At 72.9% G+C, this 115,343-nt stretch carries 75 protein-coding genes and 5 pseudogenes (2 of these 80 cut by a window edge); 30 read left to right on the top strand and 50 right to left on the bottom strand.

Going from position 1 to position 115,343, the window contains the following annotated elements; translation table 11 throughout:
• The 9 genes from ACZ516_RS07915 to ACZ516_RS07875 all read left to right on the top strand — a co-directional run.
• A protein-coding gene (locus ACZ516_RS07915) for an FAD-dependent monooxygenase (protein WP_469009098.1) crosses the window boundary here: on the top strand, positions 1 to 831 show its 3' portion. The gene continues 327 nt to the left of window position 1, outside the view; only the last 831 of its 1,158 coding nucleotides appear in the window; its start codon lies off the left edge, out of view; its stop codon occupies positions 829 to 831.
• Between the two features lie 1,093 nt (positions 832 to 1,924).
• Positions 1,925 to 3,133: a cytochrome P450 gene (locus tag ACZ516_RS07910; RefSeq protein WP_358580986.1), complete on the top strand. Its 1,209-nt coding sequence runs from the start codon at positions 1,925 to 1,927 to the stop codon at positions 3,131 to 3,133.
• 101 nt (positions 3,134 to 3,234) lie between these two features.
• A complete protein-coding gene (locus ACZ516_RS07905; RefSeq protein WP_469009097.1) occupies positions 3,235 to 4,587 on the top strand; it encodes a serine hydrolase domain-containing protein in 1,353 nt (450 codons plus the stop codon).
• Between the two features lie 528 nt (positions 4,588 to 5,115).
• Positions 5,116 to 24,195 carry a non-ribosomal peptide synthetase gene (locus ACZ516_RS07900; protein ID WP_469009096.1) on the top strand — a complete coding sequence of 6,360 codons (19,080 nt, stop codon included), beginning with the start codon at positions 5,116 to 5,118 and terminating at the stop codon, positions 24,193 to 24,195.
• 13 nt (positions 24,196 to 24,208) lie between these two features.
• A complete protein-coding gene (locus tag ACZ516_RS07895) occupies positions 24,209 to 44,293 on the top strand; it encodes a non-ribosomal peptide synthase/polyketide synthase (RefSeq protein ID WP_469009094.1) in 20,085 nt (6,694 codons plus the stop codon).
• Positions 44,294 to 44,427: 134 nt separating this feature from the next.
• Entirely contained in the window at positions 44,428 to 44,631 is a 204-nt protein-coding gene (locus tag ACZ516_RS07890) for an MbtH family protein (protein ID WP_275590039.1), read from the top strand.
• Between the two features lie 130 nt (positions 44,632 to 44,761).
• Entirely contained in the window at positions 44,762 to 45,313 is a 552-nt protein-coding gene (locus ACZ516_RS07885) for a GNAT family N-acetyltransferase (RefSeq protein WP_358590401.1), read from the top strand.
• The gene (locus tag ACZ516_RS07880) at positions 45,310 to 46,566 is read left to right on the top strand and encodes an MFS transporter (RefSeq protein WP_469009091.1); all 1,257 of its coding nucleotides are present in this window, start codon (positions 45,310 to 45,312) and stop codon (positions 46,564 to 46,566) included. The genes ACZ516_RS07885 and ACZ516_RS07880 overlap by 4 nt, the downstream gene beginning before the upstream one ends.
• A 122-nt stretch (positions 46,567 to 46,688) precedes the next feature.
• Entirely contained in the window at positions 46,689 to 47,222 is a 534-nt protein-coding gene (locus tag ACZ516_RS07875; protein ID WP_469009089.1) for an EF-hand domain-containing protein, read from the top strand.
• 9 nt (positions 47,223 to 47,231) lie between these two features.
• Here ACZ516_RS07875 and ACZ516_RS07870 read toward each other — a convergent pair whose 3' ends face one another.
• The 3 genes from ACZ516_RS07870 to ACZ516_RS07860 all read right to left on the bottom strand — a co-directional run bounded on the left by ACZ516_RS07870 (position 47,232) and on the right by ACZ516_RS07860 (position 50,267).
• Positions 47,232 to 48,143, bottom strand: coding sequence for a class I SAM-dependent methyltransferase (locus tag ACZ516_RS07870; RefSeq protein ID WP_361080400.1), 912 nt, complete (start codon positions 48,141 to 48,143; stop codon positions 47,232 to 47,234).
• Positions 48,144 to 48,223: 80 nt separating this feature from the next.
• A complete protein-coding gene (locus tag ACZ516_RS07865; protein ID WP_469009087.1) occupies positions 48,224 to 49,327 on the bottom strand; it encodes an alcohol dehydrogenase catalytic domain-containing protein in 1,104 nt (367 codons plus the stop codon).
• Positions 49,328 to 49,511: 184 nt separating this feature from the next.
• Positions 49,512 to 50,267 carry a (5-formylfuran-3-yl)methyl phosphate synthase gene (locus tag ACZ516_RS07860; protein WP_358587522.1) on the bottom strand — a complete coding sequence of 252 codons (756 nt, stop codon included), beginning with the start codon at positions 50,265 to 50,267 and terminating at the stop codon, positions 49,512 to 49,514.
• 334 nt (positions 50,268 to 50,601) lie between these two features.
• On the opposite strand from ACZ516_RS07860, the gene ACZ516_RS07855 reads away from it, so the two are divergent.
• Entirely contained in the window at positions 50,602 to 51,936 is a 1,335-nt protein-coding gene (locus ACZ516_RS07855; RefSeq protein ID WP_469009086.1) for a polysaccharide deacetylase family protein, read from the top strand.
• 21 nt (positions 51,937 to 51,957) lie between these two features.
• Here the strand turns inward: ACZ516_RS07855 and ACZ516_RS07850 are convergent, their stop codons facing one another.
• Positions 51,958 to 54,072, bottom strand: a complete 2,115-nt coding sequence (locus ACZ516_RS07850; protein ID WP_469009085.1) for a transglycosylase domain-containing protein — start codon at positions 54,070 to 54,072, stop codon at positions 51,958 to 51,960.
• A gap of 241 nt (positions 54,073 to 54,313) precedes the next feature.
• Between ACZ516_RS07850 and ACZ516_RS07845 the strand changes: the two genes are divergently transcribed.
• From ACZ516_RS07845 to thpD, 5 genes are all read left to right on the top strand, one after another.
• Positions 54,314 to 55,411 (top strand): amidase domain-containing protein, encoded by a 1,098-nt coding sequence (locus tag ACZ516_RS07845; protein WP_469009083.1) that lies wholly within the window; start codon positions 54,314 to 54,316, stop codon positions 55,409 to 55,411.
• 431 nt (positions 55,412 to 55,842) lie between these two features.
• Positions 55,843 to 56,544 (top strand): glutamate ABC transporter substrate-binding protein, encoded by a 702-nt coding sequence (locus ACZ516_RS07840; protein ID WP_361080394.1) that lies wholly within the window; start codon positions 55,843 to 55,845, stop codon positions 56,542 to 56,544.
• Between the two features lie 77 nt (positions 56,545 to 56,621).
• Positions 56,622 to 57,269, top strand: a complete 648-nt coding sequence (locus ACZ516_RS07835; RefSeq protein WP_361080392.1) for an amino acid ABC transporter permease — start codon at positions 56,622 to 56,624, stop codon at positions 57,267 to 57,269.
• Entirely contained in the window at positions 57,266 to 58,138 is an 873-nt protein-coding gene (locus tag ACZ516_RS07830; protein ID WP_469009082.1) for an amino acid ABC transporter permease, read from the top strand. Before ACZ516_RS07835 ends, ACZ516_RS07830 begins: the two co-directional genes overlap by 4 nt.
• 250 nt (positions 58,139 to 58,388) lie before the next feature.
• Positions 58,389 to 59,270 carry an ectoine hydroxylase gene (thpD, locus tag ACZ516_RS07825; RefSeq protein ID WP_469009080.1) on the top strand — a complete coding sequence of 294 codons (882 nt, stop codon included), beginning with the start codon at positions 58,389 to 58,391 and terminating at the stop codon, positions 59,268 to 59,270.
• On the opposite strand, the gene ACZ516_RS07820 is transcribed toward thpD, so the two are convergent.
• The 7 genes and pseudogenes from ACZ516_RS07820 to ACZ516_RS07790 all read right to left on the bottom strand — a co-directional run.
• Positions 59,230 to 60,336 (bottom strand): hypothetical protein, encoded by a 1,107-nt coding sequence (locus ACZ516_RS07820; RefSeq protein WP_469009079.1) that lies wholly within the window; start codon positions 60,334 to 60,336, stop codon positions 59,230 to 59,232. The two genes, thpD and ACZ516_RS07820, sit on opposite strands and share 41 nt — an antisense overlap.
• 53 nt (positions 60,337 to 60,389) lie before the next feature.
• Complete coding sequence (locus ACZ516_RS07815) at positions 60,390 to 61,355, bottom strand: methyltransferase domain-containing protein (protein WP_469009078.1); 966 nt, start codon at positions 61,353 to 61,355, stop codon at positions 60,390 to 60,392.
• Positions 61,356 to 61,410: 55 nt separating this feature from the next.
• Positions 61,411 to 62,379 carry an ornithine carbamoyltransferase gene (locus ACZ516_RS07810; RefSeq protein WP_469009076.1) on the bottom strand — a complete coding sequence of 323 codons (969 nt, stop codon included), beginning with the start codon at positions 62,377 to 62,379 and terminating at the stop codon, positions 61,411 to 61,413.
• 83 nt (positions 62,380 to 62,462) lie between these two features.
• The gene (locus tag ACZ516_RS07805) at positions 62,463 to 63,497 is read right to left on the bottom strand and encodes an ornithine cyclodeaminase family protein (RefSeq protein WP_469009075.1); all 1,035 of its coding nucleotides are present in this window, start codon (positions 63,495 to 63,497) and stop codon (positions 62,463 to 62,465) included.
• Positions 63,498 to 63,537: 40 nt separating this feature from the next.
• A complete protein-coding gene (locus tag ACZ516_RS07800; protein WP_469009073.1) occupies positions 63,538 to 64,458 on the bottom strand; it encodes a diiron oxygenase in 921 nt (306 codons plus the stop codon).
• The gene (locus tag ACZ516_RS07795; RefSeq protein ID WP_469009072.1) at positions 64,455 to 65,648 is read right to left on the bottom strand and encodes a pyridoxal-phosphate dependent enzyme; all 1,194 of its coding nucleotides are present in this window, start codon (positions 65,646 to 65,648) and stop codon (positions 64,455 to 64,457) included. The genes ACZ516_RS07800 and ACZ516_RS07795 overlap by 4 nt, the downstream gene beginning before the upstream one ends.
• 437 nt (positions 65,649 to 66,085) lie before the next feature.
• Positions 66,086 to 67,342, bottom strand: a pseudogene (locus ACZ516_RS07790) (MFS transporter); the annotation flags it as partial.
• Between the two features lie 434 nt (positions 67,343 to 67,776).
• Here ACZ516_RS07790 and ACZ516_RS07785 point away from each other — a divergent pair.
• On the top strand, positions 67,777 to 68,838 hold the full coding sequence (locus ACZ516_RS07785; protein ID WP_469009071.1) for an NHL domain-containing protein: 1,062 nt from the start codon (positions 67,777 to 67,779) through the stop codon (positions 68,836 to 68,838).
• A 212-nt stretch (positions 68,839 to 69,050) separates the two neighbouring features.
• Here the strand turns inward: ACZ516_RS07785 and ACZ516_RS07780 are convergent, their stop codons facing one another.
• Together ACZ516_RS07780 and ACZ516_RS07775 are read right to left on the bottom strand one after the other, a co-directional pair.
• On the bottom strand, positions 69,051 to 69,578 hold the full coding sequence (locus ACZ516_RS07780) for a GNAT family N-acetyltransferase (RefSeq protein WP_469009069.1): 528 nt from the start codon (positions 69,576 to 69,578) through the stop codon (positions 69,051 to 69,053).
• On the bottom strand, positions 69,575 to 70,780 hold the full coding sequence (locus ACZ516_RS07775) for a M20 metallopeptidase family protein (protein WP_469009068.1): 1,206 nt from the start codon (positions 70,778 to 70,780) through the stop codon (positions 69,575 to 69,577). Before ACZ516_RS07775 ends, ACZ516_RS07780 begins: the two co-directional genes overlap by 4 nt.
• A gap of 232 nt (positions 70,781 to 71,012) precedes the next feature.
• Between ACZ516_RS07775 and ACZ516_RS07770 the strand changes: the two genes are divergently transcribed.
• Positions 71,013 to 71,972, top strand: coding sequence for a polysaccharide deacetylase family protein (locus tag ACZ516_RS07770; protein ID WP_361080369.1), 960 nt, complete (start codon positions 71,013 to 71,015; stop codon positions 71,970 to 71,972).
• Between the two features lie 21 nt (positions 71,973 to 71,993).
• Here the strand turns inward: ACZ516_RS07770 and ACZ516_RS07765 are convergent, their stop codons facing one another.
• From ACZ516_RS07765 to ACZ516_RS07745, 5 genes are all read right to left on the bottom strand, one after another.
• Positions 71,994 to 73,019, bottom strand: a complete 1,026-nt coding sequence (locus ACZ516_RS07765) for an HAD-IIA family hydrolase (protein WP_361080367.1) — start codon at positions 73,017 to 73,019, stop codon at positions 71,994 to 71,996.
• 98 nt (positions 73,020 to 73,117) lie between these two features.
• Positions 73,118 to 75,691 (bottom strand): ABC transporter substrate-binding protein, encoded by a 2,574-nt coding sequence (locus tag ACZ516_RS07760; protein ID WP_469009066.1) that lies wholly within the window; start codon positions 75,689 to 75,691, stop codon positions 73,118 to 73,120.
• Between the two features lie 292 nt (positions 75,692 to 75,983).
• Positions 75,984 to 76,241 (bottom strand): DUF5133 domain-containing protein, encoded by a 258-nt coding sequence (locus ACZ516_RS07755; protein ID WP_469009064.1) that lies wholly within the window; start codon positions 76,239 to 76,241, stop codon positions 75,984 to 75,986.
• Positions 76,242 to 76,331: 90 nt separating this feature from the next.
• Positions 76,332 to 76,901: a DUF6328 family protein gene (locus tag ACZ516_RS07750; protein WP_361080361.1), complete on the bottom strand. Its 570-nt coding sequence runs from the start codon at positions 76,899 to 76,901 to the stop codon at positions 76,332 to 76,334.
• Positions 76,902 to 77,021: 120 nt separating this feature from the next.
• Positions 77,022 to 77,726, bottom strand: coding sequence for a hypothetical protein (locus tag ACZ516_RS07745; protein ID WP_361080360.1), 705 nt, complete (start codon positions 77,724 to 77,726; stop codon positions 77,022 to 77,024).
• A gap of 223 nt (positions 77,727 to 77,949) precedes the next feature.
• Between ACZ516_RS07745 and ACZ516_RS07740 the strand changes: the two genes are divergently transcribed.
• A complete protein-coding gene (locus ACZ516_RS07740; protein WP_469009063.1) occupies positions 77,950 to 79,104 on the top strand; it encodes a hypothetical protein in 1,155 nt (384 codons plus the stop codon).
• A 40-nt stretch (positions 79,105 to 79,144) separates the two neighbouring features.
• On the opposite strand, the gene ACZ516_RS07735 is transcribed toward ACZ516_RS07740, so the two are convergent.
• The 3 genes from ACZ516_RS07735 to ACZ516_RS07725 form a co-directional block, all read right to left on the bottom strand.
• The gene (locus tag ACZ516_RS07735; RefSeq protein ID WP_361080356.1) at positions 79,145 to 79,954 is read right to left on the bottom strand and encodes a restriction endonuclease; all 810 of its coding nucleotides are present in this window, start codon (positions 79,952 to 79,954) and stop codon (positions 79,145 to 79,147) included.
• Positions 79,955 to 80,024: 70 nt separating this feature from the next.
• A complete protein-coding gene (locus ACZ516_RS07730; RefSeq protein WP_469009061.1) occupies positions 80,025 to 80,843 on the bottom strand; it encodes a class I SAM-dependent methyltransferase in 819 nt (272 codons plus the stop codon).
• A 73-nt stretch (positions 80,844 to 80,916) separates the two neighbouring features.
• Complete coding sequence (locus ACZ516_RS07725) at positions 80,917 to 82,236, bottom strand: DEAD/DEAH box helicase (protein ID WP_469009616.1); 1,320 nt, start codon at positions 82,234 to 82,236, stop codon at positions 80,917 to 80,919.
• A gap of 507 nt (positions 82,237 to 82,743) precedes the next feature.
• Here ACZ516_RS07725 and ACZ516_RS07720 point away from each other — a divergent pair.
• Entirely contained in the window at positions 82,744 to 83,328 is a 585-nt protein-coding gene (locus ACZ516_RS07720; protein WP_469009060.1) for a GNAT family N-acetyltransferase, read from the top strand.
• Positions 83,329 to 83,373: 45 nt separating this feature from the next.
• Positions 83,374 to 83,874 carry a metallophosphoesterase family protein gene (locus ACZ516_RS07715; RefSeq protein WP_468748883.1) on the top strand — a complete coding sequence of 167 codons (501 nt, stop codon included), beginning with the start codon at positions 83,374 to 83,376 and terminating at the stop codon, positions 83,872 to 83,874.
• A 7-nt stretch (positions 83,875 to 83,881) separates the two neighbouring features.
• Here ACZ516_RS07715 and ACZ516_RS07710 read toward each other — a convergent pair whose 3' ends face one another.
• The 4 genes from ACZ516_RS07710 to ACZ516_RS07695 form a co-directional block, all read right to left on the bottom strand.
• A complete protein-coding gene (locus tag ACZ516_RS07710; RefSeq protein ID WP_468748882.1) occupies positions 83,882 to 84,652 on the bottom strand; it encodes a hypothetical protein in 771 nt (256 codons plus the stop codon).
• A 75-nt stretch (positions 84,653 to 84,727) separates the two neighbouring features.
• Positions 84,728 to 85,108, bottom strand: a complete 381-nt coding sequence (locus ACZ516_RS07705; RefSeq protein WP_361080348.1) for a peptidoglycan-binding domain-containing protein — start codon at positions 85,106 to 85,108, stop codon at positions 84,728 to 84,730.
• Positions 85,109 to 85,178: 70 nt separating this feature from the next.
• Positions 85,179 to 85,637 (bottom strand): hypothetical protein, encoded by a 459-nt coding sequence (locus ACZ516_RS07700; RefSeq protein ID WP_469009059.1) that lies wholly within the window; start codon positions 85,635 to 85,637, stop codon positions 85,179 to 85,181.
• A gap of 109 nt (positions 85,638 to 85,746) precedes the next feature.
• Positions 85,747 to 86,196 carry a hypothetical protein gene (locus ACZ516_RS07695; protein ID WP_361080344.1) on the bottom strand — a complete coding sequence of 150 codons (450 nt, stop codon included), beginning with the start codon at positions 86,194 to 86,196 and terminating at the stop codon, positions 85,747 to 85,749.
• Positions 86,197 to 86,623: 427 nt separating this feature from the next.
• On the opposite strand from ACZ516_RS07695, the gene ACZ516_RS07690 reads away from it, so the two are divergent.
• Positions 86,624 to 87,886 (top strand): serine hydrolase domain-containing protein, encoded by a 1,263-nt coding sequence (locus tag ACZ516_RS07690; RefSeq protein ID WP_469009058.1) that lies wholly within the window; start codon positions 86,624 to 86,626, stop codon positions 87,884 to 87,886.
• Between the two features lie 16 nt (positions 87,887 to 87,902).
• Here the strand turns inward: ACZ516_RS07690 and ACZ516_RS07685 are convergent, their stop codons facing one another.
• From ACZ516_RS07685 to ACZ516_RS07665, 5 genes are all read right to left on the bottom strand, one after another.
• Positions 87,903 to 89,015, bottom strand: a complete 1,113-nt coding sequence (locus ACZ516_RS07685; RefSeq protein WP_469009057.1) for a hypothetical protein — start codon at positions 89,013 to 89,015, stop codon at positions 87,903 to 87,905.
• Between the two features lie 89 nt (positions 89,016 to 89,104).
• A complete protein-coding gene (locus ACZ516_RS07680; RefSeq protein ID WP_361080340.1) occupies positions 89,105 to 89,506 on the bottom strand; it encodes a hypothetical protein in 402 nt (133 codons plus the stop codon).
• 116 nt (positions 89,507 to 89,622) lie between these two features.
• The gene (locus ACZ516_RS07675) at positions 89,623 to 90,624 is read right to left on the bottom strand and encodes an ArsR/SmtB family transcription factor (RefSeq protein ID WP_361080338.1); all 1,002 of its coding nucleotides are present in this window, start codon (positions 90,622 to 90,624) and stop codon (positions 89,623 to 89,625) included.
• 131 nt (positions 90,625 to 90,755) lie between these two features.
• Positions 90,756 to 92,417 (bottom strand): amidase family protein, encoded by a 1,662-nt coding sequence (locus ACZ516_RS07670; RefSeq protein ID WP_469009055.1) that lies wholly within the window; start codon positions 92,415 to 92,417, stop codon positions 90,756 to 90,758.
• 48 nt (positions 92,418 to 92,465) lie between these two features.
• The gene (locus tag ACZ516_RS07665) at positions 92,466 to 92,912 is read right to left on the bottom strand and encodes an ATP-binding protein (protein WP_468748874.1); all 447 of its coding nucleotides are present in this window, start codon (positions 92,910 to 92,912) and stop codon (positions 92,466 to 92,468) included.
• Here ACZ516_RS07665 and ACZ516_RS07660 point away from each other — a divergent pair.
• A pseudogene (locus ACZ516_RS07660) lies at positions 92,890 to 93,282 on the top strand (hypothetical protein); the annotation flags it as partial. The gene ACZ516_RS07665 and the pseudogene ACZ516_RS07660 sit on opposite strands and share 23 nt — an antisense overlap.
• 34 nt (positions 93,283 to 93,316) lie before the next feature.
• Positions 93,317 to 93,571: a beta-ketoacyl synthase N-terminal-like domain-containing protein gene (locus ACZ516_RS07655; RefSeq protein WP_469009054.1), complete on the top strand. Its 255-nt coding sequence runs from the start codon at positions 93,317 to 93,319 to the stop codon at positions 93,569 to 93,571.
• A gap of 126 nt (positions 93,572 to 93,697) precedes the next feature.
• Here the strand turns inward: ACZ516_RS07655 and ACZ516_RS07650 are convergent, their stop codons facing one another.
• The 8 genes and pseudogenes from ACZ516_RS07650 to ACZ516_RS07615 form a co-directional block, all read right to left on the bottom strand.
• Complete coding sequence (locus tag ACZ516_RS07650) at positions 93,698 to 94,009, bottom strand: hypothetical protein (protein ID WP_469009053.1); 312 nt, start codon at positions 94,007 to 94,009, stop codon at positions 93,698 to 93,700.
• Entirely contained in the window at positions 94,006 to 94,281 is a 276-nt protein-coding gene (locus ACZ516_RS07645) for a hypothetical protein (RefSeq protein ID WP_469009051.1), read from the bottom strand. The genes ACZ516_RS07650 and ACZ516_RS07645 overlap by 4 nt, the downstream gene beginning before the upstream one ends.
• A 111-nt stretch (positions 94,282 to 94,392) precedes the next feature.
• On the bottom strand, positions 94,393 to 94,581 hold the full coding sequence (locus ACZ516_RS07640; protein WP_469009049.1) for a hypothetical protein: 189 nt from the start codon (positions 94,579 to 94,581) through the stop codon (positions 94,393 to 94,395).
• Between the two features lie 42 nt (positions 94,582 to 94,623).
• Positions 94,624 to 95,367: an SDR family oxidoreductase gene (locus tag ACZ516_RS07635; protein ID WP_469009047.1), complete on the bottom strand. Its 744-nt coding sequence runs from the start codon at positions 95,365 to 95,367 to the stop codon at positions 94,624 to 94,626.
• 74 nt (positions 95,368 to 95,441) lie between these two features.
• A pseudogene (locus ACZ516_RS07630) lies at positions 95,442 to 95,942 on the bottom strand (oxidoreductase); the annotation flags it as partial.
• Between the two features lie 145 nt (positions 95,943 to 96,087).
• Positions 96,088 to 96,339: a hypothetical protein gene (locus ACZ516_RS07625; protein WP_469009046.1), complete on the bottom strand. Its 252-nt coding sequence runs from the start codon at positions 96,337 to 96,339 to the stop codon at positions 96,088 to 96,090.
• A 476-nt stretch (positions 96,340 to 96,815) separates the two neighbouring features.
• Positions 96,816 to 97,169, bottom strand: a complete 354-nt coding sequence (locus ACZ516_RS07620; RefSeq protein ID WP_469009044.1) for a DUF6114 domain-containing protein — start codon at positions 97,167 to 97,169, stop codon at positions 96,816 to 96,818.
• Positions 97,160 to 97,702: a DUF6230 family protein gene (locus ACZ516_RS07615; protein ID WP_469009043.1), complete on the bottom strand. Its 543-nt coding sequence runs from the start codon at positions 97,700 to 97,702 to the stop codon at positions 97,160 to 97,162. The genes ACZ516_RS07620 and ACZ516_RS07615 overlap by 10 nt, the downstream gene beginning before the upstream one ends.
• A 254-nt stretch (positions 97,703 to 97,956) precedes the next feature.
• Between ACZ516_RS07615 and ACZ516_RS07610 the strand changes: the two genes are divergently transcribed.
• Entirely contained in the window at positions 97,957 to 98,151 is a 195-nt protein-coding gene (locus ACZ516_RS07610; protein WP_469009041.1) for a hypothetical protein, read from the top strand.
• 430 nt (positions 98,152 to 98,581) lie between these two features.
• Here ACZ516_RS07610 and ACZ516_RS07605 read toward each other — a convergent pair whose 3' ends face one another.
• The 10 genes and pseudogenes from ACZ516_RS07605 to ACZ516_RS07560 all read right to left on the bottom strand — a co-directional run bounded on the left by ACZ516_RS07605 (position 98,582) and on the right by ACZ516_RS07560 (position 109,470).
• The gene (locus ACZ516_RS07605) at positions 98,582 to 99,850 is read right to left on the bottom strand and encodes a beta-ketoacyl-[acyl-carrier-protein] synthase family protein (protein ID WP_469009040.1); all 1,269 of its coding nucleotides are present in this window, start codon (positions 99,848 to 99,850) and stop codon (positions 98,582 to 98,584) included.
• Complete coding sequence (locus ACZ516_RS07600; RefSeq protein WP_469009039.1) at positions 99,847 to 100,107, bottom strand: phosphopantetheine-binding protein; 261 nt, start codon at positions 100,105 to 100,107, stop codon at positions 99,847 to 99,849. The genes ACZ516_RS07605 and ACZ516_RS07600 overlap by 4 nt, the downstream gene beginning before the upstream one ends.
• The gene (locus tag ACZ516_RS07595) at positions 100,077 to 101,228 is read right to left on the bottom strand and encodes an SDR family oxidoreductase (RefSeq protein WP_469009037.1); all 1,152 of its coding nucleotides are present in this window, start codon (positions 101,226 to 101,228) and stop codon (positions 100,077 to 100,079) included. Before ACZ516_RS07595 ends, ACZ516_RS07600 begins: the two co-directional genes overlap by 31 nt.
• A 44-nt stretch (positions 101,229 to 101,272) precedes the next feature.
• Positions 101,273 to 102,460, bottom strand: a complete 1,188-nt coding sequence (locus ACZ516_RS07590; protein WP_469009614.1) for an acyl-CoA dehydrogenase family protein — start codon at positions 102,458 to 102,460, stop codon at positions 101,273 to 101,275.
• Positions 102,460 to 103,791 carry a wax ester/triacylglycerol synthase domain-containing protein gene (locus ACZ516_RS07585; RefSeq protein WP_469009035.1) on the bottom strand — a complete coding sequence of 444 codons (1,332 nt, stop codon included), beginning with the start codon at positions 103,789 to 103,791 and terminating at the stop codon, positions 102,460 to 102,462. The genes ACZ516_RS07590 and ACZ516_RS07585 overlap by 1 nt, the downstream gene beginning before the upstream one ends.
• A 246-nt stretch (positions 103,792 to 104,037) precedes the next feature.
• Positions 104,038 to 104,157: pseudogene (locus ACZ516_RS07580) on the bottom strand (IS5/IS1182 family transposase); the annotation flags it as partial.
• Positions 104,158 to 104,350: 193 nt separating this feature from the next.
• Positions 104,351 to 105,394, bottom strand: coding sequence for a zinc-binding dehydrogenase (locus ACZ516_RS07575; protein WP_469009033.1), 1,044 nt, complete (start codon positions 105,392 to 105,394; stop codon positions 104,351 to 104,353).
• 287 nt (positions 105,395 to 105,681) lie between these two features.
• The gene (locus tag ACZ516_RS07570) at positions 105,682 to 106,863 is read right to left on the bottom strand and encodes a histidine decarboxylase (RefSeq protein WP_469009031.1); all 1,182 of its coding nucleotides are present in this window, start codon (positions 106,861 to 106,863) and stop codon (positions 105,682 to 105,684) included.
• Positions 106,864 to 106,898: 35 nt separating this feature from the next.
• On the bottom strand, positions 106,899 to 108,293 hold the full coding sequence (locus tag ACZ516_RS07565; protein ID WP_469009029.1) for a metal-dependent hydrolase family protein: 1,395 nt from the start codon (positions 108,291 to 108,293) through the stop codon (positions 106,899 to 106,901).
• A gap of 889 nt (positions 108,294 to 109,182) precedes the next feature.
• On the bottom strand, positions 109,183 to 109,470 hold the full coding sequence (locus ACZ516_RS07560) for a hypothetical protein (protein WP_469009027.1): 288 nt from the start codon (positions 109,468 to 109,470) through the stop codon (positions 109,183 to 109,185).
• A gap of 218 nt (positions 109,471 to 109,688) precedes the next feature.
• Here ACZ516_RS07560 and ACZ516_RS07555 point away from each other — a divergent pair, with 218 nt between their 5' ends.
• Positions 109,689 to 110,372, top strand: a complete 684-nt coding sequence (locus tag ACZ516_RS07555; protein WP_469009026.1) for a hypothetical protein — start codon at positions 109,689 to 109,691, stop codon at positions 110,370 to 110,372.
• A 584-nt stretch (positions 110,373 to 110,956) separates the two neighbouring features.
• Here the strand turns inward: ACZ516_RS07555 and ACZ516_RS07550 are convergent.
• Together ACZ516_RS07550 and ACZ516_RS07545 are read right to left on the bottom strand one after the other, a co-directional pair.
• A complete protein-coding gene (locus tag ACZ516_RS07550; protein ID WP_469009024.1) occupies positions 110,957 to 111,181 on the bottom strand; it encodes a hypothetical protein in 225 nt (74 codons plus the stop codon).
• Between the two features lie 477 nt (positions 111,182 to 111,658).
• A pseudogene (locus ACZ516_RS07545) lies at positions 111,659 to 112,159 on the bottom strand (carboxyl transferase domain-containing protein); the annotation flags it as partial.
• Positions 112,160 to 112,953: 794 nt separating this feature from the next.
• Here ACZ516_RS07545 and ACZ516_RS07540 point away from each other — a divergent pair.
• From ACZ516_RS07540 to uppS, 5 genes are all read left to right on the top strand, one after another.
• Complete coding sequence (locus tag ACZ516_RS07540) at positions 112,954 to 113,445, top strand: NUDIX hydrolase (protein WP_468748866.1); 492 nt, start codon at positions 112,954 to 112,956, stop codon at positions 113,443 to 113,445.
• Positions 113,445 to 113,663 carry a hypothetical protein gene (locus ACZ516_RS07535; protein WP_468748865.1) on the top strand — a complete coding sequence of 73 codons (219 nt, stop codon included), beginning with the start codon at positions 113,445 to 113,447 and terminating at the stop codon, positions 113,661 to 113,663. Before ACZ516_RS07540 ends, ACZ516_RS07535 begins: the two co-directional genes overlap by 1 nt.
• Positions 113,663 to 114,772: an NAD(P)-dependent alcohol dehydrogenase gene (locus tag ACZ516_RS07530; RefSeq protein ID WP_468748864.1), complete on the top strand. Its 1,110-nt coding sequence runs from the start codon at positions 113,663 to 113,665 to the stop codon at positions 114,770 to 114,772. Before ACZ516_RS07535 ends, ACZ516_RS07530 begins: the two co-directional genes overlap by 1 nt.
• A 4-nt stretch (positions 114,773 to 114,776) precedes the next feature.
• A complete protein-coding gene (locus tag ACZ516_RS07525; RefSeq protein WP_468748863.1) occupies positions 114,777 to 114,926 on the top strand; it encodes a hypothetical protein in 150 nt (49 codons plus the stop codon).
• A 119-nt stretch (positions 114,927 to 115,045) separates the two neighbouring features.
• Positions 115,046 to 115,343, top strand: partial view of a polyprenyl diphosphate synthase gene (gene uppS, locus ACZ516_RS07520; RefSeq protein WP_468748862.1) — the 5' portion only. 443 nt of this gene lie beyond the right edge of the window; only the first 298 of its 741 coding nucleotides appear in the window; its start codon is at positions 115,046 to 115,048; its stop codon lies off the right edge, out of view.

The raw sequence follows: 115,343 nt of genomic DNA, 5'->3' as shown, positions 1-115,343 counted from the left end.
CTGCTGCGCGGGGCACTGCCCGCCGGGGCGTTGGCGATCGGCGCCGAGGCGGCGACGGTCGAGCAAGTCGGCCCGGAGACGGTTCACGTCGGCTGCGGCACCACGGTCCTGGAGGCCGATCTCGTGGTGGCGGCCGACGGCATCGGCAGCACGGTCCGCGGCCGACTCTTCCCGGAGCACCCCGGCCCGGTCCACAGCGGCTCGACGGTGCTGCGGGCGATCACCGAGCACGCGGTCGACCTGCACACCGACTTCGAACTGACCTGGGGCCGGGGCGCGGAGTTCGGACACATCGCCCTCCTGGACGGGAGGGCCGAGTGGCACGCCGTCCTCAGCCTCCCCGCCGGTACGCGGTTCGCCGACCCGCTGAGCGAACTGCGCCGACGATTCCACGCCTGGCACGCCCCGATCCCCGCGCTGCTCGACGCGACACGCCCCGAGGCGGTGTTGCACCACGACGTGAACGAACTCCGCACGCCCCTGCCTTCCTACGTGGTCGGCCGGATCGCGCTGCTCGGCGACGCGGCCCATGCGATGACCCCCAACCTGGGACAGGGCGCCTGCCAGGCCCTGGAGGACGCGGTCACCCTCGGCGCCGCCCTCGACGCCGAGACCACCGTCGAGGCCGCGCTCGCCCGCTACGACGCCGAGCGCCGGCCGCGGAGCCAGGCCGTCGCGGTGGCCGCCCGGCAGGCCGGGAGAATGGGGCAGCAACTGTCCCACCCGCTGGCCGTCACCCTGCGGAACACGGCGATGCGACTGACGCCGTCCCGGGTCGCCCTCCAGATGATCCTGCGTCACCACGCCTGGACCCCGCCGCCGCTGAGCTGATCCGGCTCGCCGCCGCCACCTCGCACCGGATGGTCGAAAGAAGAACGTGTGCGACTCTCAAATGTGCGTTCGATGTATCGGCGGACGGTTGTTCGGACACATGCCAATTGGCCGAATCTTTGCGGTGGGAGTGCGGTAGGGGTCCGTCCGCTTGTGAAGTGGGGGGGCCGGGCGGCGGTGGCGAGTGGTCGAGCGGGGCGTGTCGGTGACGGATCGCGTAAATCCACCGCGTGTCGCGCCGTCGTCCCGACGGTGGGGCCCGATGTGTCCGCTGACTCAATCATCACCCCAGATCAGGGGGGTTCTCGGCCGATTTGCCGACGGCGGGACGGGGCATCCATCCGGCCACGCCCAGTGGCGTTCGACGTGCCCGTCCGCACCCTGGCCGCGTTCTTTTCCGCACGGTCCGGTTTGCCGTTGAGCTGCCTGGGCACCCGCAGCGGTGCGACTTTCGACGGTCGGGCCTCGAAGTGTGGTCGACCGGCCGAAGTGGCCGAGTGGTGACGCAAAAGCACCGGCAGGGCACTCTCCGTTCAACCTCGGGGGGTTGCTTGCAGGTGACTCGCCGTGAAGACTGTGGCCGAGTTCCATCGAAACGAAGGTGTTCCGAGGGGCGCATCATGCCAATCGTGGCACGACACGCGCTGCGATTGCGTACTCTCACATCCGTTTCGCACGGCCGGGCCTGGGGGGCCACTGGCCGTCCAGGAGCAGGGAGGGTCCCGCGCATCCGGTGCGCGGGAGGTATCGCCGAGGGGGATGGGGTTATGTCGGGTTGGCGCGCCGCACGACTGGGCCGACTGCGAGGCCGTGACCGGCGCTGCCGTCACGACATCCCGTACCGCATGTGTTGAGGTCCGGCAGCCCACCCCGGTGTCGACCTCGGCGTCGCGACTGACGCCGATCGACTGTCCCGCCGCACGAGAGCCCCGCGGGGCACGTGCCGTCCTCGCCCGGGTTCAGGTCCCGGGCCGGGCGGCATGGACACAGTCGTGCCCGGGCCCGCCCCATCCTGGCCGGCCCGGCCCACCCCAGCCCTGTGCGCGTGACTCCACCGTGCCCGCACGCGCCAGCCGCCAGCAAGGGAGACAAGGTGATCAGCAAGCAACCGACCGGCGAGCGACCCCTCTTGGAGGAGTTACCCGACCGCTGGCGGGGCTTACGCGCGACCGGGCCGGTGCGGTACGACGAGACCCAGCGCGTCTGGCAGGTGCTCGACCACGAGAGTGTCTCCGCCGTCCTCGCCGACCCGGCGACGTACTCCTCGGAGCTCTCCACCCTCGCGCCCACCCAGTCCGACTTCGAGACCTTCACCCAGGGCAACTTCGTCGGCATGGACCCGCCGGAACACCGCAAACTCCGCACCCTGGTGAGCCAGGCGTTCACCCCGCGTGTCGTCCAAGGGCTCGAACCCCGCATCGAGGCCGTCTGCGCCCGTCTCCTCGACGCCGTAGCCGACCGCGACCGGTTCGACCTGGTCGACGCGCTGGCCTACCCGTTGCCGATCATCGTGATCGCCGAACTCCTCGGCATCCCCGCGGAAGAGCACCGGCTGTTCCAGGAGTGGGCGAGTGTCCTGTTCGGCGGCGACCAGCTCGGCGAGGCGCCCGACATGGCCGACCTGGAGCGGGCGCTGGAGGCCATCGCCCCCACCGTGCGCGAGATGAACGGCTACATGCTGGAGCACATCCGCGCCCGCCGCGCCGCCCCCGGCGACGACCTCACCAGCAGACTCATAGCCGCCGAAGTGGACGGAGTCCGCCTCGGCGACCAGGAGATGGTCGGCTTCGTGGCCCTGCTGCTCGTGGCCGGGCACATCACCACGACCGCGCTGCTGGGCAACGCCATCGTCACCTTCGACGGCGACCCCGACACGGATGCCGCGCTGCGCGCCGACCCCACGCGCATCCCCACCGCCGTCGAAGAGGTCCTGCGCTGGCTGCCGCCCTTCCCCGAACTGGGCCGCAGGGTCACCCGGCCCGTGGTCCTCGGCGGCCACGAGATCCCGGCCGACACCATGCTGATGGCCCATCTCGGCGTCGCCAACCGGGACCCCGCCCGCTTCCCCCTCCCCGACGTCTTCGACGCGACCCGAAGCCCCAACCCCCACTTGACCTTCGGGCACGGCATCCACTTCTGTTTCGGCGCCCCCCTGGCCCGGCTGGAAGCGCGGATCGCTCTTCACATGTTGCATGAACGATTCCGCAAACTGGTGATCCCCTCCTACGAGGACATCGTCTACCAGAACCCGGCCGTCATCATCGGCGTACGACATCTGCCCGTAGAGGTCGGCAGACCGTAGTCGCCGGCGCCCGCAGCGCCCCGGTCGGCCCGCACCGCTCGTTTCCCGGGCCGGATCGGCACACCCGCACATGAGACCCACCCAACGGGAGTCCTCTTCTCATGCCGTACACCATCCCCACCGCTCCGGTCGCCCTCGGGGCACCGTCCTCCTTAAGCCGTGAACTGCAGGAACGTCTTGACGACCTGGCCCGCGCCCACCGGGTGCCCGGCGCCCAACTGGTCCTGGACACCGGCAGCGACGTGGTCGCCGTGCACACCGGCACCGCCGACGTCACCACCGGCAGTCCCTTCACCGCGGACACCGCCGTTCCGCTGGGCTCGCTGACCAAGCCGTTCACCGCCGCGCTCGTCATGCTCCTGGCCGACGACGGCGACCTCGACCTCGACGAGCCGGCCGCCGACCACCTGCCCGAACTGGCCGGCATACCCGAGGTGACGCCTCGTCAACTCCTCAGCCACACCGGGGGTCTGCCCACCGGCCCCGACTCGGACACCGCCGCCGCGACCACTCCCGCGCGCTACCTGGCGGCCGTCTGCACCGCCGACGACCTGCTGTTCACACCCGGGAGCGACTTCTCCTACTCCAACGCCGGCTACGTCGCCGCCGGACGGCTCGTGGAGAGAGTCACCGGCATGCCGTGGCCCGAGGCCGTACGGGTGCTGCTGCTCGAACCCCTCGGTGTCCTGCCCGCGTTCGTCTCCGACACCGCGCCCCAGCGTCCGGTCGCCGCGGGACACGCCGTCAACACCGCCACCGGGCAGGCCGTCGCCGCCCGGCAGAACCTGGCCCCGCTGGAGGCGCCGGCCGGCGCGCTGCTCGCGAGCGCCCTGGACCTGGCCGTGTTCGGCAACGCGCTGACCGGCCGCTCCGATCTGCTGCCGCCCGCCGTCGCCAAGGAGATGCGCCGGGCCGAGACCGCCGCCGACCCGGGCACGCTCGCCGACGGCTGGAGCGCCGGACTCGCCCTGTACCAGCGGGACGGCCGCATGTGGTGCGGCCACGACGGCAACGCCCAGGGCACCTCCTGCCATCTGCGGGCCGAGCCGGAGAGCGGCGTCGTGGTGGCCTTCACGGGCAATGCCGGGGGCGCCACCGCGCTGTGGCACGAGCTCGTCGACGACCTGGCCGCTCTCACCGGCATCCGGGTGCCCGCCAAGACGCTCACCGCGGACCGGGGCCTCCCCGTCGGCCTGCCCGACTGCGCGGGGACCTACCGCAACGGCGCCACGACCTACCGCGTCGCGCCCGGGCCGGACGGTGCGCCGGCCCTGTCCATCGACGGGGACCTGCGCCTTCCGCTGGTCTGCTACGCCGACCTGTCCTGCGATCTGCGCGATCCGGCCACCGGCCGCATCGAACCCGGTGGCCGGTTCCACCGGGATCCGGCCACCGGAACGATCGACCGGGTACAGATATCCGGGCGCACCGCGCGCCGCGTCATCGACGGCTGAGACCGGTTCCGGTCCCCTAGGGGCCGGTCGGCGGGCCGGTGTCCGCCGTCCGGAGGCCGGTGCGCGGGGCCGCCGTGGCGTACGGCACCGGTTCCGGTGGCGGCGGTTCGGCGTGGCCGGTCCGGATGGGCAGGGCGCCGTCGCTGGACCACGGACACCACCACGGGGACCGATGAGTCGTCCGTCGGGGCCACGCCTCACCGGGCTCGGCGGTTCGGCCACCGGGCCGGGGCACTGACAGACCCCGTGCGCTCAGGGTGCAGTCGCCGGACGCCCCGGCCCCCCACCGGGGCCGGTGAGTCGTCCGTCGGGGCCACGCCAGGGCTCCGTCACCGGCCCATGCCCGTCGGCTGCCGCACCACCCCGCCGCATTCCGTCCGCACCCGCACCAGGTCACCACCCCGTTCCGTCGCACCGCCGCACACACCCGGTGTGTCACGTCCGGTCCAGTGCTCCGCCCACCAGGCGGGGCCGGTCCGTCCGCTCGGCCCGCGCCGCATCGCTCCGCTCCCCAAAAGGACTTCACCCATGACGGACCTGCACGACAAGCCCGCACCGGCGTCCTCCCTGCCGCAGGGCGGCCTCACCGCCGCACCGGGGAACGAGGTGGCTCCGGCGTCTCCGACGCTCGGCGAGCTGTTCACCGCCTGGGTGGCCCGGACGCCGGACGCGCCGGCCCTCACCGACGGGCGGCGGACCTGGAGCTACCGGGAACTGGCGGAGCGCACCGACCGGTTGGCCGCGCACCTGGTGGGCCGGGGAGCGGGCCCCGACCGAGTGGTGGCCCTGGTCCTGCCGCGCTCCATGGAGCTGATCGCGGCGGAACTGTCCGTCGCCCGGGCGGGCGCCGCCTTCCTGCCCGTGGACCCCGCCTATCCGGCCGAGCGCCGAGCCCTGATGCTCGCCGACGCCGCGCCCGCGATCACCCTGGACGACCCGCGCGCGGTGGGTGAACTCCTCGAAGTCGAAAGTGCCGCCGGGCACGTGGCCGAGGCCGGCGCCGACGTGGACGCCGAGCACGCGGCCTACGTCATCTACACCTCCGGTTCCACCGGCACCCCCAAGGGAGTGACGGTGACGCACCGCGGCATCGGCGGCTTCACCGCGGCCGCCGCCGAGCGGTACGCGGTGGGCCCCGGCGACAGAGTGCTCCAGTTCTCCTCGCCGAGCTTCGACGCCTCCGTCCTGGAGCTGTTCATCTCCGTCCTGTCCGGTGCCACGCTCGTCGTACCGCCGCACGGGCCCTGGCTCGGCGACGAACTCGCCGCGGTCCTGGACGAGCACCGCATCACCCACGCCCTCATCCCGCCCGCCGCGCTGGCCTCTCTGCCCGACCCCGCGCGCGGCACCGCCCGCCACCTGCGCACGCTGATCGTGGGCGCGGAGGCCTGCCCGGCCGGGCTCGTGGACCGCTGGGCACCCGGCCGCCGGATGATCAACTCCTACGGTCCGACCGAGACCACCATCGTCGCCACCTGGACCGGGCCGCTCACCGCGGGCAGCGGTACGCCGACGATCGGCGGCGCTCTGCCGCACACCCGGGTGCACGTCCTGGACCCCGCGATGCGGCCCGTACCGCCCGGCGTCGACGGCGAGTTGTTCGTGGGCGGTGACGCGGTGGCCCGCGGCTATCTGGGCCGCCCCGGGCTGACGGCGGCGCGGTTCGTCGCCGACCCCTTCGGCGCGCCGGGAGCGCGTCTGTACCGCACCGGTGACCGGGTGCGGTGGACCGCGGAGGGCGAGCTGGAGTTCCTGGGTCGCCTGGACCGGCAGGTGAAGATCCGCGGCTTCCGGATCGAACCGGGCGAGATCGAGGCGGCGTTGCGCCGGGCGGGCGGCGGCGCGATCGGCGAGGCCGTGGTCGTGGTACGCGAGGACGTACCGGGCCATCGACGCCTCGTCGCCTACGTCACCGCAGCCGACCAGCCTTCGGCCGGCGTCCCCGGGGCGCCCGGCGTCCCCGGTGCCTCTAGCGGCTCCGCTGACCAGCCTTCACCTGGCGCTCCCGGCGCCCCCGGCGGCTTCAGCGGCTCCGCCGATCAGCCTTCGCCTGGCGCCCCCGGCGCCTTCAGCGGCTCCGCCGATCAGCCTGCGCCCGGCGGCCTCAGCGGCTCCGCTGACCAGCCGTCACCCAGCGCCCCCAGCGCCCCCAGCGCCCCCGGCGCCCCCGCTGACCCCAGCGTGACCCCGGCCGCCCCGGTCGTTTCCGGTGCCCTCCCCGCTGTCGTCCCCCAGCCGGCCACGCTGCGTGCCGCCCTCGGGGCCGTGCTGCCGGGGCACATGGTGCCGTCCGCCATCGTGGTGCTGGACCGGATGCCGCTCACCCCGCAGCACAAGATCGACCGGCGGGCCCTGCCCGCGCCCGAGCGCTCGGTGGCGGCCGGGCATGTGCCGCCGCGGTCCGACGAGGAGCGGGCCCTGGCCGGGATCTGGGCGGACGTTCTCGGTGTCGACGGAATCGGGGCCGACGACGACTTCTTCGACCTGGGCGGTGAGTCGATCCTCGCCGCCCGTGTCCTCGCCCGCGTCCGGGACGACCTGGGCGTCCGGCTGACCGTGCGCGATGTGTTCACCGCCCGGACGATCGCCGCGCTCGCGCCCCTGCTCGCCGACCCCTCGGCCGCCGCGCCGCCGGAGCGGATACCGCCGGCCCCCCGCGAAGGCGTATTGCCGCTGTCCAGTGCTCAGCGCCGCCTGTGGTACATGGACGACCTCACCGAGGGCGGCACCGAGTACAACACCGGTGTCTCGCTCAGGCTGCACGGCCCTCTGGACGCGGAGGCGCTGCACCGCTCCCTGCTCCGGCTCGCGGCCCGGCACGACTCCCTGCGCACCACGTTCCCCACGGTCGACGGCCAGGGCGTCCAGCGTGTCGCACCGGAGCCGGACGTACCCCTGCGCACGGCGGATCTCACCGGCGTGTCCGACGCGCGCCGCGCCGAGGCCGCCGAGGAATTGCTCACCGAGGAACTGCGCCGCCCGTTCGACCTGGCGGTCGGGCCCCTCACCCGGGCGCTGCTCGTCCGGCTCGCCCCCGAGGAACACCTGCTGCTCCTGGCCCAGCACCACATCGTCACCGACGGCTGGTCGATCGGCATCCTCACCCGCGAACTCGTCGCCCTCTACCGGGCGGAGACCACCGGCGAGCCGGACGGACTGACGCGACTCGCCCTCCAGTACCCGGACTTCGCGCTCTGGGAGCGCCGGCAGCGGGCCGGTGACGCGGACACCGCCGACCTGGCCTACTGGAAGCGGCACCTGGCGGGCCTCCAGCACCTGGAGCTGCCCACGGACCGGCCGCGCCCCGCCGTGCGCACCAGCGTCGGCGCGAGCCACCGGCACGTGCTGCCCGCGGAGTTGACGTCCCGGCTGCGGCAACTGGCCGCGGGCCGCGGCACCACGGCGTTCACCCTGTTCGCGGGCGCCGCCGCGCTGCTGTTCTCCCGCTACTCGGGACAGCGGGACATCGCGTTCGGCACCGTCACCAACGGGCGCGGCCGCCGGGACCTGGAGGACGTGCCGGGCTTCTTCGCCAACACCGTGGTGCTCCGCGGCGAGGTGGACGAACGAGCGACCGTGGACCGGTTCGTGGAGACGATGCGCACGACGGTGCTGGACGCCTTCGCCCACGACGGGGCCCCGTTCGACCGGGTGGTGGAGGAGCTGGCCCCGCGCCGCGACCCGAGCCGCACCCCGCTGGTGCAGGTGCTCGTCGTGCAGCAGACCGCCTCTCCTGCCCTGCCGCTCGCCGGCGGACTGCGCGTCACCGAGCACCCCCTGCCCCGCCCCGCCGCCCGCTTCGACCTGGTCCTGGAGTTCACGCCGGACGCCGACGCGGACGGCGACTGCGTGCTGACCGTGGAGTTCAACAAGGACCTGTTCGACGCGGCGACCGTGACCCGGATGACCACCCACCTGCATCGGCTCCTGGAGGGCATGGCGCAGGGCCCGGGCCGCACGCTGGCCGAACTGCCCATGCTCGCGGCCGATGAGCTGCGTACGCTGGTGGACGACTGGAACCCGCCCGCCCACGCGGTGCGGGACAACGGCTGCGGCACGCTGCCCGCCCTGCTGTACGCCCAGGCGGCGAGGACCCCGGACCGTACCGCCGTCGTCTGCGGCGAGGTCCGGCTGGACTACGCCGAAGCGGCCCGGCGCGCCTCCCGGCTGGCCCGGCTGCTCGTCGCGCGCGGCGCCGGGCCCGAGACCCTGGTCGCCCTGTGCCTGCCGCGCTCCGCCGACCTCGTGCCCGTCCTGTGGGCGGTGCTCGCCTCGGGCGCCGGCTACCTCCCGGTCGACCCGGCCTACCCCGCCGACCGGGTCCGCTTCATGCTGGAGGACGCCCGGCCCGGCCTCGTCCTCGCCACCCGCGAGAGTGCCTCCGCGCTGCCCCCGGAGTGCGTACCGCTGCTCCTGGAGGACTGCGCCGCGCCGGACGCGCCCGACACCGCGCTGACCGACGCCGACCGGCTCCGGCCGCTGCTGCCCGACCATCCCGCGTACGTCATCTACACCTCGGGTTCCACCGGCCGCCCCAAGGGCGTCGTGGTCGGACACCGCGGTGCCGCCGCGCTGGCCGCGTGGGCGGGGGAGCGGTTCGGGCCCGAGGGCCTGGCCCATGTCATCGCCTCCACCTCCCTCAACTTCGACGTCTCGGTGTTCGAACTGATCTGCCCCCTGACGGCCGGCGGCACCGTCGAGGTGGTCGCCGACCTGACCGCCCTCGCCGACGGCACCGGACCCCGGCGCGCCACGCTGCTCAGCGGCGTGCCGTCCGTCGTCTCCCGGCTCGTCGCGGGCGGCACGGCGCCCCTGACCGCCGATACCGTCGTCCTCGCGGGCGAGGCGCTGCCCGCGCAGACCACGCAGGACCTGCGGGCCGCCATGCCCGGCTGCCGGATCGCCAACGTCTACGGCCCCACCGAGGCCACCGTGTACGCCACCGCCTGGTTCGCCGGTGACCGGCTGCCCGAACAGGCCCCGCCCATCGGCCACCCGGTGGCGCTCACCCGCGCCTACGTCCTGGACACCGCCCTGCGGCCGCAGCCCATCGGCGTCCCCGGCGAGCTGTACCTGGGGGGCGGCGGCCTGGCCCGCGGCTACCTGAACCGGCCCGGACTGACCGCCGCCCGGTTCGTCGCCGACCCGTTCGGCGCGCCGGGCGAGCGCATGTACCGCACCGGCGACCTGGTGCGCCGGCGCGCCGACGGCGGACTCGAATACCTGGGCCGCACGGACCAGCAGGTCAAGGTGCGCGGCTTCCGCATCGAACTGGGCGAGGTGGAGGAGGCGCTGCGCGGCTGCGCCGGCGTGGCCGAGGCGGCCGCCGTCGCAGCCACCGACGCCGACGGCAACCGGCGCCTGGTCGGCTACGTCGTACCGGCGGCCGGACAGCGCACCGAACCCGAGGCGGTGCGCCGGGACCTCGGCCGTACGCTGCCCGACTACATGGTCCCCTCGACCGTCCTCGTACTGGACGCCCTGCCGCTCAACCCCAACGGCAAACTCGACCGGGGCCGGCTCCCCAGCCCCGGCCCCGCCGTGCGCGCGGTCCGCCACGTCGCGCCCCGCACGCCCACCGAGCACACCCTCGCCCGGATCTGGGCGGAGGTGCTGCGGGAGGAACGCGTCGGCGTCGACGACAACTTCTTCGAACTCGGCGGCGACTCCATCCTCAGCATCCAGGTGGTGGCCCGCGCCCGGCAGGAGGGCCTGCCGCTCACCTCCCGGGACCTCTACCAGCGCCAGACCGTGGCCGGCCTCGCGCACTGCGCGGACGCGGCGGCCGGCCCGCGCGAGGCCGTGCCCGCACCGCAGGCACCCACCGGCACCGCCCCCCTGACCCCCATCCAGCAGTGGCTGTTCGACGCCGTCGGTGAACGCGCCGGGCACTTCTCCCAGGCGCTGTCCCTGCGGATGCCCGCCGACCTGGACGCGGCGGCGCTGGAGGACGCCCTGAACGACCTGGTCGCCCACCACGACGCCCTGCGCTCCCGCTTCACTCCCGGCGAGCCGGCCGGCTGGCACATCGAGGAGCGGGCACCGCGCCTCCTGCTGGCCCGCCACACCGGTCCGCGGACGGACACCCCGCACCTCGGCCCGTTCGACCTCGCCCGGCCACCGCTGCTGCGCGCCGTCCTGCACGACACCGGCGCCGGCGCGCCCCACGTCCTGCACCTCGCCGTGCACCACCTGGTGGTCGACGGGGTCTCCTGGCGGCTGCTCCTGGAAGACCTGGACCGCGCCTACCGGGCCCGCCGCGCGGGGCGGGACGGCGCCGCGGCGCTGCCCGCGAAGTCCTCGCCGCTGCGGCAGTGGGCCCGCAGGCTGAACGCCCACGCCAAGGCCGGCGGCTTCGACGACGAGCGCGCGTACTGGGCCGAGGCGGTCCCCGCCACCGGGCCCGCTCTGCCCGCCGAACTGACGGGCGGCCCCGGCACCTACGCCGAACAGAGGTCGCTCACCGTGCGCCTGGACGCCGAGGCGACCTCGGCCCTGCTGCGCACCCTGCCCGACACCTACCGCACCCGGGCCAACGACGTCCTGCTCGGCGCGCTCGGCCGGGCCCTGTGCGGCTGGAGCGGCCAGGGGCGCGTCGTGGTCGACGTGGAGGGGCACGGCCGCGAGGAGCTCTTCGACGAGCTGGACATCGGCCGCACGGTCGGCTGGTTCACCACCCGGCACCCCGTCGCCCTCGCCGTCCCCGAGGACGCCGACTGGGACACCGTGCTCAAACAGGTCAAGGAGCAGCTGCGCGCCGTACCCCGCAACGGCCTCGGCCACGACGTCCTGCTCCGCCAGGCCGGCCCCGGGGCGCCGCCGCGCGCCGACGCGCGGATCAGCTTCAACTACCTGGGCCGCATGGACACGCCGGAGGACCCGGACAGCCTCTACCGGGGCACCGTACGCCCGCTGGAACTGGACGCCGACCCGGCGGCCGAGCGCCCGCACGCCGTCGAGGTCGTCGGTCAACTCGTGGGCGACATACTGGAGTTCACCTGGTTCTACGCCGACCTCCCGGGCCGCGAGAGCGCGGTCGCCGACCTCGCCGGGCGCTTCGGTGACGCGCTCACCGACCTGGCCCGGCACGCCGCACTGCCGGGCGCCGCGGGCCGCACCCCGTCCGACTTCCCGCTGGCCCGGCTCGACCAGGCCGCCGTGGACCGGATCACCGGCGCGGACCCGGCCGCCGTGGCCGACGTCCTGCCGCTCACACCCACCCAGGCGGGCATGCTCTTCCACGGCCTGTCCCAGGACGACCGCGGCGTCTACGTCCAGCAGCTGACGTTCGTCCTGGACGGCGTCCCCGACCCGGCGGCCCTCGCCGCGGCCTGGCAGCACGTCACCGACCGCACCGACGTGCTGCGCGGCCGGGTGCTCTGGCAGGACGTGCCCGAACCGCTGCTGGTCGTGGAGCGCCACGCGGCCGTCCCCGTCACCCACGTCGACTGGCGCGACCTGACGGCGGACGAGCGCCGCACCCGCCTGGACGACCTGCTGGTCGAAGACCGCGCCGACGGCATCGACCTCGGGCGGGCCCCGCTCCAGCGCCTCCTGCTCGCCCGCGTCTCCGACACCGCCGTGCGCGTGGTGTGGTCCTTCCACCACCTGCTGCTCGACGGCTGGAGCATGTTCCAGGTCCTCTCGGACGTCTTCGCCCACCACGCCGGGCCCGACGCCGCCGCCCTCCCGCACCGCCCGCCCTACCGGGAGTACGTGTCCTGGCTGCGGCGGCGCGACCCGGAAGCGGCCGAACGGCACTGGCGGCGCCGCCTGTCCGGCCTGACCGAGGCGACACCGCTGCCCTACGACCGCGAGCCGCAAGAGGCCCACCGCGCCGAGTCCACGCACGCGGTCCACGCCGCACTGCCCGCCGCCGCCACCCGGACGCTGGAAGAGGTGGCCCGCACCTCGGGTCTCACCCTCAACACCGTGGTACAGGGCGCCTGGGCCCTGCTCCTGGCCCGCCAGGCGGGCCGCGACGACGTGGTGTTCGGCACCACCGTGTCCGGCAGGCCGGCCGAACTGCCCGGCGCCGAGGCCATGACCGGCCTGTTCATCACCACCCTGCCCGCCCGCGTCACCGTCCCCGGCCACGGCACCCTGCTCGACTGGCTGCGCGCGCTCCAGCACGACCAGAGCGAGGACCGGCGCTTCGAGCACCTGCCGCTCACCCGGATGAAGACGTTCACCGAACTCCCCGAGCGGGTCGGTCTCTTCGACAGCATCGTCGTCTTCGAGAACTATCCGGTGGACGACGACCTCGCCGCCGCCCACGGGCTGCGGCTGAGCGGCCTGGAAGGCGTCGAGACCACCAACTACCCGCTCAGCCTGACCGCTTACCCGGGCGACGAGCTGGGCCTGCGCCTCGGCTACGACCCCGAGCTGTTCGACGCCGGCACGGCCGGGCGCATGGCCGAGTACCTCACCGTGCTGCTCACCGGCATGACCACCGGCTCGCCGTTGCCGCCCGCCCGGCTGCCGCTGCTCGGCGCGGACCGCCGCGAACAGGTGCTGCGCACCTGGAACGACACCGCCACCGACCTGCCCGACAGCACGGTCGCCGGCCTCTTCGCCGCCCAGGTGCGCCGCACCCCCGACGCCGTGGCCCTGGAGGCCGGGGACGAGCACCTCACCTACCGCGAACTCGACGCCCGCGCCGCCCGGTCGGCGGCCCGGCTGGCCGCGGCAGGCGTACGTCCGGAACACCCGGTCGGCGTCCTCATGGACCGCTCCGTCGACCTGATCGTCACCCAGCTGGCACTCGTGCGCACCGGCGGCGTGTACGTGCCGCTGGACGGCCGTGCACCGGCCGAGCGGCTGCGCCGGACCCTGGCCGAGGCCGGGGCCGGCCTGCTGCTCACCGACGCCACCTGGGAGGCGACGGCCCGCGAGGTGCTGCCGGACGACGCCGTCCTGCGCGCCGACCACACCTCTGGGTCCACCGGTCCCGCCGACCCCACGAGCCTCGCGCCCGACCACGCCGTGCACCCCGACAACGTCCAGTACCTGATGTTCACCTCGGGCTCCACCGGCACGCCCAAGGGCGTCGCCGTACGCCAGCGGGACGTCGCCGCCCTCGCCCTCGACCGCGCCTTCGCCGGGCACGACCGGGTCCTCGTCCACTCGCCGCACGCCTTCGACGCCGCCACCTACGAGGTGTGGGTGCCGCTGCTGCGCGGCGGCACCGCCGTCCTCGCCCCGCCCACCGACCTGGACGCCGCCCAGGTCCGCCACGCCGTCACCGAGCGGCGCGTGAGCTGCCTGTGGCTGACCGCCGGCCTGTTCCGCCTGCTCGCCCAGGAGGACCCCGGCTGCCTGTACGGCGCCCGCGAGGTGTGGACGGGCGGCGAGGCCGTGCCGGGCGCGGTGGTGCGCCGGGTCCTGGACGCCTGCCCCGGCCTGACCGTCGTCGACGGCTACGGCCCCACCGAGACCACCACCTTCGCCACCCGCCGCGTCTTCCGCGCCGGCGACGCGCTGCCCGCGGTGCTGCCCATCGGACGCCCGCTCGACAACACCCGCGTCTACGTCCTGGACAGCGCCCTCGACCCGCAGCCGCCGGGCATCCCCGGCGAGCTGTACATCGCCGGTGCGGGCCTGGCCCGGGGCTACGCGGGGCGGCCCGGCGCGACCGCCGCCCGCTACCTCGCCGACCCCTACGGCCCGCCCGGCACCCGCATGTACCGCACCGGCGACATCGTGCGCTGGAGCGCCGACGGCGAACTGCACTTCGTCGGCCGCGCGGACGACCAGATCAAGATCCGCGGCTTCCGCGTCGAACCCGCCGAGATCGAGGCCCGGCTCACCGCCCACCCGGCCGTCGCCGAGGCCGTCGTCTCCCTGTACCAGGACGGCGGACGCAAGCGCCTCGCCGCCCATCTCGTGCCGTCCCCCGCCGCCGAACCGCCCTCCGCCGCCGCGCTCCGCGCCCACCTGGCGGCCGGGCTGCCCGACTACATGCTGCCCGCCGCGTTCGTCACCGTGCCCGAGCTGCCCCTGACGGCCAACGGCAAGGTCGACCGGCGGCGGCTGCCCGCACCCGACTGGGCGGCGGGAAGCGAGCAGGCCCACCGCGCCCCGCGCACCGAGGCCGAACGCGTCCTCGCCGGGATCTGGGCCGAGCTGCTCGGTGTGGCACGGGTCGGCGTGGACGACAACTTCTTCATGCTGGGCGGCGACTCCATCCTCAGCATCCAGGTGGTCTCCCGGGCCCGCGCCGCGGGACTCGCCCTCACCCCCCGCGACCTCTTCCGCCACCCCACCATCGGTGAACTGGCCGCCGCCACCGGCGGCGCCGCGTCCGCCGTCGCCGGCACCGATCCCGTCACCGGAGCGGTGGACCTCCTGCCGATCCAGCACTGGTTCCTCGACCCGCGGCCGGCGCACCCCGCCTTCTTCAACCAGTCCGTCGTCATCGAGCCGGCCGGCACCGTCGACCAGGACGCCCTGCGCACCGCCCTCACCGCGCTGTGGACGCAGCACGACGCGCTGCGCGCCCGGTTCCTGCGCGACGACGAGGGCGCCTGGCGGCAGGACATCGCCCCCGACGGCCCGGTGCCCGAGCTGCTCCAGGTCCACGACCCGGCGGACGAGGAACGCGCCACCGCGGCGGCGCACACCGGACTGAGCCTCGACCAAGGCCCGCTGTTCACCGCCCGGCTGTTCACCGACGGCACCCGGCCCGCCCGGCTGCTGCTCGTCGCCCACCACCTGGTGGTCGACGGCGTCTCCTGGCGGATCCTCCTGGAGGACCTGGAGAGCGCCTACCGGCAGGCCGCCGCCGGCGACCCCGTACGGCTGCCCGCCCGCACCACCTCCGTACGCGAATGGGCCGCCCGGCTGCGCGCCGACGACCGCTTCGCCGCGCGGCTCGGCCACTGGGAGCGCACCGCCCGGGCCTGCGCCGACCCGCTGCCCGTGGACCGCGACGGCACCAACACCACGGCCGACGTCCGCGAGGTCACCGTCCGCCTCGACCGTGCGCACACCGACGGCCTCCTGCGCCGCGTCCCCGGCGTCTACCGCACCCGCGTCGACGACGTGCTGCTCACCGCGCTGGGCCGCGTCCTCGGCGACTGGACCGGACGCGACACCGTCGCCGTCGGCCTGGAGGGACACGGCCGCGAGGACCAGCTGTTCGAGGACATCGACCTGTCCCGCACGGTCGGCTGGTTCACCTCGCTCCACCCCCTCGCCCTGACCGTCCCGGCCGGCTCCTGGGGCACCGCGCTGAAATCGGTCAAGGAGCAGCTGCGCGCCGTACCCGACCGCGGACTCGGCTACGGCGTACTGCGCCACCTGGCCCGCGACGAACGGCTCGCCCGGACGCCCGAACCCGGCATCAGCTTCAACTACCTGGGCCGCTTCGACTGGTCCGCCGACGCCGGCACGCTGGTCGCGGCGGTGCCCGGCGGCCTGGGCGGAGCCGAGGCCCCGGAGACCGAACGCCCGCACCTGCTGGACGTCGTGGCCCGGGTCGAGGACGACCAGCTGGAGATCACCTGGTACTACAGCACCGGACGGCACCGCGAGGAGACCGTCACCGCGCTGGCCGACGCCATGCTGCGGGCGCTCGGCGACATCGTCGCGCACTGCGCCCTGCCGGACGCGGGCGGCCGCACCCCCTCCGACTTCCCGCTGGCCCGGCTCGACCAGGCCGCCGTGGACCGGATCGCCGGGGACGGCCGGGGCGTCGCGGACATCTACCCGCTGACGCCGATGCAGGCCGGCATGCTTTTCCACAGCCTGCTCGACGCCGACAGCCGCACGTACGTCAACCAGGTGCAGTTCGTCCTGTCCGGCGTCACCGATCCGCACGCGCTGGCCACCGCGTGGCAGCACACCGCCGACGCCAACCCGGTCCTGCGCACCCACCTGGTCTGGCAGGAGACCGCCGAACCCCTCCAGGTCGTCCGGCACCGGGCCACCGTGCCCGTCACCCACCACGACTGGTCCGGCCTGCCCGCCGAGCACGGCGCACGCGAACTGGACCGCCTGCTCGCCGAGGACCGGGAGGCCGGCGTCGAGCTGGGCACCGCGCCCCTGATGCGGCTGACGCTGATCCGCCTCACGGCCGACCGGGTGCGGCTGGTGTGGACCTTCCACCACGTCCTGCTCGACGGCTGGAGCGCCGCCCAGGTCTTCGAAGAGGTGTGCGAGCGGTATGCCGCCCTGACCGCCGGGCACCAGCTACGGCTGCCCGAGCGGCGGCCCTTCGGCGACTACCTGCGCTGGCTGGCCGAGCAGGACACCGACCGCGCCGAGCACTACTGGCGCACCACCCTCGCGGGCTTCCAGGCACCCACCGAACTGCCCCGCGACCGGCGCCCCGCCGAGGCCCACCGCGCCTCCTCCTGCGCGTCCGTGCGGATGGCCCTCGACGCGGACGTCTCGGCCCGGCTGCGGGAGACCGCCCAGCAGGCCGGACTGACCCTCAACACCGTCGTCCAGGGCGCGTGGGCGCTGCTGCTGTCCCGCTACGGCGGCGGCGAGGACGTGGTGTTCGGCACCACCGTCTCCGGCCGGCCCGCCGACATGCCCGGCGTCACCTCGATGGTCGGCCTGTTCATCAACACCCTGCCCGTCCGGGCCCGCGTCGACGGGCGGCGCGCGCTGCTGGACTGGCTGCGCGAACTGCAGGCCGCCCAGGCGGAGGCCCGGCGCCACGACTTCGTCCCGCTGGCGCAGGTGCAGTCGTGGAGCGACGTACCCGGCGGCACCAGCCTGTTCGACTCCCTCGTGGTCTTCGAGAACTACCCCTTCGACGAGGGCGCCATGGCCCGGCACGGCCTGGCCATGGAGCAGGAACGGGACCTGGAACCGACGAACTACCCGCTCAGCGTGGTCGTCGCGCCCGGCGACAGCCTGGCCGTGAACCTGGACTACGACCCGGCCGCCTTCGACGCCGGCACGGTGCACGCGCTCGGCGAGAGCCTGCGCACCCTGCTGACCGGCATGGCCGACGCACCCGATCGCCGCCTGGGCGACCTGGCCCTCCTCGGCCCCGCCGAGGCGCGCGACCTGGTGACCCGGTTCGGCGGACGGATGGCCGAGGCACCGCACGACACCCTGCCCGAGGCGTTCCGCCGCCAGGCCGAGCGCACCCCCGACGCCCCGGCGGTCCGCTACGGCGACACCTGCCTCGACTACCGCGAACTCGACGCCCGCTCCAACCGGCTGGCCCGGCTGCTCATCGCCGCCGGTGCCGGACCCGAGGGCTTCGTCGCGCTCTGCCTGCCCCGCACCGCCGACCTGATCGTGGCGCTCCTCGCGGTGCTGAAGAGCGGCGCCGGGTATCTGCCGGTCGATCCGCAGTACCCCGCCGAGCGCGTCGCGTTCCTCTTCGAGGACGTACGGCCGCACGCCGTGATCACCGCCGCCGAGACCGCCGGTCGGCTGCCCGAGGGGCCGTACACCAGGGTCCTCCTGGACTCCCTGGACGAGGAACCCGGCGCCGACCTGCCCGACACCCCCGTCGGCGACGCGGAACGCCACGCCCCCCTCCTGCCCGCGCACCCGGCGTACGTCATCCACACCTCCGGCTCGACCGGCCGTCCCAAGGGAGTGGTCGTCAGCCACGCCTCCGTGCGCGCCCTGACCGACTGGGCGGCGGCGGAGTTCGCCGGGCACGGCCTGGAGCACGTGGTGGCGTCCACCTCGCTCAACTTCGACGTGTCGGTGTTCGAGATCTTCTCGCCGCTCCTGTCCGGCGGCTGTGTGGAGATCGTCCGTGACCTGCTCGCCCTCGCCGAACGCCCGGGGCCCTGGCGGGCCGGACTGCTCAGCGCGGTGCCCTCGGCCCTCGACCGGCTGCTCGCCGAGGACGCCGTCCACCTCACCGCGGACACCGTCGTCCTCGCGGGGGAGGGGCTGCCGGCCCGGACCGTCGGCCGGGTCCGCGCGGCCGTGGCCGGTGGCCAGGTGCACAACATCTACGGGCCCACCGAGGCCACCGTCTACGCCACCGCCTTCACCTGCGACCCCGCCGACCCCGACCGCGACCCGCCGATCGGCAGGCCGCTCGGCGGCGCCCGCGCGCACGTCCTCGACGAGCGGATGCGGCCGGTGCCCGCGGGCGCGCCCGGCGAGCTGTTCCTCGCCGGAACCGGAGTCGCCCGCGGCTACCTGCGCCGCCCCGGCCTGACCGCCGCCCGCTTCCTGCCCGACCCGTTCGGCCCGCCGGGCAGCCGCATGTACCGCACCGGCGACCTGGTCCGCTGGACGGCCGACGGCGACCTCGTCTACCTCGGACGCGGCGACGACCAGGTCAAGGTGCGCGGCTTCCGCATCGAACTCGGCGAGGTCGAAGCGGCGTTGGCCCGCCACCCGGCGGTGGCGGCGGCAGCGGCCCGCGTCGTCGAACACGCCGGGCACCGCCGCCTGATCGGGTACGTGGTGCCGCATGGAGCGGCGCTGCCTGCGTCCGCCGGGGATGCCGGTGTGACCGGCGGTACGACGGTCCTGCCTCTGTCCGCCGGGGCCGGGGGAGTTGGCCCGGCCGACGACTCGCGGGACCGGTCGGTTGCCGGTGGTGAGGCGGACGACCGCCCGGCGGGCCAGTCCGCCCTCAGCGGTACCGCAAAGGACGGCCTCATCGCTCTGCCCGACACGGGGGAACTCCGTGCCTTCCTCGCCCGGAGTCTTCCCGACCACCTGCTGCCCGCCCTCGTGGTCCCGCTGGAGCGGCTGCCCCTCGGTGCCACCGGCAAGCTCGACCGGCGAGCGCTGCCCGTGCCCGAGTGGGGGGCGCCGACCGTCGGCACGGGGGGCCGGCCACCGCGTACCGAGGCCGAGCAGATCCTCGCGGGCGTCTGGCGCGAGGTGCTCGGCGTACCCGAAGTCGGCGCGGACGACAACTACTTCACGCTCGGCGGCGACTCCGTCCTCGGCATCCAGATCGTCTCCGCCGCCCGCCGGGCCGGATACGCCCTGACCCCTCGGCACCTGTTCACCCACCAGACGCTCGCCGAACTCGCCGCCGTGGCCGAGCGGGCGCCCGACACCGCCACGGCCGCCGCCGAACAGGGGCCGGTGACCGGCGACGTCCCGCTCACCCCCGTACAGCACTGGCTCCTGGACACCCTCACGGGTGACCCCGCCCACTTCAGTCAGACCGTCTCGTACGAGCTGGCCACCGACCCCGACGAGGCACTGCTGCGCGCCGCCCTGTCCGCCGTACTGGCACACCACGACGCGCTGCGGATGCGCTACGAACCGCTCGACGACGGAAACCGGCGGCAGTACGGCACCCCGCCCGGCGACCCCCGTGACGTCCATCTGGAGGTGCACGACCGGACGGCCCCCGAAGCGGTGGCCGACGCCCTGGGCGCCGGCTTCGACCTGGCCGGCGGACCGCTGCTGCGGGCCGCGCTGTGCCGGCCGGGCGACGGCGGGCGGCCGGTGCTGCTGCTCGCCGCCCACCACCTGGTCGTCGACGCCGTCTCCTGGCGACTGATCCTGGAGGACCTGGAAGCGGCCTACGAGGCGCTGCGGGACGGTGCCCGGCCCGGCCTCGCCCCGAAGAGCACTTCGCTGCGGGCCTGGGCGCGGCGGCTCGCCGAGCACACCGAGACGGGCGGTTTCGGCGGCGAACTCGATTACTGGCGCGGTCTCGACGCCGCCATCGCGCTGCCCGCCGACCGCCCCGGCGGCGCCAACACCGTGGCCGACGAGGAGAGCGTGAGCGCGGGACTCGACGCCGAGGAGACCCGCAGGCTGCTCCAGGACGTGCCGGAGGTGTACCGCACCCGCGTCAACGACGTCCTGCTGTGCGCGCTCGGCCGGGTCCTGGCCCGCTGGAGCGGACAGGACCGGGTGGCGGTGACCCTGGAGGGACACGGCCGCGAGGAGCTGTTCGCGGACATCGACCTCGCCCGGACGGTCGGCTGGTTCACGGCCATGTACCCCGTCGCCCTGGACGTGCCCCGGGACGCGGACACCGGCACCGTCGTGAAGGCCGTCAAGGAGAACCTGCGGGCCGTCCCGCACGGCGGACTCGGCTACGGCGCGCTGCGCCACCTGCACCCCACGGCCGGCCGCGAGCTGCCCGCCCTGCCGCCGGTCTGCTTCAACTATCTGGGCCGGCAGGACCGCACCGGCACACCGGGCGGCCTGCTGCACAAGCCCCATGGCGCCCTGTCCGGCAACATGGACCGCTCGGCGCGGCGGCCGTACCTCCTAGATGTACTCGGTCAAGTCAGCGGGGAGCGGCTGGAGTTCACCTGGTCGTACTCCCGCGAGGTGCACGACCGGGAGACCGTCGAGCGGCTCGCCGGCGAGGTGGCCGACGAGCTGCGCGCGATCGTCCGGCACTGCGCCGAGCCCGGCGCCGGCGGCCGCACCCCCGCCGACTTCCCGCTCGCCCCGCTGGACCAGGCGGGCGTCGACCGGCTGGTGGGCGACGGAAGGGACGTGGCGGACGTCTATCCGCTCACGCCCACCCAGACCGGCATGGTGATGCACGGCCTGGACGAGGCGGAACACGGCCTGTACGTCGAGCAGATCACCTTCGTGGCGGACGGCGCCCGCGACCCGCGGACCCTGGCCGCCGCCTGGCAGCACGTCGTCGACCGCACCCCCGTCCTGCGCACCTCCGTCGCGCTGCGCGGCGTACCCGTGCCGCTCCAGGTGGTCCACCGGAACGTGACCCTGCCGATCACCGAACACGACTGGAGCACGCTCCCGCAGGACCGGCACGACGCGGAGCTGGAGCGGCTGCTCGCCGACGAGCGGGCCCGGGGCATCGCCCTGGACCGTGCCCCGCTGATGCAGCTCGCCCTGGTCAGGGTCGGCCCGGACGCGGTCCGCGTCGTGTGGACCTTCCACCACGTCCTGCTGGACGGCTGGAGCGTCTTCCACGTCCTGTCCGACGTCACGGCCGCGCACGCCGCCCTCACCCGCGGCGAGCGGCCCCACCTGCCCGAACGCCGGCCGTTCGCGGACTACGCCGGCTGGCTCGCCGCCCAGGACACCCGCCAGGCGCAGGAGCACTGGCGCGCCGCCCTGGCCGGCCTGAACGGCCCCACCCCGCTGCCGTACGACCGGCGGCCCGCCCCCAACACCACCGCCCGCTCCGGGACGTGGCTGTCCCAGCGGCTGGACACCGCACGCACCAGCCGGCTCCAGGAGTTCGCCCGCCGCCACCGCCTCACCCTCAACACCGTGGTGCAGGGCGCCTGGGCGCTGCTGCTCGCGCGCTGGAGCGGGGAAGCGGAGGTCTGCTTCGGCACCACCGTCTCCGGACGGCCCGCCGACCTGCCCGGCGCCGACACCATCACCGGCCTGTTCATCACCACCCTGCCCGCCCGCACCGAGGTCGACGGTTACGCCGGCTGCGGCACCTGGCTGCGTGCCTTCCAGGAGGCCCGCGCCGAGGACCGCCGCCACGACCATCTGCCCCTCACCGCCCTGCACGCCCTGGGCGAACTGCCGCCGGGCACCGCCCTGTTCGACAGCCTGGTGGTCTTCGAGAACTACCCCGTCGGCGACGCCACCGCGGGCGCGCAGGGGCTCGCCCTGCGGGACCTGGACGCCAGGGAGGCCACCAACTACCCGCTCACCGTGGTCGTCTCGCCCGGCGAGCGACTGACCGTCGAACTCGGTTACGACCCCCGGTACTTCGCGGAGGCCGGCGCGCGATCGCTGGCCGGGCAGCTGCTGCACACCCTGGACGCCCTGGCCGCCTCGGACGGCACCGCCCGCCTGGCCGACATCGACGTCCTGCCGCCCGCCCAGCGCGAGCTGCTGCTGCGCGGCCCGGCCCGGCCCGTGACCGGCCCCGTGCCCGCCGCCACCCTGCCCGCCCTCGTCGAGGCGGCCGTCGACCGATGGCCGACCGCGACCGCGCTCGACACGCTCGACGCTTCCGGCACAGGCACCGCGGGCGGCGCGCCGCTGAGCTTCGCGGAGGCGGAGGCCCGCGCCAACCGGCTGGCGCACCGGCTCATCGCCCGGGGCACCGGACCCGGCGACCTCGTCGCGCTGCTGCTGCCCCGCTCGACGGACATGGTCCTCGCCCAACTGGCGGTGACTAAGGCGGGCGCCGCGTTCCTGCCCGTCGACCCGGCCTACCCGAAGGAGCGGATCGCGCTGATGCTGCGCGACGCCGCCCCCACCCTCACCCTCGACGCCCAGGAGGTCGCCGACCTGCTCGCCGCCACCGCGGACGGCACGGCCGGACACCGGCCCACCGACGCCGACCGGGCCCGCCCGCTCGACCTGGACGACCCGGCCTACGTCATCTACACCTCCGGCTCCACCGGTACGCCCAAGGGTGTCGTCGTCACCCACCGCGGGCTCGCCGCGTTCAGCGCCGCGGAGGCGGCCCACTACCACGTCGCCCCGGGGGACCGGGTCCTCGCCTTCGCCACGCCGAGCTTCGACGCCTGCGTGCTGGAGCTGTGCGCGTCCCTGCCGCACGGCGCCGGGCTCGTCGTGCCCCGGCCGGGACCGCTGCTCGGCGCCGAACTCGCCGACGTCCTGCGCGCCGGGCGCATCACGCACACCCTGCTCCCGCCGGCCGCGCTCGCCACGCTGCCGCCCGACACCCCCGGCACGCTGCCGGACCTCAAGACCCTGATCGTCGGCGCCGACGCGTGCGGACCCGACCTCGTCGCCCGCTGGGCACCGCACCACCGCATGGTCAACTCCTACGGCCCCACCGAGGCCACCGTCGTCGCCACCTGGTCGGCGCCGCTCACGGCGGACGGCGGAGCACCGCCCATCGGCCGCCCGCTGCCCGCCACCGGCGCCTACGTCCTGGACGCCCGGCTGCGCCCGGTCCCCGTCGGCGTCACCGGCGAACTGTGGCTGAGCGGAGCGGCCCTGGCCCGCGGCTACCTCGGCCGGCCCGGGCTGACCGCGGCCCGCTTCACCGCCGACCCGTTCGGCCCGCCCGGCACCCGCATGTACCGCACCGGCGACCTGGTGCGCCGCGACAGCGCGGGCGAACTGCACTACCTGGGCCGCACGGACCACCAGCTCAAGCTGCGCGGCCACCGCATCGAGGCGGGCGAGGTCGAGGCGACACTGGTCGCCCACCAGGCCGTGCTGGACGCCGTGGTGACCGTACGCGAGGACGAACCGGGCCTGCCACGCCTGGTCGCCCACCTGCTCACGGCCGCCGGCGCCGAACCGCCCGGCCCGGCGGAACTGCGGGAGCTGGCCGCACGCTCGCTGCCGGAGTACATGGTGCCGACCGCGTTCGTGGTCCTCGACCGCTTCCCGCTCACCGAGAACGGCAAGACCGACCGGGCCGCCCTGCCCGCCCCGGCACCGGCCGAGGAGCGGGCACGGCCCGAGTACGTGGCGCCCCGCACCCCCACCGAAGAAGCGGTGGCGGCCATCTGGGAGGAGACCCTCCAGACGGCCGTGGGCGCCGAGGACGACTACTTCTCGCTCGGCGGGGACTCGCTGCGGGCCCTGCTCATCGCCTCCCGCGCCAACGACGCGTTCGCCGTCACGCTCACCCCCCGCGACGTCCTGGTCTCCCGCACCGTCGCCGCCCTGGCGGAGCTGGTGGAGGACCTCGTGCTGAGCGAACTCGAACAGAGCGCCTACGACGAAGACGCCGCGTCCGGCGGCCACGACCACGATCACGAACGGTGAGGACCCGACGACCATGACGTCTTCGACCCCTTCTTCCAGCAACTCCGCTTCGGGCAACTCCGCTTCGGGTAACCCTTCGTCGGGCAACCCCTCGTCGGACCCCGCCGACTCCGCTGCGTCGTCGCGTCCTTCCCGTCCCTCCCGCCCCTCCCGGCGGGACCGGGCCGAGGCCCTGCCCGAGGAGATGCGGGAGGCGCTGCGGCGGCGGCTCGCCGGCCGGGCGGCCGGCGGCGGCTCCGCCCCGGCCGCCCGACAGGGCATCCCGCGGGCCGACCGGGACCACCCGCTGCCGCTGTCCTTCGCCCAGCAGCGGCTGTGGTTCCTGGACCAGCTGCGGCCCGGCGACGCCCGCTACAACAGCGCGGTCGCGCTGCGCCTCACCGGCGCGCCGGACCAGCGGGCGCTCGCCGCGGCCCTGACCGCCGTCGTGACCCGGCACGAGGCGCTGCGCACGACCTTCGAGGAGACCGACGGCCGCCCCGTGCAGCGCGTCCACCCGGCGGGGCCGGTGCCCTTGCCGGTCCGGGACGCCGGCGACCTGGACAAGGACCTCCTGGCGGAGTACTCCCGGCCCTTCGACCTGCGCAACGGCCCCCTGCTGCGCGCCCTGCTGCTGCGCGAGTCCGCGACCTCCCACGTCCTGGTGCTGACAGCCCATCACATCGTCACGGACGGCTGGTCGATGGGCATCGTCCTGGACGAGCTGTGCACCGCCTACGACGCCCTCGCGCGGGGTTCCGCGCCCGCCCTGCCGCCGGTGGCCACGCAGTACCCGGACTTCGCGGTGTGGCAGCGCGAGCGGCTCTCGGGCACCCGCCTCGAAGGCGAACTCACCCACTGGAAGCAGCGGTTGGCCGGTGCGGTGGCACCCGACCTGCCCCTGGACCGGCCGCGGCGCGGCGAGGAGGCGGGCGAGGGCGCCGTCAGCGCCTTCGCCGTCCCGGCCCGGCTGACCGCGCGCCTGCGCGACCTCGCGAGAGAGCAGCACACCACCCTGCACACCGCCCTGGTCGCCGCCGCCCAGGCGCTCCTCGCCCGCTGGTCCGGGCAGGACGACATCACCGTCGGCTCCCTGACGCCCGGCCGCTCCCGCACCGATCTGGAACGAAGCGTCGGCTTCTTCGTGAACACCGTCGTGCTGCGCACCCCGGTGGACGCGGCCGGGTCCTTCCGCGACCTCCTCGCCCGGGCGGCCGAGACGGTGGGCGACGCCTTCGCCCACGGCGACACCCCGTTCGAGCGGATCGTGGAGGCGGTGGGCGCGCCCCGCGAGGCCGGCCGCAACCCGCTGTTCGACGTGCTGGTCCTGCTGCACCCCGCCCCGCCCGCCGCGACCGCCCCGAACGGCCTGGCCACCACCCCGGTCACCGTGCCCCGGCACGCGGCCACCTTCGACCTGAGCATCGAGTTCGTGCCCGGCGAGGACGGCCTGACCGGCCTCCTGGAATACCGCACCGACCTGTTCGACGCGGCCACGGCCGAGCGGATGACCGGGCAGCTCATCCGCCTGCTCGAAGGCGCCTGCGCCGCTCCGGACCGGGCGCTCGGCAGCCTGCCCCTGCTCTCCGAGGAGGAGACCCGGCGCCTCGTCCACGACTGGAACCCCGCCCCGCTCCCCGCCACGGACACCATCCACCCCGAGCTGTTCGAGCGCCGGGCGGCCCAGGACCCCGACGCCCTCGCGCTCGTCGCGGGCGGCGAACGGCTGGACTACGCCACGCTCAACGCCCGCGCCAACCGGCTCGCCCACCACCTCATCGCCCGCGGCGCCGGCCCCGAGCGGCTGGTGGCCCTGCGACTGCCGCGCACCGCCGACATGATCGTGGCGATCCTCGCCGTCTGGAAGTCCGGCGCCGGCTACCTCCCCCTGGACCCGGCCCTGCCCGAGGAGCGCGTCCGGTTCCTCCTGGACGACGCCCGCCCGGCCCTGGTCCTCGACGAACCGGCCCTGCGCGCCGTGCCCGCGACCACCCGTGACACCGACCCCACCGACACCGACCGGCGCGCCCCGCTGACGGCGGACAACACCGCGTACGTCATCTACACCTCCGGCTCCACCGGCCTCCCCAAGGGCGTCGCCGTGACCCACCGCGCGGCGGCGCACCTCCTGGCCGCCCACCGGGTCGGCTTCGTCGCCGAGGCGGGCGGCGGCCCGCTGCGGGTCGCGCTCACCGCGTCCTTCTCCTTCGACACCTCCCTCGAAGGCGTGCTCCTGATGGCCGACGGCCACCCGCTGCACCTGGTCGACGAGACCACCCGGATGGACCCGGCCGCGCTGGTGGAGTACGTCGTCGCACACCGCGTCGACTTCCTCGACGTCACCCCGTCCTACCTGCGGCAACTGCTGCCCGCCGGACTGCTCACCGACCCCCGGCACCACCCCCGGGTCCTCATGCTCGGCGGCGAGGCGGTCGGCCCCGCGCTCTGGCGCGAACTGGCCGCCCACCCGGATGTGACCGCCCACAACTTCTACGGCCCCACCGAGTGCACGGTCGACGCGCTGTCCTGCCGTATCGACGGCGGCGACCGCCCGCTGGTGGGCCGCCCCCTGCCCGGAGTGCGGGCCTACGTCCTGGACGACCGGCTCCGCCCGGTGCCGCCCGGCGTCGGCGGCGAGCTGTACCTCGCCGGCGGCCAGCTCGCCCGGGGCTACGCCGGCCGGCCCGGACTGACCGCGGCCCGCTTCCTGCCCGACCCGTTCGGCGGGCCGGGGGAGCGGATGTACCGCACCGGCGACCTGGCCCGCTGGACCGCCGACGGCCGCCTCGACTACCTCGGGCGCGCCGACGACCAGGTCAAGGTGCGCGGCCACCGCATCGAGCCCGGCGAGATCGAGGCCGCCCTGCTCGCGCTGCCCGCCGTGGCCGCCGCCGCGGTCGTCGCCGTGCCCGACCCGCGGGGCCACACCCGTCTCGCCGCCTACGTCGTCCCCGCGCCCGGCGCGCCCCGGCCCGCCCCCGCCGACCTGCGCACGGCCCTGCGCGAGGTGCTGCCCGACGCCCTGGTGCCGTCCTCCTTCACCTCGCTGGACGCGCTGCCGCTGACCACCAGCGGCAAGCTGGACCGCCGCGCCCTGCCGGCGCCGGAAAACACCGCGGAGGAACGGGAGTTCGTCGCCCCGCGCACCCCCGACGAGGAGACCCTGGCCGGCATCTGGGCCGAGGTGCTCGGCGCGGCCCGGGTGGGGGTCACGGACAACTTCTTCGAGCTGGGCGGCGACTCGATCCTGAGCATCCAGGCCGTCTCCCGCGCCCGCGCCGCGGGCCTGCGCATCGCCTCGCAGGACGTCTTCCGCCACCAGACGGTCGCCGACCTGGCCGCCGCCGCGGCCCGCCGCACCGCCGCCGTGCCCGCGCCCCGCCGCCCGCACCAGGACGGCCCCGCCCCGCTCACCCCCGTACAGGAGTGGTTCCTCGCCACGCACGGACCGCTGCGGCACTTCGCCATGTCGATGCTGCTCGACCTCCCGTACGACCTCGACGAGCGGGCCCTGGACCGGGCCCTGCACGCCGTGGTGGCCCGCCACCCGGCGCTGCGCACCCGCTTCGCTCAGACCGACGGCGCCTGGCGCCAGCACCCCGGCACCGGCCCGGCGAGCGGACTGCTCACCCGCCACGACCCCGCCACCTCGCCCGCCGAGGCCGCGGCAGCGGCCCGCGCGGCCCTGGACCCGGCGACCGGCGCCCTGCTGCGCGCGGCCCTGCTGACCGGCGGGGAGCGGCCCCAACTGTTCCTCACCGCCCACCACCTGGCGGTCGACAGCGTCTCCTGGCGGGTCCTGCTCGCCGACCTCGAACACGCCTACCGGCAGGCGGCCGTCGGCGAGGAACCCCGGCCGGAGCCCGAGCACACCCCGTTCGCCGACTGGGCGCGGACCCTGACCGAACGGGTCCGCGCCGGCGACCTCGACGCCGACCTGCCCCACTGGACGCGGGAAGCGGCTCAGCCCCGCACCCCGCTCCCCGTCGACCTGCCCGGCACCCCCCTCGCCGGGTCCGTGCGCACCGTCCGTACCCGTGTGGACCGGGACACCACCGAGGCGCTGCTGCGGCGGGTGCCGGGCGCGTACCGCACCCAGGTCAACGACGTGCTGCTGAGCGCGCTCGGCCGGGTCCTCGCCGACTGGACGGGCGCCGACCGGGTGACCGTCGCCCTGGAGGGCCACGGCCGGGAGGAGGAACTGGACGAGGGCGCCGACCTGTCCCGCACGGTCGGCTGGTTCACCACCCAGTACCCGGTCACGCTGGCCCCGGCCGGAGACGACGACTGGGCGGCCACCCTGAAGTCCGTCAAGGAGCAGCTGCGGGCCGTGCCCCGCCGCGGCCTCGGCTACCAGGCGCTCGGCCACCTCGGCTCGCCCCGGCCCGAGGCCCGCGCGCTCGGCCGACTGCCGCTGCCCGACGTGTGCTTCACCTACCACGGGCAGTGGGAGGCGGCCGCCGGGGGCGACTTCGCGCCCACCGCCGACGTACCCGGCCGGGACATGGACCCCGGCGCGCCGCTGGACCACCTCCTGGACGTGTCCGCCCTGGTGACCGACGGCGAGCTGGAGATCACCTGGCACTACAGCGACCAGGTGCACCGCGAGGACACCGTGCGGGAGCTTGCCGCGGGCATGGCACGGGCGCTCAACGCCATCGCCGAGCACTGCGCACGCCCCGGCGCGGGCGGGCGCACGCCCTCCGACTTCCCGCTGGCCCGCCTGGACCAGGCGGGAGTGGACCGGCTCGCCGGCGACGGCCGCGACGTCGAGGACCTGCTGCCGCTCACCCCGCTCCAGGAAGGCATGCTCTTCCACCGGCTGGTCGGCGGCGCCGACGACGTGTACGTCGACCAGGCCGCGCTGCTGCTCGAAGGCGTGAGCGACCCGGCCGCCCTCGCCCTGGCCTGGCAGCGGGTGACCGACCGCACGCCCGCCCTGCGCACCTCGGTGGTGTGGGAGGGCGTCCCGGTGCCGCTCCAGGTCGTGCACCGCCGCGTCGAGGTCCCCGTCGTGCGCCTGGACTGGCGCGAGCTGGACGCGGCGCAGCGGGAGGAGCGGCTCGACCGGCTGCGCGCCGACGACCTCGCCCGCGGCCTCGACCTCGGCACCGCCCCCCTGATGCGGCTCACCCTCGTCCGGCTCCCCGACGCCCGGCTGCACCTCCTGTGGACCTCGCACCACCTGATCCTGGACGGCTGGAGCCTCGCCCAGGTGCTCACCGACGTGTCCGAGGAGTACGCGGCGCTCACCACCGGCGCCGAGCCCCGGCCGCCGGCCCGCAGGCCGTTCGGCGACTACGTGCGCTGGCTGGCCGACCGGGACACCGAGGCCGCCCACGCCCACTGGCGCACCGTCCTCGACGGGTTCGCCACCCCCACCCCGCTGCCCGTCGACCGCGCCCGGCGCCCCGGCCACGAGACCCGGTCCGCCGGCGTGCACACGGCCGCGCTGTCCGACGAGGTCTCCGCCCGCCTCGCCCACACCGCCCGGACGGCCGGACTCACCCTCGGCACCGTGGTGCAGGGCGCCTGGGCGCTGCTCCTGTCCCGCTACAGCGCCGAACGGGACGTGCTGTTCGGGACCACCGTCTCCGGACGGCCCGACGACCTGCCCGGCGCCGAGTCGATGGTGGGCATGTTCATCAACACCCTGCCCACCCGCGTCCGTGTCGACGGCGACCGCACCGCCGCCGCCTGGCTCAGGGACCTCCAGGAGGAGCAGGCGCAGGCGCGGCGGTTCGCGGCGGTCTCCCTCGCCGAGCTGACCTCGCTGAGCGACGTACCGGCCGGCAGCCCCCTCTTCGACAGCATGGTGGCCTTCGAGAACTACCCCTTCGACGAGGCGCGTTCGGCCACGACCGGGATACGCCTGGCCGACGTCTCCTCCCGGGACGCCACCAACTTCCCGCTGGTGCTGCGCGCCTACCAGGGCGAGCGGTTCGGCTTCGACCTCGCCCACGACCCTCAGCTGTTCGACGCCACGACCGTGACCTCCCTCGCCGACCGGCTCTGCCTGCTGCTCACGGAGCTGGCCGACGACCCGGAGCGGCCCGTGCGCTCCCTGGCCTGGACCACCGCCGAGGAACGGCGGCGCCTCCTCACCGACTGGAACGGCACCGAGGAGGGCCGCCCCGCCGACACCCTGGACGCGCTGTTCGCCGCCCAGGCCGCCCGCACCCCCGACGCCGAGGCCCTCACCTGCGGCGACGAACGGCTCGACTACGCCGGCCTGGACGCACGGGCGAGCCGTCTCGCCCACCGCCTCGCCGAACTCGGCGCCGGGCCCGAGACGTTCGTCGCCCTCGCGCTGCCCCGCTCCACCGATCTCGTCGTGGCCGTCCTCGCCGTCCTCAAGACCGGCGCCGCCTACCTGCCCATCGACCCCCGGCTGCCCGCGGAGCGCGTGCGGCACCTGCTCGCCGACGCCGCGCCGGTCACGCTGGTCACCACCCGGCAGACCCCGGCGGCCGGCCCGGACGTACCCCGGCTGCTGCTCGACGACCCGCAGGTGCGCGCCGACCTGGCCCGCCGCCCGGCCGCGGGCCCCGCGGGCCGCGCGCTGCCCGAGAGCCCCGCCTACGCCATCTACACCTCCGGCTCCACCGGCCGCCCCAAGGGCGTCGTCGTCCCGCACGCCAACGTGGTGCGGCTCTTCACCCGCACCCGGCACTGGTTCGGCTTCGGGGCCGACGACGTGTGGACCCTCTTCCACTCCTACGCGTTCGACTTCTCGGTGTGGGAGCTGTGGGGGCCGCTGCTGCACGGCGGCCGCCTCGTGATCGTCCCCGAGGACACCGCCCGCTCCCCGGAGGACTTCCTGCGCCTGCTCGCCGACGAGCGGGTCACCGTCCTCAACCAGACGCCGTCCGCGTTCTACCCGCTGATCCGCGCCGACGCCGAACTCCCCGACGTGGGCGACCGCCTCGCCCTGCGCACGGTCGTCTTCGGCGGCGAGGCACTGGACGTGGGCCGCCTCGCCGACTGGTACGCCCGCCACCCGGACACCGCGCCCCGCCTGGTGAACATGTACGGCATCACCGAGACCACCGTGCACGTCACCTACGCCGGCCTCGACCGCGCGGCCGCCCGCCCCGGCGCCGCGAGCCCCATCGGCACCGGCATCCCCGACCTGCGGCTCTACGTCCTCGACGACATGCTCCAGCCGGTGCCCCCGGGCGCCGTGGGCGAACTCTTCGTCGCCGGCGAGGGATTGGCGCGCGGCTACCTGAACCGGCCAGGACTGAGTGCGACCCGCTTCCTCGCCGACCCCTTCGGCCGGCCGGGCACCCGCATGTACCGCACCGGTGACCGGGCCCGCTGGCGGGCCGACGGCACCCTGGAGTACCTGGGCCGCGCCGACCAGCAGGTCAAGATCCGCGGCTATCGCATCGAACCCGGCGAGATCGAGGCCGCCCTGCACGCCCACCCCGGCGTCGGCGCGGCCGCCGTCGGCGTGTACGAGGACAGCGCGGGGACCCGCCGCCTGGTCGCCCACGTCGTCGGCACCGGAACCGGTACGGGCAGCGGCACCGGTACGGGCAGCGGCACAGGCACCGGAGAGCCCGCCACCGCGCCGGCCGCCGCCGAACTCCGCGCCCACCTCGAAGGGCTGCTGCCCGCGCACATGGTGCCCGCCGCCTACGTGCCGATGGCCGCGCTGCCGCTCACCGCCAACGGCAAGCTCGACCGGCGTGCCCTGCCCGCGCCCGGCCCCGACGGCTTCGCCGCCGAGGGCACGCGGACCTCGCCGCGCACCCCGGCCGAACGGCTCGTCGCCGCCGCCTGGACGGACGTACTGGACATCGAGGAGGCCGGCGCCGACGACGACTTCTTCGCCCTCGGCGGCGACTCCATCCTCGCCGTCCGCGTCACCTCCCGGCTGCGCGCCGCCTTCGGCACGGACGTCTCGCCCCGCATGCTGTTCACCCACTCCACGCTCCGCGACCTCGCCGCCGCCCTGGGCGAGCCGGGCGGCGCGGACACCGCCGACGCCATCCCGGCCACCGCCCCGGACACCCCGGCGCCCCTGTCGTACGCCCAGCAGCGCCTGTGGTTCCTCGACCGGTTCGAGCCGGGCGGCACGGAGTTCACGACCCTGTCCGTGCTGCGGCTGCGCGGCTCGCTGGACCAGGCCGCCCTGCGCACCGCCCTGGACGGCCTGGTCGCCCGGCACGAGACACTGCGCACCACGTTCACCGAGCACGACGGCCAGGCCCGCCAGCTCGTCCACCCGCCCCGGCCCGTGGACCTGCCCGTGGTCGACCTCCCGGACGACGCCGCCCTGGACGCTCTCGTGGACCGGATCGCCGCCGCCCCCTTCGACCTGGCCACGGGCCCCCTGCTCCGCGCCCACCTGGCCCGGTCCGCCCCCGACGAGCACGTCCTCGTCCTGGCCGTGCACCACATCGTCACCGACGGCTGGTCCAGCGGTGTGCTCGCCCGGGACCTGGGCGAGCTGTACGCGGCCGCCCTGGAGGACCGCCGCCCGCGGCTGCCCGCGCTCCCCGTCCGCTACGCCGACTACGCGTCCTGGCAGCGTTCCCGCGCCGACCGCGCCGACGCCGAACTCGCCTACTGGCGCCGCGCCCTGGACGGCGTGAGCCCGCTGGAGCTGCCCACCGACCGGCCGCGCCCGGCCGTCCGCGGCCGCGACGGCGCCCTGCTGACCTTCACCCTGCCCCCCGCGCTCACCGAGCGGCTGCGCGAACGGGCCAGGGAGACCGACGCCACCCTCTACATGACCCTGGTGACGGCCTGCCAGACGCTGCTCGCCCGCTGGGCGGGCCAGGAGGACGTCACCGTCGGCACCGTCACCGCCGGACGCGAACGCGCCGAACTGCACGACCTGGTCGGCATGTTCGTCAACACCCTGGTGCTGCGCGCCCGGGTCCGCCCCGGTGTGCCCTTCCGGGACCTGCTCGCCGAGGTGCGCGACACCGCCCTGGAGGCGTTCGCCCACCAGGAGGTGCCCTTCGAGCGGGTGGTGGACGCCCTCCAGCCCGAACGGGACACCAGCCGCACCCCGCTGTTCCAGGTCATGGTCGCCCTGCACAACCTCGGCGCCGAGCCGCTGCGCCTGCCCGGCCTGACGGCGGAGCCCGTGACACCGCCGGTGCGCGTCGCCACCTACGACCTCGCCTTCGACTTCGTGGAGGGCGAGGAGGGCCTGACCGGGCACCTGGAGTACAACACCGGACTTTTCGACCCCGACACCGCCGAACGCCTCGCCGCCCGACTGCGCGTCCTGCTGGAGGCCGTCGCGGCGGACCCCGGACAGAGCGTGGACCGGCTGCCGCTGATGACCGACGACGAGCGGCACCGCGTACTGCGCCACGGGGAGGGCATCCACCTGCCCGAGCCGGACACCACCTTCCCCGCCCTCTTCGAGGCACAGGCCGCCCGTACGCCGGAGCACACCGCCCTGGTCGCCCGCGACGCCGCGCTGGACCTCGCCGCCCTCAACCAGCGCGCCAACCGGCTCGCCCACCACCTCATCGCCCAGGGCGCGGGACCGGAGGACGTGGTCGCCGTCCGACTGCCCCGCACCTGCGACCTGGTGGTGGCGGTGCTCGCCGTCCTCAAGGCGGGCGCCACCCTGCTCTGCCTGGACCCCGCACTCCCCGCCGAACGGCAGGACTTCCTCCTCGCCGACGCCCGCCCGCACACCCTCCTGACCGGCCTCGACACGGTGCCGTGGGACCGGCTGCCCGCCCACGACCCGACCGACGCCGACCGCGTCCGGCCCCTGCGGCCCCAGAACACCGCCTACCTCATCTACACCTCGGGCTCCACCGGCCGCCCCAAGGGCGTCGCCGTCGAACACCGCAACCTCGTCAACCTCTGCCACGACCACCGCGCCGGCCTGCTCGCCCCGCACACCGCCGACGGGCGACGGCTGCGGGCCGCGCTCAGCGCCTCCTTCTCCTTCGACACCTCCTGGGAAGGACCGCTGCTCCTCGCCCTCGGCCACGAGGTCCACCTCATCGACGAGGACGTCCGCCTGGACCCGCGCGCGTTCTGCGACCAGGTCGCCGAACACCGCCTCGACCTGGTCAACGTCACCCCGTCCTACCTGCGCGAACTCACCGCCGCCGGGCTGCTCGCCGCCGACCGCCACCACCCGCGCCTGCTCCTCGTCGGCGGGGAGGCCGTCACCCCGGCCGGCTGGCGCGACCTCGTGCGCGCCGAACGCGACCTGGGCATCGCCGTGTACAACATGTACGGGCCCACCGAGACCACCGTCGACGCCGTCTACGGCCGCTGCGCCGACCGACCGGACCGCCCGGTCATCGGCCGCCCCGGCGGCAATCTGCGGGCCTACGTCCTCGACGCCGCCCTGAACCCGGTGCCGCCCGGCACCCCCGGCGAGCTGTACCTGGCCGGGGCGCAGGTGGCCCGCGGCTATCTGCACCGGCCCGGCCTCACCGCCGCCCGCTTCCTCGCCGACCGGTTCGGAGCGCCCGGCGAACGGATGTACCGCACCGGTGACCGGGCCCGCTGGGACCGGGACGGGCTCCTGGAGTTCCTCGGCCGGGTGGACGAGCAGGTCAAGATCCGCGGGTTCCGCATCGAACCCGGCGAGGTGGAGGCCGCCCTCCTGGACCACCCGGACATCGCCGACGCCGCCGTCGCCGCCCGCGAGAACGCCGGCCGCCTCATGCTCGTCGGCTACGTCGTACCCGCCACCGACCGCGTCCCAGCCCCGGACGCCCTGCGCCTCGCGCTGCGCCGCACCCTGCCCGACCACATGGTGCCCGCCGCGTTCGTCCCGCTGGCCCGCATCCCGCGCACCACCAGCGGCAAGACCGACCGCCGCGCCCTGCCCGCCCCGCCCGCGCAGCCCGACAGCGACACGCCCTACGTCGCTCCCCGGGCCGGCACGGAGGAACGCCTGGCCGCCATCTGGGCGCAGGTGCTCGGCGTCGAACGCGTCGGCGCCCGCGACAACTTCTTCACCCTCGGCGGCGACTCCATCCTGAGCATCCAGATCGTCTCCCGCGCCCGGCAGGCCGGACTCACCCTCGCCACCAAGGACGTCTTCCGCCACCAGACGGTCGCCGAACTCGCCCTGCGCGTAACGGAGTCGGCCCCGGAACAGGAAGTCGCCGAGGAGCCGACCGAGGCGCCGCTCACCCCGATCCAGCGCTGGTACCTGGACGGCCGCGACCCGGGGCAGCGGCTCCGGTTCACCATGACCCAGCGCCTCGAACTCGCGCCGGACACCCCCGCGACGACACTCCGGGCCGCCACCGACGCCCTCGTACGCCACCACGCCGCCCTGCGCACCCGGTTCCGCCACACCATCGACGGCTGGCGCCAGGACGTCCTGGCCGAGGTACCGGACGGCGTCTTCACCCGGCACGAGGTGGCCGGCCTTACCGACCCGGCCCTGGAGGCCGAGGTGCAGCGGCTGACGGACGAGGCGCAGGCTGCCCTGAGCCCCGCCGACGGGCGGGTCGTCCGCGTCCTGTTCTTCGACCGGGGTCCGGGCCGGCCCGGCCAACTGGTCGTCACCGCCCACCACCTGGTCATCGACGGCGTCTCCTGGCGCATCCTGCTCGCGGACCTGGAGGCCGCCCAGCGGGCCGCGGCGCTCGGCCGGCCCGTGGAACTGCCCCCCACCGGCACGTCGTACGGCCGCTGGGCCACCCGCCTCGACCGGCACACCCGCTCCGGGGCGCTCGACGCCGACCTGCCGTACTGGACGCGCACCGGCACGGCACCGGCCGCCCTGCCCGCCGGCCGTCCCGGCCCCAACACCCACGGCACGGCCGCCACCCTCACCGTCACCCTGGACACGCGGACCACCGAAGCCCTGCTGCGCGAGGTCCCCCGGGCCTACCGCACCCAGGTCAACGACGTCCTGCTCAGCGCCCTCGGCCGCACCCTGGCCCGCTGGTGCGCACGCGACACCGTCCTGCTGGGCGTCGAGGGCCACGGCCGGGAGGAGCTGTTCGCGGACGTGGACCTGTCGCGGACCGTCGGCTGGTTCACCGCCGAGTTCCCGCTCGCCCTGCGCGTCGCCCCGGACGCCGGCTGGCACGACACGCTCCGCTCGGTCAAGGAACAGCTGCGCGCGATACCGCTGCACGGCCTGAGCCACGGCGCCCTGCGCCACCTCGTGCCGGACAGCCCGCTCGCCGCGGCCCCCGGCCCGCAGATCGGCTTCAACTACCACGGCCAATGGGACACGGACACCGCCGAAGGCCTGTTCCGCGGCGCCCTGCCCCCGGCCGGCCAGGACACCGACCCGGACGAACCCCGCCCCTACCTCCTGGACATCACCGGCGTGGTCCAGCGGGGCCGGCTCGAACTGGGCTGGACCTACCCCGCGGCCGTCTACGACCGGGCCACCGTCCACCGCCTCGCCCAGGACACCCTCGCGGCCCTGCGGGAGATCGTGGCGCACTGCGCCCGCCCCGAGGCGGGCGGCCGCACCCCCTCCGACTTCCCCCTCGCCGGCCTCGGCCAGGAGCAGCTCGACCGGCTCCTGGGCACCGGCCCGCACGCCGAGGACGTCCTGCCGCTCACCCCGCTCCAGTCCGGCATGCTCTTCCACGGCCTCGTGGACACCGAGCACGCCTACTTCGACCGCACGGCCGTACGACTGTCCGGCGTGGCCGATCCGGACGCCTTCGCCACCGCCTGGCAGCAGGTCGCCGACCGCACCCCGGCACTGCGCACCAGCGTCCACTGGCACGGCCTGCCGCACCCCGTCCAGGTGGTCCACCGCCACGCGGAACTGCCCGTCCGCCACCTCGACTGGCGCGCGCTCACCCCCGCCGAGCGCACCGCGGCCACGGAGCGGCTGCTCGCCGAGGACCGCGCCGCCGGCATGGACCTCGGCACGGCACCGCTCACCCGGCTCGCCCTGGCCGCCCTGCCCGGCGACGAGGTGCTCCTGGTGTGGTCCACCCACCACATCGTCCTCGACGGCTGGAGCACCGGCCAGCTGCTGACCGAGGTCTGCGAGCGCTACGCCGCGCTCACCGGCGGCCCGGACCAGGCACCCCCGCTGCGGCGGCCCTTCGCGGACTTCCTGCACTGGCTGCGGGAGCAGGACGAGACGGCGGCCGAGCGGCACTGGGCCGAGGCCCTCGCCGGGTTCACCGCCCGCACCCCGCTGCCCTACGACCGCACGCCCGCCGAGGCCCACCGCGCCCGTTCCGCGGCGGCCGTCCACCACGAACTGGACGACGGCCTCTCGCGGCGCCTGCGGGAGAGCGCCGCCCGCGCCGGACTCACCGTGAACACGGTGGTGGAGGGCGCCTGGGCGCTGCTCCTCGCCCGCTCCGGCGGACGCGACGACGTGGTCTTCGGCACCACCGTCTCCGGCCGCCCGGCCGAACTGCCCGGCGTCGAGGGCATGATCGGCATGTTCATCAACACCGTGCCGACCCGGGTCCGCATACCCGCCGGACCGGTGCTGCCCTGGCTGCGCGACCTCCAGGAACGGCAGAGCGACGCCCGCCGCTTCGACTTCCTCGCCCTGCCCCGCATCCAGTCCGTCAGCGAAGTTCCGCCCGGCGAGGCCTTGTTCGACAGCATGCTGGTGTTCGAGAACTACCCCGTGGACGAGTCGGCGACGGCCCGCACCGGCGTCCGCGTCGAGGAGGTCCGCGCCGACGACGCCACCACCTTCCCCTGGTGCCTCCGCGCCCACCTGGCCGAACGGCTCGGCTTCGACCTGTCCTACGACCCCGAGCTGTTCGACGCCGCCACCGCCGAACGCGCCGCGGACCGGCTCGCCGGACTGCTCACCGCCCTCGCCGACGGATTCGACACCGACCTGAGCGACCTGGACGTACTCGCCCCGGCCGACCGCCAACTGCTGGCCGCCTGGAACACCACCGCCCGCCGGACCGTGCCGCGCAGCCCCGTCGACCTCTTCACCGAACAGGCCCGACGCACCCCGGACGCGCCCGCGGTCCACGACGGCGAACACCGCCTGACCTATCGTCAACTCCAGGACTGGGCAGGCGCACTGGCCGACCGCCTGCGGGCCGACGGACTGGCCCCCGAGGACCGGGTGGCCCTCCTGCTCGACCGCTCCGCCGAACTGGTCGTCGCCCAGCTCGCGGTACTCCTGGCCGGCGGCGCCTACGTCCCCGTCGACGCCCGCGCCCCCGAGGAACGCCGCCGCACCCTGCTCACCCAGGCGGGCGCCACCCGCCGGCTGACCGCCCCGGAAGTGACGGCGGCCCGCCCCGCCCCCACGGAGCCGCACGACGGCGGGACGGGCCCCTTGCCGGCCGCCGATCCCGACCAGTTGGCGTACGTGATGTTCACCTCCGGCTCCACCGGACTGCCCAAGGCGGTCGCGGTACGGCACCGGGACGTGGCGGCGCTGGCCACCGACAGCCGGTTCGCCGGCGGGGTGTGCGACCGCGTGCTGCTGCACTCACCGGTGGCGTTCGACGCCGCGACCTTCGAGGTGTGGGCGCCACTCCTCAACGGCGGCTGCGTGGTCGTGGCCCCGGGTGACACCGTCGACGCGGCCACGCTGCGCCGGCTCGCCGCCGCCGACGGCGCACCGACCGCGCTGTGGCTGACCGCCGGTCTCTTCCGGCTGCTCGCCCAGGACGCGCCCGACTGCTTCCGCGGCCTCGCCCAGGTGTGGACCGGCGGTGACGTCGTACCGGCACAGGCCGTGCGCCGCGTCCTCGACGCCTGCCCCGGCCTGACCGTCGTCGACGGCTACGGCCCCACCGAGACCACCACCTTCGCGACCTCCCACGCCCTCGGCGACCCGGCGGCGGTGCCCGACACGATCCCCGTCGGGCGGCCGCTGGACGACATGCGGGCACTCGTCCTCGACACCCGGCTGCGGCCCGTACCGCCGGGCTGCCCGGGCGAGCTGTACCTGGCGGGCGAGGGTGTCGCCCGGGGCTACCTCGGCCGCCCCGGCGACACCGCCGCCCGCTTCCTCGCCGACCCGCTCGGCCCGCCCGGCGCCCGCATGTACCGCACCGGCGACCTGGCCAGGCGGCGCCCGGACGGCACCGTCGAGTTCCTCGGCCGCGCCGACGACCAGGTCAAGATCCGCGGCTTCCGGGTGGAACCCGGCGAGGTGGAGGCCGCGCTCGCCGCCCACCCGGACGTCGTCGACGTGGCCGTCCTGGCCCGCGAGGACCGCCCCGGCGCCAAGCGGCTCGTCGCCTACGTCGTCGGAGGGGCCGGCGAGGACGCCGAGGAGCTGCGGGCGTTCGCCGCCCGCAGCCTGCCCGACTACCTCGTGCCCACCACCGTCGTCCCGCTCGCCGCACTGCCGCTCAGCCGCAACGGCAAGGTCGACCGGGCCGCCCTGCCCGCCCCGGACGCCGTGCCGGGCCGCGAACGGGTCGAGCCCCGCACCGAGGCCGAACGCCGCACGGCGGACGTCTTCGGCGAGGTCCTCGGCAGCGAACCGCCGGGCGTGGAGGACGACTTCTTCCAGCTCGGCGGCGACTCGATCCTCAGCATCCGGCTCGCCTCCCGCCTCGCCGAGGCCTTCGACGCCGACGTCACCCCGCGCGCCGTCTTCACGCACCCGACACCGGCCGCCCTGGCAGGCCTGCTCGGCGAGCGGCGCGGCACCGGCCGCCCGGGGCTCGTCCCGGTCGCCCGCGACGCCGTCGCCCCGATGTCCCACGCCCAGCAACGCCTCTGGTTCCTGCACGAATTCGAGCCCGACGGCGCCGAGTACGTCACCACACTCGCCCTGCGCCTGCGCGGCACCCTGGACACCGGGGCACTGCGCGCCGCCCTCGGCGCCGTGGTCGCCCGGCACGAGTCGCTGCGCACCACCTTCGACAGCGTCGACGGACACGGCATCCAGCGCGTCCACCCGCCCCACGACGTACCCCTGCCCCTGCGGGACCTGACCCGGCTCGGCGCGGGGGAGCGGGAAGCGGCCCTGCGCCGCCTGCTCAACGAGGAACGTCTGAACCCCTTCGACCTGCGCGAGGGACCGCTGCTGCGCGCCGGCCTGCTCCGGCTCGCCGAGCACGAGCACGTCCTCGCCCTCACCCTGCACCACATCGTCACCGACGGCTGGTCCACCTCCGTCCTGCTCGGGGACCTCGCGCACTTCTACCGCGCCGAACTCGGCGCAGCAGAGAGCGAGTTGGCGCCGCTGCCGGTGCAGTACGCCGACTACGCCCACTGGCAGCGCACCGCCGGCGACACCGAGACCGCCGGACATCTCGCCTACTGGAAGGAGCAACTGGCCGACACCGCGCCGCTGGAGCTGCCCACCGACCGGCCCCGGCCCGCCGTGCGCACCAGCGCCGGCGCGACCGCCCGCCTGGTGGTGCCCGCCACCACCGCCCGACGGCTCACCCGCCTCGCCCGGGACCACGGCACCACCCTGTTCACCACACTCGTGGCCGCCGCCCAGACCTACCTGGCCCGGCTGTCCGGCGCCGAGGACATCACCGTCGGCACCGTCAACGCCGGCCGCGACCGGCCCGAGACACAGGCCCTCGTCGGCTTCTTCGTCAACACCCTCGTGCTGCGCTCCCGGGCCGAGGCCGACCGGCCCTTCACCGCGTTCCTCGGCGACGTACGGCAGACCGTCCAGGACGCCTTCGCCCACCAGGACGTACCGTTCGAACGCGTCGTGGACGAGGTGCAGCCCGTCCGCGACACCAGCCGCAGCCCGCTCTTCCAGGTCATGGTCGTCCTCCAGAACACCCCGGCCGTCGCCCTCGACCTGCCCGGCCTGGACGTCGCCGACGTCGAACCGGACTCGGAGCAGACCGCGTTCGACCTCACCCTGGAGTTCGCCGAGACCGCATCGGGCGACCTGCACGCCCTGCTCACCTACAACACCGACCTGTTCGACGCGGCCACGGCCGACCGCATGGCCGGACAGCTCGGCGTCCTGCTGCACGCCGTCGCCGAGGACCCCCGCCGCCCGCTCGGCGCGCTCCCGCTCGCCTCCGACGACGAACGAGCGAACCTGCCGGCCCAGGGCCGGGGCACCTTCCGCCCGGTGCCCGAGACCACCCTGGCCGCCCTGTTCGCGCAGCAGGCGGCACGCACCCCGCACGCCCCGGCACTGATCGACGGCGACCGGGAGATGACCTACGCCGACGTGGACCGGGCCGCCGACCGGCTGGCCCACCGGCTCGTCCGGGACGGTGTCGGACCCGAGCGCGTGGTCGCCCTCGCCCTGCCGCGCTCGGCGGCCGCCGTGGTGGCGCAGCTCGCCGTCGCCAAGGCCGGCGGCGCCTTCCTGCCCGTGGACCCCGACTACCCGCCGCAGCGGCGGGAGTTCATGATCCGGGACGCGGGCGCCCACCTGGTCATCGACGACCCGGCCGAGGTGTGGTCCACCGAGGGACCGGACACACCGCTCACCGACGCCGACCGCACCACCGCGCTCACCCCCGCCCACCCCGCGTACGTCATCTACACCTCCGGCTCGACGGGCGCGCCCAAGGGCGTCGTGGTCACCCACCGGGGCCTCGCCTCCTTCGCCGCGGCGGCCGCCGAACAGTACGCGGCGGGACCCGGCGACCGGGTGCTCCAGTTCGCCTCCCCGAGCTTCGACGCCTCCGTACTGGAACTGTGCGTCTCCCTGCTCAGCGGGGCCGCGCTGGTCACGGGCGAGGAAGGCCCCCTGGTCGGTGAGCGGCTGGCGCAGGTGCTCGCCGACCGGCGGATCAGCCACACGCTGATTCCACCGGCGGCGCTGGCCACCCTGGCGCCGGAGACCGCCGCCGACCTGCCCCACCTGCGCACCCTCATCGTCGGCGCCGAGGCCTGCCCGGCCGACCTGGTCGACACCTGGGCGGCCGGCCGCCGCATGGTCAACTCCTACGGCCCCACCGAGGCCACCGTGGTCGCCACCTGGACCGGCCCGCTGACCCCGGGCACCGGCACGCCGACCATCGGCCGCCCGTCCGGCGCCACCCGCGTGTTCGTGCTCGACGCCGCTCTGCGCCCCGTACCGCCCGGCGTCACCGGCGAGCTGTACCTCGCCGGGCCCGGCCTCGCCCGCGGCTACCTGGGCCGGCCGGGACTCACCGCCCAGCGATTCCTGCCCGACCCGTTCGGCACGCCGGGGGAGCGGATGTACCGAACCGGGGACCTGGTGCGCTGGACCGCCGACGGGCGGCTGCGGTTCGCCGGCCGCGCCGACGACCAGGTCAAACTGCGCGGCTTCCGGATCGAACCCGGGGAGGTGGAGAGCGCGCTGCGGCGCAGCCCGCTGGTGCGGGACGCGGCCGTGGTCGTCCGCGCCGGGGACGGGCCCGGCGCGCCGGCCCGGCTCGTCGCCTACGTCGTACCGGCCCCGCCGACCGCCCCCACCGACCCCGGACCGTCCGCTGCCGCCCCCTCGGCCACCGGAGCGGCCGGGACCGCGCTGCCCGTCGGGGAACTGCGGCTGCACCTGGGCGGGACACTGCCCCCGCACATGGTGCCCTCCGTCTTCGTGCCGCTGGAGCGGCTGCCGCTCACCCCGAGCGGCAAGACCGACCGGCGGGCGCTGCCCGCACCCGGGCCCGCCCAGGCCGTGGACGGCCCGCGGACCGCGCCGCGCACCGACACCGAACGCCGCATCGCCCGCATCTGGGCCGACGTGCTCGGCATCGAGGAGGTCGGCGCCGACGGCAACTTCTTCGCGCTCGGCGGCGACTCCATCCTCAGCATGCAGGTCGTCTCCCGGATGCGCCGCGACGGACTGCACGTCGCGACCCGGGACCTGTTCACGCACCAGACCGTCGCCGAACTCGCCACCGTGGTCCGCGCCGCGCCCCGGCCCTCGGCGGACGGCCCGGTCACCGGCGAGGTGCCGCTCACCCCGATCCAGGAGTGGTTCCTGACCACACCCCGCGCGGCCCACCACCACTTCAACCAGTCGGCGCTCCTCGAACTCGACGGTCCCCCCGACCCGCGAGCGCTGCGCGCCGCGCTCGACGCCCTCCTCGAACACCACGACGCCCTGCGCATGCGCTTCACCCGGGACGAGCACGGCTGGCGGCAGTTCAACCCGCCGCCCGCCGCGGGCGCCGACATCCTCGTACGCCACGACCTGACCGGTCTGTCCACCGAGGACGCCGACGCGGCGATGGCCAAGGCCGCCGACGAACTCCACGCGGGCTTCGACCTGGCCGGTGGCCCGCAGCTGCGGGCGGCCCTGTTCACCGGGGACCCGGAGCGGCCCGCCTACCTCCTCCTCGTCGCCCACCACCTGGTGGTGGACGCCGTCTCCTGGCGCGTCCTGCGCGACGACCTGGAAAGCGCCTACCGACAGGCCCGCCAGGGCGATCCGGTCGCGCTCGGCGAGCGCGGCACCAGCTTCCGCGAGTGGTCCCGGCGCCTGGCCGCGCACGTCGCCGAGGGCGGCCTGGACAGCGAACTGCCGCACTGGGAGCAGACGGTGGGCGCCGAGCCCGCCCCGGCGGACCCGGCCACGGCGAGCGGAGGCGGACCGGCCGCCACCGTGAGCGTGGAACTCGACGAGGACGACACCACGGCGCTGCTGCGCTCGGCGCCCACCGCCTACCGCACCCGCGTCAACGACGTCCTGCTCGCCGCGCTCGCCCTCGCGCTGGCCCGCTGGACCGGCCAGGACCGCATCCGCCTGGACCTGGAGGGCCACGGCCGGGAGGACCTGCTCGACGGCGTCGACCTCTCGCGCACCGTCGGCTGGTTCACCACCGTCTACCCGGTCGCCATCCAGGTGCCGGGCCCCGGCGACCTCGGCCCCGACCGCGACTGGCGGTCCCTGGTCAAGGCGGTCCGCCGCCAGCTGCGCGCCGTGCCCGGCAACGGCATCGGCTACGGCGCCCTGCGCACCTTCGGGCCGCCCGAGGTCCGTGAACGCCTCGGCGCCCAGGCCCACAGCCAGGTGGTGTTCAACTACCTCGGCCAGTGGGACGCGCGCCCCGAGACGGCGGACGGCGGCCTGGTCCGCGCCGAACACGGCTCCTTCGGACAGGACCACGACCCGAGGGACCCCGGCTCGCACCCGGTGGAGGTGGTGGGCGCGGTGCAGCACGGCCGGCTCGCCTTCACCTGGCACCACCGGCCCGGCCTGCACGACACGGCGGCCGTGCGCCGGGCGGCCGAGGACTTCGGCGAGGCCCTGCGCCACCTCGCCCGGCACGCCCGGGGAGGCCGGTGACCCCACCCCGGTCCCGCGAGGCACCGCCCCGGCGCACCGCCCGGCACGGCCCTCGCGCACCCCGCGCCCCGACCGACCGCCCCCGACTGCCCGAACCCCACCGACCACCCGAACCGGCAATGAGAGAAGGCGACATGGACGAGAACACCCGTTACCAGGTGCTGCGCAACGACGAGGAGCAGTACTCGCTCTGGCCCGCCGACATCGAGGTGCCCGCGGGCTGGCGGCCCGTCGGGAAGGAGGGCACCGAGGCCGAGTGCTCCGCCTACGTCGACGAGGTCTGGACCGACATGCGGCCCAAGAGCCTGCGCGAGCGCATGGAGAACGCCGGCGCCTGACCGCCCCTCGCTCCACCCGCCGGGCCGGCCGCACCCGCGCCGGCCCGGCGCCCGCCCCCCACCCAGTGCCGTTCCGGCGCCCCACCGCCCTCGGCCCACCACCGCACGGCAACACCCCCGAGGAGCCGCCATGACCCCCGTCCTGCGTACCGAACGCCTGGAATTCGTCCCCTACCGACCCGAACACGAGGACCACTTCGTCGCGCTGCTGCGGGACGAGGAGGTGTGCCGCTGGATGGGCCAGGACCGCGCACCCGAACCGCAGCTGCGCGAGGTGTTCCGCGCCATCCTCACCGATGTCTACCCCGAGCACCGGTTCGACGTGTGGGGCCTGTGGCTCGCGGACGCCTACGTCGGTCACGCCGAGGTGAAACCCACCGGCAACGTCGACGGCCATGAACTCATCACCGCGCTCGCCCCCGCCTACTGGGGGCGCGGCCTCGGCGGCGAGACCGTACGGGGCCTGCTCCGGTACGCCGGCGACACCCTCGGGCTCAGCGAGGCGTACGGCATGGTCGGCGCCGAGAACACCGCCAGTCTCGCCCTGTGCCGCCGCATGGGCTTCCGCCACGTCCGGGACGTCGTCGGCGACGACGGCTCCGTCACGAAGATGATGGTCATCCCGGTCACGGAGGGCGCCGCCGGGACGCCCGGGACCGCGTCCGCCGGGGACCCGGTGTGAGCCGACCGTCCGTCGGCGAGGGCCCCGTCGCGGCGGCGGCCGGCGACCGGCCGTCGGGGCTGTGGCGCAACCGCGACTTCAACCTGCTGTGGAGCGGGCAGTGCCTGTCCGACCTGGGCGGCGCCATGGTGGAACTGGCGCTGCCGCTGCTGGTGCTCCAGCAGACCGGGTCCCCCGCGCAGGCCGGGCTCGTCGGCACCGCCGGTCTCGTCACCACCCTGGTGTGCCGGCTGCCGGCCGGTGTCCTCGCCGACCGGGTCGACCGGCGCCGCCTGATGATCATCTGCGATGTGCTGCGGCTCGCGGGGTACGCGCTGCTCGGCTGGGCGGTGGCCGCGGGCGCCGCGAGCCTGCCGGTGATCGTCGCGGTGGTGATCGCCGGCGCCGCCGCCACGGCCGTCTTCAGCACCGCCGAGCACGCCTCGGTGCGCAATCTGGTTCGCCCCGAGCAGCTCACCGCCGCCGTCGCCCGCAACGAGGCGCGCGCGTACGCCGTCTCGCTGAGCGGTCCACCGCTGGGCGGACTGCTGTTCGGGCTCGGCCGCGCCCTGCCCTTCCTCGGGAACGCGCTGAGCCATCTGCTCTCCCTCGTGGCCGTCACCTGCATCCGGCGGCCGCTCCAGGAGGCCCGGCAGGAGGCGGCCCCGCCCGCCGCCGTCTCCGCGGCGCAGGGCCTGCGCTTCCTCCTCGGCCATCCCTTCCTGCGCGCCCTGCTGGTGATCGCCGCACCGCTGAACATGGCCTTCACCGGCATGATCTTCGCGATGACACTCGCCCTGCTCGACGCGGGCGTCCCCCCGGCCCTGGTCGGACTCGCCGGCACGATCTTCGCGCTGGGCGGCTTCCTCGGCGCCCTCGTGGCCCCCGCGCTGCAACGCCGGTTGCGGCTGCCCGTCCTGCTGCGGGTGCTGTGCTGGACCACCGCCGCGCTGATGGCGGTGAGTACCCTGCTGGCCGGCAGCGTGCTGGCCGCCGTCCCGCTGGCCGCCGCCGTCTTCCTCGGGCCCACCGCGAACGCGGCGCTCTTCGCCCACCAGGCCGCCGTCACACCGGACCACCTGCAAGGGCGCGTGGTCAGCGGCGTGCTGTTCGCCGCGGGCTCCGCCGCCGCGCTCGCCCCCGCCCTGGCGGGCGTCCTCCTGGCCCGCTTCAGCCCGACACCGGCCATGCTGGTCTTCCCCGCCCTGGTCGCCCTCGCCGCGGTGACGGCCACCCGCAGCAAGGGCCTCGGCCCGTCGACGCCCGGCCCGTGAGCTCACCTGTTCCGGTGATGAAAAGTGCCTCACCCGCGCGCCCGCCCTCCTGCACGGTTACGTGGGAGCAGTCAATCAGCGGGACCCGGGAACCGACCGGCCGCGGAAATCAGGTGACGGACATGCGAACAGCAGCCGCCCAGCGCATCGAGCTGGTCTTCTCCCTCTTCGACGCCAACGGCAACGGAGTGATCGACTCTCACGACTTCGACCTCATGACGGACCGCGTCCTGGCGGCGGCCACCGCGTCGGACGAGAGCGCCAAAGCAGCCATCCGCGCCGCGTTCCGCCGCTACTGGACGTCGCTGGCCACGGAACTGGACGCCGACGGCGACGGCGTGATCACCGTGGACGAATTCCGTCCGTTCGTGCTCGACCCCGAGCGCTTCGGCCCCACGGTCACCGAGTTCGCCACGGCGCTCTCCGCACTCGGCGACCCGGACGGCGACGGCCTCATCGAGCGCCCGCTCTTCGTGTCGCTGATGAGGGCGATCGGCTTCGAGGAGGCGAACATCCACGCCCTCTTCGACGCCTTCGGCCCGGACGCCGAGGACCGCATCACCGTCGCGACGTGGGCCGACGGCATCGAGGACTACTACGCGCCGGACCGGGCCGGGATCCCGGGCGACCGCCTGGTGGCCGCCCGGAACGTCTGACGCGGTCCGTCAGCGGCTCGGCCGCCGCTTGTGCGCGAACACCCACCGGTTCCCCTCCAGCGCGTCGTTCGGCTCGGGGAGGGGGCCACGCCGGTGCCGTCGGGTGAATTCGAACGGCGTGTGCATCGAGGTGGACCAGCCCCTTCCCGTCAGATCGCCCGCGGAGTCGGGCCGCGGCCCCTTGTCGAAGAGGCACAGCAGATCGATGCCGATCTGTTCGCGCGTCGCCACGTAGATCGGGCTGTCGCGGTACGCCAGCAGGTCCTTCTCCAGCTTGGCCTCGAAGGCCAGAGCACTGCCCGGGGTGGTGAGCCCGTCCACCGTGTCCACGAGGTGCGTCTCGGTGGGGCCCGGCAGGTAGAAGAGGAGACCCTCGGCCAGCCAGACGCTCGGTGCGGCGGGGTCGAAGCCGGCGGCGGTCAGGGCGCTGACCCAGTCCGCGCGCAGGTCGGCCGGGACGGGGACGCGCTTGACCCTCGGGGCGGCCGACAGGTCCGTGAGCACCCGCTGCTTGAAGGCGAGGACGCCCGCCCGGTCGATCTCGAACACGACGCGGTCGGACGGCAGGTCCAGCCGGAAGGCCCGGGTGTCCAACCCGGCCCCCAGCAGGACCACCTGGCGGGCGTCCGCACGGGCCGACCGCAGGAGGAAGTCGTCGAGGACCCTGGTGCGCAGGCCGAAGTAGCGGGCGAACCGCCCCCACAGCGGGTCACCGTCCCCCTCGGGCACCTGCTCGATGCGCACCGGCCAGCGCGCACAGGCGGCGGCGGCACGCACGAAGTGCTCCGCGTAGGGGTCCTGGGCGAGGCTGTCGTGGCGGTGGGTCTCGATCGCCCGTGCGGCGGCGACCAGGAGGGCGGTCAGACCCACACCTCCCTCCACACCTTCCGCGTCGGTCCGCTGCGGCGCCGTGCCGGCCATGGTTCCTCCGTGGGCGGGAGTGAGGGCTGGGGGTGTCTGTGCGTGCGATGAGGGGAAGCCGTGGTAGCGCGTGCCGTGCCTCATCGCGTCCCCACCGGGAGGAGGACGGGCTTGACCACGCGGCCCGCGTCGCAGTCGCGTTCGGCCTCGTTGATGTCGGCCAGCGGGTAGGTGCGGATCAGCTGGTCGAAGGGGAAGCGACCGGCCTGCCACATGCCGGTCAGCCGCGGGATCAACAGCGCGGGAACGGCGTCCCCCTCGCAGATGTGGCGGACGCTGCGGCCCCGGTCGAGCGTGCCCGGTTCGAGGGTCAGGGGGGTGTGCAGGCGTGCCACCAGGCCAAGGCTGCCGGTGGGGTGCAGCGCGTGCAGCGCGGCGTTGATGAGCGGGCCCGAGGCCGTGGTGTCCAGGGCGTACCGCGCGCCGCCGTCGGTCAGCCGGCGGATCCGTTCGGGCAGCGCGGCCGTCGCGGCGGGCAGCGGGACCGCGCCGAACCGTTCGGCCAGGGCCAGCCGCCCGGGCCGCCGGTCGACGGCCACGGTCAGCGCGCCGGCGGCGGTGGCCGCCAGCACCGCGGCCAGGCCCACCGCCCCCGCGCCGAGGACGACGAGGGTGTCGCCGGGACCCGCGCCGAAGGTGTTCAGGACGGCTCCGGCGCCCGTGAGGAAGCCGCAGCCGAGGGGCCCGAGCAGTTCGAGCGGCAGCGCGGGGTCAACCCGGACGGCGTTGCGAGCCGCGACGAGCGCGTACTGGGCGAACGAGGACTGCCCGAACCAGCGGGGGGCCAGCGCCGCACCGGCCGCGTCGGTGAGGCGCGGCGGTCGCTCCTCGCGCCCCCCGAAGAGGTTGAGGGAGGCGAAGGAGTCGCAGTAGGCGGGGGCCGCGCCCCGGCAGTTGGGGCAGTGCCCGCAGGAGTCGAAGCTCAGCACGACGTGGTCGCCGACCTCGAACGCGCCGTCAGGGCCGCTCCCCGCCCCCACCACGACCCCGGCGCCCTCGTGCCCGAGGACGGCCGGCAACGGGCTGCGGCCGCCGGACCGCCGGACCGCGAGATCCGTCCGGCACATCCCGCAGCCCGCGATCTCGACCAGGAGCTCGCCGGGGGCCGGCTCACTGCTCAGAACCACGTCCTCGACCGTGAACGGGGCGTCGGACGCGCGCAGTACGGCCGCCCGGCACCTCATCGCCACGCCTCTCGCAGGCAGCGGGCGAGGGATGGCCCGGCGCGTCCACGCAGGTCGAAAGCGCCTCGGGGACCACGGTCGGTGACGAGGGCCGGGACGCGCGCGGGCAGGACGGTGCGGGCGGCTGGGTCGGCAAGCGGTACGGTCCGGCCGCGGCCGCCTTTCGCTCTCCGCATCCCGGTGGTCAGTTCGCGGCCGGGACGTCGGCGGCGTACTCCCTGGCCTGCCGGTCCATCTCGGCCCGGAAGGCGGCGATCAGCTGCGGCCGGATCCGTCCGGCGTTGCGGTCACCGCCCGCACAGACCGCGCCCCGCACCCCCACGATGTCCGTGCCGGCGCGGGTCAGCGGACCGAGGTCGGCCTGCTTGACGCTGCCCGCGAGGGCGGCGAGCAGGCCGGACGCGTGGGCGCGGCGGACGAACTCGGCGCAGGCGTCCGGCGGAACGTGGTCGAAGAGCCGCGTCCCGTCCTTGATCGCGGTGTCCAGCATGGCCGCGTCGGCTCCGGAACGGGCGGCGATGTCGGGCAGGGCGAGCGGATTGACGCAGCCGACGCGGTGCGCGTCGGCGTACCCGGAGGCGACGACGAGCGCGTCGGGCCGGTGGTCCTTCACCGCCCTGACGACCGCCCGCATGACGTCGATGCCCTGCTCGGGCGTCGTGCACCCATAGAGGCCGACCTTGATGTACGTGGCGCCGGAGACGACCGCGCCGAGCGCGGCCTGCGCCACCGTGCCCGGCTTGTACGGCACGTCCCCCACGGTGGCGGACACCGGTTTGTGGGCCGGGACGGTGGCGCGTATCTCCCGGATGACCCACGGGAAGTTGGCGCCGAGCGAGCCCTCGTCGGGCTTCTTGACGTCGACGATGTCGAGGTGCTCCGCCGCCTTCGCGCAGTCGAGGGCCTCCTCGACGCTGTCCGGGGAGATGAGAAGCAACACCGTGCACTCCTTCCGCCGCCGGTCCGCCCGACCGGGGCCGGGGGATCGGGGGTCACCTGAGTCATGTGCGGTGTGCTCAGCGTTGACGTCACCCACAGGAACCGAAAGGGCGCACAGCGTGCTCATGGAGCGTGCGCTCTCACATCCGATGCGCCGTGCATACCGGGACAAGCCAGCCCCATTGGCGCCGTTGTCCCCGGCGTTCACCTCCGCGCGACCGGCCCGTGAGGGGGGTGTGAGCAAATCGGGGTACTGAAGACCACTCGGTCGGTCCTATATTCATACAAACAATTCACGCGCGGCCCTGCTGCGATGAACACGGGGTAGGACCGCAGTGAGCGAACCCGCCGGCACTGAACCCGCCTGGACCGAGTCCCGCGCCGCCCGCAAGGCGCGCGAGAAGGCGCGCAAGCGCAGGCGCATGGCCGTGGTGGCGGCCGTGCTCGGCCTCGGCGGGGTGGCGACCACGTGCGTTCTCGCCTTCGGGGACTCCTCCGGGAGCCGGGGCGAGGCGCGGCACACCGCGACCACCTCCTCGGGCGACGCGGCGCAGAAGGCGCGGGCCGCCAAGCGCGCGAAGAAGGACGAGGAGAAGTGGGACGGCAAGGTCCGGGTGCTGGGCGACGGCTCCACCTCGTACGCCGGGCCGCAGCCCGGGCAGCTCAAGCCCAAGAAGCTGAAGCCCGGTGAGAAGCCGCCGCAGTTCGTGGTCTTCTCCTGGGACGGCGCGCTGGAGGGCGACGACCACCGCTTCTCCCACTTCCGCCAGGTGGCGCGGGAGAGCAAGGCCCACATGACCTTCTTCCTCACCGGCATCTACCTCCTGCCGGAGAGCAGGAAGTCGCTCTACCGCCCGCCGCAGCACAACCCGGGGTCGGCCGCCATCTCGTACCCGACCGTCCCGCACATTCGGACCACGCTGGAGCAACTGCGCGGCGCCTGGAAGGACGGCAACGAGATCGGCTCGCACTTCAACGGGCACTTCTGCGGCCCCAAGGGCGGCGGTGACTGGAGCACCGGGGAGTGGAAGAGCGAGATCGAGCAGACGTACGCGTTCATGAAGGAGTGGAAGACCAACACCGGCTTCACCCAGGAGGCGCCCCTGCCCTTCGACCCCGACCGGGAAGTGGTCGGTGGCCGCGCGCCCTGCCTGGAGGGGCAGAAGAACCTCCTGGCCGCGATCAAACCGTTCGGCTGGCGCTACGACGCGAGTTCCTCGGGGGACTTCCAGATCTGGCCGTCCAAGGTCGACTCCATCTGGAACTTCCCCCTCCAACTCCTGCCCATGGAGGGCAAAGAGGTGCAGGTCCTCTCCATGGACTTCAACTTCCTCTACCACCAGTCCGGCGACAGCACCCAGGGCGACCCGGCGAAGTACCCGGCCTGGGAGGCGCAGGTCCGCAAGTCGTACCTGAACGGCTTCAATCGCGTCTACAACGGCAGCCGGGCGCCGATGTTCGTCGGCAACCACTTCGAGGACTGGAACGGCGGCATCTACATGAACGCCGTCGAGGACGTGATGCGGGAGGTGTGCCCGCGCAAGGGTGTGCGGTGCGTGTCCTTCCGGGAGCTGGCGGACTGGCTCGACGCCCAGGACCCGAAGGTCCTCGACCGGCTGCGGCTGCTCGACCCCGCGCAGGCGCCCGACTGGAAGGCGCTGGTCAAGTAGGGCCGCCGGGGCCGCCCGACGCTACTTCGCCGCCTTGACGTAGTCGGCCCACAGGCGCACCGCCCGCTCGCTGCCGGGCGTCCCCGGGGCGTCGCCGCCGAGCCCCGTCAGGGGGAGCGGCACCAGGTTCTTCAGCGACATGCGGTAGACGACCACGGCCGTCGTCTCGTCCTCGGTGCCCCCCACGAACCAGCCCGCCGTGTTCGCGGTGGTCGTCCCGGTCTTGCCCACGGCGCCGGCGTGCGCCCCGCCCGCCGCCTCGGCCGACCCGTCGGTCATCGTGGTCCGCAGGGCGTCCGTGACCGCCCGGGCGGTCTCCTTCGACATCGCGCGGGCGGGCCTCGGCCTGGTGAGCGGCACCGCGTCCCCGGCCCGGGTGACCGAGCGCACCGAGTAGGGGTCGGTGTGCATGCCGTCGTCGGCGAAGGTCCGGTAGGCGCCGGCCATCCGGATGGCGCTGGGCGTCGAGTTCTCCCCGAGCGCGAAGCCGGGGACCCGCTCCCCGAGGCTCGATTTGAGCAGCCCGGACCGCAGGGCGTACTTCTCCACCCGGTCGAGGCCGACGTCGAGGCCGAGTTGGAGCAGGGGTGTGTTGACCGAGTCGGCGACGGCCCGCCGCAGCGTCACCTCGCCCCAGTCGCGACCGCCTTCGTTCTGTCCCTTCACCACCTTGCCGCTGCGGTCCCAGTACGGCCCCTCCGGCGTCCGTACGGCGACCCCGTCGTCGCCGTCGTACACGCTGGCCGGGGAGACCGGTGTGCGGCCCCCCTCCCGGGTGCGCCGCACACCGTCCTCCAGCGCGGCGGCGTAGACGAACGGGGTGAAGACCGAGCCGGCCGGAATGGTCGTCGCGTTCGACTGGTTGAAGCCCTGCTTCAGGAAGTCGTGGCCGCCGTACACGGCGAGCAGCCGGCCGTCCGGGGCCACGCTCGCCGCGCCGATCCTGGCGTACTTGTCGTTCTCGGGCCGCCGCTCGGCGTCGAAGCCCTTCTCGGCCTTCCGGACGGCGGCGGTCAGCGCCTTCGTGCGGCCCCGGTCGAAGGTCGTGCGGATCTGGTAGCCGCCGAGGTCGTAGTCGGCGGCCTTGATGTGCCCGGCCTTGATCGCGTTGCGCTTGGCCAGCTCCACCAGGTAGCCGGTCTGCGCGCCGGGGGTGGTGCCGGAGCCCGACTTCGTGGGTTCCGGGAACTTCTTGTACGTGGCGCGCTCGGCCTGCGTGAGATGGCCCGTCTCGACCATGCGGTCCAGGATCCAGTTCCACCGCTCGACGGCCCGCTCGTGGTTCTCCTTGCCGAGGGCCGGGTCGTAGAGTCCGGCGCCCTTCAGGAGCGAGGCGAGGAAGGCGCCCTCGCTGGCGTTGAGCCGCGAGACGTCCTTGCCGTAGTAGGCGTGCGAGGCGCGCTGGATGCCGTAGGTGCCACGCCCGAACCAGCTCGTGTTCAGGTAGTCCTGGAAGATCTTGTCCTTGCTCGTCCGGTTGTCCAGCTTCACGGCGATCAGCGCCTCGGTGAACTTGCGGGACAGCGTGCGGTCCTGGCTGAGGTAGACGTTCTTCACGTACTGCTGGGTGATGGTCGACCCGCCCTGGGTCTCCCCTCCGGTGAGCGCGGCGCCCGCGGCCCGCAGCACGCCGCTCGGCGAGACACCGGAATCCGAGTAGAAGCTCGCGTTCTCGGCCGCGAGGACGGCCCCCCGGACCTTCGGCGGCACCTTGTCCAGCGGTATCTCCTGCCGGATGACCCAGCCGGTGCGGGCCATCACGGTGCCGTCGGACCAGTAGTACACGTTGTCCTGTTGCGTGGCGAACGAGTTGAGATCATCCGGTATGTCCGTGGCGGCGTACGCGATCGTGACGAAACCGGTCAGACCGAGGACCAAGTAGAGGAAGGCGCCCAGCCACTGACGCCACGACGGTATCCACCGCCGCCATCCGGCGCGGCCCGGCCGCGGGTAGGCGGGGCGCAGCCACCGGAGCCGGCCGCGCCACCTGGCGAGGGCGCCGGACACGCCGCCGTCCGGCCACGCCCCGCGCCGCTCCGCGGCCTTCCTGCGCCGGCCGGTCGCCGCGCGGCGGCCCCCCGGTGCGGCCCGGCGTTCCGCGGATCCCTCACCTGCGGCTATCCTGCGCCCACCCACCCCGTATGCCTCCTCTGCTGCGCTCTGCCGCACACCCTAGAGGTACGCGGGGCGTCGCCGCCGGGGCTCTCGCGGGCCGGTTCGCCGCCCTCCTGTCCGCGCGTGGAACGAACGGCGCGGGCACGGCGCGGAGTTGTGCGAAGATTCCGTCCCCCAACCGGGGTGATCAGGCGACAAATGAGGAAACACAGTGATACCCAAGAGATACAGACCCGCCGCCGTCGCAAGTCTGGCCGCGGCCGTGGCATCCGGCTCCCTGCTCACGTCCCCCGCCCACGCGGACACCGCCGGCGAGCAGCCCCGCAAGGCCGACCGCGAGACGGTCGCCGCCTTCGCCCGCATCGCCGACGACGTCCTCTCCCGGCGCACCGGGGCCCTGGTGGAGGAGCGCGCGGGACGCGGCGGCTCCGGTGCCGGCGCTGCCGCGACGCGCATGTCCGGCCGGCTGAAGAAGGACGAGGACGCCGCGCTGCGGTCGTTGCGCGCCCGCAAGTCGCGGCTGGCGAAGCTCGGCGAGGCCTACACCAAGGCGGACACCCGCGTCGTCGTGGAGCGCGCCACGATCACCGGTGGCACGGCGACCGTCGAGGTCACCGCGGAATCGACGCTCACGTACAAGAAGCTGCGCGGGGACGAACCGGACACCACCGCGTTCTCGACGCGGCAGGAGCTGAAGCTCGCCGGCACGAAGGACGGCGGCTGGAAGCTGACGGCGATCACCTCCCGCGACGACGGCCCCGTCGCGGTCGCCGAACCGTCGGTGGCCCGCGTGAACACCGTCGACGACGGCAACCAGTACCCGGACGGCACGCCGGCGTCCACCAAGTACCCCTCCTCGCCGCTGCCCTCGGGCAAGACGGCCGGCAGTTACGACTACTCCGCCATGGCGCGGTACGCGGAGAAGTACTGGTACAGCTACAACCCGGCGTACCGGAAGTTCAACGGAGCCGGCGGTGACTGCACCAACTTCGTCAGCCAGGCGCTGAAGGCGGGCGGCTGGAAGTCCGTCCCGGGCTCGGCCTCCGACTACCGGAACTGGTGGTACGACGGCACGAAGCAGAGCACCTCCTGGGTCGGCGTGAACGAGTTCGCGTGGTTCACGCTGTCCAACCGGCGGGCCCCCAACCTGTCGAGCGTCTACAAGCTGGACGTCGGTGACGTCCTCCAGGTGGACTTCAACAAGGACGGCTCCAAGGACCACTCCATGCTGGTGACGTACCGTGACAACCGGCGGGGCATGCCGTACCTCACCTACCACTCCACCGACACCTACCGCAGGTCGCTCGCGAGCGTCCTCGCGTCGTACCCCGACGCGCGCTACTTCGCGTACCGCACCTGACGGATCCGGCACGGCCCGTCCGCTCCACGAGGCGGACGGGCCGTTGCCCGCGTGACGCGGGGCAGGCCGTCACCGGCGCCGGGGCGTACCGGTCCTCCGGCGCCGAGTCGGGGTAGCGCGGCACATCGGTCTCACCGATACTGGGCGGACGCCACTCCATTTCGACGCATGCCCTTTCGGGTCCTCGTACCGGGGGTGCCACATCGTCCTGAGGAGGGAAGATGCGCGCACGGGTCCGTCGCCTGAGTTTCCTGGTGCTGCTGTTGTTTCCTGTGCTGAGTGGCTGCGGCCGGCAAGGAAGTGTCCCGGGCAGTGTCGGAGCGCTGACGGCCGACGCCCCCCGCCTCGAATACCCCGTCCGGACGACGTCCGATGCCGTCGGTTCCAAAGGCCTCTCGCGGGCCGTCGCGAAGAAGACCATAACCATAGGCGTGAAGTCCGACCACCCGTTCATGGGATTCGAGGATCCGGTGACTGGACAGCGCTCGGGATTCGACGTGGAGATAGCGACCATGGTCGCCGCGTATCTGGGGTTCGGTCCGGCCGAGATCGAATGGAAGACCGTGGCTCCGCAGGTGCGGGAGATCTCGATATCCAAAGGTGACGTCGACCTGTACGTGGGCGCCTACACGATCAACGAGGAGAGGAAGAAGCAGGTCTCCTTCGCGGGTCCTTATTACCTGGGCGGACAGGATCTCCTGGTCGCCAAGGGGAACCGGGACATCCGCGGCCCGAGGGAACTGCGCGGCAAGAGGGTCTGCACGGTCACCGGGTCCACGCCGTTCGAGCGGATCCGCCGACCGGAGTTCGGGGTGGCCGTCGTATCCCACGACAGCTACGCGCACTGCGTGCAGGATCTCATCATGAACGTGGTGGACGCCGTCACCGCCGACGACACGATCCTGAAGGGGTACGCGGCGCAGAACCAGGGCCGGCTGCGGGTCCTCGGCCAACCCTTCTCGAAGGAGCCCTACGGTGTGGGCCTCGCACGCGGGGACGCGGTCCTGCGCGACGCCGTCAACGACGCCCTCGAACACCACGTCCGCAACGGCGACTGGCTCCGGGCCTACCGCGCCACCCTCGGCCGTTCCGGCGTCGCGGCACCGACGCCGCCGCCGGTACAGCGGTACTGACCCATGGAGGTCGTCCGCCGTCGACGGCACCTGGCCGGGCCGCTCACCGCCGCCACCCCGTCAGCATGGAGGCGCCCATGGAGGTGTTGACCGACAACGCCGATCTCTTCTGGCAGGGGTTCCTGGGCACCATTCGGCTGATGTGCCTGAGCACCCTGCTCGCGTTCGCCCTGGGGGTCCTGCTCGTCTCCCTGCGCGTCGGCCCGGTGCCGCTGTGCCGCGCACTGGGGGCGACCGTCGTGACAGTGCTCTGCAACACCCCGCTCACCGTCCTGTTCTTCGGGGTGACGCTCGGGCTGCCCATGCTCGGCCTCACCGGAGCGGACTACTTCACGCTCGCCGTGCTGGTGATGGGCGGCTACGCGTCGGCGTTCGTGTGCGAGGCGCTGCGCTCGGGCGTCAACACCGTGGAGATCGGTCAGGCGGAAGCCGCCCGCAGCCTCGGCATGTCCACGGCGCAGACGGCCGTGCTGATCGTCTTTCCCCAGGCCGGGCGGGCGGCGGTCCCCCCGCTGGGCAACGTCATGATCACTCTGGTCAAGAACTCCGCGCTCGCCGGCGGCTTCAGCGTCTACGAACTGTTCAGCACGGAGAAGACCCTGGTGGAGCGCGGTTACGCGGTGGCGGTCGTCTTCCTCTGGGTGACCGCCGCCTACCTGGTGCTGATCGCGGTCATCAGCACCGCGTTCCGCCTGCTGGAACGGCGTCTGGCGGTGCCCGGATGAAATCGGCCCTGTTCGAGGCCCCGGGCCCGCGCGCCCGCCGGCGCCACGGCTGGTACGCGCTGGCGGTGGCGGCGGTGACCGGCGGCGCGCTCTGCTGGATCCTGCTGCGGCTCTCCGACGCCGGGCAGTTCGACGCGCGGATGTGGGAGGCGTTCGAGTACCGCGGTGTGCAGGTGCGCGTCCTCACCGGCATGGTGGACACCTTCAAGGCGTTCGTCCTCGCGGTGGTGCTCTCCCTGGCGCTGGGCTTCCTGTTCGCCGCGGGCCGGCTCTCGTCGCACCGCCTCGTGCGCGGGCCGGCCGGGGCGCTGGTGGAGTTCTTCCGCGCCGTGCCGGTGATCATCACGGTCTTCGCCCTGTACGCCACCGACCTGCTGCGCACCTGCATCACGGCCGTCGCCGACCTGCTGCGCGAGTATCTGGGGAGCCCCGGGGAATGGGTGGCGGCGCATTTCACGAGCCCGACACTGTGGGCCCTGGTCATCGGCATCGCCCTGTACAACGGCGCGGCCCAGGCGGAGATCCTGCGGGCGGGGGTCGGCGCCGTCCCCAAGGGGCAGTTCGAGGCCGGATACGCGCTGGGGATGCGCAAGACACAGGTGATGACGGCGGTGGTCATGCCGCAGGCGGTGCGGACCATGCTGCCGAGCATAATCAGCCAAATGGTCGTGACGCTGAAGGACACCTCACTCGGTTTCTTCATCATGTACGAAGAACTCCTCTACGCCGGAAAACTCCTGGCGCAGAACACGGCGACTCCTTACGGCTACCCCTACCTACCTGTTCTCTCCGTGGTCGGTTCCCTGTACATCATCACGTGCCTCCTCCTTTCGTATGTCGCCCGCCGCATTGCGACACATCCCATGTGAGGGAAATGGCGGGGACCCGACGGATGCGTCGCGGCGAAAGTTTCTCCGGACAGGTCGACGGGCAGGGGGAAATTATCCACTGCCCACCGCGGAGGAAATCAATATGGCTGAGTCCGTCGAATCCGTCGAATCCGTCGAGTCCGTAGAACGCCATGAATCCGGGGAATCCGGGGAATCCGGGGAATCCGGGGAATCCAGGGAATCCAGGGAATCCAGGGAATCCAGGGAAGATCTCTATCCCACCCGTTTCGTGACCGAATCGGTGCCCTTCGGACGCCACCATCCCGTGGTGTGGGGCGACGGCGCGAAAGGTCCGCTGTCCGCCGAGGAGGTGGCGGCCTACGACCGGGACGGCTTCCTCGCCTTCGACGCCCTGCTGGAGCACGCCGAAGTGCGGGAGTGCCACGAGGAAATGCGGCGCATGGCCTCCGATGCCGCCCTGCGTTCCTCCGGGCGAGTGGTCCGCGAACCGGACTCCGAGGAGATCCGTTCCGTCTTCGAGGTGCACCGGCTCAGCGAGGTCTTCGAGCGCCTGGTGCGGTCCGGCCGCCTCGCCGACCGCGCCCGGCAGGTCCTCGGCTCGGACGTCTACGTCCACCAGAGCAGGATCAACTACAAGGCCGCCTTCGACGGCTCGAAGTTCGGCTGGCACTCGGACTTCGAGACCTGGCACTCCGAGGACGGCATGCCCGCGCCCCGCGCGCTCAGCTTCTCCGTGGCCCTCACGGACAACCTCCCGTTCAACGGCCCCCTCATGATCATCCCCGGCTCCCAGTGGACCTTCGTGCCCTCGGTCGGCCAGACCCCTCCCGGCTACCACCGGCTGTCGCTGCTGGGCAAGAACCTGCCCGCCGGACCGGCCGATCGCCCCGCCGTGACGGCACTGGCCGAACGGCACGGCATCCGGCAGTTCACGGGAGCGGCCGGCTCCGCCGTCATGTTCGACTGCAACTGCCTGCACGCCTCCGGCGGAAACGTTTCACCGTTCCCGAGGACCAACCTCTTCGTCGTCTACAACAGCGTCGAGAACCCGCTGACCACGCCGTACGCGGCCCCGCAGCAACGGCCCGGATACCTCGCCGACCGGGATTTCACGCCGGTGCCCCGATCCGCAGACCGGCCGCGTCGATGAGCCGTGGCACTTCGAGCGTGGTGTAGCCGCGCTCGAAGTGGCACGGCTCGGACAGCATCAGAGAGACCAGGCCGAGCAGCAGTCGGGCGTACTCCTCGACCGTTCCCGGCCAGGCGCTCGCGTCGAGCATCCAGGGCTCGCTGCCCGCCGACGCCTCCGCCCTGCCCGCCCGGATCAGAGACTTGGAGAGCTTGGCGCCGGACGCCGAGAGCACCACGGGGGTGAACACGCGCACCGGGAGCGCCGCCCCCGCACAGCACAGGAACGCCTCGTCGAGCAGGCGGCACCCCGCGGCCCAGTCGGCGCCCTTGACCACCACGGCGAGCGCGTCCTCCCGCGCGGCCACCCGCTCCTTGAGGAGGTTGCGGTGGAGCGTGCCCGAGCCGATGTACGCCCCGGCCGCCTCCTCAGCCCGGATCCGCACGACGTAACGGCCGTGGTCCAGGCAGACCGCCGCCAGCTCCGCCTGGTCGGGCCCGGCCGTGAGCACCTCGGTGTGCTCGCCCCGCTTCTGCGCCCAGCCGCACCGCGGGCAGGGAGGGCTCAGGGGCACCTGGCCGTGCGACGGCGCGAGCACCCACCGCAGGGTGTCCATCCGGGTCAGCGAGTCGAGGAACTCCTGCCGGAAGTCCCGCCGGCCCTGCTGGCGCGTGTAGGTCTCGATCTCGTAGGCGACGCCCGTGGCCGCGGACAGCGCGTCGAAGAAGCCGCCGTAGTAGGTCCGGGTCAGTTCCGCTATCCGCTCGGCGCCCAGCGCGTGGTGGAAGGAGCGCTCGTACAGGGTCCCGGTCCGTGGGCACCGGCGTGTCTCGCAGCCGGTGTTGTCCAGGGCGCCGAAGCGCAGGCCGACGTCGACGCCGAATCTCTCCCGCGCCGTCCGGGCGAGCAGGAACGCGGAGGTCTGCATGACGCTGGTGCCCAGGTGCGGGGCGCCGTTGATCTGGACACCGGCGTACAGCGACACCCGGTCGTGCCCGGTCGCCAGCAGCCGTGGGCGGATGAAGTCGACGCTGTGTTCGACAGCGCCGGTGGTGACGCTGACGGGGGAGAGGGGCACGGTGTCCATGAACGGCCTTTCTGCTCGACGGGACGGGACGCCCACCGGCCGGTGGGCGCGGGTCACCAGTGCCGGCGGAGGGCGGGCTGGGGCAGATCCACGACGCGCACGAGAACGTCCCCGGGGGGCGAGGCCTCCTCGTCCAGGGCCTCCAGCCGGGTGGTGCGGGAGCGGGCGGCGGCACGCAGCAGCCCCATCAGCCCCTCCCCGGTCAGCCGACCCCTTCGCGGCGCCGCGTCCGCGTCCCCGGGCCGACCGGCCGCATGACCCGGCCGGGTCCCGTTCCCGGCGGTCTTGTGGCAGGCCAGGCCGACGATGAAGTACGCCGGTGGGTACGGGCCCGAGCGCCAGATCACCGCCTCGCCCCGCTCCTCGAGGAGGAGGACCTGATCGGGGTGGTCGCGGGTGAAGTCCCCGAAGGGCAGCGGGCACAAGGTGACCGCGTGCACCGCGAACCCGGCCGCTTCCAGCATCCCGACGGCCTTGCGGGGGCTGGAGTAGCTCCCGATGGTGATGCCCAGGCCCTCGCCCAGCGCGCGGCCGTGCGCGATGACTGCGGGGATCAGTTTCAGACCGTCCGGGCCCCCGCCGACGGACCGGCGCAGGGCGTCGACCCGGGGGGAGAGGGGAACGTAGGGCGGATTGCTGGTGACGACCAGGGGGCGGGGGAGCGGGGTGGGCGCGGTCGCCAGCAGCTCGGCGGGGGAGAGCGAGGTGAAGTCGCCGTGCGAGAAGGTGACGGGGCCCTCGCCGTCGGACGCGGTGTAGTGCCCGCGCGCCCAGGCCACGGTGTCCGCTCCCGAGTCGACGCCGTGCACCCGGGCCGCCCCCGCGCGGGCCATGGCAGCGGCGGCGGCACCGCTGCCGGACCCCAGGTCGAGGACGGCGCAGCCCTCCCCGATGAGGTCCTGCGCGACCCACACGCCGATCTCGGTGTCGGCCGGTTCGAAGAAGACCTGCGGCGCCGAGGGCGGCGTCAGGTCGCGGGGCGTCAGATGGCGGTAGGCGGTGACACGGGCCGGTTTCACGGGCGGGCCTCGATCCGTGGGGAGGCGGGCGGGGAACGGTGCGGTGCGCGGCACGTCAGCTCGTGTCGGGGCGCTGTGCGCCCACCCACTCCAGGACGGCCATGGCCGCGGGGAGCTTCATGGCCGCCTGCGTCCAGGCCAAGGACCGCGGCCCGTCCAGGACTTCCCCGGTGACCTCGTCACCCCGGTGGGCGGGCAGGTCGTGCATGAACAGGGCCTGCGGCCAGCGGGCCAGCAGGGCGGCGTCCACATGGAACGGGCGGAACGTCTCACGCCAGTCGGCGTCGGGTTTCGCGGTGCCCGTCGTCTGCCAGCGGGTGGTGTACACGACGTCCACCCGGTCGGGCAGGCGTGCCAGATCGTGCACCTCCGCCAGCGAGGCACCCACCTCCTCGGCCCGCCGCGACGCCCGCGTCAACTCCGCCTCCGGCAGCCCGTAGCCGGGCGGAGTGCTGAAGGTGGCGCGCGCCCCCGGCACGGCCGCCAGGGCGTGGGCCAGGGCCACCGCCGTGTTGTTGCCCTCGCCCACATAGAGCACGCTCACTCCGGACGGATCCCCGAGCGCCAGGTGCAGGGTGGCCAGGTCGGTCACCGCCTGGGTGGGGTGCTCCTCGGCCGCCATCGCGTTGATCACCGGCAGGCCGCCCTGGCGGGACAGCTCCCGCAGTTCGTCCAGCGGGCCGGAGGTGCGCGCGACCAGGAGGTCGAGCATGCTGCCGAGGACCCGCCCCGTGTCGGCCAGCGACTCGCCGGTGTTCAACTGGAGGTCATGCGGGCCGTAGGTGACGGGGGCCGCGCCCAGCCGGATGGCGCCGGCGGTGAAGGCCGTACGCGTGCGGGTCGAGGTCTTGGTGAACAGCACACCGGCGACGCTGCCCGCCAGGGGCCGGTCGTGGGCGCGCGGGTCCCGGAACAGTTCCACCGATCGCACGGCGAGCTTCCTGATCACGGCGGGTTCCGGCTCGGCGAGGGAGAACAGGCCGCGTGCGGGCGTGGGGCCGGCCCAGGAGAGGTGATGGTCCATGCTGTCCCGATTCAGTAGAGGGCCAATGGTCGATGGAGGGCCAGTGGCCAGTAGGGGGCCAGTGATCAGAAGGGGGCCAGTGATCAGTAGAGGGTCAGGGACCGGCCGAGCCCCAGGCTGACGGCGGCGTCGTGCACCGCGCCGAGCAGCCCGACGTCCAGGACGGCCATGCCGAAGGGGTTGCTGATGACATGGGACGTGCTGGGCCGCACGGGCGGCCGCTCGCCGACGAGAACCTGACCGAGGGTGCCGTCCAGGACGCGGGCCGGGTCGCCGTCCTTCGCCGGGCGGTCCGTGATCCGTCCTTCGCGCATGAGGCGGCCCAAGATCCTGCGGGGGTTGTCGGCGACCAGGGCGACGTCGTCCACGAACACGGCCTGCGCGGCGAGGAACGCGTCGGGCAGCAGGTCGGCCAGCGACACGTGGGCGACGAAGGTGCCGGGCGCGAGCCACGCCGCCGGAAGGTAGCCGCGGTCGGCGGTGGTCGTCGTCACCACCACCCGCGCCGCGGCCACCGCCTGCCGGGCCTCCGGCTCCACCCGGACGGTGAGGTCCGGGTGCCGCTCCCGGATCCAGCCGGCCAGCTCCTCGGCACGCCGCGGCTCGGTGTCGTACAGGTGTACGCGGGTGGCGCGTGGGAACGTCGCGGCGAGCAGCCCGACATGGACACGGGCGAGCATCCCGCAGCCGAGGAACGCCGTCGTCTCCCACCGCTCCGGGCCGAGGTGGCGCAGGCTGACCATCGTGTAGGCGGCCGTCCGGGTCGCGCTCAGCCAGCCGGCCTCGGCCAGCACCCGGGGCCGGGCGGTCTCCGGGTCGAACAGCATCATCAGGCCCGCCGCCCGCTCCCTCCCGTGCGAGGGATTGCTCGTCGCGGCGTTGATGAGCTTCATCCCCCGCAGCGGCGGACCGCCGTCGGTCTCCACCGCGCCGAGCATGGCCAGGGAACGGCAGTAGGCGCCCTCGCCGTTGACCCAGGGCAGATAGCCCTCGGGGGGCAGCTCCACCCGGCCCTCGGCGTGCCGGCACAGCACCTTCGCGGTCTCCGCGCACACGTCCACCCGCGCGAGGCAGGCGAGCACCGCTTCCCTGTCCAGAAAGAGGAGTTGCTCCGACATCGTCACCTCTCGGTCTGCGTGGTCCTCGGCCCGAACGGGTTCACGGCAGCAGACCGGCGGCCGCGAACGCCTCGGCGCCGCCCGGCACGGCCATGGCCCCGACCTCCTCGAAGAGCCGCACGGCGTGCCGGGACGCCCTGCGGATGCCCTCGTCGACCGAGGCCGGCGGATAGGAGTCGCGCACGACGTCCTCGACGGCCGAGGGCGCCAGTCCGGCGGCGGCCAACGACGCGCGTACCGGCCGCAGATCGGGGAGCAGGCTGCACCGGACCAGATCGGGCAGGCAGCGGGCGATGCGGCCACGTGAGCTCACGCTCTCGCGCGTCCACAGCTCCCGGAAGAACCGGGAGAAGAAGACGTGGTGCCAGCCTTCGTCCTTGGCGTGGTCCCGGACGATGTCCCGGACGACGCCCAGCACGTCGGGATCCTTCGGTATGTCGTTGAGCACCGCTGTGATCAGCGTTTCGAAGACCACGACCTGCAGCAGCTGGGCCAGGGCCGGTTCGTACGGCAGGGCCTCGGTGCCGATCGCGTCGAGCCGTCGCAGGAACGGACCGAAGTCGTAGGGCAACGGCGTCACCCCCGAAGCGCGGGAGACCTGCTGGACGACGTCGAAGCTGTACAGGGAGTGGTACCCCTCGTCGCAGTAGATGCGGTAGGCGTCCAGTCGGACGGCGGCGTCCGTCTCGACTCCGCACCGGTTGCCCGCGATGCGTTCCGTGGCGCGGTTGACCACCCGCGTCTCGAACTGGGCCGTGAAGTCGAGGTATTGGAAGAGGTGCCGGGCCAGGAGCTGCCTGCGGCCGCTCTCGCCGAGCCGCGCCACCAGGGGATGGTCGAGGTAGGGCACCAGGGCCGGGGGGAAGAAGGCGCGCCCGCTCTCCAGTTCGTCCCGCAGCTGACGCCGGGGACCGCTGCGGACCCCGGCACGCCGATACCAGTCCCGTTCCTGCGCGCTCAACTCCGCGTCACCTCGCCCCGGGCGGGCTCCTGCGCGCCGGGCCGGTCCCATGTGACCCCGTCGGCCATGTCGACGGGGGCCAGGGCGTGCCGGGAGCGCCACCGCGGCGAGTAGACGGTGTCGAGGTAGCGGTCTCCGCCGTCCGGACACAGGCAGACGACATCCGTGCGCCCGGGGCTCGCGCGAAAGAGCCGCAGTGCCGCCGCGACGAGCGCACCGGAGCTGGAGCCCACGGCGATATCGGTCGCCTCCTTCAGCCACAGGCAGGCGCTGACCGCCTCCGGCGCGTCGATGTGCACGGCGGGCCGGTACCCGTCCGGCAGGAACGTCGACCGGCGACTCGCCCCGATTCCCGAAAGCACACGTTCGCCGTGCACGTCGCCCAGGGCCATCGAGCCGACGACGTCCACCCCGATCAGCTCCCAGGCCGGCCGGTGGGTGAGGACGTAGTCGCGGAAACCCGCCAGGGTGCCACCGGTGGACACCGCCACCAGGACGCTCATCGGCTTGGCGGGCAGCTGCGTGGACAGCTCCGGCGCCGTCCACTGGGCGTGCACGGCGGGGTTGGCCGGATTGGTGTACTGGTTCGGCCAGACGAGTCCCGGTTCGCGCTCCACCCGCCGCGCGACGTGGGCGAGGCGGTTGAGCAGGAACCCGCCGGCTCCGTCCGGCTGATCGACCATGACGACGCGGGCACCCGTCGCGCGCATGGCGCTCTGCACCGAGGGGCTGACCCGGGGGTCCACGACGGCGGTGAAAGGCACGTGCAGGGCCGCGGCCAGACCGGCCAGGGCGAGACCGAGATTCCCCGACGTCGATTCGATCAATCCGATGCGGGGGTCTATGCGGTCTTTCACGCTCTGCCAGAGAGCGAATGCGGTGCGCCCCTTGATGGAACCATAGGGATTATGCGCTTCGAGTTTCAGCCAGAGCGTTCTCGGTACGTCGTCGTACACGAGGGAAAGCGGCACCACCGGACTGGGAGGCCAAGAGCTGTGCAAGGGGAGGGAGTCGTCAGGAAACCGATCCGGAAATGTTTCCAAGACGCCTCCGTGACACTGTTTCGCCGGGACCGGATTCCTTGAGAACTGCTGTGGCGCACGGAACTGCTCCAGCACTTCCCAGGCTAGGGTTCCCTTAGAGGCGGCACAAGGAAGGGAATGCGCCACTTGTGGAGGCCACGGCCGCATTTATTGACGGCATATGCCGGTGCGGATGCCGTTGTGGCGCCTGTTTTCCCTGAGCCTTTTGCGCACCGCGGAGCAAGGAGCGGTGGGACACGGCCGCGCTATGCCTGACGGCGGGCCGGAATGTACGCGCGACAGCACCCGCATCCGGTGCGCGGGCCGAGCCGCCAGGACATCGGCCGCCACCAGGACGCGCCCCGGACCTCCGGGCGGCAGCAGCACCCCCCACAGCAGCACGCCCCCCGAGAGGTGACCCGGGGGACCGCCGTGCAGCGGTGCGGGACCGGCGCCACGGCCCGGGTTCGGCTGCACGCCGGTGATCGATGCCGGCACACGGCCCGCGTACGTGAGGACCGCGCCCCGGCGGGACACGGCGCGGGGCATCGCCGGGCGCGGGGTGAACGGCTCCTCGGCAGGCGCGGGGCGTCCTCCTGCCCGACCGGGCCCGCCGGCGCCGGCACCGTACCGGGGACGGGCAGCGCGCCCAGGTGGTGCAGCCGGGCGAGCGCCGCCGCCGAGATCAGCCCGAGGACCAGGCAGCACAGCCACGGCAGCACCGGCAGGCCGGTGCGTCTGCCGACGTCCAGGGTCCAGCCCACGAGCGCGTTGCCGCCCGCCGCTGCGAGCCCGGAGAAGACGTAGAAGATGCCGAAGCAGGTACCGGTCAGCCGGGCCGGGCCGAACAGCGGGACCAACTCCATCGCCAGCGGATGCACGATCATGACGCCGACGTAGACCAGCAGTGCTCCGACGATCACCGGGCAGGCACGGCACGCGGCCGCGACCCAGCCGTCCGGCGCGCCGGAACCGCACACCAGGAGAGGCGGCACGAAACCGAGGGCCGTCAGGGCGACGCCGCGGGCGATCCACACCGAGCCGCCGCCGCGCCGGGCCAGCGCCCGGGTGAGGCGCAGCTGCCAGACCAGGTTGGCCAGCGCCCCGATCACCAGCACCGCGCCGGCCGCCTCCTCGCGTCCGGTCGCCTGGCGGGCTCCCTCGGGCAGCAGCAGATACACCTGATTCTCCAGGGTGGTCATGCCCGCCATGGCCACGGCGAACGCGACGAAGGTGCGGTTGCCGAGCACCTCCCGCCAGTCCTTTCGGACAGGGGTGCTGCGCCGGGGGGCCTCACGAGCGGGCAGCGCGCACATCTGAGCCACGCACAGCACGGCGAACACACCGGAGGCGGCGAGGGCGCAGACACGGAAGTCGACCAGGAGCAGGACGCCGCCCAGCGCCAGGCCCAGCAGCGAGCCACCGGTCGCGAACACGTTGAGCAGCGCGAAGGCCTCGGCCCTGCGGTGCCCGGCCTCCTGGGCGAGATAGGTGCGCACCGCCGGGTAGAACAGCGCCCCGGCCAGCCCGCTCAGGGCGGAGGCGGCCAGCAGGAGCGGCAGGGTGGAACCGACCGCGAACAGCGCGAACCCCAGGGTGCGCAGCAGGCAACCGCAGATGATCACGCTGCGGGGGCCGAGCCGGTCGGCCGCGGAACCACCGAGCACGAACAGCCCCTGCTGGCTGAGGTTCCGCACACCGAGAATCAGCCCGACCCAGGCGGCCGAGAGCCCCAGATCGTGGCCGAGATAGGTCACGAGAAAGGGAATGAGGAGATAGAAACCGACGTCCACCCCGAATTGATTGACGAGCAGCAGCCGTACCGCCAGCGGAAAGCTGCGGTATGCGCGGAGAGTTTTCATGCCGACCTCAGGGAATGGCCCGCGAGCGTGTGGCATTCGAGGGCCGAGTGCAGATGGGTGATCCGGCATGCTCAGCCGGATACCGATATCCGCTGCGATGCCATGCCGCCGACCACCCCCGTCGATGAGGGAGAGCGGTAGGTCATATCTTCTGAGGCGTCATCAACGATCCCTGAGCCGGCCTCTGCACGAGTGCACGAGTTTCCCAATTCTAACGACAGCCCCTCGACTGCACCAGAGTCCCTCTGTCGTCCCCACGGTTGAGTGAAAACCGGACGGCGGGCGCCGCGCGGCCGGTGACCGAAAAGTATCCGGCACCGGTCGGGGGCTCTCTACCCATGTCCGCGAACGGTCTCTACGGTGGGTCGACGATCTGCGACATCGCTCGATTCCCCCAGCCGAATCGCGCTCCGACCCTTGGCCAGGAGGCGGATATGACGGGCAGTACGAGTTCGGGCACCGGGGCCGCGCACCTCGCGGCGGACCGTGTCATCCTCACCATCGCCGGCACCGGCGAGGCCGGCTCACGAGGAGACGGCGGCCCCGCCGTGCGGGCGGCGCTGAACCAGCCCCGCGCCCTGGCGGCCGAGGCGGCGGGCGCTGTGTACGTCGCCGAGTGGAAGGGGCACCGGGTGCGCAGGATCGCGCCGGACGGCTCCATCACGACCGTCGCGGGCACCGGCGAACCCGGGTTCGGCGGGGACGGCGGGCCGGCCACCGAGGCGGCGCTCAACGAACCGGGCGGCCTGGTCTGCGACGCCGCGGGGCATCTGTACGTCGCCGACTACTGGAACCACCGGGTGCGCAGGATCGCGCCGGACGGCTCCATCACGACCGTCGCCGGTACCGGCGAACCGGGATACGGCGGGGACGGCGGGCCCGCGACCCGCGCCGCCCTCAACGAGCCCAGGGGGCTGGCCCTGGACGGCGTCGGCACCCTGTATGTCGCCGAGTGGAAGGGGCACCGGGTCCGTGCCATCGGCGCCGACGGCCGCATCACGACCGTCGCGGGCACCGGGGAACCCGGCTCCGGACCGGACGGCGTACCGGCCGTCGACAGCGACCTGCACCACCCCATCGACCTCGTCACGGACGCCGTCGGCCGCGTGTACATCGCCGACTGCTGGTCCCACCGCGTGCGCGTGGTCTCGCCCGACGGACTGATCACGACCGTGGCGGGGACCGGGGAGCCCGGCTACGACGGCGGCTCCCCGCCGGCCACCAAGAGCCCGCTCCACCAGCCACGCGGCGTCGACCTGGACGGCGCGGGCCGCCTCTACGTGGCCGATTCCCTCAATGAGTGCGTCCGCCTCGTCCTGCCCGACGGGCGCCTCGTGACGGTGGCCGGCGGGCCGCCCGGCGACGACCGGGAGAGCGGCCCGGCGACCGGGGCGCTGCTGCGCTATCCGCGGGCCGTGCGCGTGACGGCGGGCGGCGACCTCCTCATCGCGGAGACCGACCGCCATCGGGTCCGCAAAGTCACCGCGTCCGTCTGACACCACGGCCCGCCGGTCGGGATATCCACTCCTCATGTGACGGCTCCTTCTGGTGGAGCGCACCGCGCTCGCCGGACGGAGGTCGAACCTCCGGACACGGCGGAAAATTGCGGCCGCGAACAAACCTTGCTCCACTCAGTCTGTCTCCCGTCCCTCCGTCAACTCGCGGATGAATCAGTACGGGTGAACAAGTGGGACAGTACGAAGAGCCGTCACACGTCGGCGGCGTCCGGCGCGACGGCGATGCCCGAGGGCCGTTGGAACAGCGCACCGGAATTGCGGTGCGGCAGGTCGACGATCCGCAGCAGCTCGAACCCCTGGTTGAGGTAGTAGCGGTGCAACACGTGGTTGGTCTTCCACGCCTCCAGCCTGAGCCAGGGCTTCTCCGCCCGGGCCGCCGCCCGACCCGCCCAGTCCAGCAGCCGCGCGCCCACGGACTGCCCGGCCGCCGCTCTGCTCACCGCCAGGTCATGGACGTACAGGGCCGATTCGGGGTCGTCGTCCGCCCACCATTCGGGATCGGCGTGCCGCTGCACCGTCACCATCCCCACCAGCCGGCCGTCCCGGAACGCGAGATGGCAGTCACCCGCGCCGACGGCCTGCGCCATGCGTCGGCGCCGGGGCGGGTACTGCCACTGATCGATCCCCCGGGAGGCGAGCCAGCGGCTCGCCTCCAGCCACAGGCTCTCCACGCGGTCCAGTTCGTCGTGGCGCGCGGGGCGGATCCGCAGGCCGCTCATGACGCGCCCTCCCGCGCACCGGCGCCCAAACGGCGCAGGGCGACGGCCGCGTGACAGGCGATGCCGGCCGCGAGGGCGTCCTCGTCGATGTCCGCGCGCTCGGAGTGCAGGGCGGGCGCGCGCCCGGGTTCGAGGCCGGGCGGGCAGGCGCCCAGGAAGGCCAGGGCGCCCGGTACGGCGTCCAGGACGTAGGAGAAGTCCTCGGCGGTCATCGCCGGTGCGGGCAGCACGTCGACGTGCTCGGCGCCGAGCACCTCCGCCGCCGTACGCAGCACGAGATCGGTGAACGCCGGGTCGTTGCGCGTCACCGGATACCCCGCTTCGATCGACACCTCCGCCGCCGCCCCATGGGCCTCGGCCACGCCTCGGGCGACCCGGGCGACCGTTCGGTGGACGTGCGCGCGCGTCTCCCGCGTCAGCGTGCGCAGGGTCCCGGCGAGGGTGACCGTCTCGGGGATGATGCCCGGCAGGGAGCCCGCCGCGAGGGAGCTGATCGTGACGACGGCCGGATCGGCGACATCGACACTCCGGGTCACGGCCGTCTGCAGGGCGAGGACGATCTCGCAGGCCACGGGCACGGGATCACACGCGGTGTGCGGCGACGACGCGTGCCCGCCACGGCCGCGTACGACGATGCGCAGCCGGTCGGAGGCGGCCATCTGCGGGCCGGGCCGCACCCACAGGCTGCCGCTCGGCAGTCCCGGCATGACGTGCAGGGCGAACGCGGCGTCCACCGCCCGGCCGTCCAGGCGGAGCAGCCCCTCCTCGATCATGTGGCGGGCGCCGTGGTGGCCCTCCTCGCCGGGCTGGAACATGAACACCACGCGGCCGGCGAGCTCGCCGCGGCGCGCGGCGAGCAGCCGGGCCGCGGCGACCAGCATGGCCATGTGGGCGTCGTGCCCGCAGGCGTGCATGGCGCCGGCGACCCGCGAGGCGAAGCCGAGGCCGGTGGCCTCGGTGACCGGCAGCGCGTCCATGTCCGCGCGCAGCAGGACCACCGGGCCCTCCCGGCGGCCGTCGAGTGTCGCGGTCACCGACGACAGCCGTCGGCCGGTGCGCAGTTCGAGGCCCAGGCCGTCCAGCGCCTCCAGCAGGCGCTGCTGGGTCTTCGGCAGGTCGAGGCCGGTCTCCGGCCAGGCGTGCAGGGCGCGGCGCAGCGCCACCGCGTCGGGCAGGTACCGCCGGGCTTCGCCCAGGATCATGCTGACTCCCCTTCACAGCGGCGACGTCACCACAGTGTCGACGCCACCACAGTAGGGAAAGCGCCCAGGTGCCGGGCAGATGGCCTCGGCACCCGGAGCCGTGTTTCGGTCAGCCCGCCACCACGCGGCGTTGTCCTGTTCGCGCTCCTGTCCGCTCCGTGGGGCCCTGGCATGCTCAGGGGCCCACCCATGGGGTTCACCCGTCGAGCCGCAGAAGGAGCGAGGGACGCCTATGACCGAGTCGGGCGCGGACACCGGAGAGGCACCACGGGCTCCCTGGCAGTGGCGGGAGGAGGAGTGGCGCCGGCACGTCGAGCGGGTGCGCGCGGGCCGCAGCCTCAAACCGGACCGGTGGCCGCACGGCGCCAAAGCCGCGGTGGCGTTCTCCTTCGACCCCGACCACGAGACGATCCCGCTGCGGGACGGGGAGGTGATGCCGGGGAAGCTGTCGCAGGGCGAGTACGGGGCCCGGGTGGGCGTACCGCGCATCCTCCGACTGCTCGACCGGCACGCCCTGCCCGCGACGTTCTTCATGCCGGCCGTGTCCGCGCTGCTCCGCCCCGAGGAGGCCCGGGGCTACGTGGACGGCGGTCACGAGGTCGCCCTCCACGGCTGGATCCACGAACGCAACATGGAACTCGGCCGGCGGGACGAGCGGGAGCTGGCCTTCCGCTGCGCGGAGGTCCTCGAACAGATCACCGGCCGGCGACCGGTGGGCATCCGCACGCCGTCCTGGGACTTCAGCGAGCACACGCTCGACATCACCCTGGAACTCGGCCTGTCGTACGACTCGTCGCTGATGGCCGACGACGACCCGTACGAGATCCTCACCTACGGCGAACCGACGGGGCTGGTGGAGATCCCGCCCGAGTGGATCCGGGACGACGCCGTCTACTTCAACATGGACCGCTACAGCGCCGTACGCCCGTACACGATGCCCCGGCACGTACTGGCGCTGTGGCAAGACGAGTTCGACGCCGCCTACGCCGACGGCGGTCTTTTCCAGATCACCCTGCACCCGCATGTCATCGGCCACCGCTCACGCATCGTGCTCCTGGAGCAGCTGATGGAGCACGTCTGCGGGCGCGCCGACGTCTGGTACGCGACGCACGCGCAGGTCGCCGACCACGTGCGGCACCGGGCGGGACTCGGCGACGGCCCTCCCGGGCGCGCGGGCGAACCACCGCGCTGACCCACGGGGGCGGGACCGGTGTCATGCCCGTGCGCACCGGGCCAGGACCGCGAGGGCCCCGTCCGCCGAGGTGGGGCCGGGCGCCGACCACGCCGCCCGGCACGCCGCCCACAAGGCGTCCTCGGCGTCGCCCTGCCCCGTCAGCAGCAGTTCGCGCCCGCGCACGCTGCCTCGCCAGCCCCCGCACCGGTAGCCTCCGGCGTGTTCCTCGACGCGGCGTGCGGGGGCCAGCAGGCCGCGCAGGTCGGCCGCCAGATGCGTGGGCCGCCGGTGTGCCGGGGCGGTGAGCAGGTCCCGCGCGGTGGTGGCACCGGTGAGCACCACCAGGCTGTCGAAGCCCGCCCGGTGCGCGCCCTCCACGTCGGTGTCCAGCCGGTCGCCGACCATGAGGGGGCGCCGGGCGCCGGTACGGGCCGCGCCCTCCCGCAGCAGCGCGGCGGACGGTTTGCCCGCCACCACCGGGACGGCGCCGGTGGCGGCCGTCACGACGCCGGCCAGAGCGCCGTTGCCCGGCGCCGTGCCGCGATGCGTGGGAGCGTTCGGGTCGGCGTTGGTGACGATCCAGGGCACACCGCGTCCCACGGCGTACGCGGCCTCGGCCAGTTCGCGCCAGCTGACGGTCGGCGCGAAGCCCTGGACGACGCAGCCGGGGTCGTCGTCGGCCGACCGGACGGGCTCGAGGCCGTGCGCCCGCAACGCGGCCAGCAGCCCCTCGCCGCCGAGGGCGAGGACCCGGACCACGCGGGGGCGCAGCTCGGCGGCGAGGCGGGCGGCGGCCTGGGCGGACGTCACCACGGCGTCCTCCGTCGCCGGCAGGCCGAGCCGCCGCAGGTGCGCGCAGACCGCCCCGGGCGTCCGGTAGGCGTTGTTCGTGACGTAGGCCAGGCGCATGCCCAGCGTCTCGGCGCGCGCCAGTGCGGGGGCGGCGTGCTCCACCGCGTGCGGCCCCACGTACACGACGCCGTCGAGATCGAGGAGCGCGGTGTCGTACACCTGCGCCAGCGGCGCGGTCAGTGGCTCGTCGGGCACGGCCAAGTCCCGGGTCATCGCACCGCCCTGGATCAGTCGGAGACCGCTCGGCAGGCGCCATCATGACAAGGGCGGACAACACGCACAATGCCCTGGCGGGTGCCGACCGGACGCCGTCAGCCGAAGACCACGACGTAGGCGAGGACGATCGCGAGGCAGAACAGGGGGTAGTAGAAGCGGAAGGCGATGTTCAGATTGCGCCAGCCGACGAGATCGTTCTTCGCGGCCAGCCGCCCGCTGAGCAGGGCGGCGAAGACGCAGGTGCCGGCCAGGAAGATGAAGGCGTAGTACCCCCACTCGATGGCCACGGTGTACTCCACGTCCGGCAGGGAGCCGGTGACGGCGCTCAGCAGGACGGCCGCGCTCAGGATGGCCGTGATGCCCATGGAGATCTGGCTGCCGATGTAGCGCTTCTCCCGGGCGAAGAACAGCGAGGCGTAGGTGACCAGGGCGAGCAGTACCAAGGGCAGCATGTTCTTGAGCAGGAACGAGCCGAGGTCGCGTTCGATGGTCACCTCCGCCACGTACTGCCCGTAGTAGATGCCGGGCGTCTCCTCGGTCACGGCCGGGTCGCCCAGCGCGGCGGTGCTTCCGACGGTGGCCTTGTACAGGTCCAGGCCGGTCGACCGCCACCCGGAGAGCCGGTCGATGGAGGAGTTGACGTCGCTGCCGCTGCGCAGGGCCTCCGCCTGGTCCTGCTCCAGCACCTTGCGGTCCCCGACGTAGACGACGTGGGAGGCGGAGTGCTTGCGGTTCTGCAGGGCGACGGTCAAGTACTGGCGGTCGAAGGGGAACTGGTGGAAGTCGAGCGACGCCTTGAAGGTTCCGCTGACCCGGTAGAGGCGGTACTTCATTCCGTCGCGCTCCGAGGAGCGGACCGGGGGGCCCAGGGTGACGTCCGCGTCCGCGGCGTTGACGAAGTCGACCGCGGTCGCGTCATCGCTGCCGCGATAGCGGAACCACAGGAAGAAGTCCGCCTGGAACGTCTCGGCCTCGGTGTCCAGCGCGCTGACCTCGTTGAAGTTGAACCCCGTGGACACGATCTGCTGGCGCACGAGCACCTGGTCCGCGACGCGCACCGAACTGCCGGCCGCGACCTCGGTGGCCGCGTCGAGGCCCTTCGCCGTGTCGGAGGGCATCAGCTGGATGGGCGCCGAGACCACCTTGCCTCCCCGGACCACGCCCATGGTCACCGGCTGCGGCAGAGAGCGTGAGGCGTCGAAGTACATCAGTCCGTTCAGGCACTTCACGCCCCGCTGCGGCCCGTCCATGGCCTGCAGGCTCCCGCGTACGGCATCCCGGGCCGCCCTGTCGGGGCGCTCCGCCGCGACACCGGAGCGCTTCAGGGCCTCGACGGCCACGTCGATCGACGTCTGGGCCGCCATCGCGGGCCAGGACGGCAGGGCGCCGTTGACGGCGCGGAACGAATCGGCCCACTGCAGGCCCTCCCCACTGAGGCTGTCGGCCATCAAGGGGGAGCTGAGATACAGGTCGCGGGTCAGCGCCCCCTTGTTCTTCTCCCGGGGGGAGTCGCGCAGCCTGGCGACGAAGGCGTCGTTGCTCAGCGCGTCGCCGCCGACGACGGTGCCGCGGACACCCGCGCCCCGCAGCGCCGCCAGGGTCCGCTCGGCGGCGTCCTCGTGCAGGGCGAGCACGACCGGACCGGCCGAACGGTCCCGCGCCACGGCCTTGACCGCCTTCTGCACGCGCTCGTCCAGCCCAGGCTCCGTGGCGCCGCCGATGCTCACGGTGTGCCGTACCCGGCCGATGCCGGCGAACGCCTCGCGGAAACCGTCGGCCAGGGTGCGCCCGTAGTCCGTGTCGCTGTGGATCACCGACGCGGTCCGCGCCTTGTCCACACCGCCGAGATAGCCGGCGATGAACGCGCCTTGGTAGCGGTTGCTGAAGGTGGTCCGGTAGAACCAGCGGTTGTCCCGGGTGATGGCGTCCGCGGTGGCCGTCGGGGTGATGGCCGCGATGCCGGCGGCCGCGTACACCGGTCCCGCGGCGATCGCGCTGCCGCTGTCGGTGTGGCCGACGACCAGGGCCGCCCGCCCGTCGTCGACGATCCGCCTGGCGATCCGGCGGGCCGTTTCCGGGTCGTCCCTGTCATCGTGGACGAGCAGTCGGACGGGGTGGCCCGCGACGCCGCCGTGGTCGTTGATCTGGTCGACATGGAACCGTGTTCCGCGCAGCACCGCCTGACCGCGCTCGGCCCCGGGCCCGCTCAGCCCGGCGACCACGGCCACGTGCACGGGCGCCGGCTCGTCCTCCAGCGCCCGGAGCGTCAGCACGACGAGCGCCGTGACCACCGCGAGGGCCGTGAGCGCGAGTGCCGCGGGCACGGCGCGGCGGCGCCAGGCGGGTCTCTCCCGGTCCGGCTCGGGAGGCGGCGCCGGGTCCGCGAAGTCCTCGACCTCGGGGGGCGGAGCGGATGTCGCCTTGCGCAGCCGGTGCAGCCGGGCGTGCGCCAGGCTCTCGGGGTTCACCCCCACAGCCTGCTCCAGGCAGTACTTGCGGTGCCCGTCGTCGGTGACGAGCCAGGCCAGCCACAGCCACGCCGGTTCGTAGGCGCGGTCGGCCAGCAGCGCCTTCCGCAGCAGAGCGCGGGCCTCGTCGCCGTGTCCCTGTTCGGCGGCGCGCACCGCCTCGCGGGTATGGGCAGGGGCAAGCAGCTCTTCCTCGGCCACGGTTCACTCCCTGTCGCCAGTTCGGCCCGGCCGACCGTGCCGGCCCTCGCCGGAGCCGCCGGCAGCTGCTACCGGCTCACCTCATGTTCGCCGCGGCCCCCGCGGGGCGTCCCGCCCGGCCGGTCCGTCCGGGTGAGCCGGAACGGACCGGCCGGGCGTACGGGTCACTCCGCGACTCGGAACAGAGGCGGGCAGGACGTCGAGGAGGGGGAGATCGCGGCGGCGCGGTGACCGAGAGGCACGCGGCCGCCACTTCGCGAGGGTTACCGCAGCCGCGCGGGGGCCGCTGGTCTCAGGCGGCGGCGAGGGGAGTGTCCGCTGCCAGGGTGGGGCGGCGGGACGCGGCGGGCCGTTCGGCCGCCGCCAGGATCTCGTCGGCGGCCGCGATCGCATGCTTGATGGTGCGTGTCCCGGTCACCGCGCACAGCGCGCGGGTCACCTCTGCCAGCTCTCGCTGCCACGCCGCCCCGGGGTTCTCCGCCAGCGCGATACGGGCGTTCGCATAGCGGGAGAGCAGGGTCCTCACTTGGCGGGACTCCGACTTCAACACGACCACACGTCCTTTCCAGGCTCTTGACTGCGGTACGTGTTCCCCGGTATCGCGCTTTCATGCCGAACCGGCCGCCTGTGCGAGGGGGTGCTACGCCTCGTCCGTGTCGGGACGCCGGGCCGCGCGGCGCCGAAGGCGCAGCGGCAGCACGTACCAGCAGATGGCGAACCAGAGCATGACCCCGCCGACCAGGGCCTCGGCGAGGGGGCCGGTGATGACGGTGCGCAGGATCAGCAGGAGGGTGCAGCCGATGGTCAGCGCGAGCAGGACGATGCCGCACATCATCAGGCGCCCCGCGGTCTCCACCACCTCGTCCTTCATGCGCTGCCCCGACAGGAAGCGGTGCAGGGAGACGGGCGCTATCAGCGCTCCGGTGGCCGACGCGCCGAGGACGACGGTGACGACGTAGACGACCCGGTCGAACGTGCCCAACTCCCGGAACAGGGGGGTGAACGCCACACTGAGCAGGAATCCGAAGAGGATCTGCACTCCTGTCTGGGCGACGCGGGTCTCCTGGAGGATCTCGATCCAGCGGCGGTTGACCCGCTCGCGCGCGGGCTCAGGGCCCTCGCCGCTCCCGGCGCGCGACCCCTCGCCGTGGTGGCGCGGGCAGCAGGCGCCCTCCTCGGCCAGCTCGTCCGATCGCTCCGTCATGCTCATGGCATCCTCCCAGTTCCAGGGAACCGGATGCCCCTTCGGGAGCCTTCCATGCAGGTCGCGTACGGGTCGCGTACGGGTCGCGTGCGGGTCGGGCGCGAGGTTACGGGCCGTCCAACGGGATTACGGTGCCGTCACAGCCGCGCGTTCCCCCGTCGCCGTCGCGGTGGCCGGCTTCCCGTCCTGGACCTGCTGGAGACGCTTCAGCGTCGCGGCCAGCATCGCCTCGGTGCCGGTGGGGTCCTCGCCCGCGCCGGCGCCGCCCGACAGACGCACCTCGATGACGGCCTTGCCGGAACGGCTGATGCCCTTGATGTAGTCCTCGGTGCCGTTGGGGTTGATGAGCAGGGCGGCCTCGTCGCCGATGGGCTTCGAGGGCTTGTGCGGCTTGTCCTTGGCACCCTTCATCGCCGTGTAGACGGCGTGCGCGTCGGCGGGGCTTTCGAACAGGCAGACGTAGACGTCGGCCATGTTGAGCGTGGAGCCCTGGTACTCGTAGGACGCGTCCCCGCCCCGGACCCAGCCCTTCGGGGCGCCCTCCACGTCCTGACCGTTGCAGTACGTCGTCTCCATCACGCCCTTGTCGCCGTGCAGGGAGTAGGCGGGCAGCGCCTCGCCGTCGCCCATGAGCGCCTGGGTGATCGCGCCCTGGGGCAGGTCCCGCGTGATCGGCTTCGCCACCGCCGCCGGGCCCGCCTTCTTGCCGCCCCCGTCCTTGGCTTCCGCGCGATCCGCGGCACCGCCCGGCTTCTCGTCGGCGGAACAGGCGGCGAGAGCGAACGCGGCGAGCAGGGCTGTGCCGGTGAGAGTGAGGCGACTGCGTGACATGAGCACACCCTATCTAAGGGTGATCATGGAACGGGCGCGGCGCCCGCCGGACGGCCATGGGCGGGCTTCGTGTGCTTCGTGCGCTTCCTGTGCGCTCCGGGTGTCGGATGCTCGCCGGCGGGCAGACATCCTGGCCTGCGCGGCACGGAAAACCCGGTACCGCTTCCATCGACGGGACCAAGGACCATACTGGTCGGGTCCCGATCACCCACAGAACGACTCCATGGCCAAGAACAGCACCTCCTCGACCACCGTCCCCGACACCGCGTGGCTGGGGCGCGGGCGCCACCTCGGGCCCGAGCCCGAGCAGGACGTACGGCGCAACCTCATCGCCCTCAAGGCGGCCGGGGTGCTCGACGACTACCTGGACCTCGACCCCGTCGAGGCGGCCCGCTCCACCGTCCTGCACCCGCGCGACGAGTCCGCCGACCCCGGTCCGTCGGCCCGCCGCCTGTTCGAGGCCCGCTGGCGCGTGGCCGGCGACGTCACGGTGCGCGCCCAGCTGACCACGTACGACCCCGAGAGCCGCCGCAAGGACGGTGAGGGCGTCGCCTGGGTGCTCGCCGCCGAGGCGGAGCAGCCCTGGGACGCCCACTGGCTCTCGCCCGCCACGATGTTCTGGCCCGACAGCGACCGCGTCGCCTGGGACCACGACACGGTGCCGGGCGTCCGCCTGCGGACGACGAACCACCTCCCCAAGGACGACGACGAACTGCGCCACCGCCTGCGGGACTGCACCCGGCAGAGCTGGTACGTCCACGTCGTGGTGCACGAGGCGATGACGCCGGACGCGAGGGGCCAGCAGCCGGTCTCGACGTTCCTGCCGCCGAGCCTGCGCCACCGGGTGGTCGAGCACCGCGGCACACCGGAGCAGGCGCAGATCGCGGACTTCGCGATGAAGCGGGAGCTGGGCGTGCGCATGCCGCGCGGCGGCGGCGTCGTCCTGCCCACGGCCGGGCAGGGCCTGGAGTACGAGGCGGAGCGCTTCACGGTGCGCAGCGTGTTCCTGGACGGTTCGGAACCGACCGAACTCCTCGACAAGATCCTGGAGTTCGTCGCGCTGCCCAGGCCCCTGCCCGCCGACGCCGAGCGGGCCTTGACGTGGTTGCGCCAGGGCTGGCACCTGCTCACGCCGGAAGAGGAGCTGGTGCACGCCCAGGCCATGGTCACCAAGTACGCCGAGGCCCTCGACGCCATGACGAAGTCCCGTGACCTCTACCAGGAGGCGGCCGAGGCGGCGATGGCCGCGCTGGCCGAGGCGACGGGCGGCGACGGCCCGCCCCGGCCGGTGGCCGCGCCGGGCCCGGGCAAGACGGAAGGGTCACCGCTGAGCGCCCTCACGAAGGCGTTCGGCCGCTTCCGGGAACCGAAGAAGTAGGCGGGGCGGGGCGGCGCGGCCGAGGCGGGGGCGCGCCGGTTCACCCCCGCGCCGGGAAGCAGTCGGCGGAAGGTGTGAGCGGGGCGCCGTCCCAGGGGCTAGGGCCGGTGCGGTCGTGCCAGGCCCGCAGGTCCTCGCCGTTCACGCAGATGATGCCGCACTGCTGCGCGTACTCCAGGGCCGGGGCGGTGAAGTCGCTGGTCGTGACGAGCGCTGCGACGTCCGCCTCATGGACGGTGAAGCAGGTGCCCCCGAAGCGCTGCAGGTCCTGCGAGCCGACCTTGTTGGTGTCGCCGTACCGCTTGCACTGGATGACCACGCGCCGCCCGTCGCCGGTCACCGCCACGACGTCCGCGCCCAAGTCGCAGGCGCCGCCCACCACTTCCACCTCCGTGCACTGGTCGCGGGCGCACAGATCGGCTATGGCCTGCTCGAAACCGTCGGCGTCCAGGAGGGCGTAGTCGACCGGCGCGGCGGCCCGCACCTCTTCTTCCACGACGGTGGTGAACCTCTCCTGCCCGGCGGTGAACTCCTCGTCCACCGGTGGGGCGGCGAGGTGCTCCGAGGCGTTCTCGGCCGCTTCCTCCAGCGCCTCGGCCGCGCGGCGCGCGTATCTCGCGGCGGAGAAGCGGCGCCACCGGGACCGGCCGAGCAGCGCGGCGGCGACAGCGACCATGACCAGGACGACGGCCCACAGCGGGCGGCTCTCCACGAGGTGCGCGGCGGTGCGGGCCAGGAACACCAGGACGCACAGGAGGACCGCGAGCAGCACGAAGAACAGGGCGGTCGCGCGCAGATCGAAACGCCGCCTGCGGTCGGGGCGGCGCACGGGGCGCGTGGGTATGGACATGGGACTCCCTTACGGGCTCACGAGGACGGAGTGAAGATCACCCCTCTACGTGTGCCCAAGATCAACGTCCCTAAGAAGCGGCCCGGCCGTGGGCCAGCAGGGCCGCGTGCGGCAGCACCAGCGTGCCGTCGTCACCGGCGAACTCCGCCGCCAGCGTGACGAAGTGCTCCTTGATCCGCGCGATGACCGCCGGAGTCTGCCCCGTCACGACCTGCCCGATCGTCGCCACTCCCGCGGCCGGGCCGCTCCACCACTCCTCCGGGGTCGTCCGGTGGTCCCAGCGCAGCGTCTCGCAGCCGCCGTCGCGTAGTCCGGCGCGCTCCAGCAGCGCGGCCAGGCCCTCCTCGGTGCGAGGGAAGTCGTCCTCGGCGGCGAGGGGAGGCAGGTGAGCGGGACGTGTGGCTCCCGCCGCCTGCACGGCCCTGCCGAGGAGGGCCTGGCCGGGCGCCGCGGGGGCCGCCCAGACGGTGACCGCGACCCGGCCACCGGGACGCGTCACCCGGGCCAGCTCCGCCAAGGCGGCCCGGGGGCGTCCGACGTGGTTGAGCACGAAGTTGCCGACCACCGCGTCGAACTCGCCGTCGGCGAACGGGAGATGGGGCAGGGCCGCGCACCGTACGTCCGCCCGCGGCGCCTCCCGCGCGGCCCGGGCGACCATGCCGGGCTCGGCGTCCACCGCCGTGACCTTCGCGCCCCGGGCACCCGCCGCCACGGCGACGGTGCCGGTACCCGTCCCCACGTCGAGGAGCCGCACTCCCTCGCCGACGCCGGCGGCGCGCAGCAGCGCGGGCACGGGATAGGCGCAGAGCTTGGCGAAGCTCGCCGCGTAGGCAGCGGCCTGCCCCGCCCACGCCTGCCGCTCGGCCGTGTCGAACGCGGTCTCGGTCATCGGACCGTCCCCCCCTGGGCTTGCCGGTCGGCGGTCGGCTGTCGTCTGTCGGCGTCCGAGTCGCGCCGGGCGCTCAGCGGCCCCGGCGCACTTGGGCCGCCTTGCGGGCCTCGGCCAGTTTGCGGGCCTCGCCCGCCTTGCGGGACTTGCCGCCGGTGGCGCGGGAGGCGTCCTTGCTGGTGCCGAGGCCACGGAAGGGGGCGTTGACGTTCTTGGGCCGGGGCGTGGCGGGGCCGGCGTCGAGCGGATTGCCGGAGGGCGCCTTGGCCCCCGTGATCCGGCTCAGCTCCGCCTCGCCCGAGCGCACCTTGGTGACCGACGGCTCGATGCCGGCCTCGGCCATCACACGGGCGGCCTCGCGGCGCTGGCCCGACAGGACCAGGGTGACGACGCGGCCGGACTCGCCGGCCCGCGCGGTGCGCCCCGCGCGGTGCAGGTAGTCCTTGGGGTCGGTGGGCGGGTCGACGTTGACCACTAGGTCGAGGTCGTCGACGTGCAGGCCCCGGGCCGCGACATTCGTCGCCACCAGGACGGTGACCTGGCCGCTCTTGAACTGACCGAGGGTCCGCGTGCGCTGCGGCTGCGACTTGCCGCTGTGCAGGGCCGCGGCGTGCACCCCGTTGGCCCGCAGATGGCGGGTGAGCTGGTCGACGGCGTGCTTGGTGTCCAGGAAGAGCAGCACCCGGCCGTCACGGGCGGCGATCTCCGTGGTGACCGCGTACCGGTCCGGCCCGTGCACGATCAGCAGATGGTGGTCCATCGTCGTCACCGCGCCCGCGGCGGGGTCCACGGAGTGCACGACGGGGTCGTGGAGGTAACGCCCGACCAGGTCGTCCACGTCGCGGTCCAAGGTGGCCGAGAACAGCATGCGCTGGCCGTCCGGGCGCACCTGGTCGAGCACCTCGGTGACCTGCGGTAGGAAGCCCAGGTCACACATCTGGTCGGCCTCGTCGAGGACGGTGATCCGGACCTTGTCCAGGCGGCAGGCCTTGCGCTCGACCAGGTCGTGCAGGCGGCCCGGGGTGGCGACGACGATCTCGGCGCCGTCGCGCAGCGCGGCGATCTGCCGGCCGATCGACATGCCGCCGACGACCGCGGCCATCCGCAGCCGCAGCGCCTCGGCGTACGGCGTGAGCGCTTCGGTGACCTGCTGGGCCAGCTCTCGGGTGGGCACGAGAACGAGGCCGAGCGGCTGCTTGGGCTCCGCGCGCCGCCGCGCCGTCCGCGTCAGCAGCGCCAGACCGAAGGCGAGCGTCTTGCCGGAGCCGGTGCGCCCGCGCCCCAGGACGTCGCGGCCCGCGAGGGCGCTGGGCAGCGTGGCCGCCTGGATCGGGAACGGCTCGCACACATCGAGCGCGGTGAGCGTCCGCAGCACCTCGGCCGGCAGTTCCATGTCGGCGAAGGAGACGGCAGGAGCGGCGGCGGACTCGGCGGCGGGGCTGCCGGCGAGGGCGTCGGAGGAGGTGTCGGGGCGGTCCGGGTGATGCACGAAGAGCCTTCCGCGAGGGGGACATACCGAGGAAGGCCCGGCAGGACACGTCGGCGCACGACCGGCACCGGCCGGGCGGAAGCGCCGGACGCCGCGTGCGCGCAAACGGTTAAGGGTAACACAGAGTGACGGGAGTGGGTGTGGCTGATCCGCCGGTCGATCCGCCGGTCGCCTCACCGCAACGGAAGTAGCGGTTCCGGCCCAGAGCAGCGGCCCCGGCCCAGAGCGGCGGCCCCGGTCGGCAGGGGCATCCCGGGCAGAGGGGGACGGCCCGGGGCAGAGAGCGGGACGGCCCCGGCGGGGAGGGGGTCGGCTCCGAGGGAGGGGGTCGGCTCCGAGGGGGAGGGTCGGCTCAGGCCGGGAGCGGGTCGGCGTGGGCCGGGAACCGTTCCGTCGTGGCATCGTGGTGTCATGACCATCGAAGTCCGTCCGGCTTCGCACTTCGAGGACGTTCGCGCCGTGCTCGGCCCGAAATCGCCCGGGGCCAACGTCTGCTGGTGTCTGAGCTACCGGCTCCCGGCCCGGCTGAACAACGCGCTGCGCGGGCCGGCCCGCGGTGAGTACCTCGCCGAACTCTGCCGCACGGGCCCGCCTCCGGGCGTCCTCGCCTACGACGGCGACGAGCCGGTGGGCTGGGCCGCCGTCGCGCCGCGCTCGGACACCTCCTTCGCGCGCAGCCGCGTCATCCCGCACATCGACGACCTGCCCGTCTGGTCCCTGTGGTGCGTCCGCGTACGGCCGGGGCACCGGAAGCAGGGCATCTCGCACGCCCTCATCACCGGCGCGGTCGAGTTCGCCCGCGCCCATGACGCCCCGGTGATCGAGGCGTACCCCCTGGACAGCGGCGACGCCAAGGTCGATCTGACGATGGCGTACGCCGGTATCCGGAAGAACTTCGAGCGCGCCGGGTTCGTCCACGCCGCCGACACCGACTCGGTGCTGGCCGGCCACCCCCGCGTCCTGATGCGGCTCGACCTGCGCCGAACCCGCCCGTAGCGAGGCCGGGCCCCCCTTCCCGGCCACGCGGCCTACGCTGTTTTCATGCGGCTGCTGCTGACCTCCGACACTCACGTGCCCGCCCGCGCCAAACGCCTCCCGGACGCCCTTCTCGCCGGCCTGGACGAGGCGGACGTGGTGGTCCACGCCGGTGACTGGATCGACGAGGCGACACTCGACCTCTTCGCCTCCCGTGCACGCCGCCTGATCGGCGTCTTCGGCAACAACGACGGGCCGCCGCTGCGCCGCCGCCTCCCGGAGGTCGCACGCGCGGAGCTGGCGGGAGTGCGGTTCGGTGTCGTGCACGAGACGGGCGCGGCCACCGGCCGGGAGCGCCGGTGCGCGGAACGCTTCCCGGACCTGGATGTCCTCGTGTTCGGACACAGCCACATTCCGTGGGACACGCGCGCGCCCGGCGGCCTGCGGTTGCTCAACCCGGGTTCACCCACCGACCGCAGGCGCCAGCCTTTCTGTACGTTCCTCACCCTGACCGTCGCGGACGGCGCCCTGCACGACGTGACACTGCACCGGTTGCCGCCCCGGTGACGCCCGGTCAGTAGCGGTGGCCCGGCCAGTGCGGGTCCTCCCACCGGGCGGGGCCGGTGAGCCCGACGAGGCGTATCCGGTGCAGCAGTTCGGCGTCGGCGCCATGGGCCCGCAGCCGCGCCGGGGCGTGCCGGACCAGCCAGTCCGCGAGCCCGGCGTGCAGGGCCCCCGCGTCCTCGGAGGTGTGCCAGGGGAGTTGGTCGCCCAGCAGGTCGTACTCCCACGAGGCGGCGGCCTCGGCCAGGTGCCGGTCGGCGGCGGGGTGCTCGACGGCTTCCCACACCGCGAGCCAGGGGTCGAGCGAGGCGGACGCCTCCACACACAGGGCGAACACCTCGTGCGCCGGAACAGCCGGGTCCGCATCCACCAGGGTGGCCGCCCACCAGGCATGCAGAAACTCCCATACCACCACGGTCTGCCGCGCCGGCCACAGCCGCCACCCGGCCCGGGCGAAGGCGCCCCCGACTTCGGCCATGCCGAACAGGGGCTCCACCTGGCCGGCGACCAACGCCCTGGCCAACTGCGGCAGAACGCGGCGCGTCACCGCGCCGGCGTCGGTCCAGTCGGTGGCGCTCCACGTGCGGTGGAGCAGGTCCGGGTCGAGTTCCACGTCCGGGACCTTCAGCAGGGCCAGCTCTTCCTCGCTGCCCCAATGGCAGGTGCACTGGGCCTCGTCGGCACGAGCGGTCATACCGCGAAAGGTGACCTCCACGCGGTCCAGCGCACGGTCGAGCCGCTTCAGCGGGGCGGCGTCGTCGGAGATGATCGTCGTCGGCACAGGCAACCTCAAGAGGACTCCAGGCGGCTTCCGCCGGCCGAAGGTCCCCACATTACCCGCTCACGCCGTGTTCCCTCAGGGGTGCAGGGCGGCCCAGGTGGCGGTGTCCACGACGCCCGTCACGGGCAGGGAGAACTGCCGTTGCAGATGCTCGACCGAAGCCCTGGTGACCTCTTCGAAGACGCCGGTCGTGGGGACGTTCACGTAGCGGTAGACCTCGTTGAGGATGCACTGGAGGTGGCGCACGCCCTCGCCCGTGCTTCCCGTCTGGAGGGTGGTGTGCCCGCCCAGATACATGCACAGGCGCCACTCGGTGCCGGTCGCCCCACTGGCCACCGGGGTGTGCGCGGCGGCGGGGCCGGCCGCCGACATCGCCAGGGCGGCGGCCACCACGGCCGCCCCCGCCGTCGTCCGTATCGTGTGTCGGATCTTCCGTGTCGTGCGTACGCGCTTCATCGTGGCTCCTCCTCGCGCCGGAGCGGCGCCTGCTGAAACCGGTCGGGGTGGGACGGTTCGGGGGTCGCGCTCAGTACCAGGGGCAGCGGGGCAGCCCGGGGGCGGGGTGGGACATGCCGGCGGGGATCGTCACGACCTCCGCGGGGACGTTGCCCCAGCCCTTGATGGTGGGCAGCTCACCCACCCGGTCACCCTGGGTGTAGTACCAGACGTTGTTGCCCTGGGTGTCCCTGGGGCCGATGGTGTAGCAGGTGAACCAGGACGGGGACAGGCGCAGCCAGCCGGTGATCGGCGCGTCGAACGTGGGTCTGCCGTACACGTCCGACGGCAGGTTGTCGCAGTACAGCGCCTTGGTGAACGTATTGCCGATGGAGTCCCGGAGGTTGAGGCCCTCTTGCAGGGCGCAGGTGCCCCGCTCACCGGCGCTCGCGGGCGCGGCCGACAGGGGAAGGCACAGCAGCGCACCGGCGGCCGCGGCGACGGCGGCCGCCCGTGGCGAGGTGCGTGGCAGGAACGGTCTTCGTCTCATGGCGTACTCCTGAAGGGTCGTCAGGTGCCGGAAGGGAAGGGGAGGGAACGGGAGGGAAGGGGGTGAGCGAGCGAGTGGGGGAGGGGAGTGAGGCCGGAAACGGCGCCGGTCACGACCAGGAGCACTTCGTCAGGCCGGGGAAGGGGTGCTGGGGCGCCTTCACCGCCACCGCCGGCATGTAGCCCCACGCCTTGACGGTGGGGGAGGCCACGATCTGATCGCCCTGGGTGTAGTACCAGATGTTGTTGCCCATGTAGTCGGAGCCCTCTTTCCAGCACACGAACCATCGCGGGCTGTACAGCATCTTGCCGACCACCGGGCTGGTCGAGCGGGACTGGATGCGCACCGAGCCGGGGGTGAGGTCGCACCACATGTCCCCGGTGAAGTTCATGTTGGTCCAGTCCACGTGCGCCTCGCCGGGCCGCAGCCAGCACACCGGTTCCACGTCGGTCGCGGCGGACGCGGGCGCGGTCAGCGCCGCGCACATCAGCGCGGCGGCGGCGAACGGGCCCACGGCGCCGCGCAGTCGACGCAGCCGGCCCCCGGGTCTTCCCCTCATGGTGAGCACACCCCTCGTCTCGGTCGACCTCGTGCCGGTCGGCACATCCGTCCGATTCCGGCGGTACGGGCCCGATGGTGACCGCCGCGCCTGACACGCTGCTGACGGACCGGCCCGCCCACCGCGTCACCGCCCGCCCCCGGCGCCGGACGGCCTCCGGGCCCGCGACGCGAACTCCAACCGCCGGCCGAGCGCTTGGGGCGGCGCCGGGCACGCCGGAACCGTCGCGGGGGCCGGGCATCTGGCGCAAAACGGCCCTGGCGCCCGATCGGAGGGGACTCGGTCACCGTGACAGGAACCGACGTGACGCGTTGGCACTCATGCTTCATGGGTGACGGGGCAGCGCGCAGTGCCCGCTTCTCCCGGCCCGCACGGCACACCGCACGCGTGTGCCGCTTTTCCACAGATTCGAGAACGAGGAACCCACGTGCCCCAGCTGACACCCAGACGTCTGGCCACGAGCGCCACCCTGATCGCCGCCCTCGCGGGCGTCCTCATCCCCGCCACCGCCGCCTCCGCGGCACCGGCGGCTCCCACGGCACCCGCCCGCACCACGGCCCCCGCCGACCCCGCCCCCGACATGGACGGCGTGAGCGCGGCCCTGAAGGCCGCCATGGCCAACGGCGCCCCGGGCGCGATGGCCCGCTTCACCGGCCCCGACGGCGTCCGCACGCGCACGGCCGGCGTCCGTGACCGCGTCTCCGGCGAGGCCATGAGCACCCGGGCACGCTTCCGCATCGGCAGCGTCAGCAAGACCTTCTCCAGCGTCGTGCTGCTCCAACTGGTCGACGAGGGGCGGCTGGAACTCGACGCGCCGGTCAACCGCTACCTCCCCGGCCTGCTGCCCGACGACCGCATCACGGTCCGCCACCTGCTCACCCACCGCAGTGGCCTGGCCGACTACACCGACGCCATGTTCGCCAAGACCGTGCCCGGCTTCGAAGCGGTGCGCAACCGCGTCTTCACCTACAAGGAACTGGTCGCCCTCTCCCTGGCCGAGCCCCGCACCACCGAGCCCGGGGCGGCCTACAAGTACTCCAACACCAACTTCGTCGTCGTCGGCATGCTCATCGAGAAGGCCACCGGGACCTCGGTCGCCCAGCAGTACGAGCGGCGCGTCTTCAAGCCGTTGAACCTGCGCAACACCTCGTACGTCCACCCGCAGACCCAGATCACGGGTGTGCACGTACGCGGCTACCTCCACCCGGACGAGGCGGGCGCGCCGCTCGTCGACTCCACGGAGCAGACGGTCTCCTGGGCCCAGTCGGCCGGCGCGGTCATCTCCGACCCCGCCGACCTCAACACCTTCACGACCGCGCTGATGCGGGGCAAGCTGCTCTCGCCCCGGATGCTGGACGCCATGACCACCGTCACCCCGACGGACACCACCCAGACCCGCTTCTACGGGCTCGGGCTGCGCCGTTACGACCTGTCCTGCGGCGCCCAGGTGTACGGGCACACCGGCACCGTCCAGGGCTACTACACGTACGCCTTCGCCACCCGCGACGGCCGGCGCTCGCTCTCCGCCATGGCGAACACCTCGAACCGGGGCGCCGCGAACACGGCGCTCGGCGGGACGCTGGAGGCGGCCTTCTGCGGCAAGAAGCCCGCGCCCGCGACGTCGTCCCCGACGGCGCCGCGCGCACGCACCACCCTGCCCGCGGAGGCGGACCTGCCCGAGCGCCACTGACCGCCGGCAGGGGCGCTCACGAGCCCCTGCGGACAGGACACGCGGACGCCGGCGAGGGCGAGGCCGCGGGAGTCCCGGCCCGCGCTCCGAGTTGGCCGAGAATCTCGACGGAGAGCAGGTCCTCCTTGCCCTTGAAGGCGTCCGCGACCGTCTGATCGGTGGGGAAGACCATCTCCGCCGAGACATTGTCCTGAACGATCCGGGCGAGATTGTCCAGGGCGACGAAGACCGGGTCGCGCGGAACCTCGGCCGTCGGCAGATCGATCAGATGGGTGGCGACCTTCGCCGGATGCATGCACCGTCTGATGATGATCGACGCCTGGTTCCGTTCGGACGTCGTCCAGATCGACAGCACGACCGTGTACAGGTCCCTCCAGGCCTTCTCGCCGAGGGTCTCCCGCCATCCGCGCAGGAGACCCTCCACGCCGGAGATCTGCGCGGCGGCCGCGTACCGCATGTTCGTGCGGATACTGGGATACGCCTGGGCCGAGAACGCCTCGAACGACGCCATGTCGAAGCCCCCGCTGCGCACGGCGTCGCGGATGAACGCCAGTGCCAGGTCGAGGATCTTCCCGCAGGCGTCTTCGAGTCGTTGTGGCAGGTGGGCGTCGCCGAGCTCCCGGCGTGCGGTGGTCAGGGTGGCGGCGTACCTGTGGAGCGGGTCGATCCAGCCGGTCGAGCGGGGCCCCTCGAAGGCGACCATGTCCAGGTCGTGGGGGTCGATCCGGCCCGTACCGGGAAGGTGGGGCACCTTGTCGCTCAAGTACGCGGCGAGGATGGAGAAGATGCCCTGGGGCACGTGACTGATCGACTTCGCCAGCTCGAACAGCTCGGGCACCGGGGTGACGGACTCCTGCGGGTGGCCGTCGCGGATGAGGGTGAACCTGCCGCCCGTGGGATCGTTCTGGACGACGATGACAGGGCTCAGGCGGTGGATCAGCTCGGACTTGAGCGCGGCATAGCTCGCGCGCATGCCGACGTTGGCCGCGCGGATCGCGTCGCGCGCCTGCCGCTCGGCGTCCGCCGCCCCGCTCGCCCGCGCGGCGGCGGACGCCGGCGGCGTGGCGCCGAAGAGGGTCGCGGCACCCGCCGCCGACACCCCGTCGATGAAGCCCCGGCGTGTGACCATGGCAGTCCTCCCGACACGAGCCCCGGGGCGTCGCGCTCCGCTCCGCCCCGGGGTTGGTGCGGCCCCCGCTCCCCGACCGGTCGGACGGGTCAGGGCCGGTAGTACCGCACGCACTTGAGCGGGTTCGCGTTCGCGTCGTCGATGCAGACGATGACGGACGCGGCCCCACCGGCCACATCCGCGGGGATTCCGACATTGATCGCATACGTCGTGTCGCACTTGGTGCTGGTGCTCACTTCACCGCGCTTGACGTTGTTGGCATCGTAAGCGCCGAACCACGCCCTGCGGCAGCCGACGGCCCGGAGTGTCCCGCTGAAACCGACCGATCGGTTGTACCAGGTCAGGGTGCCGCGGACGTAGCTGGCTCCGTAGGTGACGTCGACGGGAGTGGTCGGATAGGCGGTGGTCTGCGCGCTGACGGCGGGAGCGCCCAGCAAGGCGCCCGCGGTCAGCACGGCGGAGCCGAGGGCGGCGGCGAGAGGAGTCTTCATGCGCTCTCCAAGGGTGGAGGTGGGATGGGTCCGTTGCGGCTTCACATCCTGGGAGTCCCGCCGTCTGCGGCCCACCTCTTAAGTCACGGCTTAAGGCCTCCGCGGCCCCCGGGGTCTCACGGTTCCGTCGGGACACCCGTCCGCAGCAGGGCAAGGCCGAGCGGGGTGATGAGGTGCAGCACGGAGCCGCCCCGGCGGCTGGTGGTGATGAGGTCCGCGTTCCGCAGCACCGTCGCGTGCTGACTGGCGGCGGCGGCCGTGACGTTCAGGCGGCGGGCCATCTCGCTCGTCGTGCAGCCTTCCGCCGTCACGCGCAGGGCGGCGGCCCGTGTGCGGCCCAGCAGGGACTCCAGGTTGCGCGGGGTTGCGCCGTCCGCCTCCGCCGGCCCGGTACCGGTCAGCGACCGGCGCAGGGCCGGCACGGTCAGTCGCGGCGGCTGCGCGGTGTCGAGCGGGTCCCACAGAAAGCTCACCGGACGCTTGGAGAAGATCGTGGGCGTGATGATCAGCCCTCTTCCCCGCAGACGCACCTCGACCCGGCGTGGATAGGGAGCCTCCAGCACCGGCGGACACCAGCGGACCAACGGCGGACAGATCGAACGGAGCAACAGGTCGATGCCTCCCTCCAGCACCAGGTTCGCGCACCGGGTGGACAACGCGACCAGCTCGGACCGCCCTTGCTGCCAGTAGGGCTCCACGGTCAGCCGATGGCAGGCGCGCACCCCCTCGGCGAGCTCCCGTACCGCCTCCCGGTCGCCCTCGGAGACCCGCCTGGCCCACGGCAGGTGCGCCGGGTGGAAGTCGAGGCCCTCGATCTCGCGTCGCAGCCGGGACACCGGGGCGTGCAGCAGGTTGTCCACCGCGTGGTCCAGCAGGGGCACATCACCCGCCAGCGCCAGCAGGTCGAGCCCGGGACCGCGCACCGGGACCAGCGACGTCAAGGGGCGCGTGTCCGCCCCCATCCGGCCCGCGACCGCAGAGCGCCACGAGCGGAAGTGGGGCAGCTCCCGCTTCTCCCGCAGCAGCTCCAGGCTGAAATAGACCTCCGCCGCGACACCGATCGTCGCGGCAACCCGGGTCCGGGCGAGGTCTTGCGTCGTGAAGTGAATGCGTAACACCGACCGGCCCCCTGCCGCCGAAGTGGAGCGCACGAGCACACCACCAGCATGCCCCAACCCGGCTCGCCCCACCGGGACTTCAGACCCGACTGGCTCCTGCGCTCACCGAGCGCCGCCGCTCCCCAGGCTGTTCACCGAGGCGCCACGGCCCCCGTCGTCGGCAGATAGCGCGGTGCGCGCCAGGCGTTGAGGCGGTGCTCCACCGAGGCCCCCAGCGACAGCAACCGGGCGTCCTGGTGGTCGCCGGCCATCAGGAGCAGCCCGACCGGCAGTTCGCCCACTCTGCCGGCGGGCACCGACAGGGACGGGTATCCGGCGACGGCCGCCGGGGTGGAGGAGGGGATGACGTCGTTGTCGCCGCGTGCGCAGTCGGTCGTCCAGGCGGGCGGGTTCGCGGGGGCCGCGATGGCGTCCAGGCGGTGGTCGGCCATGGTCTCGTCGATGGAACGCCGGGAGAGGTCCGTCAGTTCCGCGCGCATCGCCCGGTACGCCGGATCGGTGGTGGGCGGCGCGGCGAGGGCCTGCTCGAAGAGTTCCTGACCGGCGAAGCAGGTCCGTTCCCCGGGCTGGGCGCGGTTGAACTCGATCAGTTCGGCGAGGTTCCGCGGCCCTTCGCGCGTGCCGAGATAGGCGTCGATGTCCCGGTGGAACTCGCTCAGCAGCGCCGGGAATTCGAGCTCGGCCAGACGTGCCTGGTAGGGCGGTGTCACCTCCACGACCACGGCACCCGCCTCGCGCAGCTTCCTCGCGGTACGGGTCATCACCGCGTCCACCTCCGACCCGAGCGAGGGCAGGCGCCACAGGCCGATCCGCTTGCCGCGCAGACCGGTGCCGTACTGTGCCGTCGCGCTCCCGGCGACACCGGGCGCTCCCGGGAGGCCCCGGACGCCCGGGAAACCTCGCAGGGCCGAGCGGGCTCCGTCACCGCGTGGCTCCACGCCCTCGCTCAATACCGCAAGGGTCAGCGCGGTGTCGACGACGTTGCGCGCCAGGGGCCCGGCCGTGTCCTGTTCGGCGGAGATCGGCACCACGCCCGACCCGCTGACCAGGCCGAGGCTGGGCTTGTGGCCGACGACGCCGTTCATCCCGGCCGGGCACACGATGGAGCCGTCCGTCTCGGTGCCGATCGCCACCTGCGACAACGACGCGGCCAGCGCGGCGGCGGAGCCGGACGAGGACCCGCACGGGTTCCGGTCCAGGACGTAGGGGTTGTGGGTCTGCCCGCCCACCGCCGACCACCCCGATGTCGGCTTCGCCGCGCGGAAGTTGGCCCATTCGGACAGGTTGGTCTTGCCGAGGATCACCGCCCCCGCCGCGCGCAGCCGGGTGACCAGCCGGGCGTCCGTGCCGGGCGGCTTCCCGGCCAGCGCCAGCGAACCGGCCGTCGTCGGCATGTCACGCGTGTTCACATTGTCCTTGACCAGGACAGGGATGCCGTCCAGCGGCCCAAGGGCCTTGCCGCGCCGGTGCCTCGCGTCGCTCGCGGCCGCCTGGCGCAGAGCCGTCGGACTGGTGCGCAGCACGGCATGGATGCGGGGGTCCACGTCCTCGATCCGCCGGAGGTAGGCCCGGGTCAACGCCGACGAGGTCAGCGACCCGTCGGTCATACGCGCCTGCAGTTCCGGAATCGTCACCGTGTCGAGGTCGACCCCGGGCACGGAAGAGCGCCCATGCGGCGACGATCCTCGCTCGCCACCTCGATCGGCGGCTTGCGCGCCCGCGTGCGGGGCGACCGTCAAGAGGGACCCCGCGACCAGGGCGGCGGTCATTGCGGCCATGCTTCTCTTCCCCATGCGCCTCAGCCGACTACACGGGCGGCGTCCGGCGCAAGGGCGCGGGCCCTACGTGGCCGGTCGAGCGGTGGGATCGGTGGCATCGGGGGATTTGGGGGGCTGGAAACAGGCGATGACGGCCTTGCCCTTGGCGCAGGGCCTGACCTGCCAGTCGTCGGCCATCGCGTCGACCAGCATGAGGCCGCGCCCGCCCAGGGCGTCGTCCCCGGCGTCGCGCGGCTGCGGCAGGTCGGGGTCGGGGTCGTGCACGGTCACATGCAGGCAGTCGTGGTCCCAGGTGAGGATGAGCTGGGCGTCCCTGCGGGCGTGCACATGGGCGTTGGTGACCAGCTCCGACACGGTCAACAGGACGGCGTCCACCAGGTCGGGCGCGGTCCTCGACCAGTCCAGGGACCGCAGGTGCTCACGGGTCCAGTCGCGGGCCGCCTTCACGCCGCTGCTCACCGGCAGCGATCGCGCCCAGCCCACGGCGGTGAGCGAGACTTGCTCGTCCATCACCCCTCCTTCTTCGACGTTCGTGCTTGTCACTTCCCTCTGCCCCGCAAAGCGCCGGGCACGCCGGACCGGGCGGTGGCGGAAAGAGCTGCCCCGGTTCTTGGTGCGCGATGTCCTCGTCGAACTGCGTCGCGCCGACGCTCCCTGCACCCTCCTCGGCGGGGTGCCGACCACGTACTCGGCCCTGCTCGACGAGGTGCGGGGCACGGACGGCGAGGGTGTCGACGGCGGGCTCGGCGCACCGGCGCTGCGCGGCTGCGTCAGCGCCGGCGCGGCCGCCGGACCCGAGTTCCGGCAGGCCTTCGAGACGCTCTGCCGCGTCCCGTATCTGGAGCACTACGGCAGTACGGAGGCGGGCCCGGTCACCATGACGGCACCCGGCGAGACGCCGCGGCGAGGCGGCGGTGCTGGCCGCCCACCTCCGCTCGCGCGGCGCCGTCCCGTGTCCCGTCACCGGCGCCACGCACCCCGGCGTATGCGTGGCGCGGCCGGGCGACGACCCCGTGGCGAACGTGGGAATAGCCTGGCGCTACCCCCGGGGTTTCCTCTCCGGCGTCGACCGCTTCGACCCCGGCTCCTTCGGCATATCGCCCCGCGAGGCGGTCGCCATGGACCCGCAGCACCGGCTGCTCCTGGAAGTGACCTGGGAGGCCTTCTAACACGCCGGGATCGTGCCCCGCGCCCTGCGCGGCTCGGCGAACGGTGGGTACGTGGGGATGATGTACAGCGACGAGTTCAAGCGTCGAGGCCCTGAGCGGCTTTGACCTTCTGTTTCCACCTCTTTTTCAAGATCGAAACAGAAGGCAGTGGGGGATGGCATATTCCAGAGGCTCTCCCTCGCCGGCCACGAAGCGCAGCCACCGGGTTTGCAGCGAATCGGCGATCTCGTGCTCCGTGGTCAGGGGAACGTGTGAGGAGAGACCTCCCACACCTCGCATGTACTCGTGCGGCAGCTGCTCCATGAAGCGGACGATCCGCGGGTGTACGAGCGGGCTCACCGGCCAGACGCCGGCCCGCAGGAAGCCTGGGTTGTGCATCCCGAACGCCGTCAGGGTCGGCACCGGCAGGACGGGGATGGGCGCCAGGTGCTCGTTCACCTCGGCCAGGACGCGGACCGCCTTCGGACCGAGCCACGGCAGGGACTACCGGGGTCGGTGGCGTCGCCGGTCGAACCGGAGAACTTCCTGGCCGTCCCGGAGAAGGGCTGCGCTCCTACGGCTCCGGTGTCTTCGGCGCAGGTGGGCCAGGCGTCGAGGTCGGTGCCGTGACGCTCGGTCATGTTCCAGCGCCGATACAGGTAGGACGAGTAGGCGTGGAGCTGGCCGTAGCGGCGGGGGCCTGTTCCGCGGGAGGCGTCGTCGGGGGGCACGTCGCCTGATCGCACGCAGCCGCGCGCAGGCGGTCGGCGAGCCGGTGGAAAGCGTCGATGGTCAGGATCAGCCCGAAGTACGGTACAGGGACGTTATGGCCGTCGACCGGATCATGTAGCTGTCCGGGGCGAGGGGGGTGACGAGCTGGTGGCCGTGCAGAGATTCCAGTCCACCCAGGTGTCGGCGCTGCGGCCCTGCGCCAGGCCGAGCGTCTCGCTGTGCAAGCGGTGGCAGGCGTCGAGGTCGTGGGCCGGGACGGCGAGGTGGAGGCGGGGGATGGGGAAGGCAAGGCCGGACACGGGCCTGGTGTTCCTTCCATGCGGTGTGGAGTGCCTCCGCGCTTACCAGTCCTGACGGGTGGGGGAGATGACCAGGTCGTTGACGGTGACATCGGCGGGTTGGTCGAGGGCGTAGACGACGGCATCGGCGACGGCCTCGGGGCTGATCGCGAGGGCGTTGAGCTCCTGGGCGGCCTTGCGTCCGGCGGGGTCGGTGACCTTGTCGGCCCAGCCGGTGTCAATGACGCCTGGGCTGATCGTGGACGCCTTGATGCCCTCGCGGACGCTGAGTTCCTTGCGCATGGACTCGGTCATGGCCTGCAGGAAGAACTTCGTCGCGCTGTAGACACCGGCGCCGTCGCCGACCTGGTGGCCGGCCACCGAGTCCATGTTGAGGATGTGGCCGGACTTCTGGCGGAGCATCACGGGCAGGACGGCGTGGACACCGTTGAGGTAGCCGCGGATGTTCACGTCGAGCATCCGGTTCCAGTCGTCGAGCGCGAGATCCTTCCAGTGCGAGAAGAGCATCAGTCCGGCGTTGTTGACGAGGACGTCGATACGCCCGTACGTGTCGACGGCGGAGTCGGCCAGCGCCTGCATGTCGGCGGCGTCGGTGACATCGGCGAGCCGTGCGGTGGCGGTGCCGCCGGCCTTCTCGATGTCGGTGACCAGCTGGTCGAGGTCTTCCCGGCCGCGGGCGGCAGCGACGATCTTGGCACCGCGGGCGGCGAGGGCCTTGGCGCTGACGGCGCCGATGCCGGAGGACGCGCCGGTGATGACGACGACCTTGTCCTGTAGGTGGTTCATGGGGATCTCCCGGTGCGGTGGTGAAACAGGTGAGGGGAGCGCGGCGGAGGCTGTATCTGAACGGGGTGGGGAGGTCAGCGCTTGCGGCGCTTGACGACGTAGGCGTACGGGTCGGGCCAGGTCGGTTCTACGTCGAGCGTAGGCGCGGCGTGCTGGGCCCAGTAAGGGTTGCGGAGCAGTTCGCGGCCGAGGACGACGGCGTCGGCCTGCTCGCCTGTGATGATGTTCTCGGCCTGCTACGGCTCGGTGATGATGCCGACGGCTGCGGTGGGGATGCCGGCCTGGTTGCGGATCTGGTCCGCGAAGGGCACCTGGTAGTTCGGCCCGGCGACGATCTTCGCGTCGCGGACCATGCCGCCGGTGGACACGTCCAGCAGGTCGACGCCGTGGGCGTGGATTTCTTTGGCGAGGCGGACGGTGTCGTCCCCGGTCCAGCCCTCGCGGGTGCCCTCGGGGTTCTCGGTCAGCCAGTCGGTGGCCACGGTGCGGAAGAACACCGGCAGGCCCTCGGGTCACACCGTGCGGACGGCGTCGACGACCTCCAGGGCGAAGCGGATGCGGTTCCCGAAGCTGCCGAGCCATCGTGACCTCAGAGGCCAACTGCTTCAGGAACAAGAACGCGCTCGTCCAGCACGTCCGGGCCCCCGCGGATTCCTGGGTGGCCGCGGGGAGGCTGCGCATGAGAGCGGCACGCAAGTGGTGTCGATCGCGAAGAGGCCGTCATACGTCCCCTGAGGCCGGACCCGCGCCGGACGGGGCGACGCCCCCGCAGACGCCGCTGACCGGACCGATCGTCACCGCCGTGCCCGTAACCTCACCGGCCTTCACCCACAGCCCTCGCGCGACCACTGCGTCCAGCCGCAGGAACGGGACGGGCACCGGCGGCAGGGCCCTGGTGGAGACGGTCAGGGGCAGGACGCCCAGGAGCTTCCCGCGCAAACTCGCCGCGCGGAAGAGGACTGTGCCGGTCAACGACAGCTCCTCGGCGACCAGGCACGAAGCGGCCTCACCCCGCCCGTAATGGATGCGGGGCCTGGACAAGTGGATCGAAGAGGTGCGGCACAGGTCCGCGCCGGGAGGACAGTAGAGGCCCGTGACGGACAAGGTGGCCGCCCGCAACGTCGTTCCGCCGGGCCCAACGGCCCGCCTGCCCGGTGCAGCCGCAGTCAGGCAATCGGCCAGTGCGCGCGCCGCCGTCTCACGCTGACCTCGCCGCGGTTGCGCGGAGGGCAGGGTGCCGGGAACACAGCCGCGGTCCGACCCCGCTCCGCCAGGGGAAGCGGTGCCCCTCGGCCCGCCGGAGGGCACGGCATTCTCCGGGGCGGGAGCGAAGACCCCACCGGAAGGACCGTTGGGTCCCGCCTCGTCGGCAGTACCCGCCCAGGCCGGCGTGAGGGAGGCGGTCAGGCCCGCGCCGACAGCGAGCCACAGCCGCGCACGGCCAGGGCTCACCCGCCGCTCCCCGCGGCCTGGACGGACGCGGGCCGCCAGGCCACTGCCAGGGCCCCGCCGACCAACGCGAGCAGCATGCCCAGGAGGAAGCCGCCCAGGTTGGCGAACGGATAGGAAAGGACGCCCAGGGCGATGGCGGCAGCCCCGCTGAAGCGGGCGCGTGCCGGCACGGTCCACAGGTGCACCGCGCAGCCGACCAGCGCGAGCGCGAGCATGACGGTGGCCGCCCCACTCACTCCCTGCACCGGCAGCAGACCGACCTGGGCCAGCGGAAAGTAGCCGATCTCCGTCCCGGCGCCGGCGACGCACGCGATGGCCCCTAGCGGGCGGTGCCCTGGCCTCACCCGCACGGGTGCAATCCGGCGCGGACGTCCATGGTGGCGTCGCCCAGCGTGAACAGCCCGGCGGTCAACGACCAGGCGTCCATCCTCATGTGCCGGATCGTCAGTGAGTCCGCATACTGACCGTACGTTCCTGGCGCTCCTCGGGCACCACCGGGCAGCGTGGCGGCGTCATGCCCCATCTCCACCGCGTGGAACCGCATGTCACCCCGAATGGATGACAGGTCCAGTGCCAGCGACGAAGCCTTCACCGCCCGGTGATCACCGGAACGGATCCGCAGCGTCGCCGTGCCCAGCGGGGTCCGTGCCACCGCGGACTGGCACAGCCCGTACAGCGCGGCCTCCTCCAGCCCGACCGCGGCGACCGCGTGCCGCCTCCCCGACGTCTCCTGACGGAACGAGGCGAACTGCGTCACCCCTTTGGCCTCCAGCCTGTGCGCTGTGACGGTGAACGGGCTGCCCGCGACGGCGAACGACACCGGGACCGCCGCCGCCGTCGTGGCCGCGACCATCGCACCGGCCAGCACCAGCGCGCCGGTCACGGCGAGCGCGAAACGCCACCAGTCCGTCCGTCCTCCGGTGCTCCGGTGACGTGATCGGCTGAAACTTGGTACGCGTACGCCGCTGCGCCTCATGAGATTGCCTCCCGAACGGCGGTCTTTCGCCGGTTAACGTGCCGTGTCCGGCGCAGGTATGCCGTCCATCCGGGTGATCGGCGACGCGGTCACCGGTGCTGCCTCCCCGACCTCCCCGCTGAGGGGACCGGAAGGACCGGGACAGTGCGAAAGTCTCGCGCATGTCGATTCTGTTCACCGGAGCCACCGGTTTTCTGAGCTCCCGCCTGCTGTACGCCCTGCTCATCGAAGAAGGCTGTGAGGTCACGGCGTTCGGGTGCGGCACACCTGCCGCCTTGCGCGCACGTATCCTCACGTCGCTCTCCGGCCTGGCCGGCGGGTCGCCGCCGCGGGCGGCGCTGGAGCGCTTGCACTGACTGTCGGGGGACGTCTCCCGACCGCGCCTGGCTTTGCCGCCGGCTCACTACCGCCGGCTCGTGAAGCGAACGAACACCATCTGGCAGCGCCGCCGACATCTCACTCTCGGCGCCGCGCACGTACTTGTGCGCGGAACACGCCCGCCCGGGCTGCCGCGTCACGCACGTCAGTACCGCTTTCGTCGCCGGGCGTCGGCAGGACGGGTGTGTCGCGGAGGCGGAGCTCGACGACTCGTTCGGCTTCGAAACGGCGCCGCCCGCAGAGGGGGAGGCCCAGCACCCCTTCGGTAGTCATACCAACTCCGAAGGCCGGTCGCCCCGTTGCGGGACGAGGAACACGGTAATGGGGACACCTCGACGCCGGACGGGGCCGCGGGGAAAGTATGCGGCGGCCCGTCCCCTCACCACGAACAGATTAAGGACCTACGGGCTAGGGGAGACGGCCGCCCGCTACAGCACCAACCGCCCGCTGATTTGGCACGCCCGCGAGTACGACGACGGCGTTGTGGCCGCCGAAGCCGAAGGAGTTACTGACGGCCGTGGTCAGAGGGAGGCTTCGCGGTGCGTGGTGGACGATGTCCAGGTCGATTGCCGGGTCTTGGGAGTCCAGGTTGGCGGTGGGCGGGACGAGGTCGTGTTCGAGGCTGAGAACGGTGCAGGCTGCCTCGATGGCGCCGGTGGCTCCCAACGAGTGGCCGAGTGTGCCTTTCAGTGAGGTGACGGGTGGTACGTGGGGGAAGACCGCGTGGAGCGCGTGGGATTCCATCAGGTCGTTCTCACGGGTGGCGGTGCCGTGGGCGTTGATGAAACCGACGTCCTGGGGGGACAAACCGGCGTCGTGGAGGGCCATGCGCAGGGCCTGCGCGGCGCCTCTGCCCTGCGGGTGGGGGGCGGCGATGTGGTGGGCGTCGCAGGAGGCACCGTAGCCGGCGAGGCGGGCCCGCGGAACGATGCCTCGGGCCCGGGCGTGGGGGGCGCGTTCGAGGACCATGAGGCCGGCGCCCTCGCTCAGGACGAAGCCGTCCCGGTCCCGGTCGAAGGGGCGCGATGCGGTGGCAGGGGCGTGGCAGCGGCGTGAGAGGGCTCGCATTTGGGAGAAGCAGACAGTGGGGATGCGCGTACGGTTGGCCTCGGCACCGCCGGCGAGGGCGATGTCACAGCTGCCCGCGCGCAGCAGGTCGCGTGCGATGCCCAGGGCGGTCGTGCCCGACGCGCACGCTGTGGAGACGGCCAGGCTCGGGCCCTGGGTCTGCAGGTCAAGGGAGATCTCTCCGGCGATCATGCTCGGCACGCTGCGGATGATCGCCAGCGGGGAGACGAGCTCGGAGCGGTTTTCGGCGATTTTGGCGAATTCGCTCTCGTACCGGTCGAAGCTGCAGGTGCCGATGCCGATGACCACTGCCACACGGGCCGGATCCCATGTGCCGCCCGCCAGGCCCGCGTCCGTGACGGCCTCGCGGGCGGCGACAAGGGCCAGCTTCGTCACCCGGTCCAGACGCAGGTCCAGGCGGCGGCCCAGGAGAGCGGCGGCGTCGAAGTCGGGAACGCGGCAGGACATGTCGACGGGCAGGCCGGCCAGCAGCGGATCGGTGGTGGCCGTGGATTCCGCCACGAGGAGGCGGTCCCAGGTCTGCTGTGTGCCGATACCGGCGGGCGTCACCAGACCCAGGCCGGTGATCACGATGTCGTCGGGTGTCATGGGAGAGTGCGCGCCATGGTGGGGGTGAGCCGGGCGGCTACTGCCTCGGCCGCCTGGGCCAGTGTGTGGTTGGCCGTGAGGTCGTCCAGACGGCATCCGCTCTCCTCCGCGACGGCGACGGCGAGTTCGGCCAACGCAAGGGAGTCCAAGCCCAGTTCGTAGAACGTGGCCTCCGGCCGTAGTTCGTCTTCCGTTAGATCGAAGGTGCTGCGCAGAGTATCGGTGATCAGCTGGTACGGGTCAGGTCGCTCGGACATGGGGGTTCCTGGTTCAGTGTGTGAGGCGGGCGGGCGGCAGTCGGACGGAGGGCCTGGCACAGGTACGCCATGTCCAGGTCGGACGGTGGGGGAACGCCGGGGGAGAGGGTCTGGCGCAGCAGAGCGCTGTCGTATCGGCGGTGCACCCGGCTGTATGCGGTGATCCCTCCGGTGATGTCGGCCAGGACGCGCTGAGCCGGTCCCAGGTGTGTGCAGGAAGGATCGAGACGGACATCCAGGCAGGGCCATAGCCGCTGGCAGGCGGCCAGGACCGACTGCACAGGCGTGTCTCGTGGATGGGTGATGTGGAAGGTGTCGGTGTGCGTGAGCGGGCTGTGGCCGAGCAGGCGGCCCATCACCTCGGCGGCGTACTCGACCGGCAGTAGGTTCACGGTGGCGTCCGGACGACCGGGGAAACGAAGAGGGCCTGCTGCCGCGGCGATCGCGGACCACGCCGCGTGATCGCGACTCAACAGCGACAGACGCGCCCCTATCTCTGAGAGCGGGTTACGGGGAGCGGCGGGAGGGCGGTACCGGGATGTGACCAGGACGGCGGGGCGCAGGACGGTGACGGGCCGGTCATGGCGGTGTGCCCAGGAGCGGACGAGCAGTTCGGCGAGGTACTTGCTCTGCTCGTACGGCGTCAGGAAGCCGTGCCGGTCGCTGAGGTCGGTCTCCTTGACCAGCCCTTCGAGCCGCCCACCTGCGACATAGACGGTGCTGATGTGCACCATGCGTCCACGCGCATCGGTCTGATGCAGAAAGTCCAGCAGGTGACGAGTGCCGTCGACATTGATCCGGTGCAGCGCCTGGAGGTCGCCGACCAGGTCGATCAGTCCGGCGCTGTGCCACCAGGCGTCGACCGCCGTGGCCAGACCTCGGCGCTCTGGCGTGCTCAGGCCCAGTCCGGGCCGAGTCAGGTCAACAGTGAGCAAGCGCACTCGACGCTTCCAGTCCGCGGGCAAAGGGCTGTCGGTGGCGTCGAGGGCACGCCGCAGGCGGTGCTGTCCGGACGGCCCGTCGTCCCGGACGAGCACAACGGCGTCGGCCCCTTGGGCCAGGAAGCGGGCCAGCAGGTGGGAGCCGAGGAAGCCGGTTGCGCCGGTCAGGGCGATGAGCATACGCCTGTGTCCCTTCATGTGGTCGGCAACCCCCCGCGGCTGCCTCAGTACGATTTCGGCAATCCCAGCGAGCTGTGGGCAATGTGATTGAGGATCATTTCCTGGCTGACCGGTGCGACGCGGATGACCCGGGACAGTCCGAGCAAAGGGACGACGCCGTACTCCGTGCACATGCCGTTCCCGCCGAAGACCTGCAGTACCTTGTCGGCGGTCCGGGCGGCGGCCTCGGCCGCGGCGTACTTGGCCATGTTCGCCGCTTCACCGGCGGCCTTGTGCTGTCCCAGGTCACACAGGGCCGCGGCCTTTGCGGTCATCAGCCGGGCCAGCTCTGTCTCGATCGAGGCGCTGGCGAGGGGGTGAGCGATGCCCTGATGGGCCCCGATGGGCGTCTGCCACACCGTGCGTTCGCAGGCATAGTCGACAGCGCGGCGCAGAGCCAGCGAGCCGAGCCCGGTGGCCAGGGAAGCGGCCACCAGTCGTTCCGGGTTGAGCCCGGCGAACAGCGGCTTGAGCCCGTCCTCCCCGGCCGTCACTCTTGCCGCGTGCGGTACCCGCACGTCATCGAAGAACAGGGCATGCTGCTGTTCAGCCAGTGCGACGTCCATCGGAATGGGGCGACATTCCAGGCCCGGAGCGTCACGTTCGACGACGAACAGCCCCGGGGTCACCTCGCCCGAGGGGAGTTCGGCGCGGGCGACGACCATGACGGCCGCAGCCGTGTCGACACCGGAGGTGAAGACCTTACGGCCGGACAGGACCCAGTCCTGCCCGTCGGGCCGGGCCGTGGCGGCGATGCGGTAACTGTTGGAGCCGGCGTCCGCCTCGGTGATCGCGAAGGCCATGGTTCCGCTACCGTCCGCGATGCCCGGCAGCCAACGGCGCTTTTGTTCCTCCGAGCCGAAGCGGGCCAGGATCGTCCCGCACACCGCCGAGGACACCATGAGCATGAGGAGGGGGCAGCCGTGGGCGGCGATCTCCTCGGCCACCACGCACAGTTCGGCCATGCCCGCGCCGCCGCCCCCGTAAGCTTCCGGCAGGTGTACCCCGGTGAAACCGCAGCGTCCCAGGTCGGCCCAGAGGTCCTCGCACCGCTTGCCCGCGCGGACCTCTTGCAGGAAGTACTCCATCCCGTAGTCGCGCCCCACTTGTGCGACAGCACGGCGAAGATCGGACCGCTCCTCACCGCCCAGTGTGATGGCGCATCCGTCTGCAGCTGCTCGTGACGTCGGCATCATGAACGGGCACGCCCCCCTTCCGGGACGCCCGCCCGGACGCTGGCCGGGTGTCCGGGAGCGGGGGGACACGACGGGATCGCCTCCCACAGCTGTTCGGCGGCCTGCTGCCACAACACCGGGAGCCGGTCCACGCCCGGCACCGCCACATCGCTGATCACGCAGATCTGGGCGGTCGTGCCGTAGGTCGTCAGGCCGACATTGAACGGATGCCCGGGAGGCAGCAGGGTCATCGGCAGCACGTCAGTCACTGACGGCGGCACCGCCGCTTCGTCCTGCGTGCACGGCACGTACGACGAGATGACCGGGGCATAGCGCGCATCCAGCACACGGTGAAGTGCGAATGTCACCAGCCAGGCCGGCGAGCCGTGCAGCAGGTCCTGTGCAGTCTGGCGAACGCGCGCCGACTTGAGCACGGTGGCCGCCTCCACGGTCTGCAGCAGGCGGACCTGCGGGTCGCTCTCCTGGCACGGCAGCCACACCCGACGCAAGAAGCACCTATTGCCCCACGTCGACGACTCCTCGGCGCGCCTGACATTGAGCGGGACGGCGACGGCCAGCGGCGCGGGAGTCCTGCCCGCCTCCAAGCACCAGGCGCGCACCGCTCCCGCCAGAGCGGCCAGATGAACATCGTTGACCGATCCTCCGGCCGCGCGCGCCACCGAACGCAACCGGGGCAGCGACGTTGCGGCGGTCGAGACCCGACGCCGACCCGAGAGTTCCCACTCCGCCCCCAGCCCGGTCGGCGGGAAGCGCCGATACCCGGCATACATCGCCGCACCCGTACCCAACGCCCGCAGGAATCGCCCCACGCCGGTGCCGGCCCCTTTGCCGGCGGCCGGACGCGGGATCGGCCCCGGTTCTGCTGGGGCGATGAGGGTCTGCAACGTCTGCGCGATCGCCACACCGTCCTGCCTGCCGTGGTGCACGCGATAAGACAGCGCCCAACCGTGGCCCGAGGAGGGCCGCACCAACCGCATCTCCCAGTCAAGTCCGGAAGGAAGCGGCCCGGCCCACAACCGCTGGACCTCGTTCGCCACACACGTACGCCCCGCACCCGCCACGACTGTCTCCACCACGTGCCGATCTACCTGGAAACCGGGATCGGGCGCCCAGGCGACGGCCGAGGCCGACCCGCGCAGTGCGTGAGACAGCACCGGCAACTCGTGCAGCGCCCCGCCGACCAGACACCTCAGGTCGTCCAGGGACGGTGCTTCGCCCTCCGCATACAGGATCGCTCCCACGTCCAGACATGCATCCGGGTTCCTGCTTCCGAACGCAAGAAATGCCCGGTCCAGAGCTGAAGTACGGAAGGACGGTGGCGAGTTCACAGTGGCTGGCTTCCTTGGTTCAATCCGCCTGGTGGCAAGCCCCGGCCCGGAGGTGAGCGTGCGAGGACCGCCCCAGCATGCAAGAGGCGGGCGGAAACCCAGTACGTCATTCACCTGTGCGGCTCAGCCGGTGACACGGAAGCGGCAGCTCGGTGATAGCGGTTGACGATGAGCCCTACGCAGCAGACGACCAGGGGGTCCCTCCAGGGAACGTCTGGTGCATGTAGTTCATGGGGTGATTGCGGCTCAAGCGTTTCGCCGGATTGGAGTGGCTTCGCCGGTTGCCCGTTTGGCGAGGTTCGGGATCGTAGCGAGGCGGATCATGCTTTCGGAGTGCTCCGGTTTGGTCTCGTGGTCGCGGGCGAGGCCTGTCGAATGGCTGTCGGAGGCTGCACGGGAAGGGGCGGGGCCTCGCGAATTCGCTTGTGTACTACGTCTCTCGGATGAGTTCGCGGTAGACGTGTGACGTGACGCAACGGGCGCTGTCGACCCGCTCCGCACGGCGTCCTCCGGCACCGCGTGGGTGTACGCCGCCGGTCCGGGCCGATCGAAACCCGGGTCAGGGTTTGATGAGGACCTTGAGGCTCTTGCGGTCGGCCATGTCCCGGTAGCCGGCGGGGACGCCGTCGAGGTCGGTCGAGGTGTCGAAGACCTTTCCCGGCTCGATGGTGCCGTCCACGATGTCGGGCAGCAGTTCCTCGATGTAGGCCCGGGCCGGGGCCACTCCACCGGCCAGGCGGATGTTGCGGCCGAAGAGGCTGTCGAAGCCGACGGGTGCCTGTTGGTATTGCGGGAGGCCGACGCGACTGATGACGCCGCCGGGGCGGACGACCCCCAGTGCCTGCTCGTAGGCGGGCATGTGGCCGACGGCTTCGATGACCACGTGCGTGCCGTGCCCGCCGCCCAGTTCGCGTACCCGGGCTATGCCTTCCTCGCCGCGGGCGGAGACGACGTCGGTGGCGCCGAAGGCCCGGCCGAGGTCGGTGCGCGCCCGGTGGCGCCCCATCAGGATGATCCGTTCGGCGCCCAGACGTCTGGCCGACAGGACCGCCAACAGGCCGACGGCACCGTCACCGATCACGGTGACGTGGGAGCGTTCGTCGACGCCGCCGGCCACGGCGGCGTGGTGACCGGTGCCCAGGACGTCCGAGAGCGTCAGCAGGGAGGGGATCAGGGCCGAGTCCGGCGCGACGGGGAGCTTGACGAGGGTGCCGTCGGCGAGCGGGACACGGATCGCCTCGGCCTGGCCGCCCTCCTCCGGTTCGCCGTCCCACAGGTTGGCCTGAGGGTGGGCGCAGGAGGTGTGCAGGCCCTCATGGCAGAAGGCGCAGGTGTTGTCGCAGATGGCGAACGGCGCAACGACCATGTCGCCCTTCTTGACGGTGGTGACCTCGGAACCGGCCCCCTCGACGATGCCGACGAACTCGTGGCCCATGCGTGTCGGGCCGTCTTCGGGCTTCATCGAGCCGTAGGGGTGCAGGTCGCTGCCGCAGACGCAGGACGCGGTGATGCGGACCAGTGCGTCGGTGGGCAGTTTGACGACGGGGTCGGGGACGTTCTCGATGCGGACGTCGCCGGCGCCGTACATGAGTGTTGCGCGCATCCGGGGGTGCTCCATTCTCGACGGTACTTGTCTCGGGTGGGTGTCGGCCGTGAGCGGGGAACGCATGCCCCGAACGTTCGGCCTCGATCGGGTGCCGGGCCGCGGCCTGCGCGTTGTGGAAGGCGCGCTGGCGCCGCCCGGTGGCGGCGGCGTGCGCCCAGGGAGCCCCCCAAATCGCCCGCCCAGGCGAGGCACGGCCGTTGAGCCGCTGCGCGGGCATACCGCTCTCGGCTCGCAGCGGGGCTCCTCACTGATCCGACCCGCGTTCGTGGTTTCGCGGGTTCGCTTCACCCCGGCGTTCCGTCGGTAGGCGGGTCGGTGAGTTCGGCGCACAGGCGATCGACGTGGTCCTCGGTGACGTGGGGCATCGTCACCAGGTGGGCCCGGCCGTCGACCTGGAACAGGTGCCACCGCTCGCACATCGCCTGCGAGGGGGCGTCGAAGAGCACCGTGTTGGTACCGGACCGGTGCGTGGGACGCCGACCGCATCGCCCCAGGCGTTCGGCGGCGTATTCCGCGATCCGCAGGCATTCGCGGACGCGGTCGACCATCCCCTCGCGGCCGAGCCGGCGCAGCTCGTGCCACAGGAGGACGGGTGAGAGGGCGTCGCGGGAGCCGCCGATGGTGTCGTCGTCGGCGCCTACCGCCGCGCCCTTCTCCCGAATGTTGTCCATGTGCTCCGGGCGGGCCAGGGCGATGCCGCACGGGATCGGGCAGCCGACCATCTTGTGGCCGCTGATCGCGATGCTGTCGGCGCCGTCGGCGAAACCCCACGGTCGCGGGGACGGTCCCAGTGCGGCCAACGGGCCGCCGAACGCCGCGTCCGCGTGCAGGTGCGCGCGTTCGACGCCGGCGCCGGACAACGCCTCGTGGATGGCGGGGAGATCGTCGACAGCTCCCCTTCCCGTGCTGCCGATGGTGGCGACGACGACCGCGGCGCGGTGTCGATTCGCTCGGCATGCCGATTCCAGAGCTCGCGGGTCCATCGCCCCATGTCGACCGGTGGGTATCGAAGCGAGTTCCATGCGGAGCAGGCGGGCGATCTTGGGGACGGAGTAGTGCACGTCCCGCGACGCGTACAGGACGGCGTCGGGGTGGCGTTCGCGGCCGACGAACACGCCGAACAGGTTGCTTTCGGTGCCGCCGTTGCTCACGTAACCGAACGCGGCGCCCGACGGGGCGCCGGCCAGCGTGGCGAAGAAGTCGACGACGGCGCGCTCGAAGTGCTTGGTGTGCAGACGGTATTCGCTGGTTCCGCAGGGGCTTCCGGCGTTGTTGCCGTGCACCGCCAGGAACGGCGCGAGGTGCCGGTAGTCGATGTCCAGGTTGACGGGAGCGCCGATGGAGTAGGCGCGCTCGTCGCGCATCCAGGAGGCGACGTCGTTCAGGAGGGCGCGATCGGCTGCCAGCCCCTCGGCGGTGCGGGGCTCGTCTGCGATGGCCAGGTCCTCTTCCAAGGGGACGCGCATGCGATCTCCTGTCGGGTGGTCGGAAGGCGGCGATGTCACGGAGGATTTCGAAGCAGGCGGAGTTCGAGCCGGCCCGGGGCCGGGAGAATCGCGTCGTCGGCCCGCACATCGCCTCGCATCGGCTCCACCGAGTGCTCGCGACGGGGTGGGTCGGTGGGGTCGACGTGCACACGGCCGTCCTGGAGAACGAAGTCGACGCCGCCCATGGTGTCGATGTCGCGCAACGGGTCTCCCGGCACGGCGATCAGGTCCGCGACGCCTCCTGCGGCGATGCGACCGAGCCGTGGTCTTCGCAGGAGTTCGGCGGCCGAGACGGTGGCCGAGCGCAACGCTTGCAGGGGAGTCAGGCCCGCCGTCGTCATCGCGGGGAACTCGCGCCAGTTGTCGCGGTGTGGGAGCACCCCGGCATCGGTGCCGTAGGCGATGGTCGCCGTGCAGGCGGCCACCCGCCGGCCGTGTCCCCGCAGGGTCGGTGCGTGCCGTACCAGTTTCGCGCGCTCCTTGGCGTCTCGGTCGGTCCAGAACGCGTCGTCGTCGAGGTGGGACAGGAAGTACGACACGGCGTACATGGTGGGGACGAGGTAGACGCCGTGCGGTCGGAGCGTGTCGAGGGTTGCCGATGTGGCCAGGCACGCGTGTTCGACGGAGCGAACGCCCGCCCGGACGGCGCGGCGGATGCCCTCGTCGGAGAACGCGTGGACCGCGCACGGCAGGTCCAGGTCGCGCGCGGTGCCCACCAGGGTGTTCATCTCGAGCTGTGAATAGGTCACGCGCAGCGGTGAGTCGTCGGGGTGGGTGACGCCGCCGGTGGCGGCGAACTTGATCCAGTCGGCGCCCGCGCGGGCATCGGCGCGAACCCGGCGCTCGATCTCGTTGGCCCCGTCGGCGAGGGGCCCCACCTCGTGGGCCCCGTGCGGAACGGCCGCGGCCGTTTTGTCCCCGTGTCCGCCGCGCGCGGAGATCAGGTGGGGTGCGACGAGCAGGCGGGGGCCCGGCACGATTCGCCGGGCCACCGCGTCGCGCAGGTGGATGACCAGGGGGTCCTCGAGGGTCCCGCCCATGTCCCTGACCGTGGTGAAGCCGTTGCGCAGCAGGCTGTCCAGGTGCGGTAGCGCGGCGAGTGTCTGGGCGCTGACGGGATCGGAGATCGACGTGGGGGAGGCCTCGGTGAGGTGCACGTGAGAGTCGATCAACCCCGGCAGCAGCGTCCGGTCACCCAGGTCGATCCTGCGTGCTCCGGACGGCACTGCCGCCCCGGGTCCGACGTGGTGGATAAGACCGTCCCGGACCAGAACCCGGGCGTTGTCGCGGGTGCTGTTCTCGGCGGGATCCCACCAGCGCGCCGCGCTGATCAGCAGTGAGCGCTCCGCACGGTCAGGGGCTCGATCACCGCGGGCCGGGTCCTCGCGACCCCTGCGCGGCGTCACCATCGGACGTCCGTGCCGGCTCCGGGGCGGGAATCTCGGACTGTCTCCGGTCCCGCGCAGATGCCCGCCTCGCGCCGACCGGACGTGGGGTGCGGGACCAACTCCCCCGATATTCTGCGGGCTTCGTCCAGGCGTTCACGGCCGACCCGGTGATCGACGACGCGAAACCCGGTCTTGGTGTACGAGCCCGTGCGATGGCCCCTTGGGGCCGCGGCGTCTGCCGGGAGCGGGGGAAAGAACTCGTGCGGACGTCGGGGAGGCACTCACATCACCCGGTCTTCCAGGTACTTGCCGGGACGCGGTGAACCAGAAATGCCGAGAGAGCCGTATAGCGGCCGGAACCACTGTATTCGCGCCGATTCCGATCACACAAGGTGATGCAAAGATCACTCTCCCTGCGCGGGAGGTCGGCCCGCTCCCACCCAACAGGCCGTGGGCCGCCCTCGACGAGCGAATCCAAACATCCTCGACGAACCTGTCGAACCGCGTCCTGCCCGCCGTTTTGTATCCACGTAGTCACATTGATCCGAGTGCCCTGTATCCGGAAGGGAGATGGGTCGACTCGGGCGATTGCTCCTTGCGTGGAAGTCGCACCGCCGGCCGAGGTCGTTGCCCGATGCGACATCGGGCACGGGTTGACGTGCGCCGCATGCACCTCGTGGGAGAGTGCCGGCGTCGCGGGGGTGGGCACGTCCGAAGCGAGAGCGGGCGCCACGACTACCACTCACCGAAGAATCGCCATGCACGGCTATCCGACGAACTACCCGCCGACGCGCTGTTCGACGCGGGTCACCGCTGCGGGGATCGGCATCACCCTGCCGGCCCAAGGCTCGAGTGTGGCCGTGGGCACCGCCTGTGCTTCGGCGCGACCGCGCGCGGCGTCGCCGGGGGCTCACCCATCGCCGACCGCTGCGGAATCGCCCTGGCCGGCGGCGTCGGTGTCCCGTGGGCACATGGCGTTCACGCGCAGCGACTCGGCCCGGGACGGGAGCATGCCGTCCGCGGAGAGGCGCTCGGCGACGTCGTACCCCACCCACCCGGTCACCAGCGTCATTAGCAGGGCCAGGGTCGCCACCAGAGGTCGATGACGGACAACGAACATCGCGGACGCCAGGGTCCGCGAAGGGGGACTTGGCACCGACACCGACTCGTCGGGCATCAAGGTCGTCTGCTGCTTCACGCGCGGCACCTCCGCTCGTCGGGCGGGGCCGAGGACGGCCGCATGCCTTCAGTACCGTTCCCCGGTCGTATGCGAGCGCCCCTACAGGGCCTCGGTCCCGAAGCCTCCGTTGGCGGCGTATCGGATCAGGACCCGTCGCCGCACGGCCACGAGACCCTCTCCCTCGCTGGCCGCTTCTGCCCTACGGTGTCCCGACTGGCTCAACTCTGGGGGCACCCATGCGCGTTCGTACTGCTACCGCAACCGCCGCGCTTCTCCTCGCCGCCCTGACCGCGTGCGGCGGAGATGGGGACGACAAGGCTGAGAGGAAGCCGTCCGCGAAGAAGGTCGACTGTGCGGACCAGAACGTCAGCCAGAGGGAATGGCTGCGCCACTGTGCCGGAAAGCAAGGATCCGGCACCGGCGGGGACGGGACCGAGGGACAGACGGCGGCCGATCTTAAACTCGGCGACCGCGCGCAGACCATCGGTGACGGTGGCTCTGGCGTCCTGCAGATCACCCCCGACACCGTGGTGTACGTGCAGAAGAGCGGCACCGAGCCCGCCGAAAGCGGGGTCTTCGCCGTCGTCACCATGAAGGACAAGGCGGTGACGGGGGCGCCGGCTGACGAGGTGGCGCCGATCAGTGGCGGGGGCTGGTCGTGGATCGCCTCCGACGGAGAGTCGATCGGCTTCGACAGCGGCAGCTCCACGAGCATCACCATCGGCAAGTACAACAACGCTGATGCCGTGCAGCCGGGTACCTACCAGTGGCGGCTGCAGGCATTCGATCTGACGCCGACGCAGGCAGAGGGCGGAACCCTGATGTACGTGGACGGCGAAGAGACCGCCTACCGGTGGAAGATGCCTGCCACGGACACCGGCCCGCACGCCGCCGAGTTGAAGAAGCAGCTGGCGGAGTAGGCGCAGTGCTCAAAGCAGGGGGACAGGGTTCAAGTGCTCTGCCGCTCGGGCGCGGAGGCCTCTGGTTCCCCGGGTGCCCGCATCCGGCCCGTCGGGATCTCGCCTCCGCCCTCGTGGTGTGAACGCGTTGTGCGCTTGCGCTCTTGTGTATTCGGGCTCGGAACTGCTCGGTCGGTTTGATGACGGAAGACATGCCGAGCCGTCTTGGGCGCGCGGCACGACCGGGCACACAGGACCATGCGGCGGAAGCTGAATCCTTTCTGCGGGTGCAATACAGTCTGGAAAGCCGGGAATGCTGCGTCTTGCGAGGCCGAGGGTGAAGCTGAGGGTGTGGACGATCCCTTTGCTTTTGAGCCGCTGTATGCGAATGCCATCGTGGAGACCGGGGCAGTCGAGACGCTGCGCCGGGCAACCGGGCCGTGCAGGGTTTGTCCGTCGCCTCCGCGGACTTGTGCTCCTCTGCCCGCGGTCATCGGCCTCACGGGCCAGGTCCAGCGTGGTGCAGTAGTAACGCTGGGCGAGGCCCACATATCCCGCGCCCTCAGTCATCACTTCCAGCAGGCGCGCAACTGGGCTGCCGCTGTTCAGAGTTGGTGGTGTATCACGGAGGTGGTCGGAGCGACCAGCATGCCGTCAGCGAGGTAGGCGGACAGCGCGGAACGGCATGCTCCCCCGCTGTCGGCCGAGCCCAGGGAGGCGAGCACCCCCACCATCTCCTCCAGGACGCGCACATCCGATGACGAGCAGGCGACCGCCCGCTGGCCTGCGTCCAGAGAGGCGGATCTCGGCCGGCGAGTCCAGTCGGGCAAGGCGAGAGTGGCCAGTGTGCAGGCGCTGGTGGTCAGCGGGGACCGCCGGGCGGGGTCTGTGTCGTGGCGGCACAGCGCGGTGAGTCGACGTGCTGGATCGCTCTCCTCGGTGGCTGGGGCAGCCCGGTCCCCAAGGGTGATCACGCTCCCGCCGCGGCGGCTCAGTGCCCGGTCGGCGAGATCGGGGACAGGGGATCGCGGGCGCGACCCGGAGAGCCAGTACGCCACCGAGGTGCGGTCGTAGCTCAGTGTCACCCACTCGCCTCGCCCAGGAAGTCGATCGCTCTGGCCAGGTCCCCAGCGCTCCAGCCGCCCCCTTGATGCTGTTCGTCAGAAAAAGATCGAGGAGTGCAGGACCGAGCTTGGGCACTCCGACCTGGCCCGACAATGACGTCGCCGTCATGGGTGCGGAAGGCGCTGCCAACATCATTTGTCCGGAAGAAGATGGCCAGCGCGGATACAGCGTCCCGCCTGGCTGGTGATGAACATACGGGTGCAGTCGCGGACCATGAAGACGAAGTCGGTGAGGGCAGGGCTGTAGGCTGCACCGCCCGTGCGCGGCCCGGGAGTCACGCTGATGTGCGGAAGCATGCCCGAGGCCCGGGAGTTGCGCCGGAAGATTCCGCCATGACCGGCGAGTGCCAACATGGCTTCATGAACGCGGACGCCGTCTTCGTCCTTGAGGGAGCCGCGGGGTGCGCCTGTGGAGATTGCCAAGTCCACGATTTCTTGGACATTTTCGGCGTGGACTTCGCCGAGTGCGCCGCCGAAGCGGGCGAAGGCGTGGGTATATACATAGATGGTGCGGTCGTGCACAGGGCCCCAGCCGGTGATGACTCCGTCGGTGCGCAGTCTCTTGTTCTCCATGCCGAAGCCGTTGGCGTGATGGCGGCGCAACTGGCCGATCTCGGTGAACAAGTCGGCATCGAACAGCAGGTCAATGCGCTCCCGTGCCGTCTTCTTGCCCTTCGCGCGCTGTCATCGGACCCTTTCAGGGTCGCCTTCTTGGATCCCCTGCTGAATTCGCGCGAAGGCTTCAGCCTCCTGTTTGAGTGGGATGACGGTCCTCTGGTGCGCTCACGGATACTCCTCCCCGTGCTGCGGAATCATGGGCCGCCACGCGTGACGCGAAGCCCGCCCAGCGGCGGCCCCTCTCATGGCGCGCTGCGCTACAGCTGGGAAGCGCCACCACAGCCTGCGGGCGCGCCCCGTCAGTGGTACCCGGCACCGCGATGTCGAAGCAGACGCGTTCAACCGACGGCGTGAACGCGTTGAAAGCAGGGGACCACGCCGCGGCGAAGTAGCAGGTGGTGTTCACGACCCCACAATCCTTCAACCCATTTAGCGCGTTCAACGCATTCACACCTTCGCGACACATTTGCTAGGTCAACGGGACCGCCTCATGGTGCACTGGGAAGTACGGCTGGGTAATCAGCTCCCGAGATCGTGAGATTCGCCCGGGCTGCGGAAGCAGAATACGCCGAGCAGGTGGCGCCGTAACACGTCCGAGCCGTCGCCGCCCTACAAGAGACGGCGGACTTCGATATGCGGAATCCTGACGGGCTGATCCGAACGCCCCAGCCGATCACCGTGCACCGACCGTACGAATGACCAGTACAAGCCCAGGATCAAGAAAGCAGGGCGGACGTGGCCGTACTCAGCGTAACCTTATGGGGGTTTCGGCCTGAGGGAGATCTGCCGTGCAGCGGATATCAGGCTCAGGTGCCTACTCCTCGCCGATGGAAGGGCCCGACTCGGGGGTGTGAGCTGACATGAGCGAACTGGTCGAGCGTGTGGACACGCAGGACCACGTTCTCCATGTGGTGGATCGCCAGGAGGCCGTGCGCAACGGATGGTTGCACCGCGTGGCGGGCGTAGTGTGCCGCGATCCCCAGGGGCGGGTTCTGGTCCACCGACGGTCCATGGAGATGCCGTGGTGCGCCGGCCTGTACACGGCCCTCGTCGGTGGAGCGGTCAAGGTCGGAGAGAGTTACGCCGAGGCCGCAGCTCGCGAGGTACTGGAGGAACTCGGCACCCACGCGGAGGTACGCCCTCTGTTCAAGTTCATCTGCCAAGGAGCTGAATTCCCCTACTGGTTCGGAATCCACGAAACCGTCCTTACGGCAGAGATCACCCCTGACACCCACGAAATCGCCTGGTTCGACTGGCTCACCCTGACGGAATACCGACAGTCCGCCAAACGCTGGCCACTTATCCCGGACACCGAGACTGCATTCAACCACTATCTCAGGAGCTGCACCTGATGACGTACCGCGACAAGGAGAGCGAGATGGACAAGCACCTGCGCGGCTTTTTCCGGGTAGCTGCTTCCGCACCGGCTACGTCAGCGGCGTCCGGCATGGCCGACGGGCTGATGCGCGTCCGCGGACCGGTCAACAAACTCCTGAAGGCCCGGCCAGCCGCCAAACCGGTCTTCGCGCTTCACTGTGGACTGGTCACGTCCGACGGCCAGGACTCCTGATGGAAGCGACTGTCGCTCTCCTGAAGGAGCCGGGTGGGCCCATCTCGTTGGAGCCGGTCCAGATCGGTCCTCTTTCGGCCCGTGAGGTACTGGTGCGGATGAGCGGAACGGGGATCTGCCGTACCGACCTCGCCGCTGCCGCCGGCGTCGTGCCGCTTCCGGTTCCGTTTGTGCTCGGGCACGAGGGGGCGGGCGTGGTGGAGGCAGTGGGCTCCGCCGTGGATGCCCTGGCGGTCGGCGACGAAGTGGTCCTGAGCTTCGATTCGTGCGGCGGCTGTGCCGGGTGCGCGGCCAAGCGTCCGGCCCATTGCGAGTTTTTTGCGGCTCTGAACTACACCGGCACTCGCCTGGACGGTTCCACGACTCTCACCCAGAACGGGCTCCCCGTGCACGGCAACTGGCTCGGCCAGTCGTCCTTCGGCACCTATGCCGTGGCCAGCGACCGTAACGCGGTGAAGTTGCCCGCGCTTCCGGCAGGCCTGCCCATCGAGGTTCTCGGCCCCCTGGGCTGCGGAGTCCTCACCGGTGCCGGGACCGTCTTCAACATGCTCCGGCCGCAGCCGGCACAAGGCATCGCCGTGTTCGGTCTCGGCGGAGTGGGGATGAGCGCCGTCATGGCCGCCACAGTGTCAGACTGTCACCCGATCATAGGGATCGACCCCAATCCCCGTCGGCGCTCGCTGGCCCAAGAATTGGGCGCCACCCACACCGTCGACCCCGGACGCGTCGACGGCATCGATCGAGCCATCGCTGAAATCGTCGGTGCAGGGGTGGACTTCGCCATCGATACGGTCGGCTCCGGAGCGGTCGTGCGCCAGGCACTGATGTCCCTACGCAGGCCAGGCACCTGCGCGACCCTTGGCCTGCAGGCCATGAAGAACGACATCACCATCGACCAGGGGCACCTCCAATTGGGCCGGACGCTGACCGGGGCGCTCATGGGCGACTCTGACCCGCACGCGCTCATTCCCCACCTCATCGACCTGTGGCGCCAGGGACGTTTCCCCTTTGAACGGCTCATCGCCCGATATCCGTTCCACCGTATCGAAGACGCATGTGAGGCCATCCGCTCCGGCGAGGCCGTCAAACCGGTGCTCGTCTTCGAATGACGTGGTGAAACAGAAGGAGCAGGGCGGCAACGGACGCGAAGGCAGCCCCAGGGCGATCGACGACGACACCGAAGAGAAGGTCGTCACCGTCGACCTGTCGGGCGGCACGGAGGGAGAGCTCTACGCGCTCTTGCTCGGTACTGATGAGATGTGAACAGCACGAAGCACACGATGCGATTTCCCGACAGGAGGATCTCGGACTCACCGCGCTGCCCTACCCCACGGCCAGGGGACACACACCGAAGCTCCCAGCACGAGGATCGGAGGATAAGCATGGAACTCCCGACGGTACCCGCACTCCAGTCGCCCCCATCGACGGAGGTGGAGACCAAGTGCCCCCGCCACATCGGTATCGTGCTGGATGGCAATCGCCGTTGGGCCAGTCGGCACGGCCTGAAATCGGCTGCCGACGGGCACCGCACCGGGTTCGGCAAGATCCCCGACATACTCACCTGGTGTGCGGAATCGGGCATCCACGTCGTCACCCTGTGGATGCTCTCCGACGACAACGTCGCCCGCCGCTCCGCCTCCGAACTCGAAGACCTGTACGCCATCCACGAAAGTGTCATCA

The sequence above is a fragment of the Streptomyces sp. NPDC034037 genome, from assembly GCF_055575715.1.
The sequence above is the reverse complement of the archived record's forward strand: the minus strand, read 5'-3'. Positions and strand labels throughout refer to the sequence as shown.

What these genes read in the sequence shown, in the direction of transcription:
- ACZ516_RS07905 (WP_469009097.1), top strand. Translation starts at nt 3,235, where the DNA reads ATGCCGTACACCATCCCCACCGCTCCGGTCGCCCTCGGGGCACCGTCC.
- ACZ516_RS07900 (WP_469009096.1), top strand. Translation starts at nt 5,116, where the DNA reads ATGACGGACCTGCACGACAAGCCCGCACCGGCGTCCTCCCTGCCGCAG.
- ACZ516_RS07895 (WP_469009094.1), top strand. Translation starts at nt 24,209, where the DNA reads ATGACGTCTTCGACCCCTTCTTCCAGCAACTCCGCTTCGGGCAACTCC.
- ACZ516_RS07890 (WP_275590039.1), top strand. Translation starts at nt 44,428, where the DNA reads ATGGACGAGAACACCCGTTACCAGGTGCTGCGCAACGACGAGGAGCAG.
- ACZ516_RS07885 (WP_358590401.1), top strand. Translation starts at nt 44,762, where the DNA reads ATGACCCCCGTCCTGCGTACCGAACGCCTGGAATTCGTCCCCTACCGA.
- ACZ516_RS07875 (WP_469009089.1), top strand. Translation starts at nt 46,689, where the DNA reads ATGCGAACAGCAGCCGCCCAGCGCATCGAGCTGGTCTTCTCCCTCTTC.
- ACZ516_RS07870 (WP_361080400.1), bottom strand. Translation starts at nt 48,143, where the DNA reads ATGGCCGGCACGGCGCCGCAGCGGACCGACGCGGAAGGTGTGGAGGGA.
- ACZ516_RS07865 (WP_469009087.1), bottom strand. Translation starts at nt 49,327, where the DNA reads ATGAGGTGCCGGGCGGCCGTACTGCGCGCGTCCGACGCCCCGTTCACG.
- ACZ516_RS07835 (WP_361080392.1), top strand. Translation starts at nt 56,622, where the DNA reads ATGGAGGTGTTGACCGACAACGCCGATCTCTTCTGGCAGGGGTTCCTG.
- ACZ516_RS07830 (WP_469009082.1), top strand. Translation starts at nt 57,266, where the DNA reads ATGAAATCGGCCCTGTTCGAGGCCCCGGGCCCGCGCGCCCGCCGGCGC.
- ACZ516_RS07820 (WP_469009079.1), bottom strand. Translation starts at nt 60,336, where the DNA reads ATGGACACCGTGCCCCTCTCCCCCGTCAGCGTCACCACCGGCGCTGTC.
- ACZ516_RS07810 (WP_469009076.1), bottom strand. Translation starts at nt 62,379, where the DNA reads ATGGACCATCACCTCTCCTGGGCCGGCCCCACGCCCGCACGCGGCCTG.
- ACZ516_RS07805 (WP_469009075.1), bottom strand. Translation starts at nt 63,497, where the DNA reads ATGTCGGAGCAACTCCTCTTTCTGGACAGGGAAGCGGTGCTCGCCTGC.
- ACZ516_RS07795 (WP_469009072.1), bottom strand. Translation starts at nt 65,648, where the DNA reads ATGCGGCCGTGGCCTCCACAAGTGGCGCATTCCCTTCCTTGTGCCGCC.
- ACZ516_RS07785 (WP_469009071.1), top strand. Translation starts at nt 67,777, where the DNA reads ATGACGGGCAGTACGAGTTCGGGCACCGGGGCCGCGCACCTCGCGGCG.
- ACZ516_RS07780 (WP_469009069.1), bottom strand. Translation starts at nt 69,578, where the DNA reads ATGAGCGGCCTGCGGATCCGCCCCGCGCGCCACGACGAACTGGACCGC.
- ACZ516_RS07775 (WP_469009068.1), bottom strand. Translation starts at nt 70,780, where the DNA reads ATGATCCTGGGCGAAGCCCGGCGGTACCTGCCCGACGCGGTGGCGCTG.
- ACZ516_RS07770 (WP_361080369.1), top strand. Translation starts at nt 71,013, where the DNA reads ATGACCGAGTCGGGCGCGGACACCGGAGAGGCACCACGGGCTCCCTGG.
- ACZ516_RS07765 (WP_361080367.1), bottom strand. Translation starts at nt 73,019, where the DNA reads ATGACCCGGGACTTGGCCGTGCCCGACGAGCCACTGACCGCGCCGCTG.
- ACZ516_RS07750 (WP_361080361.1), bottom strand. Translation starts at nt 76,901, where the DNA reads ATGAGCATGACGGAGCGATCGGACGAGCTGGCCGAGGAGGGCGCCTGC.
- ACZ516_RS07745 (WP_361080360.1), bottom strand. Translation starts at nt 77,726, where the DNA reads ATGTCACGCAGTCGCCTCACTCTCACCGGCACAGCCCTGCTCGCCGCG.
- ACZ516_RS07740 (WP_469009063.1), top strand. Translation starts at nt 77,950, where the DNA reads ATGGCCAAGAACAGCACCTCCTCGACCACCGTCCCCGACACCGCGTGG.
- ACZ516_RS07735 (WP_361080356.1), bottom strand. Translation starts at nt 79,954, where the DNA reads ATGTCCATACCCACGCGCCCCGTGCGCCGCCCCGACCGCAGGCGGCGT.
- ACZ516_RS07730 (WP_469009061.1), bottom strand. Translation starts at nt 80,843, where the DNA reads ATGACCGAGACCGCGTTCGACACGGCCGAGCGGCAGGCGTGGGCGGGG.
- ACZ516_RS07725 (WP_469009616.1), bottom strand. Translation starts at nt 82,236, where the DNA reads ATGGAACTGCCGGCCGAGGTGCTGCGGACGCTCACCGCGCTCGATGTG.
- ACZ516_RS07720 (WP_469009060.1), top strand. Translation starts at nt 82,744, where the DNA reads ATGACCATCGAAGTCCGTCCGGCTTCGCACTTCGAGGACGTTCGCGCC.
- ACZ516_RS07715 (WP_468748883.1), top strand. Translation starts at nt 83,374, where the DNA reads ATGCGGCTGCTGCTGACCTCCGACACTCACGTGCCCGCCCGCGCCAAA.
- ACZ516_RS07705 (WP_361080348.1), bottom strand. Translation starts at nt 85,108, where the DNA reads ATGAAGCGCGTACGCACGACACGGAAGATCCGACACACGATACGGACG.
- ACZ516_RS07700 (WP_469009059.1), bottom strand. Translation starts at nt 85,637, where the DNA reads ATGAGACGAAGACCGTTCCTGCCACGCACCTCGCCACGGGCGGCCGCC.
- ACZ516_RS07695 (WP_361080344.1), bottom strand. Translation starts at nt 86,196, where the DNA reads ATGAGGGGAAGACCCGGGGGCCGGCTGCGTCGACTGCGCGGCGCCGTG.
- ACZ516_RS07685 (WP_469009057.1), bottom strand. Translation starts at nt 89,015, where the DNA reads ATGGTCACACGCCGGGGCTTCATCGACGGGGTGTCGGCGGCGGGTGCC.
- ACZ516_RS07680 (WP_361080340.1), bottom strand. Translation starts at nt 89,506, where the DNA reads ATGAAGACTCCTCTCGCCGCCGCCCTCGGCTCCGCCGTGCTGACCGCG.
- ACZ516_RS07670 (WP_469009055.1), bottom strand. Translation starts at nt 92,417, where the DNA reads ATGGGGAAGAGAAGCATGGCCGCAATGACCGCCGCCCTGGTCGCGGGG.
- ACZ516_RS07665 (WP_468748874.1), bottom strand. Translation starts at nt 92,912, where the DNA reads ATGGACGAGCAAGTCTCGCTCACCGCCGTGGGCTGGGCGCGATCGCTG.
- ACZ516_RS07635 (WP_469009047.1), bottom strand. Translation starts at nt 95,367, where the DNA reads ATGAACCACCTACAGGACAAGGTCGTCGTCATCACCGGCGCGTCCTCC.
- ACZ516_RS07610 (WP_469009041.1), top strand. Translation starts at nt 97,957, where the DNA reads ATGTCGATTCTGTTCACCGGAGCCACCGGTTTTCTGAGCTCCCGCCTG.
- ACZ516_RS07605 (WP_469009040.1), bottom strand. Translation starts at nt 99,850, where the DNA reads ATGACACCCGACGACATCGTGATCACCGGCCTGGGTCTGGTGACGCCC.
- ACZ516_RS07600 (WP_469009039.1), bottom strand. Translation starts at nt 100,107, where the DNA reads ATGTCCGAGCGACCTGACCCGTACCAGCTGATCACCGATACTCTGCGC.
- ACZ516_RS07595 (WP_469009037.1), bottom strand. Translation starts at nt 101,228, where the DNA reads ATGCTCATCGCCCTGACCGGCGCAACCGGCTTCCTCGGCTCCCACCTG.
- ACZ516_RS07590 (WP_469009614.1), bottom strand. Translation starts at nt 102,460, where the DNA reads ATGCCGACGTCACGAGCAGCTGCAGACGGATGCGCCATCACACTGGGC.
- ACZ516_RS07575 (WP_469009033.1), bottom strand. Translation starts at nt 105,394, where the DNA reads ATGCGCGCAACACTCATGTACGGCGCCGGCGACGTCCGCATCGAGAAC.
- ACZ516_RS07570 (WP_469009031.1), bottom strand. Translation starts at nt 106,863, where the DNA reads ATGCGCGTCCCCTTGGAAGAGGACCTGGCCATCGCAGACGAGCCCCGC.
- ACZ516_RS07565 (WP_469009029.1), bottom strand. Translation starts at nt 108,293, where the DNA reads ATGGTGACGCCGCGCAGGGGTCGCGAGGACCCGGCCCGCGGTGATCGA.
- ACZ516_RS07555 (WP_469009026.1), top strand. Translation starts at nt 109,689, where the DNA reads ATGCGCGTTCGTACTGCTACCGCAACCGCCGCGCTTCTCCTCGCCGCC.
- ACZ516_RS07540 (WP_468748866.1), top strand. Translation starts at nt 112,954, where the DNA reads ATGAGCGAACTGGTCGAGCGTGTGGACACGCAGGACCACGTTCTCCAT.
- ACZ516_RS07535 (WP_468748865.1), top strand. Translation starts at nt 113,445, where the DNA reads ATGACGTACCGCGACAAGGAGAGCGAGATGGACAAGCACCTGCGCGGC.
- ACZ516_RS07530 (WP_468748864.1), top strand. Translation starts at nt 113,663, where the DNA reads ATGGAAGCGACTGTCGCTCTCCTGAAGGAGCCGGGTGGGCCCATCTCG.